90 protein-coding genes are annotated in these 101,862 nt (G+C 38.2%); 61 read left to right on the forward strand and 29 right to left on the reverse strand.

Going from position 1 to position 101,862, the window contains the following annotated elements; all coding sequences use genetic code 11:
• The first annotated feature begins 182 nt into the window (after positions 1 to 182).
• The 5 genes from hinT to A6E03_RS13160 all read left to right on the forward strand — a co-directional run bounded on the left by hinT (position 183) and on the right by A6E03_RS13160 (position 3,528).
• Positions 183 to 533: a purine nucleoside phosphoramidase gene (hinT, locus tag A6E03_RS13140; RefSeq protein ID WP_065591728.1), complete on the forward strand. Its 351-nt coding sequence runs from the start codon at positions 183 to 185 to the stop codon at positions 531 to 533.
• A gap of 65 nt (positions 534 to 598) precedes the next feature.
• Positions 599 to 1,996: a COG3014 family protein gene (locus A6E03_RS13145; protein WP_065601025.1), complete on the forward strand. Its 1,398-nt coding sequence runs from the start codon at positions 599 to 601 to the stop codon at positions 1,994 to 1,996.
• Entirely contained in the window at positions 1,996 to 2,385 is a 390-nt protein-coding gene (locus A6E03_RS13150) for a YcfL family protein (RefSeq protein ID WP_065591730.1), read from the forward strand. The genes A6E03_RS13145 and A6E03_RS13150 overlap by 1 nt, the downstream gene beginning before the upstream one ends.
• A gap of 58 nt (positions 2,386 to 2,443) precedes the next feature.
• Entirely contained in the window at positions 2,444 to 3,034 is a 591-nt protein-coding gene (lpoB, locus tag A6E03_RS13155) for a penicillin-binding protein activator LpoB (RefSeq protein ID WP_065591731.1), read from the forward strand.
• A 155-nt stretch (positions 3,035 to 3,189) separates the two neighbouring features.
• Positions 3,190 to 3,528, forward strand: a complete 339-nt coding sequence (locus A6E03_RS13160; protein ID WP_065591732.1) for a YggL family protein — start codon at positions 3,190 to 3,192, stop codon at positions 3,526 to 3,528.
• A gap of 85 nt (positions 3,529 to 3,613) precedes the next feature.
• Here A6E03_RS13160 and A6E03_RS13165 read toward each other — a convergent pair whose 3' ends face one another.
• Positions 3,614 to 4,357: a class I SAM-dependent methyltransferase gene (locus A6E03_RS13165; RefSeq protein WP_065591733.1), complete on the reverse strand. Its 744-nt coding sequence runs from the start codon at positions 4,355 to 4,357 to the stop codon at positions 3,614 to 3,616.
• 281 nt (positions 4,358 to 4,638) lie between these two features.
• Here A6E03_RS13165 and A6E03_RS13170 point away from each other — a divergent pair, with 281 nt between their 5' ends.
• From A6E03_RS13170 to A6E03_RS13190, 5 genes are all read left to right on the forward strand, one after another.
• Positions 4,639 to 5,475 carry a phosphotransferase gene (locus A6E03_RS13170; protein WP_065601026.1) on the forward strand — a complete coding sequence of 279 codons (837 nt, stop codon included), beginning with the start codon at positions 4,639 to 4,641 and terminating at the stop codon, positions 5,473 to 5,475.
• 119 nt (positions 5,476 to 5,594) lie between these two features.
• Positions 5,595 to 6,146, forward strand: a complete 552-nt coding sequence (gene ycfP / locus A6E03_RS13175; protein WP_065591735.1) for an alpha/beta hydrolase YcfP — start codon at positions 5,595 to 5,597, stop codon at positions 6,144 to 6,146.
• Positions 6,147 to 6,527: 381 nt separating this feature from the next.
• The gene (locus tag A6E03_RS13180; protein WP_065591736.1) at positions 6,528 to 7,817 is read left to right on the forward strand and encodes an NAD(P)/FAD-dependent oxidoreductase; all 1,290 of its coding nucleotides are present in this window, start codon (positions 6,528 to 6,530) and stop codon (positions 7,815 to 7,817) included.
• A 173-nt stretch (positions 7,818 to 7,990) separates the two neighbouring features.
• Positions 7,991 to 9,295: a DEAD/DEAH box helicase gene (locus A6E03_RS13185; RefSeq protein ID WP_065591737.1), complete on the forward strand. Its 1,305-nt coding sequence runs from the start codon at positions 7,991 to 7,993 to the stop codon at positions 9,293 to 9,295.
• A gap of 9 nt (positions 9,296 to 9,304) precedes the next feature.
• Positions 9,305 to 9,754 (forward strand): exoribonuclease R, encoded by a 450-nt coding sequence (locus tag A6E03_RS13190; RefSeq protein WP_065601027.1) that lies wholly within the window; start codon positions 9,305 to 9,307, stop codon positions 9,752 to 9,754.
• Between the two features lie 135 nt (positions 9,755 to 9,889).
• Here A6E03_RS13190 and A6E03_RS13195 read toward each other — a convergent pair whose 3' ends face one another.
• From A6E03_RS13195 to A6E03_RS13205, 3 genes are all read right to left on the reverse strand, one after another.
• Positions 9,890 to 11,356, reverse strand: coding sequence for a carbon starvation protein A (locus tag A6E03_RS13195; protein WP_065591739.1), 1,467 nt, complete (start codon positions 11,354 to 11,356; stop codon positions 9,890 to 9,892).
• Positions 11,357 to 11,537: 181 nt separating this feature from the next.
• Entirely contained in the window at positions 11,538 to 12,254 is a 717-nt protein-coding gene (gene btsR, locus A6E03_RS13200; RefSeq protein ID WP_065591740.1) for a two-component system response regulator BtsR, read from the reverse strand.
• The gene (locus tag A6E03_RS13205) at positions 12,247 to 13,929 is read right to left on the reverse strand and encodes a sensor histidine kinase (RefSeq protein ID WP_065591741.1); all 1,683 of its coding nucleotides are present in this window, start codon (positions 13,927 to 13,929) and stop codon (positions 12,247 to 12,249) included. Before A6E03_RS13205 ends, btsR begins: the two co-directional genes overlap by 8 nt.
• Before the next feature lie 245 nt (positions 13,930 to 14,174).
• On the opposite strand from A6E03_RS13205, the gene A6E03_RS13210 reads away from it, so the two are divergent.
• Positions 14,175 to 14,765, forward strand: a complete 591-nt coding sequence (locus tag A6E03_RS13210; RefSeq protein ID WP_065591742.1) for a GPR1/FUN34/YaaH family transporter — start codon at positions 14,175 to 14,177, stop codon at positions 14,763 to 14,765.
• Positions 14,766 to 14,840: 75 nt separating this feature from the next.
• On the opposite strand, the gene A6E03_RS19875 is transcribed toward A6E03_RS13210, so the two are convergent.
• Positions 14,841 to 15,002 (reverse strand): heat-shock protein HtpX, encoded by a 162-nt coding sequence (locus A6E03_RS19875; RefSeq protein WP_083190273.1) that lies wholly within the window; start codon positions 15,000 to 15,002, stop codon positions 14,841 to 14,843.
• A 306-nt stretch (positions 15,003 to 15,308) separates the two neighbouring features.
• Here A6E03_RS19875 and htpX point away from each other — a divergent pair, with 306 nt between their 5' ends.
• Both htpX and A6E03_RS13220 read left to right on the forward strand, forming a co-directional pair.
• A complete protein-coding gene (gene htpX, locus A6E03_RS13215; RefSeq protein ID WP_065591743.1) occupies positions 15,309 to 16,184 on the forward strand; it encodes a protease HtpX in 876 nt (291 codons plus the stop codon).
• A gap of 141 nt (positions 16,185 to 16,325) precedes the next feature.
• Positions 16,326 to 16,820 carry a DUF1456 family protein gene (locus tag A6E03_RS13220; RefSeq protein WP_065601028.1) on the forward strand — a complete coding sequence of 165 codons (495 nt, stop codon included), beginning with the start codon at positions 16,326 to 16,328 and terminating at the stop codon, positions 16,818 to 16,820.
• Between the two features lie 181 nt (positions 16,821 to 17,001).
• On the opposite strand, the gene A6E03_RS13225 is transcribed toward A6E03_RS13220, so the two are convergent.
• Both A6E03_RS13225 and A6E03_RS13230 read right to left on the reverse strand, forming a co-directional pair.
• Entirely contained in the window at positions 17,002 to 17,514 is a 513-nt protein-coding gene (locus A6E03_RS13225; protein ID WP_065591745.1) for a hypothetical protein, read from the reverse strand.
• 114 nt (positions 17,515 to 17,628) lie between these two features.
• A complete protein-coding gene (locus A6E03_RS13230) occupies positions 17,629 to 18,912 on the reverse strand; it encodes a dicarboxylate/amino acid:cation symporter (RefSeq protein WP_065601029.1) in 1,284 nt (427 codons plus the stop codon).
• 392 nt (positions 18,913 to 19,304) lie between these two features.
• Here A6E03_RS13230 and A6E03_RS13235 point away from each other — a divergent pair, with 392 nt between their 5' ends.
• The 3 genes from A6E03_RS13235 to A6E03_RS13245 all read left to right on the forward strand — a co-directional run bounded on the left by A6E03_RS13235 (position 19,305) and on the right by A6E03_RS13245 (position 23,126).
• Positions 19,305 to 20,714: an amidohydrolase gene (locus A6E03_RS13235; RefSeq protein WP_065601030.1), complete on the forward strand. Its 1,410-nt coding sequence runs from the start codon at positions 19,305 to 19,307 to the stop codon at positions 20,712 to 20,714.
• Between the two features lie 142 nt (positions 20,715 to 20,856).
• Positions 20,857 to 22,398: a murein L,D-transpeptidase gene (locus tag A6E03_RS13240; RefSeq protein ID WP_065591830.1), complete on the forward strand. Its 1,542-nt coding sequence runs from the start codon at positions 20,857 to 20,859 to the stop codon at positions 22,396 to 22,398.
• A gap of 194 nt (positions 22,399 to 22,592) precedes the next feature.
• Positions 22,593 to 23,126 carry a YcbK family protein gene (locus A6E03_RS13245; protein ID WP_255310644.1) on the forward strand — a complete coding sequence of 178 codons (534 nt, stop codon included), beginning with the start codon at positions 22,593 to 22,595 and terminating at the stop codon, positions 23,124 to 23,126.
• Positions 23,127 to 23,248: 122 nt separating this feature from the next.
• Here A6E03_RS13245 and asnS read toward each other — a convergent pair whose 3' ends face one another.
• Complete coding sequence (gene asnS, locus A6E03_RS13250; protein ID WP_065591749.1) at positions 23,249 to 24,649, reverse strand: asparagine--tRNA ligase; 1,401 nt, start codon at positions 24,647 to 24,649, stop codon at positions 23,249 to 23,251.
• Positions 24,650 to 24,916: 267 nt separating this feature from the next.
• On the opposite strand from asnS, the gene queD reads away from it, so the two are divergent.
• Entirely contained in the window at positions 24,917 to 25,279 is a 363-nt protein-coding gene (gene queD / locus A6E03_RS13255) for a 6-carboxytetrahydropterin synthase QueD (protein WP_065591750.1), read from the forward strand.
• A 54-nt stretch (positions 25,280 to 25,333) separates the two neighbouring features.
• On the opposite strand, the gene A6E03_RS13260 is transcribed toward queD, so the two are convergent.
• Positions 25,334 to 26,311: an endonuclease/exonuclease/phosphatase family protein gene (locus tag A6E03_RS13260; protein ID WP_141677279.1), complete on the reverse strand. Its 978-nt coding sequence runs from the start codon at positions 26,309 to 26,311 to the stop codon at positions 25,334 to 25,336.
• A 223-nt stretch (positions 26,312 to 26,534) separates the two neighbouring features.
• Between A6E03_RS13260 and sbcD the strand changes: the two genes are divergently transcribed.
• From sbcD to A6E03_RS13295, 7 genes are all read left to right on the forward strand, one after another.
• Entirely contained in the window at positions 26,535 to 27,779 is a 1,245-nt protein-coding gene (gene sbcD / locus A6E03_RS13265; RefSeq protein WP_065601032.1) for an exonuclease subunit SbcD, read from the forward strand.
• Positions 27,776 to 31,456, forward strand: a complete 3,681-nt coding sequence (locus A6E03_RS13270) for an AAA family ATPase (protein ID WP_065601033.1) — start codon at positions 27,776 to 27,778, stop codon at positions 31,454 to 31,456. The genes sbcD and A6E03_RS13270 overlap by 4 nt, the downstream gene beginning before the upstream one ends.
• A gap of 57 nt (positions 31,457 to 31,513) precedes the next feature.
• The gene (locus A6E03_RS13275; protein ID WP_065591754.1) at positions 31,514 to 31,999 is read left to right on the forward strand and encodes an acyl-CoA thioesterase; all 486 of its coding nucleotides are present in this window, start codon (positions 31,514 to 31,516) and stop codon (positions 31,997 to 31,999) included.
• A gap of 448 nt (positions 32,000 to 32,447) precedes the next feature.
• Positions 32,448 to 33,602, forward strand: a complete 1,155-nt coding sequence (locus A6E03_RS13280; protein ID WP_065601034.1) for an amino acid permease — start codon at positions 32,448 to 32,450, stop codon at positions 33,600 to 33,602.
• Between the two features lie 100 nt (positions 33,603 to 33,702).
• The gene (locus tag A6E03_RS13285) at positions 33,703 to 34,869 is read left to right on the forward strand and encodes an amino acid permease (protein ID WP_065591756.1); all 1,167 of its coding nucleotides are present in this window, start codon (positions 33,703 to 33,705) and stop codon (positions 34,867 to 34,869) included.
• 69 nt (positions 34,870 to 34,938) lie between these two features.
• Positions 34,939 to 35,298: a DUF2799 domain-containing protein gene (locus A6E03_RS13290; protein WP_065591757.1), complete on the forward strand. Its 360-nt coding sequence runs from the start codon at positions 34,939 to 34,941 to the stop codon at positions 35,296 to 35,298.
• Between the two features lie 49 nt (positions 35,299 to 35,347).
• Positions 35,348 to 35,707 (forward strand): DUF2799 domain-containing protein, encoded by a 360-nt coding sequence (locus A6E03_RS13295; protein WP_065591758.1) that lies wholly within the window; start codon positions 35,348 to 35,350, stop codon positions 35,705 to 35,707.
• A 68-nt stretch (positions 35,708 to 35,775) separates the two neighbouring features.
• Here A6E03_RS13295 and A6E03_RS13300 read toward each other — a convergent pair whose 3' ends face one another.
• The 5 genes from A6E03_RS13300 to pabB all read right to left on the reverse strand — a co-directional run bounded on the left by A6E03_RS13300 (position 35,776) and on the right by pabB (position 41,385).
• A complete protein-coding gene (locus tag A6E03_RS13300; protein WP_141676880.1) occupies positions 35,776 to 36,327 on the reverse strand; it encodes a hypothetical protein in 552 nt (183 codons plus the stop codon).
• A gap of 176 nt (positions 36,328 to 36,503) precedes the next feature.
• Positions 36,504 to 37,865, reverse strand: coding sequence for an L-serine ammonia-lyase (locus tag A6E03_RS13305; protein ID WP_065591759.1), 1,362 nt, complete (start codon positions 37,863 to 37,865; stop codon positions 36,504 to 36,506).
• 97 nt (positions 37,866 to 37,962) lie between these two features.
• Positions 37,963 to 39,213 carry an aromatic amino acid transport family protein gene (locus A6E03_RS13310; protein WP_065591760.1) on the reverse strand — a complete coding sequence of 417 codons (1,251 nt, stop codon included), beginning with the start codon at positions 39,211 to 39,213 and terminating at the stop codon, positions 37,963 to 37,965.
• A 191-nt stretch (positions 39,214 to 39,404) separates the two neighbouring features.
• Positions 39,405 to 39,986 carry a CoA pyrophosphatase gene (locus A6E03_RS13315; RefSeq protein WP_065591761.1) on the reverse strand — a complete coding sequence of 194 codons (582 nt, stop codon included), beginning with the start codon at positions 39,984 to 39,986 and terminating at the stop codon, positions 39,405 to 39,407.
• Positions 39,987 to 40,014: 28 nt separating this feature from the next.
• Positions 40,015 to 41,385 carry an aminodeoxychorismate synthase component I gene (gene pabB, locus A6E03_RS13320; RefSeq protein ID WP_065601061.1) on the reverse strand — a complete coding sequence of 457 codons (1,371 nt, stop codon included), beginning with the start codon at positions 41,383 to 41,385 and terminating at the stop codon, positions 40,015 to 40,017.
• 171 nt (positions 41,386 to 41,556) lie between these two features.
• Here pabB and A6E03_RS13325 point away from each other — a divergent pair, with 171 nt between their 5' ends.
• The 6 genes from A6E03_RS13325 to A6E03_RS13350 all read left to right on the forward strand — a co-directional run bounded on the left by A6E03_RS13325 (position 41,557) and on the right by A6E03_RS13350 (position 49,387).
• Entirely contained in the window at positions 41,557 to 43,101 is a 1,545-nt protein-coding gene (locus A6E03_RS13325) for a fumarate hydratase (protein WP_065591762.1), read from the forward strand.
• Between the two features lie 153 nt (positions 43,102 to 43,254).
• Positions 43,255 to 43,617 carry a DUF2799 domain-containing protein gene (locus A6E03_RS13330; RefSeq protein WP_065591833.1) on the forward strand — a complete coding sequence of 121 codons (363 nt, stop codon included), beginning with the start codon at positions 43,255 to 43,257 and terminating at the stop codon, positions 43,615 to 43,617.
• An 85-nt stretch (positions 43,618 to 43,702) separates the two neighbouring features.
• Complete coding sequence (locus A6E03_RS13335) at positions 43,703 to 44,737, forward strand: efflux RND transporter periplasmic adaptor subunit (RefSeq protein WP_065601035.1); 1,035 nt, start codon at positions 43,703 to 43,705, stop codon at positions 44,735 to 44,737.
• Between the two features lie 2 nt (positions 44,738 to 44,739).
• On the forward strand, positions 44,740 to 45,819 hold the full coding sequence (locus tag A6E03_RS13340; RefSeq protein ID WP_065591764.1) for an efflux RND transporter periplasmic adaptor subunit: 1,080 nt from the start codon (positions 44,740 to 44,742) through the stop codon (positions 45,817 to 45,819).
• The gene (locus A6E03_RS13345; protein ID WP_065591765.1) at positions 45,819 to 48,896 is read left to right on the forward strand and encodes an efflux RND transporter permease subunit; all 3,078 of its coding nucleotides are present in this window, start codon (positions 45,819 to 45,821) and stop codon (positions 48,894 to 48,896) included. Before A6E03_RS13340 ends, A6E03_RS13345 begins: the two co-directional genes overlap by 1 nt.
• A 104-nt stretch (positions 48,897 to 49,000) precedes the next feature.
• Positions 49,001 to 49,387 (forward strand): DUF2750 domain-containing protein, encoded by a 387-nt coding sequence (locus A6E03_RS13350; protein ID WP_065591766.1) that lies wholly within the window; start codon positions 49,001 to 49,003, stop codon positions 49,385 to 49,387.
• Between the two features lie 110 nt (positions 49,388 to 49,497).
• On the opposite strand, the gene A6E03_RS13355 is transcribed toward A6E03_RS13350, so the two are convergent.
• Positions 49,498 to 50,688: a cystathionine beta-lyase gene (locus A6E03_RS13355; RefSeq protein WP_065591767.1), complete on the reverse strand. Its 1,191-nt coding sequence runs from the start codon at positions 50,686 to 50,688 to the stop codon at positions 49,498 to 49,500.
• A gap of 143 nt (positions 50,689 to 50,831) precedes the next feature.
• On the opposite strand from A6E03_RS13355, the gene A6E03_RS13360 reads away from it, so the two are divergent.
• The 9 genes from A6E03_RS13360 to A6E03_RS13400 all read left to right on the forward strand — a co-directional run bounded on the left by A6E03_RS13360 (position 50,832) and on the right by A6E03_RS13400 (position 59,817).
• Positions 50,832 to 51,182: a hypothetical protein gene (locus A6E03_RS13360; protein WP_065591768.1), complete on the forward strand. Its 351-nt coding sequence runs from the start codon at positions 50,832 to 50,834 to the stop codon at positions 51,180 to 51,182.
• Positions 51,183 to 51,420: 238 nt separating this feature from the next.
• On the forward strand, positions 51,421 to 52,566 hold the full coding sequence (yiaY, locus tag A6E03_RS13365; RefSeq protein ID WP_065591769.1) for an L-threonine dehydrogenase: 1,146 nt from the start codon (positions 51,421 to 51,423) through the stop codon (positions 52,564 to 52,566).
• Between the two features lie 147 nt (positions 52,567 to 52,713).
• Positions 52,714 to 53,313, forward strand: a complete 600-nt coding sequence (gene ribA / locus A6E03_RS13370; RefSeq protein ID WP_065591770.1) for a GTP cyclohydrolase II — start codon at positions 52,714 to 52,716, stop codon at positions 53,311 to 53,313.
• A gap of 224 nt (positions 53,314 to 53,537) precedes the next feature.
• A complete protein-coding gene (locus tag A6E03_RS13375; protein WP_065591771.1) occupies positions 53,538 to 54,791 on the forward strand; it encodes an imelysin family protein in 1,254 nt (417 codons plus the stop codon).
• A 168-nt stretch (positions 54,792 to 54,959) separates the two neighbouring features.
• Positions 54,960 to 56,363 (forward strand): di-heme oxidoredictase family protein, encoded by a 1,404-nt coding sequence (locus tag A6E03_RS13380; RefSeq protein ID WP_065601036.1) that lies wholly within the window; start codon positions 54,960 to 54,962, stop codon positions 56,361 to 56,363.
• A gap of 10 nt (positions 56,364 to 56,373) precedes the next feature.
• Complete coding sequence (locus A6E03_RS13385) at positions 56,374 to 57,393, forward strand: imelysin family protein (RefSeq protein WP_065601037.1); 1,020 nt, start codon at positions 56,374 to 56,376, stop codon at positions 57,391 to 57,393.
• Positions 57,383 to 58,486, forward strand: coding sequence for a DUF1513 domain-containing protein (locus A6E03_RS13390; protein WP_065601038.1), 1,104 nt, complete (start codon positions 57,383 to 57,385; stop codon positions 58,484 to 58,486). The genes A6E03_RS13385 and A6E03_RS13390 overlap by 11 nt, the downstream gene beginning before the upstream one ends.
• Positions 58,487 to 58,581: 95 nt before the next feature.
• On the forward strand, positions 58,582 to 59,235 hold the full coding sequence (locus A6E03_RS13395; protein WP_065591775.1) for an MBL fold metallo-hydrolase: 654 nt from the start codon (positions 58,582 to 58,584) through the stop codon (positions 59,233 to 59,235).
• A 204-nt stretch (positions 59,236 to 59,439) separates the two neighbouring features.
• Positions 59,440 to 59,817 carry a hypothetical protein gene (locus tag A6E03_RS13400; protein ID WP_065601039.1) on the forward strand — a complete coding sequence of 126 codons (378 nt, stop codon included), beginning with the start codon at positions 59,440 to 59,442 and terminating at the stop codon, positions 59,815 to 59,817.
• A gap of 75 nt (positions 59,818 to 59,892) precedes the next feature.
• Here A6E03_RS13400 and A6E03_RS13405 read toward each other — a convergent pair whose 3' ends face one another.
• Both A6E03_RS13405 and A6E03_RS13410 read right to left on the reverse strand, forming a co-directional pair.
• Positions 59,893 to 60,810, reverse strand: coding sequence for a DUF3943 domain-containing protein (locus A6E03_RS13405; RefSeq protein ID WP_065591777.1), 918 nt, complete (start codon positions 60,808 to 60,810; stop codon positions 59,893 to 59,895).
• A gap of 181 nt (positions 60,811 to 60,991) precedes the next feature.
• Positions 60,992 to 62,164 (reverse strand): aromatic amino acid transport family protein, encoded by a 1,173-nt coding sequence (locus A6E03_RS13410; protein WP_065601040.1) that lies wholly within the window; start codon positions 62,162 to 62,164, stop codon positions 60,992 to 60,994.
• Positions 62,165 to 62,402: 238 nt separating this feature from the next.
• Here A6E03_RS13410 and A6E03_RS13415 point away from each other — a divergent pair, with 238 nt between their 5' ends.
• Positions 62,403 to 63,638 carry a CinA family nicotinamide mononucleotide deamidase-related protein gene (locus A6E03_RS13415; RefSeq protein WP_065591779.1) on the forward strand — a complete coding sequence of 412 codons (1,236 nt, stop codon included), beginning with the start codon at positions 62,403 to 62,405 and terminating at the stop codon, positions 63,636 to 63,638.
• 47 nt (positions 63,639 to 63,685) lie between these two features.
• Here the strand turns inward: A6E03_RS13415 and yfaE are convergent, their stop codons facing one another.
• From yfaE to ubiG, 5 genes are all read right to left on the reverse strand, one after another.
• On the reverse strand, positions 63,686 to 63,964 hold the full coding sequence (gene yfaE, locus A6E03_RS13420) for a class I ribonucleotide reductase maintenance protein YfaE (protein WP_065591780.1): 279 nt from the start codon (positions 63,962 to 63,964) through the stop codon (positions 63,686 to 63,688).
• Between the two features lie 83 nt (positions 63,965 to 64,047).
• Positions 64,048 to 66,120, reverse strand: coding sequence for a sensor domain-containing diguanylate cyclase (locus A6E03_RS13425; protein ID WP_065591781.1), 2,073 nt, complete (start codon positions 66,118 to 66,120; stop codon positions 64,048 to 64,050).
• A gap of 169 nt (positions 66,121 to 66,289) precedes the next feature.
• The gene (nrdB, locus tag A6E03_RS13430) at positions 66,290 to 67,423 is read right to left on the reverse strand and encodes a class Ia ribonucleoside-diphosphate reductase subunit beta (protein WP_065591782.1); all 1,134 of its coding nucleotides are present in this window, start codon (positions 67,421 to 67,423) and stop codon (positions 66,290 to 66,292) included.
• 166 nt (positions 67,424 to 67,589) lie between these two features.
• Positions 67,590 to 69,866: a class 1a ribonucleoside-diphosphate reductase subunit alpha gene (gene nrdA / locus A6E03_RS13435; RefSeq protein ID WP_065591783.1), complete on the reverse strand. Its 2,277-nt coding sequence runs from the start codon at positions 69,864 to 69,866 to the stop codon at positions 67,590 to 67,592.
• A 496-nt stretch (positions 69,867 to 70,362) separates the two neighbouring features.
• Positions 70,363 to 71,067 carry a bifunctional 2-polyprenyl-6-hydroxyphenol methylase/3-demethylubiquinol 3-O-methyltransferase UbiG gene (ubiG, locus tag A6E03_RS13440; protein ID WP_065591784.1) on the reverse strand — a complete coding sequence of 235 codons (705 nt, stop codon included), beginning with the start codon at positions 71,065 to 71,067 and terminating at the stop codon, positions 70,363 to 70,365.
• A gap of 322 nt (positions 71,068 to 71,389) precedes the next feature.
• Here ubiG and gyrA point away from each other — a divergent pair, with 322 nt between their 5' ends.
• A complete protein-coding gene (gyrA, locus tag A6E03_RS13445) occupies positions 71,390 to 74,029 on the forward strand; it encodes a DNA topoisomerase (ATP-hydrolyzing) subunit A (RefSeq protein WP_065601041.1) in 2,640 nt (879 codons plus the stop codon).
• Between the two features lie 483 nt (positions 74,030 to 74,512).
• Here the strand turns inward: gyrA and A6E03_RS13450 are convergent, their stop codons facing one another.
• Positions 74,513 to 75,220, reverse strand: coding sequence for a DUF3581 domain-containing protein (locus tag A6E03_RS13450; protein WP_065591786.1), 708 nt, complete (start codon positions 75,218 to 75,220; stop codon positions 74,513 to 74,515).
• 210 nt (positions 75,221 to 75,430) lie between these two features.
• On the opposite strand from A6E03_RS13450, the gene A6E03_RS13455 reads away from it, so the two are divergent.
• The 11 genes from A6E03_RS13455 (at position 75,431) to A6E03_RS13505 (ending at position 86,034) form a co-directional block, all read left to right on the forward strand.
• Positions 75,431 to 75,979: a phosphatase PAP2 family protein gene (locus tag A6E03_RS13455; RefSeq protein WP_065601042.1), complete on the forward strand. Its 549-nt coding sequence runs from the start codon at positions 75,431 to 75,433 to the stop codon at positions 75,977 to 75,979.
• Positions 75,980 to 76,041: 62 nt separating this feature from the next.
• Positions 76,042 to 77,394, forward strand: coding sequence for a molecular chaperone (gene yegD, locus A6E03_RS13460; RefSeq protein WP_065591788.1), 1,353 nt, complete (start codon positions 76,042 to 76,044; stop codon positions 77,392 to 77,394).
• A gap of 72 nt (positions 77,395 to 77,466) precedes the next feature.
• Positions 77,467 to 77,784, forward strand: a complete 318-nt coding sequence (gene yqfB, locus A6E03_RS13465; protein WP_065591789.1) for a N(4)-acetylcytidine aminohydrolase — start codon at positions 77,467 to 77,469, stop codon at positions 77,782 to 77,784.
• A 77-nt stretch (positions 77,785 to 77,861) separates the two neighbouring features.
• Complete coding sequence (locus A6E03_RS13470; RefSeq protein WP_065601043.1) at positions 77,862 to 79,046, forward strand: multidrug effflux MFS transporter; 1,185 nt, start codon at positions 77,862 to 77,864, stop codon at positions 79,044 to 79,046.
• Between the two features lie 55 nt (positions 79,047 to 79,101).
• Positions 79,102 to 80,184, forward strand: a complete 1,083-nt coding sequence (locus A6E03_RS13475; protein ID WP_065591791.1) for a site-2 protease family protein — start codon at positions 79,102 to 79,104, stop codon at positions 80,182 to 80,184.
• 84 nt (positions 80,185 to 80,268) lie between these two features.
• Positions 80,269 to 81,015: a sporulation protein gene (locus A6E03_RS13480; RefSeq protein ID WP_065591792.1), complete on the forward strand. Its 747-nt coding sequence runs from the start codon at positions 80,269 to 80,271 to the stop codon at positions 81,013 to 81,015.
• Positions 81,016 to 81,238: 223 nt separating this feature from the next.
• Positions 81,239 to 83,167, forward strand: coding sequence for a threonine--tRNA ligase (gene thrS / locus A6E03_RS13485; RefSeq protein WP_065591793.1), 1,929 nt, complete (start codon positions 81,239 to 81,241; stop codon positions 83,165 to 83,167).
• 3 nt (positions 83,168 to 83,170) lie between these two features.
• The gene (gene infC / locus A6E03_RS19885; protein ID WP_083190274.1) at positions 83,171 to 83,722 is read left to right on the forward strand and encodes a translation initiation factor IF-3; all 552 of its coding nucleotides are present in this window, start codon (positions 83,171 to 83,173) and stop codon (positions 83,720 to 83,722) included.
• Between the two features lie 107 nt (positions 83,723 to 83,829).
• The gene (rpmI, locus tag A6E03_RS13495; RefSeq protein ID WP_065591795.1) at positions 83,830 to 84,024 is read left to right on the forward strand and encodes a 50S ribosomal protein L35; all 195 of its coding nucleotides are present in this window, start codon (positions 83,830 to 83,832) and stop codon (positions 84,022 to 84,024) included.
• A 40-nt stretch (positions 84,025 to 84,064) separates the two neighbouring features.
• Positions 84,065 to 84,418 (forward strand): 50S ribosomal protein L20, encoded by a 354-nt coding sequence (gene rplT, locus A6E03_RS13500; RefSeq protein WP_012550351.1) that lies wholly within the window; start codon positions 84,065 to 84,067, stop codon positions 84,416 to 84,418.
• A 287-nt stretch (positions 84,419 to 84,705) separates the two neighbouring features.
• Entirely contained in the window at positions 84,706 to 86,034 is a 1,329-nt protein-coding gene (locus A6E03_RS13505) for a ferric reductase-like transmembrane domain-containing protein (protein ID WP_255310641.1), read from the forward strand.
• Between the two features lie 96 nt (positions 86,035 to 86,130).
• On the opposite strand, the gene A6E03_RS13510 is transcribed toward A6E03_RS13505, so the two are convergent.
• From A6E03_RS13510 to A6E03_RS13535, 6 genes are read right to left on the reverse strand one after another with little or no spacing between them, the layout of a single operon-like run.
• On the reverse strand, positions 86,131 to 86,910 hold the full coding sequence (locus A6E03_RS13510; RefSeq protein WP_065591796.1) for a heme ABC transporter ATP-binding protein: 780 nt from the start codon (positions 86,908 to 86,910) through the stop codon (positions 86,131 to 86,133).
• Positions 86,910 to 87,947 (reverse strand): iron ABC transporter permease, encoded by a 1,038-nt coding sequence (locus tag A6E03_RS13515; RefSeq protein ID WP_065601044.1) that lies wholly within the window; start codon positions 87,945 to 87,947, stop codon positions 86,910 to 86,912. The genes A6E03_RS13510 and A6E03_RS13515 overlap by 1 nt, the downstream gene beginning before the upstream one ends.
• Positions 87,948 to 87,959: 12 nt before the next feature.
• Positions 87,960 to 88,757, reverse strand: a complete 798-nt coding sequence (locus tag A6E03_RS13520; protein ID WP_255310645.1) for a hemin ABC transporter substrate-binding protein — start codon at positions 88,755 to 88,757, stop codon at positions 87,960 to 87,962.
• A 47-nt stretch (positions 88,758 to 88,804) separates the two neighbouring features.
• Complete coding sequence (locus A6E03_RS13525) at positions 88,805 to 89,224, reverse strand: biopolymer transporter ExbD (protein ID WP_065591799.1); 420 nt, start codon at positions 89,222 to 89,224, stop codon at positions 88,805 to 88,807.
• Positions 89,221 to 89,898: a MotA/TolQ/ExbB proton channel family protein gene (locus A6E03_RS13530; protein ID WP_065601046.1), complete on the reverse strand. Its 678-nt coding sequence runs from the start codon at positions 89,896 to 89,898 to the stop codon at positions 89,221 to 89,223. Before A6E03_RS13530 ends, A6E03_RS13525 begins: the two co-directional genes overlap by 4 nt.
• 16 nt (positions 89,899 to 89,914) lie before the next feature.
• Positions 89,915 to 90,649, reverse strand: coding sequence for an energy transducer TonB (locus A6E03_RS13535; protein WP_083201865.1), 735 nt, complete (start codon positions 90,647 to 90,649; stop codon positions 89,915 to 89,917).
• Positions 90,650 to 90,832: 183 nt separating this feature from the next.
• Between A6E03_RS13535 and hutW the strand changes: the two genes are divergently transcribed.
• From hutW to A6E03_RS13580, 9 genes are all read left to right on the forward strand, one after another.
• The gene (hutW, locus tag A6E03_RS13540; protein ID WP_065591801.1) at positions 90,833 to 92,191 is read left to right on the forward strand and encodes a heme anaerobic degradation radical SAM methyltransferase ChuW/HutW; all 1,359 of its coding nucleotides are present in this window, start codon (positions 90,833 to 90,835) and stop codon (positions 92,189 to 92,191) included.
• A 30-nt stretch (positions 92,192 to 92,221) separates the two neighbouring features.
• The gene (hutX, locus tag A6E03_RS13545) at positions 92,222 to 92,713 is read left to right on the forward strand and encodes a heme utilization cystosolic carrier protein HutX (RefSeq protein WP_255310642.1); all 492 of its coding nucleotides are present in this window, start codon (positions 92,222 to 92,224) and stop codon (positions 92,711 to 92,713) included.
• Positions 92,714 to 92,742: 29 nt separating this feature from the next.
• Entirely contained in the window at positions 92,743 to 93,273 is a 531-nt protein-coding gene (gene hutZ / locus A6E03_RS13550) for a heme utilization protein HutZ (RefSeq protein ID WP_065601047.1), read from the forward strand.
• Between the two features lie 288 nt (positions 93,274 to 93,561).
• Positions 93,562 to 95,646, forward strand: a complete 2,085-nt coding sequence (tssI, locus tag A6E03_RS13555; RefSeq protein ID WP_065601048.1) for a type VI secretion system tip protein TssI/VgrG — start codon at positions 93,562 to 93,564, stop codon at positions 95,644 to 95,646.
• A complete protein-coding gene (locus A6E03_RS13560) occupies positions 95,646 to 96,500 on the forward strand; it encodes a DUF4123 domain-containing protein (protein ID WP_065601049.1) in 855 nt (284 codons plus the stop codon). Before tssI ends, A6E03_RS13560 begins: the two co-directional genes overlap by 1 nt.
• A complete protein-coding gene (locus A6E03_RS13565) occupies positions 96,497 to 99,757 on the forward strand; it encodes a T6SS effector BTH_I2691 family protein (RefSeq protein ID WP_065601050.1) in 3,261 nt (1,086 codons plus the stop codon). Before A6E03_RS13560 ends, A6E03_RS13565 begins: the two co-directional genes overlap by 4 nt.
• On the forward strand, positions 99,744 to 100,475 hold the full coding sequence (locus tag A6E03_RS13570) for a hypothetical protein (protein WP_065601051.1): 732 nt from the start codon (positions 99,744 to 99,746) through the stop codon (positions 100,473 to 100,475). Before A6E03_RS13565 ends, A6E03_RS13570 begins: the two co-directional genes overlap by 14 nt.
• Positions 100,476 to 100,502: 27 nt before the next feature.
• Positions 100,503 to 101,234: a hypothetical protein gene (locus A6E03_RS13575; RefSeq protein ID WP_065601052.1), complete on the forward strand. Its 732-nt coding sequence runs from the start codon at positions 100,503 to 100,505 to the stop codon at positions 101,232 to 101,234.
• A 27-nt stretch (positions 101,235 to 101,261) separates the two neighbouring features.
• A partial coding sequence (locus A6E03_RS13580; protein WP_065601053.1) for a hypothetical protein occupies positions 101,262 to 101,862 on the forward strand: 601 nt, incomplete at its 3' end.

Raw genomic sequence — 101,862 nt, forward strand, 5'->3', positions numbered from 1 at the left:
ACAATATCTATAAAATCAGCAATACATAAGGAGAGGTGACTCTCATTTTTTTAAGGGTTTTTTATATAAAGAGAATGAGTTTGTCGTGAAGTTATGATTCAAGTGATTGTTTTCGAGAAAATTGTGACGCATACTAGGGCTAATGGAAAATAAAAAAAACTGTGTTTTATTGGAGATGAGTCATGGCTGAAGAAACTATTTTTAGCAAAATTATTCGTAAAGAAATCCCTGCGGATGTTGTTTATCAAGATGATTTAGTTACAGCGTTTCGTGATATTAATCCACGCGCACCAAGTCACATATTAATTATTCCAAATAAACTTATCCCAACGACTAATGATGTAGAAGTTGAAGATGAATTGATCATGGGGCGTCTGTTTACAGCAGCTAAGAAAATAGCAATAGAAGAAGGCATTGCAGAAGAAGGTTATCGTTTGATTGTAAATTGTAATCCTCATGGCGGCCAAGAAGTGTATCATATTCATATGCACCTTGTGGGCGGGCGTCCACTGGGGCCAATGCTATTAAGTTAATAGATCTCAAATAAGGCTCCCCTGTAGTGGAGCCTTATTTTTTTAACTGAGAGTTTTCTATTTTAATGACATCGATATTGAAAAAATCCATTGTACTTTCGTTTACCTTGTTATTATCAGGGTGTGCAAACCTGTCTGTTGGTAATTTATTTAGCCATTACTCTGCCCAGACGGATGATACTTATCAGTTGGTAAAAAATGGCGATGCCAAGCAAGCATACAGTGAAGAGGCTCCTGAAGTCGGAGGCCCCATTCTTGATAATCTAGAGCGTGGTCGAGTTGCTTTATTGAGTGAGCAATACGCAGAAAGTAAAGCGGATTTTGAGGGGGCAGAACAAGCGGCCAGAATACAAAGTGACCAAGCTGTTATCTCTGTTTCAGATTCTGCAAACCAAGTTGGTTCTTTAGTGACTAACGATAATTTAATTGATTATAAACCAGCGGATTATGAGTTGGGTTATTTGCATCTTTATCTTTCATTAAATTATTTAAAAAATAATGATTTGGAAGGCGCTTTGATTGAGGTTAGAAAGGCAAACTACATTCAAGAACAAGCGAAGAAAGATAGAGAGAAAGAGTTACGATCTGCCGAGAAAGAAGCAAAGAAACAAGGTGTGGATGCGAACGTTGGTGCGATTTTAGCTAATTACCCAGATGTAGGGGATCAATTGGCAGCGGTTCAAAACGGCTACTTATTCTATTATTCTGGTTTATTGTTTGAAACCAATCGTAACTATAATGATGCATACATTGACTATAAGCGAGCATTGGCTGTCGCCCCAAATAATAAAACAGTAATTGAATCTGTTCAGCGTTTGGCTCGTCGACTTGGTATGCGCAATGATATCAAAATACTAGAGAAGAAATATGGTACTTATCAAGTACCAAGTCGCTCTGAAAGCCGTGTCATCATCATTGATGAGCAAGGTATTTTGCCTCAGCTTTCTGATTGGCGATTACGATTACCGATGTGGGACAGTCAAGGTAATTTTGTCCAATATAATTTAGCTTTACCATATTACAAAAAAATAAATCGAGATGTTTTTCCGCCTCTAAAAGTAAACAATAAAACGTTAATCTCAGATGAACTTGCCGATGTTACTTTGATGGCTAAAAATGATCTGAATGAGCGTATACCTGCTATGGTTATTCGACAGGCACTACGTGTTGTTGCTAAAGATGAATTGCGTAAAACATCAAGAAATAGCAAAGAAGAAGATTTGGCTAATGCTGTACTCACTATATTTAACTCGTTAACAGAACAACCAGACACACGTAGTTGGCAAACGTTGCCATCCATTATCAGTGTGACGAGTATGGATGTTAAAGCGGGTAATAATAAGATTCAATATCTAGGGAATGAACTAGACTTTACAATTAAAGAAGGTCATACCGTTGTAGTCTGGGTATCAAGGCAAGGAAACGCCGTCACATGGTGGCATAAACAATTAGGAGAAATATAATGAAAAAATGGCTTATCGTTTTGCTACTACCGTTGGCATTAGCAGCTTGTAGTTCAAGTCAAACTGCCGGTATTAGTGTTGATAGCAGTACTCAAAAAGTACTTTTTGGCGATAATGTACTTGGCAGCCGTTTATCTGTAGAGCAAATCAGTACTCAAGATAACAATGGCTTGGTCCGTGGTATCGTGTCAGTGACAAGTAAATTCACTGGGGACCAACAGCTTCAATATCGCTTTTATTGGTATGACGCTCAAGGTTTAGAAGTTAATGGGTCGGATTCACCTTGGCGTACGTTTATTGTTCGTGGTTTAGATACGATGAGTATTCAAGGCGTAGCAATGAAACCAGAGGCAACTCAATTCCGTGTTCAAATTCGTACACTGGAATAATATCTTTCTATATATTGGTATTATTTGAGATAAAACATTCACTAGAGGTAAATGAAAAATGAATAAAAGTGTTATTGCGTTATTAAGCTTAGCTGTATTACTCGGTGGCTGTTCTAACAAGGTAAGTTACGGCGATGCTCAAGCAGTTGAAACGACAACGGTAGATTTTGGTTCAACAGACCTACAGAAAATTGCGGGTGAAATGACAGAAAGTATGTTGTCTTCTGGTGCTGTTGCTCAAATTACTCAAGGTAATCGTCCAATTGTTTTTGTTGAAAGCATTAAAAACAAAACAAGTGAACATATTGATACAGAATCAGTGACTGATTCTATCAGTACTAAATTACTTAATTCGGGTAAATTCCGTTTCGTTGATATGGATCGTGTAGAAGCGGTTCGTTCACAACTAGATTTCCAAAACAATGATGAATTAGTAAATCAAAATACGGCGATTCAATTTGGTAAAATGGTCGGTGCTCAGTACATGCTTTATGGCAACCTTTCTAGCATCGTAAAAAATGCAGGTAGCGACAAAGATGTTTACTATAAAATGACAATGCGTCTAATGGATTTAGAAACTGGCTTAATCGAATGGGCTGATGAAACAGAAATCCGTAAGCAACAAGAGAAAAGTTTATTAGGTTGGTAATCACCCAAATCTAATTGAAATAAGAAAAGCCAGAGTAGGAAGCTACTCTGGCTTTTTTGTAGGTGAAAACTTATTTATTTTCTTTCAATCAACGCTTGGGAAAAGCGAAGGAAAGGAGTATAACTAAGGGTAGATAAATCAAAGAGAGAAATACTATGAAACCGAACAAATTAGAGAATAAAAACCGCCGTATTCGTAAAAAATTGTACCTAGGCGAGTTTGCGCTTCTTGGTTTTGAAGTAAGCTGTACGACTGAATTTAAAGATTTTGACCAGTATGATGTATTCGTAGACGAGTTTATTGATTACATCAACAGCATTGATTTATGTTTCTGCGGTGGTGGTCTTGAGTTATTTGAAGGTTTTGTATGCTCAACTGAGCGTTACCGTTCAGCAACAGCAGAAGAGCAGCTATTGGTTGCTAATTGGTTAGACAGCCGTGCAGAAGTAAGCAAAGTAGAGATCAGCGAATTAGTTGACGCTAACTACTTATAATTTTGTATTGCAGATATTTTGCATCAGAATATAAATGAAAAATCCGCCCTTAGTTGGCGGATTTTTTGTATTCAATACGTACAGATTATTTTTTTACACAGACAACGATAGCGTTACCTGAATCTTTATTTAACGGAGTGATCTTTTCATAATCATGTTCAAATAAATGAACGTCAAAATACGGTTCTAACAGTGTTTTTAGCTGGTCAAAATCTACCGCCACCATTGGGTGTTTATCATCCCAAATTTCAGTTACACCATTTGTCGTTTTCTCAATTTTCAGAAGCAGATGTTGGCTATCACCTTGCCCACAATAATTCCAACCTGATTGAAACGTAAATTGACTGCCTTCATGTTCCGCAGGGTGCTTTACAAATGAGCGGTTATCAATCTTATTTCTCGCTACCGAGTTAAAACAAAATACACCATCTGAGTTTAATGCGGCATGAACGCTTGCAATACACTCTGCTAGCTTTTCAATATTTGCATTGTAATGAATTGAATAAAGAAAGCAGGTGATTAAATCCAAAGGTTCATCAACGGTAAAATTACTCATATCATGCAAAATAAATTCGGCATCAGGGTTTCGGAGTTTTGCAAGATCAAGCATAGGTTGGTTAATGTCTAAGCCTTTTGCTTGATATCCGTAATTAATAAAATGTTTAACGTGCGGCCCTGTGCCACAAGCTAAATCAAGATAATCTCTTCCATGATTACCAAAGATTTGATGTATACGACGAACAAAATTACTTTGCTCTTGATAGTCGATATCAGCGCACATTAAATCGTAATAGCCAGATAAATCAGTATATAAAGCGTTAGAGGACATCTCTCGATCCTAAATAACACCAGTCTACTTTAAGTGTTTGATTAACCGCTTATTTGGATAGGTATGTAATAAGTGCGTCAAATGAGAAACAGTATAATAGTTAATCCCGAAGAGACACGTAGGGCGCGGATAGTAATCGAAAAAATTAAATTTGAATAGATATAATTAATAAGAATGTAAAATCAATTTATAATGCAAATTTGAGACGAAATGAAACGAAATTTTTGATTGTGATAGACTGACGCAACGCTATGTTATTAATGAGTTTTATAGGGTAAACAATGGAAATGGATTTTACAGGTTTTAGATTAAACATAAATAAAGTGTCATTACTTTCTGGTGGGTTAACTAATGCCTGTTTAAAAGTGGAAGCGCAAGAAGGAACGTTTGTTTGGCGACCAGTGTCAGAACAAGCCACATTACTCGGTGCAGATAGAAATAAAGAGCGTGAGATTTTAACCGTATTATACGACTGCCCATTCGCACCAAGAGTGCATAACTTCAATGAGCATGGCCTATTAGTTGAATGGTTTGAGGGGGAGGTGATTGCTCTTGACGCTGCACAAGACGTCGCAGTGGATTTATTAGTAAAAGTACATCAACTTCCACTCGATGCGTTTGAACGTTCAATGAAGCAAGATGTGATGAGTGTAAAGTCACGTATCTTGGATTATTGGTCATCATTGTTGCCAGAAAATCAGACAGAAGAAATGCAAGCCTACATTGATTACTTTTCACAAAGAGAAGATCGTGCTTTGTTTTCTACCTGTCTATGCCATAACGATATTGGTGCTTATAACATAATAAAAACAACAAATGGGTATGGTTTGATTGATTGGGAGTTTGCATCAATGGGGGATCCAAGCCAAGACTTAACTTTAATGATTGTTGCAAACCAGTTTGATATTGATGAGGTTATTCATGGTTACTGCTTACAGCGTGGTTTTGATGAGGCAGAATGGAAGAGAGCAGTAAAACATTGGACTCCATGGGTTTGTTTTATGGGGTCTTTATGGTTTTCGTTAGGGCATCAATTACTTAAAGATGCCAGTTATCAAGAGTTAGCTGAGCGAGAAATGATAAAATTAAAAGGATTGCTACCACTTAATTTTAAATAACCTAGGGTAGATCACTGTTCTCATTATTGTTAACGTTAAGAGCTTTAAAACCTTAATTTTCATGGTAGATTAAATTAACTTATTATGGAAAATTCTTATTCAAGAAACAGGGGGAATACATGATTATTTATCTTCACGGCTTCGACTCAACAAGCCCTGGTAATCATGAGAAAGTGAGACAACTTCAGTTTATCGACGAAGATGTCCGTTTCATTAATTACAGTACTTTGCATCCTAAGCATGATATGCAGCACTTATTAAAAGAAGTGTATAAGGTGATTGAGCAAGCGGGTGATCCAAACCCTATTATTTGTGGTGTTGGTCTTGGTGGCTTTTGGGCTGAACGTATTGGATTCTTATGTGGGATACGTCAGGTTATGTTTAACCCGAACCTACATCCAGAAGTTAATATGGAAGGTCGAATTGATCGTCCTGAAGAATATGCAGATATTGCGACTAAGTGTGTAGAGAAATTCCGTCAGAAAAATAAAGAACATTGTCTCTGTATTTTGTCTAAGAATGATGAAATTCGAGATAACAAAGGCAGTGCGGCTGAACTTTCTCCTTATTACCAAATTATTTGGGATGAAAATGAGAGCCATAAGTTTCAGAAAATCTCTCAGCACTTACAAGCAATGAAAGTATTCAAAGAGGCTGAAACGTTAATTTAACGTTTTTTTGTAAATGCAATTTAAGAATAAAAACCAGTCGTAACATAATAAAAACCTCACAATACTGTGAGGTTTCTTGATCTAAACCAAAGAAATTACTCCTCGTTACAAAATAAAACAAACTACCTATTTATTTTACACATCAAAAGAAATCTTCTGCATAACATCTATATCTGCTTGATAACATCCGAAAGCGCGGGATATAATGCAAAAAATAACGAAAAGAAGCATAAATTGCTCAATATTGCCTAACGTGAAGGCTGTTCCTCAAGACTTGCTATTTTTCTTACTCATTGGGAGTGTAGAAGCGTGGTAAGCACATATTTTTTGATCCGATAAACTCGGGTCAATCCCCGTTTTACTTTTTAGAGGAAGATTGTAATGACTAAGATTGTTATTGTTGGTGGTGGAGCTGGTGGTTTAGAGCTTGCTACTAAATTTGGTCGTACACTGGGTCGTAAAGGTCGTGCTGAGGTTGTACTGGTTGACCGCAAAACTAGCCATTTATGGAAACCATTGTTACATGAAGTAGCAACAGGTTCTTTAGATGAAGGTGTTGATGCTATCAGCTATCGCGCACATGCAAAAAATCACTCTTTTGATTTTCAAATGGGAAGCTTGTGCGATATTAATCGTGAACGTAAATTTATTACTTTAGCTGAAATTAATGACGAACACGGTGAACTAATTATTCCTACACGAGAAATCGAATACGATTATTTGATCCTTGCTATTGGTTCAACATCGAATGATTTCAATACTCCAGGTGTTCGTGAAAATTGTATTTTTCTTGATAGCCCTGAGCAAGCGCATCGTTTCCGTACTGAAATGAATAATCAGTTCTTAAAATTGCACGCTCACCCAACTCAAAAAACCGTTGATATCGCAATTGTTGGTGCTGGTGCAACGGGTGTAGAATTGTCGGCTGAACTTCACAACGCAGTTAAAGAGTTACGTTCATACGGTTTTGGTGATTTAGATTCAAGTAAATTGAATGTAAGTTTAGTGGAAGCGGGGGAGCGTATTCTTCCAGCTCTTCCTCCTCGCATATCGGCTTCTGCACACAGTGAACTGACAAAGCTTGGTGTTAATGTTCGTACCGCTACGATGGTAACAAAGGCCGATTCTGAAGGTTTACATACTAAAGATGGTGACGTTATTCCGGCACAAATTATGGTATGGGCTGCGGGCATTAAAGCGCCTGATTTTATGAAAGAGATCGCAGGTCTTGAAACAAATAGAATCAATCAATTGGTAGTTAAACCGACATTACAAACCACGCGTGATGATTGTATTTTTGTTATTGGTGATTTGGCGTCATGCCAACAAGAAGACGGTAGTTTTGTTCCGCCTCGTGCTCAGTCGGCTCATCAAATGGCAAGCCATGCATTCAAAAATATCGTTGCTAAGATGACTAATCGCGATATGAAGCCCTATATTTATAAAGACCATGGTTCTTTAGTGTCATTAAGTAACTTCTCAACCGTTGGCAGCTTAATGGGTAACTTAACTAAAGGCTCAATGATGATTGAAGGTCGTATTGCACGAGTTGTGTATATTTCACTTTATCGTATGCACCAAGTGGCATTGCATGGTGTCTTTAAAACAGCACTTATCATGCTTGTTGGTCGTATCAACCGAGTGTTACGTCCAAATTTAAAACTTCATTAATAACGTCGTTTTAAAAGAAAATAAATTAAAAGGCAGAAATACTTTGGTGTTTCTGCCTTTTTTCACGATTGAATAATAAATAATGTGCGCTAACTCACCATAAATCATTTATAATGCGCGGCTAAATTATATATTACAGAATACATAGACTGTTCGCTTAAGGAATCCACTTTATGTCATTTTCATCTCAAGGTTTTGCACCTGAAGTCGTAAAAGCATTAACTGAATGTGGTTATCAGAAATTAACTCCAATCCAGCAAAAGGCAATTCCTTTAGCACGTAAAGGTCATGATATTCTTGCGAATGCTCAAACCGGTACTGGTAAAACCGCCGCGTTTGCATTACCTGTTATTCAACGATTACTTGATTCTAAAAAATCGGCAACACGCCGCTCAGCTCGTGCTTTAATTTTGGCTCCAACTCGTGAATTAGCAGAGCAAATTGCGGTAAATATTGCTTCTTATACGAAGTACACATCATTATCTGTGGCTGCTGTATTTGGTGGTAAAAAAATGTCATCTCAAGAGAGAGCATTAGACCCAGGTGTTGATATCTTAGTAGCGACTCCTGGTCGTCTTCAAGAACACATCGAAGAAGGCAATATATCAATCGCTAACCTTGAATTTTTAGTATTCGATGAAGCTGACCGTATGCTAGATATGGGTTTTGTTAATGCTATCCGTAATATCATGATGGAGGTGAACTCTGCACCTCAAATCATGTTGTTCTCGGCGACGTCTTCAGCACAAATGAACAAATTAGCGAGTGATATTCTACGTAGACCAAAACGTGTATCGGTTGATCGTGAAAATATGACAGCATCAACGATTTCTCACGTTGTTTACCCTGTAGATGAAGAGCGTAAAACGGAATTACTATCAGAATTGATTGGCCGTAAAAACTGGCAACAAGTTCTGGTATTTGTAAACTACAAAGAAACGGCAAATAACATCGTTAAAGAGCTTAAGCTTGATGGAATTAAAGCGGTTATTTGTCATGGTGATAAAGCTCAAAGTGCTCGTCGCCGTGCATTAGAAGAGTTTAAAGAAGGTAAAGCTCGCGTAATGGTAGCGACAGATGTTGCTGCTCGTGGTCTTGATATTGCTGACCTTCCTCACGTTATTAACTATGATATGCCTTTCTTAGCTGAAGATTATGTTCACCGTATTGGTCGTACTGGCCGTGCTGGTAAAAAAGGTCATGCGATCTCTTTTGTTAGCCGTGAAGAAGAGCTAACGGTAGTTCAAGTTGAAACGCTAATTCAACAACGTATTCACCGTGTAGAACAACCGGGTTATGAGCCTAAGAGCCGTGATGCATACATAGAAAAAGTGAATACTAAAGTAGGATTTAAAGATCGTAAAGGTCGTACGAATAATGCGACCAACGCGAACGTAGATCAATCATCTGCTGAGCGCCGTATGCGTCTGAAAAATGCAATTCAGAAGAAAGCCGGCATTACTAAGCTTAAGAAATAGGATTACAGAATGGAACGTGATTATACTTTTTCTTGTTTAGTAACTATGCCACGTCATGACCTTGAAGAATTCAGTCATCGCGTAATTAGTCGTATGGTTCCTGAAGAGACAATAAAAGAAATATTTACTTTTGAACAAGAAGAAACAGCAGATCAAGATCGTATGCAAACGGCTCAATTAGATGCCATGCTTCGTCTGGCTGCCGTTGCTCTTGGTGAAGTGACTCACGCATTTTCTGACTCTGACAATTCACAACAAAATAGTCTTCGTATGATGCGTCTTGTTTTGTGGCATGCTTATGCAATGTTATTTAATCTAGAAGAAGCAGTTTCGTTAGAAGAGCATTGTGAATTAGTTGAGCAAATCTTGGCGAAACCACCAGCGGATGCGTTGAACTGGTTACCGATTTTATCAAAATTGTTGAGTGATTATGCCGCAATAGCCGCTAAGCAAAAGTAACGGCTTACAGAAAAATAAATTATAAAAACGCCAGTGGTTACACTGGCGTTTTTTTATGCCTAACTAAAAAAACCGAATCACAAGAAGTGATCCGGTTTGAGTCTAAAGTTATAGGGGGAAGGTTATAACATTAGTTTAAGACTGAAGACTTTCTTCTTCTGAATCAATCTCGCCTTTTCCTTTTGACTTAACAATGACTAAACCTGCAATAACAAACGAAGAAACAACGCCAGTAATGGTTGATAGTGTCATTGGTAGACCGAAGCCAAGTTGATGATTACTTAAAATAAACGTAATACAAACACTTGTCATAAAGATAGCAGGGACAGTACTTACCCAATGCAGTTTATTGTGACGAAGTAGGTAAGCTGAGGCTGTCCATAACATCATTACTGCGGTTGTTTGGTTAGCAAAACCGAAGTAGCGCCAGATAATACCGAAGTCAACTTGAGTTAAAACAGCACCAAGAACGAATAATGGAAGCGCCATTAATAGGCGGTTACGAAGCGTTTTTTGTTCCATGTTGAAATATTCAGCAAGGATTAAACGGCTTGAGCGGAATGCAGTGTCACCAGACGTAATTGGTAGAATAACCACACCTAAGAACGCTAAGATGCCGCCAAAGGTACCTAAAAGGCCAAATGATGATGCATAAACCACGTTACCAGGACCGCCGTTTGCTACTGCTGCTTGAAGTGCTTCAATACCATCAAAGAAAGACAGAGCGATCGCACACCAGATAAGAGCGATAATACCTTCACCAATCATTGCTCCATAGAATACGAAGCGACCATTTTTTTCATTTTCCATACAGCGCGCCATCAATGGTGATTGCGTAGCGTGGAAACCTGAAATGGCACCGCAAGCGATAGTAATAAATAGAGCGGGCCATAATGGTAAATCGTTCGGGTTCATGTTGGTAAACATTTCACTTGGTTCATAACTACCAAGTACTGAATGGTCACTTGATAATGCAATGGCAGAAATTAAGCCAACGGACATGAAGATGAGTAACGCGCCAAATAATGGGTAAAAACGTCCAATGATTTTATCAACAGGAACAATCGTGGCTAAAATGTAGTAACCAAAAATGATAACTACCATTGATGTCATCGTGACACCTAAATCAAATTGGTCATTCAGCAGGTTAGTTAGCATACTTGCTGGAGCGGATACAAATACGACACCAACAAGAAGCAATAGAACAATCGCAAACACGTTCATGAAGTGTTTGGCGCCATTGCCTAAATATTTGCCTGTAATGGTAGGAACAGAAGCTCCTCCATTACGAATGGACAGCATGCCTGAAAAGTAATCGTGTACTGCACCTGCAAAAATACAACCAAGAACAATCCATAACATAGCTGCAGGGCCGTAAAGGGCACCCATGATTGGGCCAAAAATTGGGCCGACACCTGCAATGTTTAAAAGTTGAACTAGGTAGACTCGTGGTGTAGACATTGGAACAAAGTCAACGCCATCTGTTTTTGTGTAAGCGGGGGTTTTGCGATCTTCTTTAATACCGAAAATCTTTTCAATAAATGCGCCGTAGATAAAGTAGCCACCAATCAGTGCTGCAACGCAAGTTAGAAACCAAACCATAATTCATTCCTTGTAAAGTTGTCTAATGTAATAAGTAAATTAATATGTTGGGTATCATACTGATGGGCGTAAAGAATTCACGCCCCAAAAAGGTGAGTGGTGGTACTGAGAGGTTAAGCGGTACTATTTAATGTTAAGCGGTTTTAAACGATATTAAGCCGTTATCGTTAATGAAATGTCGCTAATGTTGAATACCAAGACGTTCTTTGATTTCCTTTAAGTAACGACGGCTGACTTGAGCGACATGACCGCTTTGCGTCACAATATCACTGGTTCCATTTTCGTGCAGTTTAATCTCTCGAATAAAATGAGGATTGATTAAAAATTGACGATGACAGCGGATTAAGGGTGTTTTTTCTTCTAACATTTTTAATGTTAATTGCGTACAAGCTTTTTCTGTTTTTGTCAGTAGCTGGACACCTGAAGCTTGAATGCTTGCCACTTCAAGATCTTGTGCGGGTAAAAGAAGGATTCTATTGTGTCCTGAGCAAGGGATAAGCTCGATTTCCGTTTGTGCGATAGGTGATAAATCTTGTTTGGTTTCTGCGGCTAATAATCGCTTTACTGTTTTTTTAAGACGACAAGGGTCGATGGGTTTTAAAAGGTAATCAAACGCATTATCGTCAAAGGCTTTTATGGCAAATTCATCATAAGCCGTGACAAAAACAACATTGGGCATCGTATCAGGATCTAACATACTGATAAGGTCCATCCCTGTGATCTTCGGCATTTGAATATCCAGAAAGACAACATCGGGTTTGAGTAGGTTAATTTGTTTTAAACCATCAATGGCATTACCACATTCTGCAATAACCTTAATGTGACCAATTTCATTCAATTGTTCGATTAATTCTTCACGAGCAAATAATTCGTCGTCAATGACAATGGCTTTAAGCATGAATAATACTCTCTAGTGGTAAATAAATAGTGGCTTTTGTTTGTTGGTTCTCGATGCAGGACATTGTTAACCCAAAGGCATCACCAAATTGATTTTTTAAACGTTTATCTACGATGGCAGTACCTAACCCATCATTACTTTCTTGTTCTACATATAAACCAGCATTATCGATAACTTCTAAAATGACGTGATCATGAGAGAGGTAGGCCTTAATGGTAATGTTTCCCTCTTCAAACATATTAGAGGTTCCGTGTTTAATGGCATTCTCGACAAGAGGCTGCAATGTAAACGTAGGGAGTATTAATGAATATAAACGTTCATCAATATCCATTTTTACAGTTAATCGATCCGCAAAGCGTGCTAATTCTATTTCTAAGTAAGATTGTACGTGATGCAACTCTTCTTTTAAGGTGACTTGCTCAAAGTTCTGCTTTAAATTGCGGCGAAAAAATTGAGAAAGGTGTTGAATGAGCTCTCTGGCTCGATTTGGGTCTCGACGGATCACAGCACTGATTGTGTTTAATGCATTAAATAAAAAGTGGGGGTTTACTTGAGCTTGCAATAAACGTAATTCAGCTTGAGTTAATAAGGTTTGTTGTTGTAAATATCGACCCGCTAAAATTTGGTTAGACAACAACTTTGCAATACCTTCACCTAAGGTGAGGTTGATATAGGAAAATAGCTTTCGTTTTGGTTCATAGAGTTTAATGGTACCAATCACTTCATTATTTACACCTATTAATGGAATAACCAGAGCTGAACCAAGTTTACACTTATCATCAATAGAACATTGATAAGGAAATTCATCACCATCAATATACATTACTTTGCTCTGTGTTATTGCTTCTCTTGTGTAATCCGAAGCGATAGGAGTTCCAGGTAAATGGTGATTATCTCCAATACCAATAAAGGCTAATATCTTTTCTTTATCTGTAATTGAAACCGCACCAACGCCCGTTTCTTCATAAATTATTTTTGCAATTTGTTCACTGTTTTCTTGGTTAAACCCTTGGCTTAATATTCCAACAGAGCGTTGGGCAATATTCAGAGCTTTATTTGAAAAAGCAGCAGAATACTTTTCATAAATAGTTTTTCTATCTTGGATGATGCTCATGAATAAGGCAGCACCGATAGAGTTGGCAACGGTCATAGGTAAAATAATAGAAGACACGAGAACATAAGCTTGATCAAAGGGTTTAGCAACAATAAGAATGATGGTCATTTGCAGTAATTCAGCAATAAAAGCAATCATCAGGACAGTCCTTGGTCGAAATAATTGTTCTATTTTGTTCTTTCTTACAAAATACAAATGAAACAAACCACCAAGTAAGCCCTCCGCCGTAGTCGAAATAGCACAAGCGAGATCGGTGAATCCTCCCATTGAGTAGCGATGTAATCCTCCTGTTAACCCAACAAAGAAACCAACTAAAGGCCCCCCAAGAACGCCTCCCATTACCGCACCAATTGCTCGAGTGTTGGCTATTGCATCTTGAATAGCAAGACCAAAATAAGTGCCTAAAATACAGAAGCCAGAAAATATGATGTAGCAGAGGAATCGATGGCTCCACCGACCAGAAATGGTGGTAATAGGCAAAAATAAGGGAGTTTTACTTAATAGGTAGGCGAGCACGAGGTAAACGCTTAATTGTTGCAATAGGGAAAAGACCAGTTCCATGGAGACTCTCTATAAATGAAGCAAGATAAAGTAGTGTAATGGTAAATCTATAGAGAGTCTAAAAGATAAGTTATGGTTGAAAGATTTATTGTTATCAATAAGTAAATAGGAGAGTAATTGTGATAGTTATAAAAATGGAATGTAAGATTTCATAATTGGTAGTTGTGATATTTCGTACTCGTAAATAGAATGCGCGTCGTTCTAAACACTTTTTTAATCATTACACTTTTTTTTGAGGCTTCGGCATGTCAAACAAACTTGCAAATCCAGCACCATTAGGCCTAATGGCTTTTGGTATGACAACTGTGCTACTAAACCTACATAATGCGGGTTTCTTTCCTTTAAATACTGCGATCTTATCGATGGGTATTTTTTACGGTGGTCTTGCGCAAGTAATTGCAGGCATCATGGAGTATAAAAAAGGTAACACATTTGGTACAACAGCGTTTACTTCTTATGGTTTCTTCTGGTTATCTCTTGTTGGTTTAATCATTATGCCAGAAATGGGCCTAGGTCAAGCGACGTCAGCAGAATTTATGGGTTGGTATTTAGCAATGTGGGGCGTATTAACGTTCTTCTTATTCTTAGGTACATTTAACTACCCACGCGCTAAACAAGTAGTATTCGGTAGCTTAACTATTCTATTCGCATTGCTTTCAGCTCGCGATTTCACAGGTAGCGTATTTATCGGCCACATGGCGGGTTACGTTGGTCTATTCTGTGGTTTCAGTGCAATGTACTTCTCTATGGCTCAAGTAATTAACGGTGAATACGGTCGTACTGTTTTACCTGTTGGTGAAATGAAAGCGAAAGAAGCAGCAACAGTTACTGCATAAACATCGATTTATAAAATAATAAAAGGCAGCTTACTAATAATTAGTAAGCTGCCTTTTTTATGTATGCTGCTTTTATTAACGATATAAATTCATCAACGCTTCTTGAGTATCTGCAATCTGACTTTCAATATGAGTTTGTGACTCAATACCTAACTGTTCCTTTGCTTCTTCTTTTGATAACCCTAAGTGACAGCAAAGCATATCAATAGCCATTAAGTAAGTCTGTTGTTCTGCCATGTTCTATCCTTGATATATTCATTCGTAATTACTCTTGATTCACAAAGTAAAATGAATCACTTACTTTGGCAATACGACCAAAGTCTAAGGGGCAATTTTTATCTAGAGTTCAAGTAAAGTTGAACTGAAAAAGAATAGAAAGATGAATAGTTAAAAGAAAGTGTATCAAAGTACGTCAAACCCTTGTATTTATGGGAAATGACATTATCTTATGCGTATACCTATTAAACGTGCTAGATACGTTTAATGCCTACTCAAAAAAATAAAATCAATGAGTAGAATGAAATTATCAATTGGAGAAAATAAATGAAGCGTATTGCGCTGTTTTTAGCAACAAACTTAGCGGTAATGATCGTATTCAGTATTGTACTGAATATCGTTTATTCGGTTACGGGGATCCAACAGGGTAGTCTATCTGGTCTACTGGTTATGGCGGTATTATTTGGTTTTGGTGGTTCGTTAGTTTCTTTAATGATGTCAAAATCAATGGCATTACGCTCGGTTGGTGGGGAAGTGATTGAGCAACCACGTAATGAAACAGAACATTGGCTGATGGAAACGGTATCTCGTCAAGCACAACAAGTGGGCATTGGCATGCCAACGGTTGCTATTTACGATTCACCAGACATGAATGCATTTGCAACAGGTGCTAAGCGTGACGATTCATTAGTCGCAGTATCAACGGGTTTATTGCATAACATGACGCGTGATGAAGCTGAAGCGGTATTAGCTCATGAAGTGAGCCACATTGCGAATGGCGATATGATAACAATGACGTTAATGCAAGGTGTTGTGAATACCTTCGTTATTTTCTTGTCTCGTATGATTGCAAACGCGGTAAGTGGCTTTACGTCAAGCGATGAAGAAGGTGAGGGTGAAGGCGGTAGTTTCATGACTTATTTCATCGTTTCTACTATTCTTGAAATTGCATTTGGTTTCTTAGCAAGCTTCTTAACGATGTGGTTTAGTCGTCATCGTGAATTCCATGCTGATGCAGGTGCTGCACAGTTGGTTGGTAAAGAGAAAATGATCGCGGCATTAGAGCGCTTACGTACGGGACAAGAGTCTCAACTAGAAGGTTCTATGATGGCTTTTGGTATTAATGGTAAGCACACGTTAATGGAATTATTAATGAGTCACCCACCATTAGACAAGCGTATTAATGCATTGCGTCAAATGTAATTAAGAAAGATTATAAGTAATTCAATAAACCCGGGGTAATTCTCGGGTTTTTTATGTTTGGAGATCACATAAATCTTTTACCTATGGGCATTAAGAGTTATAGTCTGCCCCTAATTCAAATTAAGACATTTAGGATCTACCTTGACTAATAACGACGTTCTACGACGCATTCGCTATACTTTTGATTTTGACGATACAAAAATGATCGCACTGTTTGGCGCTGCTGATCTTAAAGTAACTCGTGAAGAAGTATGTAACTGGTTAAAAGCGGATGACGATAAAGACTATAAGAGTTGTCAAGATGTTCAATTAGCAACGTTTCTAAATGGTTTCATTAATGACCGTCGTGGTAAGCGTGAAGGCGATCAACCAACGCCTGAGCAAAAACTAACGAATAACATTATTCTTAAAAAATTACAGATTGCTTTGAATTTGAAAGCGGATGAAGTATTAGACTTAATGAAGTTAGTAAACTTCCGTCTAAGCAAGCACGAACTTAGTGCATTTTTCCGTAAAGCAGATCACAAACATTACCGCATTTGTAAAGATCAAGTTCTACGTAACTTTTTACAAGGCGTTCAATTTGATTTACGTGGTGAAGTAACTGAAGAAGAAAACGAAAGCGAAAGCGAGTAAGTATTTCTTTTTTCACCATAATAAAAAACCACGATTATCATCTAATGAGTCGTGGTTTTTTTATATTTGTTGTGTATACCAATCGTAGTAAATAACTGCTCATCCTAGCGGGTTAAAATGCTTGATAACAGCGTTGAAATTTTTGATTGGTATTAATATCGTAAATAGCGCTGTTATTAAGTTAGAAACTCCATTGCATGCTCATAACGAGAATGCCTGGAAGAATAAATCCCGCCTCTACACCAAAGTAATCAGTTAGATTATATTGTGCTGCGTGGTAGATATAAGGTGCAAAACCGACGCCAAATTTCTCTTTTGAGGTTTTATAAATTCCGCCATCACCACAGTTTTCAAACGCATCAACAAAGAACTCACCCGCATAAGAGTAAACCCCTTTTATGACTACGTTATCACTTATTTGATACCAATCTTTTCGCACACCAATTAGCATACAACGATTAGCTTGGCTATTTAAAAAAGTACCTAACATAAAGCTGTAATCTGAATCTTCAGAAAATTTACGCTCTATGGAAAAGTACTCATTACCAAAGTATTGATGAGAGTCAGGATCGTAAGGTACCAAGTGATAGAGGAATGAACCTGTATTCATGGAATAAAGAGAAAGGGATTCGGCATTACTTTTAAAAGGTGATAGAAAAAGAAAAAGTAAAGCGGTAAAAAAATAAGGCTTCATAGCTCAAAAGATGTGAAAAAAATGTAGATGCATTATAAATGCTTTATGTCTGAATATAAAGAGAGGGCATGGGTAGCTCTCTCTTTTATATTGATATTAATGCTAAATATAGAGCTAGCCGTTTACTTTTTCAGTAAATACTTCCTCTTCTGTAACCTCTACCTTACCTATCTCACCTTCAGAGGTCGCAACGATAGTATTTACCGCGGTATCACCAACTACATTTGAAGAGGTGCAGAACATATCATTGATACGGTCAACAGCAGCTACGATAGCAAGCCCTTCAGGTGGAAGACCGAGTTGGTGCAAGATTACACCGACCATAACAACACCGCCACCAGGGACGCCACCCGCACCAATTGAGAGTAATAAAATAGTGAATCCTAAGGTAAAAAGATCCGCGGTATTGATGGGTTGACCAAAAGCATTTGCAACAAAGATAGCAGCAAGTGCAATGTAAATGGATACGCCTGACATATTCATCGTTGCCCCTAATGGAACCCCAAAACCTGCGACAGATTTAGAAACATTGAGCTTCTCAGTTAAGGTACGCATTGTTACGGGGATCGTAGCATTTGAACTTGCAGTCGAAAGCGAAAATAAAATCTGTTCACGTACTGCTCGTAAAAATGTTTTTTGGGAAATGCCTGTTGTTAGGCCAACCATGATTGGATAGAAAACAAAAATCCAGAAAACAAGCATTGAAACAACAAGAGCCACGTAACCTGCAACCGACATTAAGGTATTTGCATCTAACGTCGCACCTAATTGAATCATGAGAGCAAAAACACCATAAGGAGCAAGGCTCATCACTAGGCTAATTAGCTTCATCATGATTTCATTAGCAACTTTAAATGTTTTAATCGCGGGTCCACCACGGTGATCTAATGCTTGAATTGCAAGACCCGTTAAAATTGCCATAAAGATGATTTGTAGCATATTGCCACTAGCAAAAGCTTCTACTGGGTTACTAGGAACGATATTCGTAATTAATGAGAATATATCAGGAGTTTCAGTCGCTTTAAGCTCTATTGAGCCAGCCACTACGGTTCCTGCTAAATTCGCGCCAGCACCAGGTGCGAAAATCATTCCCACAGTTAATGCAGCAGCAATCGCAATGATGGTGTTAATAAGGTATAGAGCAAAAGTTTTTCCACCAAGGCGACCAAATGAAGCAATGTCTTTTAGTTCAACGATACCGCAAACGATAGAAACGTAAACTAGAGGAACAACGAGTAGCTTAATAAGTGAAACAAACATTCCACCAACGCCTTCAGCCGCACCTAAAAGAAACGAGTCAAAAAATGCGACACCATTAAACATATATTGAATGGCTGTACCGATTAATAGGCCAGCGAATAAACCTATAAAAATTCTACTTGAAAGTGACTTTTTCATAATGTACCTGTTCTTTAGAATATTATCCTCACTAATAGGTGAGAGCTATAATGTTTCTCTATTGATTGAGAAATCAGCAGAATGTTTACATATTGTTAATATAATTAAAAGGGTTAATAACGGGGGGTAGGTTTACGTATTTATAGATATATCACTTGTTGTCATTGGTGGCATTAACATTTTTAAACCATATAAACCAATCACTTAACAGGGTATCGTTTGCGGTCTATCATGTTGTTACATTGTATTAATGAGTCGTACTGGACTTCTCGAAATATGAACTTGATCACTACTTTGAATTAATGTCACATATACTTAATGACAATTATCTTGATAAAAATATATTAACGTATACCATCCCTGCGAATTCTTCTTACTTTTCGAGTTAGTCCATGTATTTAAAAAAGACCCTATTAGCCGTGGCAATTGCGGCAAATGCTTTTGTTACTTTTTCAACCCTTGCTGCTCAACAAGTTGATTTGTTGATTACAGATGCAACGTTATTAACCATGAATGAATCTAAACAAACATTCGAAAATGGCGTTGTTGCAATTAAAGGTAATAAAATTGTTGCAGTGGGTGACCAAAGCATCGCAAAAAACTACACGGCAAAAATAGTGTTGGATGTGGACGGAGACATTGTTTTACCCGGTTTAATCAACACGCATACCCATGCTTCAATGACGGTGTTTCGTTCATTAGGTGATGATGTTCCTGATCGTTTGCATCGTTATATTTTTCCTCTAGAGAAAAAACTAGTGTCACGCGATATGGTTCGCATTGGTGCTAACTTAGGTAATGTAGAGATGGTTAAGGGTGGGGTAACCACTTATGCGGATATGTATTATTTTGAAGATGAAGTTGCAAAGACCGTCGACAAAATTGGCATGCGCGCTATTTTAGGTGAAAGCGTTATTAAATTCCCAGTTGCCGATGCAGCAAATGCAGACGAGGGAATTCAGTACGCACTAAACTTTATCGAAGAATATAAAGATCATCCTCGTATCACACCAGCATTTGCTCCTCATGCTCCATATACAAATACAACGGAGACGCTACAAAAAATTGCAAAACTATCATTAGAGCTAGACGTTCCAGTAATGATCCACCTAGCTGAATCTCATCGTGAAGAAGAAGTGATCGCTGAGCGTGCAAACGGCATGTCTCCTGTTGAATACATGCATAGCATTGGTGCGCTAAATAAAAACCTTATTGGTGCACACATGATCCTTGTTGATGATAAAGACATTGAATTAGTAAAAGAATCAGACATGGGTGTTGCTCATAACATGAGCGCAAACATTAAATCAGCGAAAGGCGTTTCTCCAGCGCTTAAAATGTATGATGAAAATGTGCGTATTGGTTTAGGTACCGATGGTCCAATGTCAGGCAATACATTAAGTATCATTGATGAGTTTAACCAAGTTGCTAAAGTACATAAGCTAGTAAATAAAGACCGTGCGGCTATGCCTCCAATCAAGGTGATTGATATGGCAACAATGGGCGCAGCAAAAGCACTTCATATGGAAGATAAAATTGGTTCTATTGAAGTGGGTAAATTAGCGGATATCATTGTTGTTGATACTAAGGCACCCAATATGTTGCCGGTATATAACCCATATTCAGCATTGGTTTATTCTGCAAATTCAGGCAATGTTCGTCATACGATTGTTGATGGCAATATCTTAATGAAAGATCGTGAGATGCTGACGGTTGATGAAGAACAAATCAGACAAGAAGTCATTGAGTTTACAAAAATAGTACGTAAGACTGTTGTTGAAAGCGGTGAAGTTGTTCAATAATTATCTGATTTAAAGTGATTAATAATGTTAAGAGTCGATTTTTCGGCTCTTTTTTTTCGCCTCTAATTAATTGGCTGTAACTTGATATTCATTTATTGAAGACTAGTATCAAAGTAATAGCATGTTTTTATTAGGGGATTTCATGAACAGATTGAATGTTTTACTTACTACTTGTTTAGTGTGTGCGTCTTTTGGCGTGTATGCATCTAAGAGTGTAAAGAATCACATTGATGAATATGAATCTCAATTGTTTTATCCTGAAATAATTTCTGATTTTTATCCTAAATCCCAACTTAAATGGCAATTAGTTAAAGACAGAAAAGAATTAAAAAACCAATTAGGCTTACTTGTGTTAGCTGATGTGAATGATGATCTCCAAGAGAGATATGATCTTTTGCAAAACACACAAGGATTAGAATTTGATATTTTAGCGACAGATACGTTGTTATACCTTTCGGTATATAAAGAGTTGGTATCTAAACATGGAACTAAATGGTTATTTGGAGGGCGGTTAAATGGAAGTATTGGCCAACCATCAACTCTTGCTGTCGAGACGATGACTCAACACTTTGAAAAAAATAATTTATCTCAATTAGTCGTACAACTACAGCCACAGTCTGAACAGTATGAAGAATTATATGAGCAGTTATACTATTATTATGACCCAGATAATCAAGAATCACCTAAACTTTACACCTCTCGATTATTAAAACCAAATCTATTAATACCTTATAAATCACTGATTTATAGATTGATCGTGTCGGGTGATTTAAGTGAAGAACAGGCTGAATATTTCTTAAAAAAAGACAGTGATGTTTATAATGAAGAACTCGTTGTTGTGGTGAAAGCTTTTCAAAAAAGACATGGTTTAGTTGTCGATGGCATTATAGGAAAAAAAACACTTTATTGGCTAAACATGAGTTCGAATGAAAGAGTTCGGATTATGGCACTTAATATTCAACGATTACGTTTATGGGAAGAGAAGAGTAATCGATTTGTATTGGTAAACATACCGTCTTATGAAATGGGGTACTTTCAAGAAGGTGAATTAATTTTTAAAAGTAAAGTGATTGTAGGTAAACCAGCCAGAAGAACGCCTTTATTTACCACTAGATTAGATTCGATTGTCTTTAATCCAAAATGGAAAGTACCGACTAAGATCATGAGGGAAGATATATTACCTAAAGCATTTGATGATAAAGAGTATCTTACAGAGCATAATTTTGAAGTACTCCCGTCATGGTTAAGTAATAACGTAATACCTTTTGAAAATATTGAATGGGAAGGAATGACCGCAGATAACTTTCCATATAAATTAAGACAAAAGGCGGGAGGTTCGAATGCATTAGGTCGTTATAAATTTAATACGCCGAATAGAAATGCTATTTATTTACATGACACGCCAACAAGGTCATTGTTTAAAAAACAGCATAGAGCATATAGCTCAGGCTGTATTAGAGTAGAAAAAGCGTCAGAATTTGCTCAGCTATTAATGAAAGAATCTAATTTTACTGCGAAAGATTACACGAAATATCATCGATTACCAAAAACAAATACGGTAGGGCTATCACAAAAAATAGCGGTATATACTATTTATCAGACTTCGTGGATTGATGATAAAAATACCATTCAGTTTAGAAATGACATCTATAAATACGATGAATGGAGTAAGAGTAAAAATTGACCTATTTTTGACATAGGTTAAAACGTGACACAAACTCTTTGTTGTTCAATAAGTAAGCGCTTTTCTGGGGGTATAACCTTAATTATTCGCTTGTACAATATTTGACCATGCCACTTCAAGTGTGTATCTTTGCGCTCAGTTATTGATTCTTCTATCTGTAAGTGAGTTATTTATACATGTCTGAGTTTGATTCTATGCGTCGTAAAATACTGCTTGGTGGCGTTGCTACTGCAGGTTTAAGTTTATTTCCATCAATTTCTTTTGCATCACAATTTGCGGAATCACCAAGAGAATTAGCATTCCAAAATTTACATACTGGTGAGAAACTACAAAGCGAGTATTTTAATGGACGACGATATTCAAACTCAGAATTACTTAAATTAAATCATTTATGCCGAGATTTTCGTCGAAATGAAAGTATTGAAATGGACACTGGGTTGTTTGACCAATTATCAGCGATTCAAAAAGTGATTGGATGTGACACTCAGGTACAAATAATATCTGGCTATCGTTCACCGGCAACCAATGAAATGCTGCGTGGAAAATCACATGGCGGAGTCGCTAAGAAAAGCATGCACATGTTAGGAAAAGCAATGGACTTTCGTCTAGAAGGTGTGCCGTTGGATGAAGTAAGAAAAGCGGCGTTATCATTAAAAGCGGGCGGAGTAGGGTATTATCCTGGCAGTAACTTTGTTCATATCGACACGGGACGAGTTCGTTTCTGGTAATTCCTCGGTATTTAAAAATAACAAACATAAAAAATGGCGACCATAATGGTCGCCATTTTTGTATTCATTACTTTCTACTTAACGAATTTTTACAGAGCTGGTGCCCTATAAGAAAAAGCCAATTAGAAGTTAGCTGAACGTGGAGTACGTGGGAACGGGATAACGTCACGAACGTTGCCCATACCAGTAACGTAAGACACTAGACGCTCAAAGCCAAGACCGAAGCCAGCGTGAGGCACAGTACCGTAACGACGTAAATCGCGGTACCAAGTCATGTGCTCAGGGTCGATACCCATTTCAATCATACGTGCATCAAGAACGTCTAAACGCTCTTCACGTTGAGAACCACCAATGATCTCACCAATGCCTGGTGCAAGAACATCCATCGCAGCAACCGTCTTACCATCGTCATTTTGACGCATGTAGAATGCTTTAATGTCTTTAGGGTAGTTTTTAACGATAACAGGTGCTTTGAAATGTTCTTCAGCAAGGAAACGCTCATGCTCAGAAGACATATCGATGCCCCACTCAACGTCGAATTCAAATTTCTTACCAGAGTCGATAAGGATTTGGATTGCGTCAGTGTAATCAACTTGTGCAAAATCAGAACTTACAAATTGCTCTAGACGAGTGATTGCTTCTTTATCAATGCGAGAAGCAAAGAATTCTAAGTCATCACGACGCTCAGCAAGAACCGCTTCGAATACATACTTAAGCATGTCTTCAGCAAGCTTAGCTACATCATCAAGAGTAGCGAAAGCAACTTCAGGTTCAACCATCCAGAATTCAGCTAGGTGGCGACTTGTGTGTGAGTTTTCAGCACGGAAAGTCGGACCAAATGTGTACACTTTGCTTAATGCACAAGCGTAAGTTTCCGCATTTAATTGACCAGAAACAGTAAGGAATGTCTCTTTACCAAAGAAATCTTTGTCGTAATCAACATTGCCTTTGTCATCAAGAGGAACGTTCGCGTGATCTAATGTAGAAACGCGGAACATCTCACCAGCACCTTCAGCATCAGATGATGTGATTAGTGGTGCAGACATCCATAAGTAACCTTGCTCGTGGTAGAAGCGGTGAATCGCTTGAGACAAACAGTTACGAACACGTGCAACCGCGCCAATCACGTTAGTACGTGGGCGAAGGTGAGCAACTTCTCGTAAATACTCAATTGAGTGACGAGTTTTCGCCATTGGGTATGTATCTGGGTCTTCAACTAAACCAACTACTTTTACTGCTGTTGCAGCAAGCTCAAAATCTTGGCCTTTAGCAGGAGATGCAACGATAGTACCTGTAACTTCAACAGAACAACCTGTTGTTAGTTTTAGGACTTCTTCATTGTAATTATTTAAGTCATTAGGAACTACGGCCTGAATCGGATCGAAACAAGAACCGTCATAAATAGCTAGGAATGAGATCCCAGCTTTAGAGTCGCGACGTGAACGGATCCAACCGCGAACAGTGACTTCACTGTCAACCGCTAGTTTGCCGCTTAATACGTCTGTTACAGGCGCGTAAGTCATGTTAATTACATTCTCCATTGTTGTGCTACGTGCACGAATATTTTTTATTTCAGAAAGACATATTACCTTTCTTATTAATAGCTTCAAGTGTTGTTATGCGATAAAGATAAAAATTCCGGATTAGAATCAATTTTCGGCATGAATTAGCCGAAAAAACCACCAATATTACACGCTTATAGGGAACTTACTGGTTGTGAGTCTTGTTGTTTAGTAGGGAAGTAGAGTACTATCCCTGCTTCATAATATAGGTAATAGAGATTTTAACTAATGACAACTGAACTATATAAAGACTTCATGTTTGAAGCAGCACACCATTTACCACATGTACCAGAAGGTCATAAATGTGGTCGTCTTCATGGTCACTCTTTTTTAGTTCGTTTGTATGTTGAAGGTGAAGTAGACCAACATACGGGTTGGGTAATTGATTTCTCTGAAATTAAAGCCGCATTTAAACCAACGTATGATCGCCTTGATCACTATTACTTAAACGACATTGAAGGGTTAGAAAACCCAACAAGTGAAGTATTAGCTAAGTGGATTTGGAACGAAGTGAAACCAACACTTCCATTGCTAAGCAAAATTGAAATTAAAGAAACCTGTACGGCGGGTTGTACTTACCGCGGTCAGTAATCGAATGTGGTTTTAAGCCAGTAATTAGAAGGCGTCTATTATCTGACGCCTTTTTTACGCCTGCCGTATACGTGCAGTAATAGAAACCAAAGCATGATCGGTACTGAATTGGTCAATCTCGAATCTTGGATTCACAATGTGCTGGTCTGTTACTGTGTAATCAACAACTTCTAAAATACTGCCCGAAAATGAGCTATCAAATTCGTTAGATAACAAGATGTAATCCAATACCGAGCCTTTTGCTCCGTAATAATGGGTACTTACTCGCTCTTCCAATAAATCTGCGCCCTTTAACCCACAGTAAATATCCCAACTGTCTTTAAGCTGAAATCGAGTTAAATAATCAGTACTAAATTTATCAAACCGTAACTCATGAGACAGTAGTCCTTTAAATTCATCATGAAACAAAGGCTTATTAAAATCACCCATCATAATCACGGGTTGGTTTGATTCTTTACGTTGTTGAATTATATGATTATGTAAGATATTCGCTTCTAGTCCACGCTGAACAGTCGAAAGCCAAGAGCCTAACTGTTCATCATGAAGTTGATGAAGAGGAGAGCTGTTTACTTTATCCGTTTCGTTATTCTCTTCTGGCTCTTTAGGACGCTGAGACTTGAAATGCACCACATAACAGTCAGTAATACCAAGATGAGGCAGTTCAATAGAGGCATGGACAGGCACACGATTAAATTCAAATTCAATCCCAAAACGAGATAATTGAGCTTGCTCGGCAACAACAGGTTGAGTGTTCAAAATAGGATAACGTGAAGCAAAGGCAACAACAGGGGAGTTGAAAACATAGCCATCTTCAGATTTTGGCTCATCGACAGTAGCAAAATATGAATAGCCAAGTTCGTTAACTAAAGCCTCTAAAGCGCTTGGACTAAAGACTTCTTGAAACCCAATCACATCAGAGTTTAATGCCGTGATCTTATCCTTAAACCAGCCCTGTTTTTTCAGCCATTCATCTTGAGTTAGTATATTTTCAAAATCGTAATACGCATTAGGCGGCTCAACAAAGTTGAACATATTGATGGTGGTAAACGTTAGGCTTTCAGGAGATGGCAAATTAGATACTCATGTTGTGGTTATCGATGGAATCGACGTTTATTAAATAAAGTATAACAGCATGAAGTAAGGTCAACACCTGCTAATAGTTTTAAGTTTAAACGCTTATAAAAGTACATAGTTTCTCTCCCAGATGGTATAAAAGGGGTATCGTCTTCTCTATCCATCAAACAAGTTGATATATATGCGTATTTTACATACTTCTGATTGGCACCTAGGTCAAAACTTCTTTACTAAAAGTCGCCGTAATGAGCATCAAAAATTCATTAGCTGGCTACTTGAACAAGTTCAAGAAAATGCCATTAATGCGGTGATCATTGCAGGAGATGTGTTTGATACGGGCGCGCCACCAAGTTACGCGCGTGAAATGTATAACCAATTTGTGGTGGAGATGAACAAAGTAAACTGCGAATTGATCGTGCTTGGTGGTAATCATGATTCTGTGTCGACACTCAATGAATCAAAACAACTGTTAGCACATTTAAACGCACGAGTAATTGCGAATACTAATGATGATTTATCTACTCAATTACTAACGCTACCAAACAGTGACGGTTCTGTCGGTGCTATTTTATGTGCGGTTCCGTTTATACGGCCACGTGACGTTGTCACTAGTGTGGCGGGCTCAACGGGGGTAGAGAAGCAACAAGCACTCGGCGAAGCGATCAAGCAACATTATCATCAACTGTATCAAAAAGCGCTAGAACTAAGATCTGAGTTAGATCTTGATGTTCCGATTATTGCTACGGGTCATTTAACGGCATTAGGCGTTAAACAATCAGATTCAGTTCGTGATATCTACATTGGCACATTGGATGGGTTTGCTGCCGATGGTTTCCCGCCTGCAGATTACATCGCGTTGGGTCATATTCACCGACCTCAACTTGTGGCTAAATCTGATCATATTCGTTATTCAGGCTCACCAATCCCATTAAGTTTTGATGAGTTAAAATCTCAAAAACAAGTGGTGATGGTGGAGTTTGATAAAGCAAGCGTAACTCAAATCTCTCAAATTAATGTGCCTATGTTTCAACAAATGAAAGCATTAAAAGGCGATTTAGAAACGATTGAACAAGAGTTAGCACAATTCAAAGAGTGCGAGGAAACGACTTGGCTCTGTATTGAAGTGGAAGTACAAGATTACTTATCCGATCTACAACAACGCATTCAAGCACTAACTCAAGATCTTAACGTTGAAGTGTTGCAACTGCGCCGTGCGAGAAACCGCAGTGAACAAACCCTAGCACAAGAAAAAACAGAAACGTTAGCGGAATTAACGCCGTTTGATGTGTTTACCAAGCGGATAGAGCAAGAGACGTTTGAAACAGAAAAAGAGCAGCAACGCGCAGAAAGAATGACAACCAAATTTAAACAGATTTTGTCAGAAGTAGAACATAAAGATACCGATTTACAAGAAGGTGATGCATGAGAATTTTAAGCCTAAGTTTTTCAAATTTAAACTCATTAAAAGGTGAGTGGAAAATTGATTTCTCAGCGTCGCCTTTTGCTGAAAACGGATTGTTTGCGATTACAGGCCCAACAGGTGCAGGTAAAACGACGATTTTAGATGCGATCTGTTTGGCGCTTTATCATAAGACCCCTCGACTGGGTGGTATCTCAACATCAAGCAATGAGATCATGACGCGTGGTACAGCGGAGTGTTCGGCGGAAGTCGAGTTTGAAGTGAAAGGCAAAGCGTATCGTGCATTTTGGAGTCAACGTCGTTCTCGCGGTAAAGTGGATGGTAATTTGCAATCTGCGACGGTTGAACTTGCTGAGGTCGATTCTGAAAAAGTATTAGCAACTCAAGTGAAAAAGAAAGATGAGCTAATCAACTCAATTACAGGGTTAGATTTCTCTCGATTTACAAAATCCATGATGCTTTCTCAAGGTCAATTTGCAGCGTTTTTAAATGCGGATGCGAATGATCGCGCCGGTTTATTAGAAGAGCTGACAGGCACTGAGATCTACGGTCAGATCTCTGAAAAAGTGCATGAGCATTACACCGCATCAAAGCAGAAATTAGCAGAGCTTAAAGCGAAAGCAGAAGGGGTTGAGCTGCTTTCTGAAGAAGATAAGCAAGCCTTAATCGACGAGCAAGCTGAACTGCAAACGAACCAAAAACAGCAACAAGCTCAACTTTCAAATTGGCAAGCACATGTAGAGTGGTGGATTGCAGATGCGAAAAATCAACAGCAGTGGCAGCAAGCGGTTGATAATAATCAATTAGCATTAGATAAAGAAAAACAAGCCAGCGAACAATTACATCGCTTAGCGCAAAGTGAACCTGCTGAAAAACTGCGTGCACCGTATCAATTATGGCAAGAAGCACAAACTCGCTTTGAAGAGTTGGCTAAAGAACTAACACTGACTGAGCAATTACATCAGAAAACGTCTACTGAGAAAGAAGCAATTGAGCTAACTGTTACGCAATTAAAACAACAATTTGATAGCGTTAAGGTTGAGAGTAAATCGTTAGAAGTATTGATTAATGATTCAGTGCAACCGCTAGATACTGCGATTGCACAGTTAACTCAACAATCGCAAGAAAAGCAGCAACAGCTCACGCAAGTGAATACTCGTCTTCAAGATGGCAGTAATAAACAACAACGATTAGAGGCGTCATTAACAGAGTTAACCTCTAAATTAGCAGTACTAAATAGCTACGTAGACACACATCAATCAGATTTAAATTTAGAGCGTTATTTAGGTCAATGGAAGACTCAAGTTAGTTATATTTTACAGCAAGATAAAGAAACTGCATCTTTAGTTAATAAAGTTGAGCAAGCTAATAAAATAGTCGCAACCTTACTTGAGAGCGTAAATCAAAAAGAAGCGGAATTAACACAAGTTCAAAGCACATTAAATAATGAAACAGAAGCAACGAAAAACGCTGAACTCGTATTTAAACAGCAACAAGAAAAAGGCACTGAAACGGAGTTAACAGAGCAAATCAATGCACTTAATACTCGTCATCATTACCGTGTAGAGTTGAATCATACTAATAACGAGTTTTTACGTGCTGAAAAAGAGCAACAGACGTTAAGCGAAGACCAAAAAACGCAGAGTGAAGCGATTCTAAAATTAGAAGCTCAGCGTGCTGATCTTGTTATTGCCTGTAAGCAGCAAGATCAACAAATCTTAGATTTAACGACGCTAATTGAGCAAGAAGGTGATTTGGTTAAGTATCGTGCTCTATTAGAAAAAGATCATGATTGTCCGTTGTGTGGTTCAACGCATCATCCGTTATTAGAAAAAGCGCAAACATTAGATATCAATGTAACGATACAGCGTAAAAAAGAGGCAGAACAAAAGCGAGTTGAGATTGTAGAGCAAGGTCAATTGGTGCGTGAGAAGCTAGATTCATTAAAAGTAAAACAAGAGCACACCCAAACGCAATTAACTCAATGGCAGCAAACGGCAAAAATGACCAAGCAACAATGGTCATCATTAATGGAAGTAACGCAACTCACTTTAGCGTTGGGGGATACCAATGGTATTGCTCAATTTATTACTGAATGTGAAGCGTCGTTACTTACTTTAAATGGGCAGATAAAACAATTACGCCAAGCAGATGAAAAGCGCCGAGCTCAACAAACTCAATTACAACAAGTTCAACATCGTCTTGATACGTTAAATAAAGATCTTAATTATGACCGTCAATCACACCAAGCTGCAACTCAGCAACTGCAAGATGACAATCAAAAATTAGTACAGTTACAACAACATCAAACAGAATTGAATCAACAGTTAACCACAGAGATTGAGCAAACAGGGTTTACTGCCCCAGAGTTTACTCAAATTCAATCTTGGTTTGTGCAAAAAGAACAAGATTTACAGCAAATTCAGCAGCAAGTTGAAAATCGTCAAGCTTTGCTTCAGCAGCAGCAACAAGTACAAAGTGACCAGGTTCATCTAGCAGAACAGTTAGAAGAGCTAAACTCCCAACAGCAAGTGTCTCAAACTGAAGTGCAAAGATTGGCGAGTGAGTTGGAACAACACCAGCAAAAACGAGTTGAGTTATTTGGTACACAAGAGATCAGAACAGCGCGTACTCTCATGGCTGAAAAACTGACGGTATCAGAGAAAAATTATCAAGCGGAAGAACAAAAATCACAAACATTGATACAAGATCTTGCGACTTTAAAGGGCAAGCTAAATAGCCTTAAAGAGAGTCATGTAAGCAGTGAAAAGCTATCGATAGATCGTTCTGATTTATGGAAAGAAGCTTTAGTGCAAAGCCCGTTTGAAACGCTTGGGTTATTCCAATCGGCATTGATTTCAGAAGAAGATCGTCAACAGCTACTCAGCTTAAAAACTGAAATACAACAAGCGATTGAGCGAACTGGCGCTTTGCTAGAGAGTGCACAGCAAATCAAAGAACAACACCACCAAGAACCAAAAGCGGCAGAATGGCAATTAATGCCAAAAGAAACGGTTGAGGCTGAATTAGCTCAAGTGAAATCTCAATCCGAAACATTAGTGAAGCGCGAAGGTGAAATAGCCCAAGCATTACGTTCAGATGGTGAGCGTAAAACCAATCAAAAAGCCTTATTTGAAGCGATTGAAGCGTATCAATCTGAGTATGATGATATTCAATATCTGCATTCATTAATTGGCTCGCAAAAGGGCGATAAATTCCGTAGATTTGCTCAAGGATTAACGCTAGAGAATCTTGTCTATTTAGCCAATAAGCAGCTTACTCGCTTACATGGTCGCTATGAACTTAAACGTAAAGCCAGCGATGGTTTAGAACTTCAAGTTGTCGATACATGGCAGGGTGATGTGGTTCGTGATACTAAAACCTTATCAGGCGGTGAGAGCTTCCTTGTTAGTTTAGCTCTCGCTTTGGCGCTTTCTGATTTAGTGAGTCACAAAACAAGCATTGATTCACTGTTCTTAGATGAAGGTTTTGGTACGCTAGACAGTGAAACGTTAGACATGGCGCTTGATGCGTTAGATAACTTAAACGCCTCAGGAAAAATGATTGGTGTGATAAGCCACATCGAAGCGATGAAAGAACGTATTCCAGTCCAAATAAAAGTCACCAAACGCAGTGGTTTAGGCGTGAGTGAACTAGAAAAACAATATAAAAAAGTCGGTTAATTTTATTGCTCGTTACATTATTAGAAAAATGATAATACAGATTAAAAGGAAGTAAGAATGGGAAAGAATAAGCGCGAAGTGACACTACGTTTTCTTGCAGAACCAGGAGATGTGAACTTTGGTGGTAAAGTTCACGGTGGTGCGGTAATGAAATGGGTCGATTTAGCGGCCTATGCGTGCTCTGCTGGATGGAGTGGTAAATATTGTATTACCGCTTATGCTGGTGGTATTCGATTTGTTCAGCCTATTCATGTCGGTAATCTTGTTGAGGTGACGGGTAAGGTTATTTATACCGGGAAATCATCAATGCACATTGCTATTGATGTGCAAGCCAGTGATCCAAAAGAGTTAGAAAATAGATTAACGACTCACTGTATTGTCATTATGGTTGCCGTTGATGAACATGGTAAACCAACAGAAGTACCTGAGTGGATCCCTCAAACCAAAGAAGATATTCATTTACGCGAATCAGCCATCCGATTGATGAATATGCGTAAAGAGATTGGCGAAGAGATGGAAGCACATGTTAAGTATTTGAAATGATAAATAATAGAAATAGAGAAAAACTTATCGTCTAAAGGGTTGCATTGAAAGCTTCATTATATAGAATGGATCGAGCTATCGTATTGGTAGTTCGGTCAGTAAAGGACTTACTGGCGTTTTATTAAATGGAATGTGACTAATTAGGATGTACACATGATTTTTCAATTAACATCAGGCCCATTATTGGAGCCTACAGAAGGTTCACCACACGCTATCTGCTCTGCATCGACAGCAATAACTTCTTCACGCTTCCTTTCTGCTCAGTTTCTTGCGTTTCGCTTCCTCTCGTATTTTCGATTCCTCCGTTTTTATTCGTAATTAATCAGCTCTAACTTCAACCGTTTACCCTCATTTGTGGTGTATTTTTGCGCGTGTTGAATTTGAAAAGCTAAAACTAAAAATAAACTAGAACTAAAGTTCAAACTCGAATAAAAACGAAGGAACAATTATGAATTTAAAATTAATCGGCAGCTCTCTTATTATTTCAGGTACCGCACTGGGTGCTGGTATGCTTGCAATCCCTATGGTTTTGGCTCAATTTGGCCTGCTGTGGGGAACTGCGCTAATGTTGCTTATCTTTATTGGTACAACATATGCTGCCTTATTACTATTAGAAGCAAGTATTAATGTGGGTGGTGGTTTAGGAATGAATACCATCGCTCGTAAAAGTTTAGGTAAAGGAGGACAGCTAATTACTAACGGTTTGCTGTATGCTTTACTGATCTGTCTCTTAATGGCTTATATCCTTGGGGCAGGGGATCTATTGAATAAATTATTACGTAATATTGGTTTTGATTTATCTCTAGTACAAAGCCAAGTTGCGTTTACTTTAATTGCGGGTGTAATTGTTGCTTCTGGTACCGCGGTGATTGATAAGTTAAACCGCGTTTTATTTGCCATCATGTTGTTGATGCTTTTACTTACGCTTGTCTTCTTGGTTCCAGGAATTTCATTAGATAACTTAACTCAAGTATCAAACTCAAACCCATCAGAACTGATACAAACCAGTGCGATTATTTTTACTAGCTTTGGTTTTATGGTTGTTATTCCTTCATTAGTTTCTTATAACCATGAAGCAACACCTAAGCAGTTGAGAAACATGGTTATTGTTGGTTCTTCTATTCCTTTAGTTTGTTATCTAGTGTGGCTATATGCGGTGGTTGGTAACTTAACCCCTGAGCAAATTACGCACTTCTCTAATGTGTCAGAACTGATTTCAGTATTTAGTGCTGATCATGCATTTATTAATGCAGTACTTTCTAGTTTTACTGGTCTTGCATTATTAACGTCTTTCTTAGGTGTGGCGATGGCTTTGTTTACTCAAAATGAAGACACGTTTAAACAAAATAAAGTAGTGACTTACGTTATTAGCTTTATCCTACCTTTATTGGGTGCCGTTTTCGCAGCAGATCAGTTTTTATCTGTATTAAGCTATGCAGGTATTATCTTAGTGTTCCTAGCCGTTTTTGTTCCTCTAGCTATGGTTGTTAAGCTAAGACAAATAGAAAATCAAGACAGAAGTTATGTCGCAGAAGGGGGGGCAGCAATGCTTATTTTCTCTTTTGTTTTTGGTACTTTTTTATTGGTTTCTCAAATTATTTAGTAACCTATTCTAAAGCGAATACACTTGTGCCCTATGTTACAGGTAGGGTGCATACTTTTACTCTTTATGAGTAATTATTTTCATGAAATAAGAATACACGATGAATTTTAAATTATTTGGCAGTGCATTAATCCTTTCAGGTACTGCTCTTGGCGCTGGAATGCTAGCTATTCCAATGGTATTGGCGCAATTTGGATTATTTTATAGCACTTTGTTAATGTTGGTTATTTGTGCAGGAACAACGTATTCAGCACTATTACTTACAGAGGCGTGTTCAAAAACTGAGTTAGCATTTGGTATTAATACCGTTGCAAATAGAACACTGGGTAAAGGTGGGCAGATTATTACGAATGCCTTATTTTATTTGCTGCTTATTTGTATGTTGATTGCCTATATTTTAGGTGCGGCTGACTTAATTAAGCGTATATTCTCAATGTTTGCTATTGAGATGAGTATAGAAACGGCACAAATTGGTTTCACATTAATAGCGAGTGTATTTGTTGTCTGCGGAACTCAAATTATTGATAAACTAAATCGTGTTTTGTTTTTGTTTATGGTTTCAATGCTTGCGATTACCTTAGTGATCTTAGTTCCTGGTATCTCATCAGATAATTTAATGCAGGTAACGAATACAGATACAGGAATGTTATTTAATACAAGTACTATCTTGTTTACTAGTTTTGCTTCAATGCCAGTCATCCCATCACTTGTTGCTTACAATAAAGAAGCGACAAGTAAACAGCTAAGAAATATGATTATCTTAGGTTCTATTATTCCTCTGATCTGTTATTTAGTTTGGCTATATGCAGTTGTTGGGAACCTAAATGCTGATGAATTGACTCACTTTTCTAATATTTCAGATCTAATTCAAACCTTTAGTGCGAAAAATGAATACATTGAAATAATTCTTTCAGTTTTTACTTCATTAGCGTTGCTGACATCATTTCTTGGTGTGGCAATGGCACTTTACAATCAAAATAAAGACATGATCTCACATAATAAAGTAGTGGCTTATGTAAGTACGTTTATTCTACCGTTATTAGGTGCAGGTCTTGCTGCTGATCAGTTTCTATCCGTGCTTGGTTATGCCGGCGTAATCCTTGTTTTCTTAGCTATTTTCATCCCATTAGCAATGGTGGTAGCGTTAAGAAAGAAAGCCAACAATACGGCTGAATTATCTATTCATATTTATGAAGCGGAAGGTGGAAAAGTAGCCTTAGGAATGACATTACTATTTGGTCTTTTGCTATTAATGAGTCAAATTTAATAGAATTTATGATCTAATCCTCTACACTTAACGTAAAAGGTAATGTGTTATTTGTAGAGGGTCAGCAAAATGAAAATTTTAATAATCAGTATCGCTGCTTTATTACTTGCAGCATGTTCAAGTACACCGCCACCAACATCAAACGTAGACAGTGATTGGAATGCCTTTGGTTATGAAAGGGCAATGAAAGGGTGGATTGTTCAATCTGAATCAAAATTGACTAAATTATCCGAAGGTAAGATGGTTAGTGATGCGAACTACCAAGCATACATTGCCGGTTATAATAAAGGGCAGGAAGAGTACTGTGATCAAAGTGCTTATATGCTAGGTGTTGTTGGGAAGCAGTATAACGGTATATGTGATAATACTGATCCGTTCTTCCGTCAAGATTACAACAGTGGAAGGTATTCAACGGCTGGTGGAATGTAATTTAGTTACTTTATAATATTGGATAAATATATAATAAGAGGGTAGTGACATGAGAACGATATTAATTGCTGTAGTTTCACTTTTTCTAGCAGCTTGTTCAAGTACTGCACCACTAACGTCAACACAAGACAGTGACTGGGGTACTTATGGTTTAGAAAGAGGTGAAAAAGGGTGGAACTTTGAATCGAAAGAACAAATAACCGGTCTTTTAGATGGTAAAGAATTGATAGCATCTAATTATGATGCGTATCAAGCTGGATATAAAACAGGGTTACAAGAGTATTGCAGTCAAGACGCGTTTGAATTGGGAACCAAAGGAGGCGTTTATACTGGCGTTTGTGATGGTATAAATAAAGAGTTTAAATATGAGTATTTACGAGGGTCTAATTCGACTAAAAGAGGGATGTAATCTCTTCCTTGTTACTTGTAGATACATAAAAAATGACGGATTATAATCCGTCTTTTTTTGTATGCAATTTAGATAACTTTAACAATATTAAAACGACCCATTTTTTTCAAAATTGGTAAAAATTCTTTGTTTACTTCAAGCATTACTTTTTTTGCTTTGCTGTAAGCACTTAATTTATCATTTCCGTTACCATGGGAGAATAAACGGCTTTTGGGCTTATATTCGCCATCGACCAACTCTTTCCATCGGACAATATAATAATCAGTGGTACGAACTTCTCCAGAATGCAGAGTGCGTTTTTTTGTAATAATGTCAGGTTCAAGATTATGTGGCAGTCTTTCAAACAGACTTGGTGTATTTAAAACGGCATTCCAGCAGTTTCCCCATAATTCCTTACCTACTTTATTTCTTTGTTTAACGGCTTCTTTTAGGGCTTTTTCTCTGCCTTCTTTTAAACAACCAATAGAGCGGTTATACATACCATCATCTGGTGTATGTATATGAATTTTCACGCAATTGAATGAATGGGAAATAAAGCGGTAATCACTTTCCATACCTGTCCACTCAGCTCTTAATTGCTGTGCTCTTAGGGAAAGCGTATGTTTTTTCTTATTTATCATAGGAATATACTAATTATTTGCATAGGGTTATTATTACAGTAATTGATTCATTTGTTAATAGGGTAGATGATTAATTCATCAATTAATTGCATATAGCTAGTATAGGGTATGTAAAAGAAAGGAGGCAATAAAAAAGGGCGATATACGCCCTTAAAATGTAACTTAAGTATTTCTGATTAACAGATAACTTTAATCGCTAGACCACCTTGAGAAGTCTCACGGTATTTTGCGTTCATGTCCTTGCCTGTTTCAAGCATTGTTTCGATAACTTTGTCTAAAGAAACACGAGGATCAGACGAACGACGAAGTGCCATACGAGTTGAGTTGATTGCTTTTACAGAAGCAATACCATTACGTTCAATACAAGGAACTTGTACTTGTCCTGCAACAGGATCACACGTTAACCCAAGGTTATGCTCCATGCCAATTTCAGCAGCCATACAAACCTGCTCAGGGCTTCCACCCATTAATTCAGCAAGACCAGCAGCAGCCATTGAACAAGCAACGCCTACTTCACCCTGACAACCAACTTCTGCACCAGAGATAGACGCATTTTGCTTATATAAGCCGCCAATCGCACCAGATGCTGCGAAATAACGAATGTAATCTTTCTCTGTTACTGTTTGGATAAACTTGTCGTAATAAGCCAATACAGCAGGGATGATGCCACATGCGCCATTTGTTGGTGCTGTAACAACACGTCCACCAGCGGCGTTTTCTTCATTTACAGCGAATGCAAACATATTAACCCAATCGAGTACTTCCATTGGATCTGTCGATGTTTTTTCTGATGTAAGCAACTGTTGACGAAGCGCGGCTGCACGACGAGGAACACGTAGAGGTCCAGGAAGAAGCCCTTCAGTATTCATGCCTTTTTCCATGCAATCACGCATGGTTTTCCAAATTTTCGCGAAATAAGTACGAACTTCATCTTCTGCGAGAATTGCATGTTCGTTCTTCATTACTAGGGCACTAATAGATAATCCATGTTCTTTACATAGGCTAACTAGTTCGTCTGCGCTATTAAAGGCATAAGGAACCTTGATTGATGATTCTACTTCTTTACCAAAGTGTTCTTCATCAACAATAAAACCACCACCGATAGAGTAGTAAGTTTTAGAATAAACAACGTCACCATCAATCCACGCATGGATTTGCATACCATTTTCGTGAAGTGAAAGATTAGAAGTGTGGAAATTCATCCCACCGTCTTTTGGAAATTCGACTGTGTGGCAATGCATGCCAACGGGTAGTCGTTCTGTTTCTTCAACGCGAGCAATAAAGCCTGGAATTGAGTCAATATCTACGTGTTCTGGCGTGTTGCCTGCCAGACCCATAATAATAGCTATATCAGTATGGTGACCTTTCCCTGTCAGTGATAACGAACCGTAAACATCAACAGTGATTTTAGTGATATCACGCAGTTTGCCCATGCCACGTAAATCGTCGATAAACTCTTTACCTGCTTTCATTGGACCAACAGTGTGAGAGCTGGATGGACCAACTCCAATTTTGTAGATATCAAAAACACTAATCATGTAGTTACCTCGAATAAGCCCCCATTAATAGGGGGCTTTTATTATCATTATTTTTACTTCGAATAATCGATGTCTATATCAGCATATAGAATGACGATTAAAGAGCGCCGTAGATTACAGAAGTAATCGCTGCAACACCACATAATGCTGTGAAGATTTGCACAGGTGCTGAAGTTTTGTACTTCGCCATTGCTGGTACTTTACGCATTGCGAATACAGGCATTAGGAATAGGATAGCGGCAATCATTGGCGCGCCCATTGTCTCAATCATGCCCAAGATGCTTGGGTTAACGATAGAAACGATCCATGTTGTCACAACGATGAAGATTAAAGACCCTTTCTCAACAGTAGCAATAGGTGCTTTTGTATGAGACTTAGTTAAACCTACAAGGCCTTCATGAGCACCAAGGAAGTGACCGAAGTAGCTTGAAGTAATCGCAGCAAATGCAACGATAGGGCCCATGATAGAAATCATTGGAGATTCGTGAACGTTAGCTAGGTAAGAAAGAACTGAGATGTTTTGTGCTTGTGCTTGTGCTAGTTGCTCTGGAGATAAAGAAAGAACTACAGAGAAAACGAAGAACATTACAAAGCTCATTAGCATCATAGCTGCACCGCCAGTGATCATGTCAGTTTTAGCAACTGCATCTTCACCGTATACGCGACGCTGTTCTTTAGAGAACTGGCTAATCACAGGGCTGTGGTTGAAAGAGAAAACAATGATAGGAATTGCTAACCAAACAACTGAAGGCATTGAGCTCCAATCTGGGTCAACAGAAACCATTGAAGTGTTCCAACCAGGAATTAGGTAGATAGATAATGCCATTAGGATGAATACTAGTGGGTATACCATTGCTGATGTCGCTTTCAGCATTAGTTCTTTACCAAATACAACACCACATGTCATCAGAGTGATAAGCACACCAGACAGTAACCAGCGTGGAATAGATTCCATACCAAGTTGGTTTACCATGAAAGAGTCTACTGTGTTTGTAATACCAACACCGTAAATAAGTACAATTGGGTAAATCGCAAAAAAGTAAGCAAAAGTGATTAGGTTTGCGCCAGTTTTACCAAAATGTTCTTCTACCGTATCGGTAATATCTGCGTCTGGGTTCTTTGCAGAAAGAACAAAACGAGCCAAACTTTTGTGTGCAAACCAAGTCATTGGTGCCGCGATTAAAGCAAGAATAACAAGAGGCCAAAAACCACCCGCACCAGCTTTAATTGGAAGGAATAAAACACCAGCACCTACTGCAGTACCGAAAAGAGAAAGACACCAAGTGAAGTCTTTATAAGTCCACTTTGCTTTTTTTGCACCAGTCGATGCAGTCGTTGTTGTTTGCATAGTAATTATACTCTTTAATTTTTTTAGAACAGGAATTTTGGGAACGGCGCTATTGTCGTTATTTTGACGAAAAAAACTTTGACCCAGATCGACAAATGAAAAAATATGAATGAAGAACTGAAAATAATTGATAACAATCACAGTAGGAAGGGCTTTGTCATTAGAAAAACTTATCGTTACTGGTAATTTTTCTAAGTTGAAATGTGATTCATTGAATGAATGATTTCGGCGGTAATTCCCCAAATGAGTCTTTTCTCAAACGGAATAAAAATTAGCTCATAAGTGTATTTTTTGTTAAAAACTTGGTGTTTTGTCGTATTTTTAGGGTTAAGTAGATGGATAATCGGTGCTTCAAATGTGCTACTAACTTCACCGTAATCGATTGCGGTAGTGTAATTAGCATCAATAAGTGCAACGATAGGGGTTACTTTATAGCCGGATGTTGTTGGTATTGTGTTAAGTTTTACTAATGGTTTAATCTGCGAAGGTAGGATGCCTATCTCTTCATTTGTTTCACGAATAGCGGTATGAATAAGGGATAAATCAGAGGGTTCGACCTTGCCTCCAGGGAAGCTAATTTGACTTGGATGGTGACGTAAATGTGACGCTCTTTGCGTTAAAATTAAATGCAAACCAGAGGGTCTTTTAACCAGAGGAACGAGCACAGCAGCAGGCTTGAAATTGTCATTTTCAAAGCGAGGATGTTGTAATAGTGCGTCACTATAAGAATTCGGCTTATTGAGTAGTAATTGAGGGAGTAAATATCTATCCATAAGCCAAATCCTTTCGTTAAAGTAACCATTATAAAATAGGCAGGATTTTGCCTAATTTATGCAATGTCTCTTCATATTCTAGTTCAACTTTGCTATCAGCAACAATTCCACCGCCAGCTGAGGCGTATAAAGTGTCTTTATAAGCAATTAATGTTCTTATCGTAATACTCGTATCCATTGTTCCACAGCGGCTGATGTAGCCAATACTGCCACAATATAAATTGCGACGGTGTGGTTCAAGTTCTTCAATTATTTCCATTGCTCTAATTTTGGGCGCGCCAGTAATTGAACCTCCAGGAAATGAGGCTTTAAGCAGATCATAAGCAGAATATTCTGTCTTTAACTCGCCAGTAATGGTACTTACGAGGTGATGAACAGCAGGGAAAGACTCTATATCAAATAATTTAGGGACTTTTACTGAGCCAGGTATAGCAACACGGCCAATATCATTACGTAGTAAATCGACAATCATCAGATTTTCAGAGCGATCTTTAGGGCTGTTACGTAAAATATCAGCTTCTTTAGCATCGGCTATTGGGTCATTGGATCGGGGGCGAGTGCCTTTAATGGGCTTCGTTTCAATCTGTTTATCTTTCACTTGTAAAAAACGTTCAGGAGAAACAGAGAGAATAGCTAATTCAGGTGTCCTAATAAACGCCGAAAAAGGAGCCCCGTTATTGACCGCTAGCTTTTTATAAGCCAACCATTCAGAACCTTCGTAACTTGCATTAAAGCGCTGAGCAAGGTTGATCTGATAACAATCACCAGATTGTAAATAGTCATGAATAACCTCAAATTTTGCAGTGTATTCGGCTTGAGTCATGTTTGATGACCAAGGCGAAACGAGAGCAAAAGGAGATTTATCGTCTTCAATGGATAAAAATTGCTCTAACCAGTGAGTACGGTCACTATTTTGTGGTTGAATAAGCGTGATTGTTTTCTTTTTATGATCAGCAATTAGGGCCCAATCATAAATACCTATCGCCATTTCTGCGGTTGGAATGTCATTTTTTGAAATGTCAGGTATTGATTCAACTCGACGGCCTAGATCATAACTAAAATACCCCAAAGCTCCGCCAATAAACGGAAGATCTTCAATTGGATTATGTTTAGGAAGTAATCGTTCTTGATAATGAGCAAGTAACTGAAAAGGACAAGCCTTACTCGTGATAGGATCTTGCCCTTTTATATGAATAGACGTTACTTGACCATGTGTTTCCAATGTTGCTATCGGGTCAGAAACGACAATATCATAACGATTGTCTATATGATCAATAGCAGAAGAATGTAACAACATAGACCATGGCTGATCCTCAATAGCCGAAAATAAATTCATCAAAGAGTCAGATTGATAATCAAGTCGTATAATTTGTAATTTTGTGTCTAATTGATTGTTCATTTTGAATTTTTTATGACCAGAATGTGATGAGCAGCGATAGCCTTGGATGGAGAGCAAGAGTATCATACTGCAAGTTCTAAAAGAAAAATAATAGATGATGATTGTTCACATCATCAATAATTAGAACATTACTTAACCATTGCTATGGAAGCGTATACATAAGAGGGCCCTATGACGAACGTTAATAAAGAGATGGCTGTCCAACAAGACACCATCATTCGTAATGAAGATGTGATCAGCTCAGTTGCTGATGCACTGCAGTATATTTCTTACTATCACCCACTTGATTTCGTTCAAGCGCTTGAAAAAGCCTACCATAGAGAACAAAGCCAAGCAGCGAAAGATGCGATAGCTCAGATCCTGATAAACTCAAGAATGTCAGCAGAAGGACGTCGTCCTATTTGCCAAGATACCGGGATTGTGACTTGTTTTGTTAATATAGGTATGAACGTTAGATGGGAAGGTGATTTAACGGTTCAACAAATGATAGATGAAGGTACTCGTCAAGCGTACTTGAATCCAGACAATCCATTACGAGCATCAATATTGTCTGATCCTGCAGGTAAGCGTATTAACACCAAAGACAATACGCCATCGGTAGTTCATATCAGTATGGTTCCAGGCAATAAAGTTGAATTTCAAATCGCAGCTAAAGGTGGCGGTTCAGAAAACAAAACTAAAATGGTTATGTTAAATCCATCAGATGATATCGCTGAATGGGTAGAAAAAACCTTACCATTAATGGGTGCGGGTTGGTGTCCTCCGGGTATGTTAGGGATAGGCATTGGCGGTACAGCAGAAAAAGCAGCAGTACTGGCTAAACAATCATTAATGGAACATATCGACATTCAAGAATTGATTGATCGTGGCCCAGAGAATGCAGAAGAAGAGCTTCGTCTTGATATCTTTAACCGTGTCAATAAACTAGGTATTGGCGCGCAAGGACTTGGCGGTTTGACAACGGTTGTTGATGTGAAAATAAAATCAGCACCAACTCATGCAGCATCTAAACCTGTGTGCATGATCCCTAACTGCGCCGCGACGCGCCATGTTCATTTTACGCTTGATGGTTCAGGTCCTGCCGATCTTCAACCGCCAAAATTAGAAGAATGGCCAGACATTACATGGGAAGCCGGCGCGAATACTCGCCGTGTAAACCTAGATACGATTACAAAAGAAGAAGTGCAAGAGTGGCGAACTGGTGAAACAGTTTTACTCACGGGTAAAATACTAACAGGCCGTGATGCTGCACACAAACGCCTTCAAAGTATGATCGAAAGCGGTGAGGGTTTACCTGAAGGTGTCGACTTTAATGGTAAATTTATTTACTACGTTGGTCCCGTTGACGCAGTACGTGATGAAGCCGTTGGTCCTGCGGGTCCAACAACATCAACTCGAATGGATAAATTCACCGATATGATGCTTGATACCGGATTGATGGGAATGATCGGTAAAGCCGAGCGAGGCCCTGCAACCGTTGCGTCTATTAAAGACAAGAAAGCGGTATACCTAATGGCTGTTGGCGGTGCTGCTTATTTAGTCGCAAAAGCAATCAAAAAAGCCAGAGTCGTTGCTTTTGAAGAATTAGGAATGGAAGCGATTTATGAATTTGATGTTGAAGATATGCCGGTGACTGTGGCTGTCGATTCAACAGGTGCAAATGCACATCAAATTGGTCCAGATACGTGGAAAGTAAAAATCGCAGAAATGGAATAAGTTAGTAATTTACTAAATTGTTTCTATAATTTATGAAAAGCACTCAATTTTTGAGTGCTTTTTTTATATATGTATAGTTAATGTTAACTTATTGAGTGTATTATGGTTCTTCATTATGAATCAAGCAGAACACGTTATTTACTTGGAGATCCTATGAAATTACTTATTTCAGCGATATTGGCATTGTTATTGGTTGGATGTTCATCATCACCTCAAGCAGAAAAAGAAAAAAATGCAGATGACTGGTTTAATTATGGTGAGTTCAGAGCGAAGAAAGGATTAATTGTTCAGACACAAGAACAATTAGAAGCGGTGAATCCTGATGAGACAATTACAAAGGAGTTTTACAATGCTTATTTTTCAGGTCATCAGGAAGGTACTGTTATTTATTGTACCCAAAATCCTTATATCTTAGGGTTAAGTGAAGCACCTTACTTTGATTTATGCGCCCAATCTCATCCAGAGTTTAAAGACGAATATGAGAAGGGAGTGAACCACCAACAAAATAAAAAATAATATGTATTAATTTCAGACTTTCTGGATGAAAGAATGTTATGGGTAATAATGTTTTATATAAAAAATTCATTACAAGGAATTGTGTATGTTTAAAAAAACAGCAGTGGCAACGCTACTTAGTTCTGTTTTATTGATCGGGTGTGATAATAAAGCCCTAGAGGTTGTAGAGCCAGAGTCGAGACCAGCGAAAACAATGGTTGTGTCTATCGGTAATCAAGCCACCTCGCGCTTATTTCCTGCTCAAGCGGAAGCCGGAGATAAAGCCGTATTAGCGTTTAGGGTTCCGGGTCAACTAAATACCTTAGAAGTAAATGCGGGTGAAATGGTATCAAAAGGACAGCAACTCGCCACGATAAATCCGGATGAATATCGATTATTACAGAAACAAGCACAAGCGCAATACCGTTTGATTGATGTGCAGTACCAACGAATTAAAAAACTACGTAAAGACCAAGTCGTTTCAGAACAAGATTACGATACCGCAGTAGCAAACCGAAAAACCGCCAAGGCGGCCTTGGATCAAGCGAAAGCCAATCTCAGCTATACCAAATTAATTGCCCCTTACGAGGGAACCATTTCCTTGTTACCAAGTGAAAACTTTGAGTACGTAAGTGCCAAGCAATCGATCATGCACATTCAAACCAATGATATTTTTTATGTGGTTTTTCAACTTCCAGATTACTTATTAAAACGGTTCAGTTTTTCCGAAGTCGAAGCAACGGTAACGTTTGATTCATTTCCTAATTTTCAATTCCCTCTTGAATTTGAAGAAATTGATACCGAAGCGGACAGTAAAACATCAAGTTACACCGTTAAAATGAGCATGCCTCGACCAACAGAATTAGGTATTTTGCCAGGAATGTCAGGTCAAGTAAAAGTCACTATCCCAAGTGGTGAAAGTGAAAAATTGCCAGTAGGGGCGATTGATTCGGAAGGTGATAAAACTTACGTGTGGCGAGTGGCCGAAGATGGCAGAGTCGAAAAAGTAGAAGTAGAGCTTAGTGATGAGCGTCAAATTCTTTCTGGCATTAATGATTCAGACCAAATCGTATCTTCAGGGATTGCCGGGTTAGAAGAAGGCATGAAAGTACGTAAGTGGGTTAAGGAAAGAGGATTATAATTATGCAGAAATTAATGAGATTTTCTTTATTGTCGACTGCCTTATTGCTTACGGCTTGTAACCCCGCCCCAATTGATACGGTGTTAGAAACACCTGATGTCATTATTAAAACGATTAATTCCGGTTTAGTGAGTGATCATCTTTATCTTCCTGCAGTCGCTACGGCGGCCGATCGCTCCCATCTAAGTTTTCGTTTATCTGGTGAGATTAAAGAGTTAAATGTTCGCTCGGGAGAAACCGTTAAAGCCGGTCAAGTCTTAGCTATTTTAGATAAAACGGATTACAACATTGATGTAGATAATGCGAGAGCAAGATATAACGTGGCAAACAGCCAGTATCGACGCTCGAAACCCTTAGTCGATAAGGGGTTACTTGCAAAATCACAATTTGATGAATTAGCCGCCCAACGTCAGATTGCATTGGCTGATTTAGAATTAGCACAATTGCGATTAAGTTTTACAGAATTAAAAGCCCCAATAGATGGCGTCATTTCTCGAGTGAGTGTCGAGCAATTTGAAAACATTCAAATGGGGCAGCAAATCTTCAATATTCATAATCGTAGCGCGGTTGATATTACGGTTCAGGTACCTGATAAGTTATATGCTAAACAACCAAATAAAGGATTAGTCGATAAAATTAAAGCCTCTGTTCGTTTAGATGATGGTTCATCGTACCAAGCGAGGGTTAAAGAGTTCACTACAGAGCCTGATCCTGAATCGGGTGCTTACTTAGTGACGCTGACGATGCCAATGCCAAAAGATCAATTTATTTTGGATGGTATGGCGGTTGAAGTGACGACTGAGCAAAGTTCATTAGGCGCGTCGAGTCAATTTGGACTTATTATTCCAATAGAAGCTGTTTTTAATGAAGATGGAGACAGTATTGATCGAAAAGAAAAATACGTCTGGCTTGTTGGCTCTGACAATAAAGTGAAAAAGCAAAAAATAATAACCACCAAGGCAACGTCTTCGGGCTTACGAGTCGTTGAAGGGATTTCAACAGGTGATCGTATTGTTATCGCGGGTGTTTCACGTTTACGTGATGGTATCGAAGTGAATATTATCAATGCGGAGGAGAAATAATGAGTCAAGAAAAGGGAATCGCAGCTTACTTTATAAAAAATAAAGTGGTTAGTTGGATGTTGACTTTGATCTTCATGATTGGCGGTACATCGGCATTTTTTGGTCTTGGGCGTTTAGAAGATCCCGCCTTTACCATTAAAGATGCCATGGTTGTCACTAATTATCCGGGAGCAACGCCAGAGCAAGTTGAAGAAGAAGTCACCTATCCAATAGAGAAAGCCATTCAACAGCTTACCTATGTTGATGAAGTGAATTCAATTTCAAGCCGAGGTTTGTCTCAAATTACCGTCACCATGAAAAACAATTATGGTCCGGATGATTTACCACAAATTTGGGATGAACTGCGTCGTAAAGTGAATGACTTAAAACGTCAATTGCCGCCGGGGGTTGGAGAGCCTTCTGTGATTGATGATTTTGGTGATGTATATGGGGTGCTTCTTGCCATTACGGGGGAAGGATACTCTTATAAAGAATTATTGGATTATGTTGATTATCTGCGACGTGAACTTGAATTGGTTGATGGGGTAAGTAAAGTCTCTGTTTCTGGTGTTCAGCAAGAACAAGTCTTTATCGAAGCGTCTTTAAAGCGAATGACAAGTTTAGGTATTTCACCACAAACACTTTATAACTTACTGTCAAATCAAAATACCGTGTCTAGTGCTGGTGCCGTCAAAATTGGGTCGGAATATATTCAAATCCATCCAACGGGTGAGTTTGAAGACGTTTCTCAATTGGGTGACTTGATCATTACCGAAGGTGGTGCTCAAGGTTTAATCTACTTAAAAGACATTGCCGAAGTAAAACGAGGTTATGTTGAAGTACCAAGTAATTTGGTTAACTTTAATGGTAACTTTGCACTCAATATGGGCGTTTCTTTTAGCGCGGGTGTTAACGTTGTTGAGATCGGAAAACACGTTGATCAACGTATGCTAGAACTGCGAGTTCAACAACCGATTGGCATTGATATTTCTGAAATATACAGCCAGCCAAAAGAAGTAGATAAATCGGTGAGTGGTTTTGTGGTTAGCCTCGCTCAAGCGGTTGCCATTGTTATTATTGTATTGCTTTTCTTCATGGGTGTGCGTTCAGGTCTACTTATTGGTTTAATTCTATTAGTGACGGTGTGCGGTACGTTCGTGTTCATGAAATACTTCGCGATAGATTTACAACGTATTTCGCTAGGTGCATTAGTTATCGCACTAGGGATGTTGGTTGATAACGCCATTGTGGTGGTAGAAGGTATTCTCATCGGTATGCAAAAAGGCCGAACGAGACTGCAAGCGGCCACCGACATTGTAACGCAAACCAAATGGCCACTGCTTGGTGCAACCGTTATTGCGGTAACGGCCTTTGCCCCGATTGGTTTATCGGATGATGCAACGGGTGAATACTGTGGAACCTTATTTACCGTTCTACTTATTTCATTAATGTTGAGTTGGTTTACTGCTATTTCTCTTACGCCATTCTTTGCGTCTTTATTCTTTAAAGAAACGGTTCAGGTTGAAGGGGATAATAAAGAAGAAAAAGATCCATACAACGGAATGATCTTTGTGATCTACAAGCGTTTCCTTGAGTTTTGCATGCGCTACTCATTGGCAACCATGCTGATCCTTGTTGTGGCTCTTGGTGGCAGCATGTATGGCTTTACCAAAGTTAAACAATCGTTCTTCCCATCATCAACAACGCCAATTTTCTTGGTGGATGTATGGATGCCAGAAGGAACGGACATTCGCTCAACCAACGATACGCTTAAAGAATTAGAAGAGTGGATCTTAGAACAAGAACATATTGATCACGTAACAACAACGGCAGGGAAAGGCCTGCAACGGTTCATGCTGACTTATACGCCAGAAAAAAGCTATGCTGCTTATGGCGAGATAATGACACGTGTTGATGATTACACCGCTTTACCTCCATTGATGGCTAAATTCCGCCAACACATTGAAGCCAACTATCCGCAGATCCAATACAAGTTAAAGCAAATTGAATTGGGGCCGGGTGGTGGTGCCAAAGTTGAAGCGAGAATTGTGGGTGCCAATCCAACTATTTTACGAGACTTAGCTGCACAAGTGATTGAAGTCATGCATAACGATCCGGGTGCCACGAACGTTCGTCATGATTGGCGTGAGCGTACTAAAGTGCTTGAACCTCAATTTAATGAAAGTCAGGCGCGTCGTTACGGCATATCAAAAACCGACGTCAATGAACTGCTTGAAATGGCATTCTCTGGCAAAGCGATTGGTGTGTACCGTGATGGTACAACGTTAATGCCTATTGTGACGCGTTTACCTGAAAATGAACGTGTTGATATCAGTACGATTGAAGGAATGAAGATCTGGAGCCCGGCATTATCATTGTACATTCCATTACAACAAGTGGTATTGGGTTACGATGTAATTTGGGAAGATCCACTGATAGTACGTAAAAACCGTAAACGTATGCTAACGGTAATGGCTGACCCCGATATTCTAGGTGAAGAAACCGCCGCAACATTACAAAAGCGTTTGCAACCACAGATAGAAGCGATCGATTTCCCTACAGGCTACAGCTTAGAATGGGGTGGTGAATATGAATCATCACGCGATGCACAAGCGTCACTATTCCAAACGATGCCTATGGGGTATTTGTTCATGTTCTTAGTGACGGTGTTCCTATTTAATAGTGTGAAAGAGTCCGTTATTGTGTGGTTAACTGTGCCACTTGCCTTAATTGGGGTAACCAGTGGTCTACTCTTGCTTAATACCCCATTTGGCTTTATGGCACTACTTGGCTTCTTGAGTTTAAGTGGCATGCTGCTGAAAAACGGCATCGTACTGCTTGATCAAATTGAGATAGAAATACACTCAGGAAAAGAACCGTATCATGCAGTAGTTGATGCGGCATTGAGTCGTGTTCGTCCGGTTTGTATGGCGGCGATCACTACGATTCTAGGTATGATCCCACTATTGCCAGATACCTTCTTTAAACCAATGGCCGTAACCATTATGTTTGGTTTAGGTTTTGCAACCGTACTGACCTTGATTGTGGTTCCTGTGCTGTACCGCATGTTCCATAAAATTAAAGTCGTCGAATATTAATCAAAGATTGCTATAAACTCTAATTCAAGCCCACATTGTCATACGCAGTGTGGGCTTTTTTTGGTATTATCCATAGGATACTTTCCCACTGATAGGAATTGGTAATGAGCCAACTAGATCAACAAACAATGGACAAAATCGTAAATTCTCATGAAGAAGAGCGTTTTACTTACTTTATGAAAGAAGTTGTCGCTAATCGTGAGATTTGGATTTTGACTGATGAGCACGGTTGTGTGATGTTGAATACTGAAGAAGAAGATTGCGTTCCAGTATGGCCAAACAAAGAGTTTGCAGAAGCGTGGGCAACGGGCGAATGGGATGTATGTAAAGCAGAGTCTATCTCTCTAAACAAATGGCACAGCCGTTGGACTACTGGTTTAGAAGACGATGAACTTGCTGTTGTTGTTTTCCCAAATCAAAATGAAGAAGGGCAAGTATTATTCCCTGATGAGTTTGATTTTGAATTAACAAAACAAGAAAGAAAGCGTTAATTTTTTATCAGCCTAGATATTAAATACAAACAGATATAAAAATGGCGACAAACAGATATTTTTTAAAACTGTAGTCGCCATTTTTGTAAGTAAAAACGCTATAAACGGAATTAAGCAGATAACGTTTCTTGATATCGAGCTAAACCTTGCTCTAAATCTTCAATCAAATCATCGACATCTTCTAATCCAATATGAACACGGATTAACGTGCCTTCAAACTGAGGATGAGCCACCGTTCTTAACGCATTAAAGCTTTTTGGCTCATTCGCTAAGATCAAACTTTCAAAGCCACCCCATGAATAACCCATACTAAAATGCGTCATACTATCAAGCAATGCCGTTGTTGCTTTGGTGTCAGACTGTTTTAGAACAAAAGAGAACAAGCCATTACAGCCTTTAAAGTCTCGTTGATAAATATCATGACCCGGACAGCTTTCAAGGGCAGGGTGACGAACGTGATCAACCAGTGGATGCACTGCCAACCAATTCGCTACTTTAAGACTGCTTGCTTCATGCTGTTTCAGGCGAACGCCCATCGTACGAATACCACGCATTGCTAAATACGCATCATCAGGTGAAATACATTGGCCCATTAAATAGCTTTGCTCACGCAGTTGATCCCAATGTTGTTCATTCGCAACTGCCGTACCAAGCATCACATCAGAATGACCGACAATGTATTTGGTCGCCGCTTGAATCGAGATATCAACGCCATGATCAAACGGTGAGAAATTCACACCCGCCGCCCATGTATTATCAAGCATCACCACAATATCCGATTCGTGTGCGATACGAGCAAGAAGCGGAACGTCTTGAACTTCCATCGTGATAGAGCAAGGAGACTCAGTAAACAGCACCGTGGTATTGGGTTTAATTAAATCACGAATGCCTTCACCAATCATTGGATCGTAATAGGTAGTTTCAATCCCCATTTTTTTCAAGATGGTGTCACAGTAATCACGAGTAGGCTCGTAGCAACCATCAACCATTAAGATATGATCGCCCGTTTTTACGAAACACAAAATCGCATTCGCTATTGCAGCCGTACCACAAGGGTATAAGGCACAACCTGCGCCGCCCTCTAATTCAACCATCGCATCTTGCAAGGCAAAGTGGGTTTCAGTACCGCGACGACCATAGAAAAGAGTTTGTTTGGCACGATTGGCCATGGCATGATTTTTTTCAGCAACGGTATTAAAAACAACCGTAGAAGCGCGTTGAACCGGTGGATTGACCACACCTTTTGTCCATTTCTTGCTGCGACCAGCAGTAACGTATTTGGTCTCTAATTTATCAGACATCTGAATCCATTCAATAATAAGTAAATAATACCTCCATAAAGCCAAAGTGAAGGCGAAATATCAAGGATTAAAACGAATTCCTATCGAATAAATTTTTATTACTGATAAAATCACACTATTGTTAATCTAAGAGTTGAATCAATATGCAACAGAATGAATTTGAAATACTAGTTAAAGAGTTGTGCCAAAAAGAAAACCTTCCTCAAGTGCTAGAAGCATTAAAAGCATGTGAAGACCAAGATATCGTTGAAGCGGCTGAGTCATTGGCTGGCCAATTCCGTCTTGCTGAAGTAGAAGGCGAGCAACGTATTTATCATGTATTTAATGATGAAGACGAAAACGGCGAAACTCAAGAGCTTGCAGAGTGGATCATGAACGAAGGTGATGATGTGATCAAATTCGTCGCTTGGTTCTTCTACGCAATGTTTGATATGAAGCAAAAAGAAACGTACCAAGCCGCAGGTAAAACGTACCAGCAGCCAAAGCGTTCTTAGGATTCGCTCGTACTTTCTCAAGCCAATAATTAGTTTTATTGGCTTTTTTATCAATTAATTAACGTATTTTCTTCTTTGTTCTATCCGTCTACCCATAAAGTATGATGCATATCTCGTTTTCACTGTAACGCAGGCTACCCGTTACAAAAAATTGTCTTAGATCAAAAAGTTATTAACCGCATCAGTGTTACAACATAATCAGTTCTTAAAATTTATATAAATTATATTGGAGTTGGTTATGAGTGCATTTTTTATCCCTAGCGTAAATTTAATGGGTGCGGGTTGTCTTACTGAGGCAGTGGATAGCATTAAATCTCAAGGTTACAAAAAAGCGTTAATCGTGACTGATAATGTGTTAGTCGCTATCGGCATGGTAAAGCAAGTTTCTGATTTATTAGCTGAGCGTGGCGTAGAAGTTGCGGTGTTTGACGGCACTCAACCAAATCCAACCATTGGTAATGTAAACGCAGGCCTTAAAATCCTACAAGAAAATCAGTGTGACTTAGTTATTTCTTTAGGTGGTGGATCTCCACATGATTGTGCTAAAGGTATTGCTTTAGTTGCAGCCAATGGCGGTGAAATTGCAGATTACGAAGGCGTAGATCAATCGCCAAAACCTCAAATGCCACTAGTTGCTATCAATACAACCGCAGGCACGGCATCAGAAATGACGCGTTTCTGTATCATTACGGATGAAGCTCGTCACATTAAAATGGCGATTGTGGATAAACACACAACCCCGTTAATGTCAGTGAACGATCCAGAACTAATGCTTGCAAAACCGGCCTCATTAACCGCAGCGACAGGTATGGATGCACTAACGCACGCAATCGAAGCGTATGTGTCTATTGCAGCAACACCAATCACAGATGCCGTAGCGATTAAAGCGATGGAATTAATCCAAGCGCATTTACGCACCGCGGTAGCTGATGGTCAAAACCTTGAAGCACGTGAGCAAATGGCGTACGCACAATTCATGGCTGGCATGGCATTTAATAATGCATCTTTAGGGTATGTTCACGCGATGGCACACCAATTGGGTGGTTTTTATGACCTTCCACATGGCGTATGTAATGCCATTCTTCTTCCTCATGTACAAAGCTACAACGCAAAAGTATGTCCAGAGCGTCTAAAAGACGTCGCAAAAGCAATGGGTGTAAATGTAGAAGGTATGACGAATGAAGAGGGTGCACAAGCGGCTCTTGATGTAATTAAAGTGCTATCAAAAGATGTAGGTATTCCTTCTGGTCTTACTGAGCTAAATGCGAAAGAAGAAGACTTTGATACGCTCGCTGAAAATGCACTAAAAGATGCGTGTGGGTTTACTAACCCTCAACAGGCAACACATGATGAAATTGTGAGCATTTTTAAAGCGGCAATGTAATAAATAAGCAATATATCTATAAAGGTCTAACATTTGTTAGGCCTTTTTTTTGATTCTTGCATTTTAACTAGATATGCTTATGATCTTTTTATCTAGTTAAATCGTAGAAGGTCTACTCTTCTCATTGGAAAAAGGCAGTAAATCCGCATGGCAGACGTAAGAGCTCGTATAGAGTTAATGGTAGGACAGCAAAGTAATATCCCTGCAGAAATGCTTTCATTTGAAGGGCTAGAGACTGAAAAAGAACACGTTGCCGTTGTTTTCAAGCAAGCAGATAAAACACAAGCAATACCTTTAGTTCGTATGCATTCAGAATGTTTAACAGGTGATGTGTTTCATTCATCACGCTGCGACTGTGGCGAGCAATTAGAGGAAACCATAAATCGTATGTCTGAGAGTGGCGGTATTATCTTATATCTTCGCCAAGAGGGACGCGGTATTGGTCTATATAATAAACTGGATGCTTATGAGCTACAAAGCCAAGGCATGAATACTTATGAAGCGAATAATCACCTAGGGTTTGGGGATGATTTACGTGATTTTAAAGAAGCAGCGCAAATGCTTAATGCGCTTGGGATTACTAAAATAAAGTTAGTGACCAATAACCCGAAGAAAATAAAAGATATTCAGGATTATGGTATTGAATTAGAGGAAGTGGTTAACACTCATGCTCATGTGAAGAAAGGCAATGAGCATTACTTACAATCTAAAGCTGATCATGGTCATAAACTTAATTTTGATAAATAGATAATATCGAAATCATTAAGTAAAGTTACGATTTATATAAAGCCTCATCATTGAATGGGGCTTTTTTGTATCTATTTTAAATTGAGTAATCTAAATGATAAATATTTGCATTTCCATTTCAATTGCGTATATTACGCAAATAAAAATAATTATCATTAATGAATGCTTACAAAATTCACTTAATGATTTACATACTCTATTCATTTGCTCAACAAGGACGATTTATGAACCGCGTTAAATTTGCCCGAAATATCATTACCGCTTCTCTTTTTGTTTTACCGACGTTTTCTTATGCAGCAACGCAAGCAGAAGTGGTTGAACACTATGCAGATATTGCTCATGCGGTATACAGTGATTCATTAACAACAGCTCAGCAACTTGATAAAGCCATTCACACTTTTTTGAATAACCCATCTGAGAAAGGCTTACAAACGGTTAAAACTGCATGGAAAGCAGCGCGAGTTCCTTACCAACAATCTGAAGTGTTTCGTTTCGGAAATGCCGTTGTTGATGATTGGGAAGGACAATTAAACGCGTGGCCATTAGATGAAGGCTTAATTGATTATGTTGCTGATGATTACCAATATGAATTAGGTAATGATGGCGCAAAAGCAAACATCGTTGCTTCTACCTCAATCAAAATTGGTGCAGAGACACTGGATGTGAAAAGCATTGAAGCGGATAAATTGGCTGACCTTAATGAGCTGGGTGGTTCAGAGGCAAACGTAGCAACAGGTTACCATGCGATTGAGTTTCTTCTATGGGGCCAAGATTTAAATGGCACTAACGCCGGAGCTGGTGAGCGTCCATATACAGATTATGTTATTGGCTCTGCATGTACTAATGGAAACTGTGAACGCCGTGCTGAGTATTTGAAATCGGCTTCTGAGCTGTTAATCAAAGATTTATCTTGGATGGAAAAACAGTGGAAAGAAGGCGAGAAAAACTACCGCGCTGAGCTGCTATCTGAATCATCAACACAAGGTTTACGTAAAATGTTGTTTGGTATGGGTTCATTATCATTAGGTGAACTTGCGGGTGAGCGTATGAAGGTGGCATTAGAAGCTAACTCTACTGAAGATGAGCACGATTGCTTCTCTGATAACACGCATAACTCTCATTATTATAATGAGCAAGGTATCTATAACGTCTACACAGGGACTTATACGCGTACTAACGGTTCAACATTATCTGGTCCAAGTATTCATGATCTTGTTGCGAAAGAAGATAAAAAAGCAGCGAAAGAAATTAAACAACAATTTGATGCGACTCGTGATCAAGTAGGTACATTGGTTTCTTCGGCTGAAAAAGATAACCAACATTTCGATCAATTAATTGCTTCAGATAATGCGGCAGGCAATGCGTTGGTTAATAAATCTATTATGTCTTTAGTGTTACAAACGGCGTCGATTGAACGTGCAGCTAATGTGATAGGCATTACAAGTTTAAACCCTGATACCGCAGATCATGAATTTTAATTCTAAGAAAAAGCAGTGAATCACTAGCTCAATCATTTTCTAATAAAGTGATTGAGCTCTTTTGTTTTTTAATATTGGGCTTATCGATATAAAAATAATTAAATTAATATTACCGATACTAGGTATATTGATAAGCGCGATAAAATGATAATCAGGACGTTCGATATCATGAAACCCGCAATACTTGGAGCAATAGCTTTACTATCAATTATCTCTTTCTCTGCTTCTTCATCTGATACTGCTTTTGTGGATATCGCCTCAGGTGGAAAAACCAGTGTTAAGAAGAATGGCCAAAATGCATTTTCTTTACCTGCCGCAAACTTACCAATGAGTAAGCGCCTCGATTTTAGTGTCGGAAATAGTTTTTTTCGTAATCCTTGGGTGCAAGCTCCGGCATCAACAGATGCGCGTGATGGTTTAGGACCGCTTTTTAATACGAATGGATGTCAAAGCTGTCACATTAAAGATGGGCGAGGTCACACACCTAAAGAGGGCGATACAAATGCGGTTTCTATGTTGGTGCGGTTAAGTATTCCCGCCTTAACCCCAGAGCAAAAAAGACGTGTTATTTTGGAAGGCGTGATCCCTGAACCTATGTATGGTGGTCAGCTACAAGATTTTTCTTTACCAGGGATTGATCCTGAGGGGCAAATTAAGATCACTTATACCGCGCACCCTATAACCCTTGCTGATGGTGACGTTGTCACATTAAGAAAGCCAAAGTTATCGATAACTGATTTAGCTTATGGTGAGATGGCAGACAATGTCTTGTTATCTGCTCGTATTGCACCACCAATGATTGGTTTAGGCTTATTAGAATCTATTCCTGAGCAAACTATTTTAGATTTTGCCACACAGCAAAAAGAAGAGAATAAAGGGATTTCTGGCAAGGCGAACCGTGTATGGAATGTTAATGTTGATGCATTGACATTGGGACGTTTCGGATGGAAAGCAGGACAGCCGACATTAATGCAGCAAAATGCGGCGGCGTTTAATGGTGATCTTGGTTTAACTAGCACGATGTTTCCTAAAGATGATTGCACTAAGGAACAGGCCATTTGTGACAAATTTCCTCACGGAGGGGTTCCTGAAGTGAGTGATAAAATCTTAGATTTTGTTGAGTTTTATTCACAGCACTTAGCGGTACCTATTCGTCGAAATACAAAAGATCCTCAAGTAATTAAAGGCCAAAAATTATTTAAAGATATCGGTTGTGAAAGTTGTCATAAAACGAATATCAAGACGGCAAAAATTGAAGAAAGACCGGCGTTATCAAATCAAATTATTAATCCTTATACCGATATGTTACTGCATGATATGGGGGCGGGCCTTGCTGATAATAGACCTGAGTTTTTAGCGAATGGTCAAGAGTGGAGAACAGCACCGTTATGGGGATTAGGCTATATACAAGAAGTTAATGGTCATACTGAAATGCTGCATGATGGTAGAGCTCGAAATGCACTAGAAGCAATATTGTGGCACGGCGGTGAAGCACAACAAGCACGCGATAAAGTCGTTCAATTATCGGCTCAAGATCGTACTGCGCTATTAGCATTTTTAGATTCGCTGTAAGGGAGTAGTCATGAAAACTATCTATTTATTATTGAGCTGCACGGTGTTACTTACTGCCTGTCAAAGTACTAATGAAGCGAATCAAGTTCCTAACTCCACCAATATGATTGACCATGTTTATTATATTGAACAACAATCAGCTCAACGCTTAGTTGGATCTAGTCAACGATTGGCTGAGAGTTTTGACGGGTATTGTGCAAATCAAACAACAAAAGAAACGGTTGTTATGCAGTGGCAACAAACCATGCAATCGTGGATGGCATTGCAAGGTCAAGAGAGAGGACCAGAAGCGGCGCTGAGCTTAAATTGGAATATTCAATTTTGGCCGGACAAGAAAAACACCACTGGGCGCAAAATGTCTCAACTGTTGAAAAAAGATCAAACGTGGAATAGTGAGTTGATCCAACAACAGAGTGTGACTACCCAAGGTTTAGGTGCGGTGGAGTGGTTATTATTTGATCCGGCATCGACGTTGCCAGCAGAAGAATCGTGTCAATTAGGTCAAGCTATTACTGAAAATTTGGCGCTTAATACGAAAAAAATGGCTCAAGCATGGCAGATAAATCCATGGACACAGTTAGATGAAACCATGTGGTTAAATGAATACATCGCATTGCTTGCTAATCAACTTGATTACAGTATGAAGAAGCTTAGTCGTCCGTTGGCTAAAATAGGACAACCTCGTCCTTATTTTTCTGAGTCGTGGCGTTCAGAAACCTCGCTAACTTGGCTTAAATACAATGTAGAAGCGATGCAGCAACTATATATAGCGAATGGCTCAGGACTTAATCAGTATTTAAAAGATCAAGGCCACTCAGATTTAGCTGAAAGAATAGAAGACCATTTTAACTCTACGTTAGAGACATGGCCTGAATCGTCATCGCTATTTTCTGAGCTACAGACGAAATCTGGTTATCAAAACACCTTGGCTTTATACAATAAATTAGAGTATTTGAAGTATCTAATTCACGAAGAAGTTGCTATCGAATTAAATATTGCTATAGGGTTTAATGCAACCGATGGCGATTAATAATCAAAGACGAAAGCTATTGAAAGGCAGTTTTGGGGCGGTCGCATTATCTCCTTGGCTAACAGCGTGTTCGTCGGTCTCTAATCTAGATAAAAAAGCGGCTTTAATCTCTTGCTCCCGAACGGCTAATGGTCGTTTTGGCGCAGTGGTGGCTGACAGTGAAGGTTATCCAATCCATTCTATCCCTTTACCAGAAAGAGGGCATGGTGTTGCGATTACGCCGAATGGTGAGTTGGCAGTTGCCTTTGCGCGTCGTCCGGGTAATTACATGCAACTGTTTAATATAAAAACTGGTGTGAGCTATTCTATTACCCCATCAATGCCTAATCGATATTTTTATGGGCATGGGGTGTTCTCTTATGATGGCTTAACACTTTATACGACCGAGGGAGAGAAAGAGACTAGCCAAGGTGTGATTGGGGTTTATCAATTGCAAGGAACTCAATTAATAAAAATGAAAGAGTTCTCAGGGTTTGGTATTGGTCCACATGAGGTCATTCGTGTTGATGACACAACCTTAGCCATTGGTGTTGGTGGTGTTCATACTAAAGGCAGAGTCCCTGTTAATTTAACATCAATGGAACCTGCCTTAGTTTACTTATCTACAGAAACAGGAGAGGTACTCGAATCGGTTGGTTTGCCTGATCATAAGTTGAGTATTCGCCATTTATCCTTAAGCGATGATGGCCGAGTGTTGTGTGGACAACAATATCGTGGAGAGCCAGAAGATGGAGCGCCACTGGTTGCCGTGCATCGACGCGGAGAACCCTTGGTTCAACTAAATGCAGAGCCTGAAGAGTGGCTACGTTTTAATCATTACATTGCCAGTATTGCTGTTCTTGGGGATCATGTTGTAGCGACGTCACCGAGAGGCAATTGTTATGGCGTATGGAACTTAAAAACCAATCAATTAGTTGAGATAGCCACATTAGCGGATGCTTCTGGAGTGGTAGTTAATAGTAATGGTCGTGATTTACCTCAATGGCACATAAGTTCGGGCACTGGAAAAGTGATTAATAGAACGGAAAGAGGCGCGGTGACAAGCCACCAAACCAATGTAATGTGGGATAATCACTGGAGCCAAATATCATAGCGAACTAATCGTCGAAAATAGGTAAGGCATATCTGCATTCCCCTAAAATTATTGCCGTGGTATTCTTAGTGTAATTATTTTAGGAAGAGAAAATCATGAGTTTACAATATCAAATAATTCCAGTGACTTCTTATGAACAAAACTGTTCAATTGTATGGTGTGATGAAACAATGAAAGGCGTTGTCATTGATCCTGGTGGTGACGTTAGCCTATTGATGCAAGCGATTGAAGCGCTGAATGTAGATATCGTTAAGCTAGTATTAACTCATGGTCACTTAGATCATGTTGGTGGCACTGAACCTTTAGCTGCATTAACTGGCGCTCCAATCATTGGGCCTCATAAAGAGGATGATTTTTGGTTACAAAGCCTTCCAAACCAAAGTCAGCGTTTTGGTTTTCCGCATACAGATTCATTTGAACCGAATCAATGGCTAAATGAAGGTGATAGCGTTGAATTTGGCAATCAAGTATTGCATGTGCTGCATACGCCAGGTCATACTCCGGGTCATGTTGTATTGTTTAACAAAGAAGCTCAAATGGCCTTTGTTGGTGATGTATTGTTTAAAGGCGCTATTGGTCGTTCTGATTTCCCAAGAGGCGATTACGAGACTCTTATTTCCTCAATCAAAACAAAACTGTGGCCTTTAGGTAATGATATGAAATTTGTACCAGGTCATGGTCCTGAATCTACATTTGGTTATGAACGTAAAACAAACCCGTTTGTTGCGGATGAAATGCCATTTTGGTAAGAAATTTGGCAAAAGTGCCGTACTTTTCGCCATACAGTGTCACCATCCCTATAAATATAGCGCGTTTTTTGGTATAAAACGCGCTTCGCCAATTCCAATACAACTATTTGAGTTTCACTTTAGGAATTGACATCTTTTTTCCGCTATCGTTTTTTTGTATATAACGCTTAAAAACAAGGTATAGCGCAACGGAGTTTACGTTTCATGAAAATTGCTCACAAACGCAAAGTACAGTCTAAGCTGCATAAACGCATTAAAGCAACAGCACCAAAAACTGAAGTGAAAAAAGCAGCTAAGCCTGCAAAAGTAACTAAACCAGTTGAGAAAAAAGTGGAAGTAGCAGTCGTTGCAGCAGCACCTAAAGCAACAGATATCGCTCTAACACCAAAACAACAGACTGTATTTGATATTGTTTGCCAGAGTGCTGAAGGCATCAATTCAAAAGAAATTGGTGTAGCCGCAGGTCAAGAAGAAGCAAAAGCAGCAGCATGGGCAACAGGTGGTTTGAAAAAGCTAGTTGAAGAAAACCTTGTTGTGCGCGAGCAACTTACGGGTAATAAAGTGATTTACAAAGCAGCTTAATGTTTTAGTAACTTTCTTTAAGACACAAAAAAGCCGAGACTCTCTCGGCTTTTTTGTGTCTGTAATTTAGTGTTTTTAGAATTTCAATTTAAATTCAAGACCCACAAATTGGTCGGTGTAAGGCATTCCAGCATCATAAGCAAATTGAGCGGCATCACCATTACTAAACCAAGCGTTGTATGCTAAATTTACTTCAGTGTCGCCACCCCACGCGTCAGTTACCCAATAATGAATGTGACCAACAGGGTTTAAGAAGAATAAGCTGAAGCTACCAAGAGCCTCTGAACCCATTACTTCACCGCCATTATCTGTAATGCTTAATTCTTGTTGCAGCATTAACTCACCAACAACCGCACCAAAGAAAGGCGTGACGAATAAATCTTGTATTGATGGAACTTCGGCAAATGCTTCTACACCATACTCCCAGAAGAAAGTAGACATAGTGGTTGAATATAAGAAAGATTCAAATTCATTAAAGCCAGCGTGACGAGCAGCAGTATAGTAAACACCACCAAAGTAAGGGTGCATTACATAGTTTAAGAAATGCTCATCTTTATCCCATACAGGGCCTGCACTGACGTTATCTTTCCATTTACTGCCTAGACCTTTAAGGCTCGAATCTTCAGAATCCCATTTAGTAATGCTTTCTGGTAAAAAAGTCATTAAACCCACAGTAGCAACACTTAGCCCAAGAATCGTATAAGACTGCTCTAATAGGTAATCCCAATCTCGTTCATCAGAGACTCGTAAATAATGAGGTAGGTTTGCATCCGCAGAAAACATATCAGCTTCAGCTACTTTTGATGGGGTTGTATCGCCATCTAGTCGCATTGGAGACAAATTAAAAGAAGACGTTGCGCAATAGCTAGAGTAAATGTTTGTAGAACAGTCACTTTTATATTCCATATCATAAGCGCTATTAGTATTTAGTGCGTAAGCGGGCGTTGACGCTGCACATCCTAAAAGCAAACTGGCTATTGCTTGTTTTTTCACAAAAAGTCCTTAATCAATTAAATACTGAGCTAGATCACAATTATCTACTATTAAGCGAGAATTGCAAAACATAAAAGCAAAAAAAAGCCTATCTAATCTCTTTTGAACGAGCTAAATAGGCATTTAATACAGAGGTTTATGATATGTGGAATTAGTTCAGTTTTTTATAATATAAGAGTATTTATAGTGAAGAAAAAAGCTGACTTCCAATAATAACAACACCAAAAATCAGAACGATTAATAGAGCGAAATTACCACCGATAACTTTATATTCTGACTCTTTGTGGGCCTTACGAGCAGATACAACAAGTGCAACCGGTAGAAATAAAGCTAAAATTACAAGAGCAATAGCGGCATAACCGAGCGCGGTAATAAAACCTTGTGGGTAAAAAAGAGCAAACATCAGTGGTGGGGTGTAAGTTAATAAGGCTGTCATTAACGAAGATTGTTGCCATTTTTTGGATGAATCACGTAAAAACTCAAACAGGCCTAAACTTACACCAATGAAGGATGTTAATAGCGCTAAATCTGCAAATAATGATAAAGCAAGTTGAATAAATTGATGATCAATCGACTGTTGTATCGTGGTGATAAATTGATTTAATCCGTTAATTTGTTCAAATTCGACTTGAGATAATTGGCCTAGTGTAATGCCTTGCCAAAATAAGTAGATAATCAAAGGAAGCGATGATCCAACAAGTAAACTGGTTTTTATTTTTTTGATATCTAAATCAAGGTAATTAACAATTGCTGGAATACTGCCATGAAAACCAAAAGAGGTAAAAATCACAGGCAGAGCTGTAACAAATACACCTTGATGTACAGGAAGAGACAGTAAGTATTCGCCAGTAATATTAGGTGTTAAGAAAAATAAAATAGCGACCAGCATGATCAGCTTTAACGTAAATAAACCACGGTTAATAAAATCAACCGTTTTAGTGCCTAAGGTAATAACAATGGCAACGATCACCGTAAAAAGAACGGTAGAACCTGTTTTTGATAATTCAAAAGGTGAAATGGTATTAATTTTTGAATGAAATTGTTCACTGCCACCAGCGATGTAAGCCGCACATAGGGCATAAAAAAGAAATAGCATTGAAAAGGTAGCGATTCGTTGCCCATTTTTACCAAGAAACTGGAGTGCAAGGCTATGTAATGTCGCACTTCGTTGTCCATATTGATGGACTTCTAGCATCAATAAACTGGTGTAACTCATGATCGCCCAAATGCCAATCATAAGGAGACTTGCTGTAAAGAAACCTAAACTAGCAGAGACTAAAGGCAAAGCTAACATGCCTGCACCAATAGTTGTTCCTGCGATAATGAGAGAACTTCCGAGAACTTTTGTCTTCATTTATACATCTTCTATATTAAATCAGTTCAAACTGAGTGCTTTTTCAATGTTGTTAATGTACGCCGTATCGAATTCAAATTCAATTGTTTGTATAATTTAAATTACACTTTATGTAAATAAAAGATTACAGCGGTCGGTAGTTAGAATATTCACTATAATTGAAAGTAAGATAGGTTTTTTAAATCACTTAATGTGATAAATTAGACATAACTATAGAGATATCAAAGAGGAAGGGTGCATGTTGCAAGTTGCGATGATTAGCACAGGTGAAGAAGTCCTACATGGGGATATTGTTGATACTAATGCTGCATGGATGTCTCAACTGTTTTACCAGCATGGCTTCAAGCTATCGAATCGTTCAACTGTGGGCGATGATATTGAATCATTAGTTGCTGAAATTCAGCATCAGTCTAAAAATGCTTCTGTTGTTATTGTTAATGGTGGATTAGGGCCAACGTCTGATGATATTTCAGGGGAAGCGGCTGCAAAAGTATTAAATACTTCTTTGGTAATGTCTCAGTATTGGCTAGAACGAATGCAAGCTCGGTATTTAGAGCAAGGCAAAGAGATGCCACGTAGTAATATCAAACAAGCAATGCTTCCTGATGGAGCTCAACTTATAGATAACCCAGTTGGAACGGCTTGTGGTTTCTTTATCGAAGTGAATAAATCGATTGTTATCTTCACTCCGGGTGTCCCTTCTGAATTTAAAGTCATGGTTGAACATCAAATTCTACCTCGCATGAAACAATGGCATCCTATGGTAGAAACCTCCGAGTGTAGCCGTTTATTTACTTTTGGTTTATCTGAATCTGGAATTCAAGATAAATTGCAGCAAATCCGGTTACCTTCTGGGTTTGAGATTGGATATCGTTCTTCTTTACCTTTTATAGAAGTTAAGTTATTCGGTCCTGCCAATCATGACGGTCGTTTTCCTGTTTTAGAAAGAATGTATCATTTACTTGGTGATAATGTGGTTAGTGTTGATGAATCAATGCTTCCTAACGTTGGTGCCTTATTAAGTGAGTTTACGTTAAATCTAACAGTAGCAGAGCAAGCAACTGGTGGGTGGTTGACGAGTTGGTTACAAGAAGATGAGCAAATCCGAGCCAATATGAAACAAGGTTGGATCTTATCATCAGTTGTTGACCAACAGATGGCAGGGCAAGACCCTTTAGCCGCAGCTCTGGCATTAGCCGCTGCAACTCGTGAAAGAACTCAAACAGCGATTGGTTTATCATCAGGACCAATGATTCAAGGCAAAGTAGCAGTTGCATTGTCTACACCCTACGGAGAGTGGGGGCAATTGGTTAGCTTAAAACGTAACTACAGCTATAATGAAATGCGTTCAATAATATCCACACTTATGCTTGATATGCTACGTCGATGCTTAGAGAAGAAACCGATGTTTGGCCATTATGAATCGTTAAGCAGGGAATCTGAAATTTATGTTCCTCAAAGTGCTTTGCGATAAACATAGGTTTAATTAAAAATAGATAAGACGGCCAATAGGGCCGTTTTTTATGCTTTTTTTTCGGAAAATTGAAAATTAACACCTTCGATGACAAGATCGCTTTCTACCTTACATACGCAAGGTAAGATTTCATTTGGTGCTAAAAATGCTAAAGGGAATGATAGGTAACTGATTTCACCAGACACTAATGTACAGCGACATGTCCCACAGTCACCATTGCGACAATGGGATTCAATGATCATCCCTTTATCTTCCATTATTTCTAGCAAGGACAAATTAGGTTTATTATCTAATGTGATGACTTTATTGATGCGTATTTTTGTCATGTTATATAAAGTGACTCTGCTAAAATAGATTGGTGAGAGTAGTATAATACAACTAAAAAATAGAGACAGTAATATGAAATGTATTAGACAACGCTTTCTATTTGATAACTTTCATAATAACAATTTCTGCCATTTCTTTTCGCTTCATAAAGAGCTTTGTCGGCTTGTTCAACTAATTGATTAAGAGTCAGCGAACCTAAAGGATCGACAGCATAGCTTATTCCGATGGATACAGATATATAATCAGAGCAACGTGAGTTCTTATGAGGAATGTACAAATATTCAATCTCATTTAGTAAGCATTTTATTTTATTGTGTATTTTATCTTGATTGTTCTTGGTAATTAAAATAAAAAACTCATCCCCACCATAGCGATGAACTTGTGTCTGTAAACCGTGAAAATGTTTTTTAATTAAGTTGCTTACTTTTATTAATACTTCGTCTCCGGCTATATGGCCATAAGTATCGTTATATTCTTTGTAATGATCGATATCAAGCATGATCCCCGTATAATGTTGAGTCGATTGTCGTTTGAATTGATTAAAGTGTGATTCAAGAGAGTTACGATTCCAAAGTTGGGTTAAATGATCGGTCTGCGACAAGTGGAGTAGCTGTTGTCGGTTGTGCTGGTTCTCTAGTGCAATTGAAATATAGTTAATTAATTGAATAAATAATTCAAAATGAAACGCTTGGTATTGATAGCTCTCTTTTGCTTGTACAGTAAAGCAAGCTTGTACTTCTCCATTAAACTTAATTGGAGAAAACATGACAGATTTACAAGTCACTCGTTTATCACAATTCTCTCCTAGCATCACCACTTTTCTCTCTGAATTCATATGATTAAAGTAAAAAGAAGAGTCACTTTTTATACAATAGCTCATATAAGTGGCCTCATTTTTACAATGACTTATCCATGGCTGTGTAACGGGTTGTTTATCATCGGAACAATGAATAGTAATATTATCTTGTTCTTTATTATAAAAGCCCAGCGCTAATGTATCTATGTGGAATAAAGTTGAAAGATCATTGTGAATCGTAGGCAAAACACTTTGAATATCAGTGCTATGATTAATATATTGACCAATTTTATTAATCAAAGCTAAATTATCAGATAATGATTTGACAGTACTAAGTTCAAGTTTAGCTGTATTAAGACGGTAAAGTTGTTGCAGATAATCACTTTCTCTTTTAAGTAATTCTCTTCTAGAATTAAGTAGAGAAGAGGTCAATGTTTGATAATGTTTTTCTCTAATTTCTATTTCTTTAATGTCTTTAATTCTAAGTAAAATAATGTCATTAAAGCCATCAATTAACTTATCGCTTTCGATTGCTTTAGCTATATTTAACCCTTGCTTGATATATTGATCAAGAGTTGAGTATTTGTCGTGACTAGTTAAAAAATGACAGTACTCTAAGATCATTTCAGCATAATAATAATCGTGTTGGCTTACCTTCATTTTTTCAATAGAAAGCAAATGGTATCTTTCCGCTGCGTCTGTTTGTTCTAATCCATTTGCGATTTCTGCTTTGATTTTATAGTAAAAACCTAAAAATCGAGGTTCATTTTGGATGTGTTGAAAAAGAGAGTCTAGCAGGGCTTGAGATTCAGTAAAACGGCATTGTTTTGCTTTAATTTCAGCGATATTAAATATTGGTAAAGCAATTGATGATTTTGAACCATATTGCTCTAGTCGTTTCTTTGCGTCATAGAGGTAAGTCAGAGCTTCGTTGAAATTGCCAATTTGGCGGAAAATATCACCAATATTGTTTTTAATTAGCCCTGTTATATAACTATCACAAAATTGCTGTGATTTTTCTGCCTTTGTTAAAAATTTATGGGCATAAAAATAGTTACCAAGCTTCCCGTAAAGTGTACCAATATTATAATTACAGAAACAGATTAAAAACTCTTGTTTATTTTGTTGGGCAAAAGTAACGGCATCAAAAAATAAAGCAATAGATTCGATGAGTCTTCCTGAACAAGAAAGAAGGTAAGCTTGAAATATATAGTCAAATTGTGGTGGAATGATTTGTTTTTGTTTCAGTGCTTCGACTGTAATTGTATTCAGATGAAATTGAACCTGCTCCTTGGATGAAGCTGAGGGTAACTGGCGAACTTGTTCCAGTAAATAATCATTCCATTGATTCTTAGCCATAATTTACTTTTATAATTATTGTTTTATTACAAGAAATTATTGCATATATAGATGATTATATGAAGTGATGTCTCATTTTAGTGCTATTAATAAGTTCAATTTGTGGATGATGTCATAAATTGCAGATATAAAAAAACCGAGCAGCTAGGCTCGGTTTTTTTAGATAAACTTAAAGCTCAAAATCGCCTAAATCATCAGCATCCATGTCGTTGTCAATTTGCCCAACAAGGTATGAACTAATCTCAGTCTCTTGAGGTGCAACCTGAACATTATCAGAACTCAGCCAAGAGTTAATCCATGGGATCGGATTCTGAGTTGCGCCGTCGTATGCACTGTTAAGACCAACGGCTTTCATACGTAGATTAGTAATGTATTCTACGTATTGGCAAAGAATGTCTTTGTTTAGACCGATCATTGAACCGTCTTTAAATAGGTAGTTAGCCCATTCTTTTTCTTGCTCAGCTGCGGCTTTAAATAAGTCGAAACAGTCTTGTTCACATTCTGCTGCTATTTCTATAAATTCAGGATCATCTTGACCAGTACGAAGTAGATTTACCATATGCTGAGTACTGGTTAGATGAAGGGCTTCATCACGAGCAATCAGTTTGATGATTTTTGCATTTCCTTCCATTAATTTGCGTTCTGCAAAAGCAAAAGAACAAGCAAAACTCACGTAGAAACGAATGGCTTCTAGTGCATTTACAGACATTAAACAAAGGTAAAGTTTTTTCTTTAGTTCGCGTTTTGAAACGATAACTTCTTCATCGTTAATAGTATGCGTACCTTCACCTAAACGATGGTAATCATTGGTCGCCTGGATCAAGTTATCGTAATAGTGCGCAATGTCTTTAGCGCGTTTTAGGATCTCTTCATTCTCAACAATATCATCAAAAATAATTGATGGGTTATTGACGATGTTACGAACAATATGTGTGTATGAACGTGAGTGGATAGTCTCAGAGAAAGACCATGTTTCAATCCACGTTTCTAGTTCAGGTAGAGAGACTAAAGGAAGTAGGGCAACATTTGGGCTACGGCCTTGAATTGAATCTAGTAGCGTTTGGTACTTTAAATTACTGATAAAGATGTGCTGCTCATGCTCTGGTAAGTTATTGTAATCAATGCGATCACCAGAAACATCAACTTCTTCAGGGCGCCAAAAAAAAGACAGCTGTTTCTCGATAAGTTTTTCAAAGATCTGAAACTTTTGTTGATCATAACGAGCAACGTTTACTGAGTTACCTAAGAACATTGGTTCTTTCAATTGATCATTTTTTTCTTGTCGAAAAGTACTGTACGCCATGGAAACCTCAATATTATCAAGCCAAAGGAAGAGAGTGGCTTTATTCTAATCAAATAATTATACCAATAAATACTTGTTAGAAGCATGTGTTGGTATAACTATATGAAAGTAAGCTAAAAAATAAATAGCCCGCTAAAAGTAGCGGGCTGAATTTTAAAGTGAAACGTTAGATCTTACAACCGCCGCCTGCACAATCGTCATCTTGTCCTAGATCACCTTGTGAATCGCTAGCACCATCACGAGTGTTATGGTAATAAAGTGTTTTAAGACCTAGCTTATAAGCGGTCAATAAATCTTTTAGCAATAGCTTCATTGGCACTTTGCCATTTGGCTGAATGTTAGGATCGTAGTTTGTGTTTGCTGAAATTGCTTGGTCAACAAATTTTTGCATGATACCTACCAGTTGAAGGTAACCATCGTTTGAACCGATATTCCAAAGTAACTCATAGTTGTCTTTTAGATTAACGTAATCCGGAACAACTTGTTTTAATATACCATCTTTAGATGCTTTTACTGATACAAAGCCACGTGGTGGCTCAATGCCATTCGTTGCATTTGAGATTTGTGAAGAGGTTTCTGACGGCATCAATGCAGATAACGTTGAGTTACGTAAACCGTGAGTTTTAATGTCTGAACGTAATTCTTCCCAATCTAAATGTAATTCTTCACTACATATATTATCGATGTCTTTTTTGTAAGAATCGATAGGTAAGATACCTTGAGCATAAGTAGTTTCATTGAAAGCAGGGCAAGCGCCTTGTTCTTTCGCTAAATTTACAGATGCTTTTAGAAGATAGAATTGAATTGCTTCAAACGTTTTATGTGTTAATCCGTTCGCGCTGCCATCAGAGTATTTAACGCCATTTTTCGCTAAGTAATAAGCATAGTTAATAACACCTACACCTAACGTACGACGGTTCATTGTTGATTTGTAAGCCGCTGGTAATGGGTAGTCTTGGTAATCAAGTAGCGCATCAAGCGCACGTACCGCTAATTCTGCTAATTCTTCAAGCTCTTCTAATTTCTCTATCGCACCTAGGTTAAATGCAGACAGAGTACATAATGCAATTTCACCTTCTTCGTCATTAACGTGTGTTAATGGCTTAGTTGGAAGAGCGATTTCTAAACATAAGTTAGATTGGCGAATTGGAGCAACACTTGGGTCGAATGGGCTGTGTGTATTACAGTGATCGACGTTTTGAATATAGATACGACCTGTTGAAGCTCGCTCTTGCATTAGTAACGAGAACAGCTCAATCGCTTTGATTGTTTCACGCTTAATTGATGTATCTTGTTCGTATTTAAGATACAGACGCTCGAACTCGACTTGATCAGCAAAGAAAGCTTCGTACATGCCAGGAACATCAGAAGGTGAAAATAAGCTGATGTGCTCCCCTTTAATTAGGCGAGTATACATAAGCTTGTTAATTTGAACGCCGTAGTCCATATGACGAACACGGTTTTCTTCAACACCACGGTTATTTTTAAGAACCAATAATGATTCTACTTCACGGTGCCAAATAGGGTAGAACAAGGTTGCTGCGCCGCCACGAACACCGCCTTGAGAACAACATTTTACCGCTGTTTGGAAGTATTTGTAGAATGGGATACAACCGGTATGGAATGCTTCACCGTCACGGATTTCAGAACCAAGTGCACGGATACGACCAGCATTGATACCAATACCTGCACGTTGTGATACATAACGTACAATAGAGCCAGCAGTTGCATTAATTGAATCTAGGCTGTCATCACACTCAATCAGAACACATGAGCTAAATTGACGTGTTGGCGTACGAACACCAGACATGATCGGTGTTGGTAATGAAATCTTGAATGTAGAGGTTGCGTTGTAGAAACGCTGAATATAATCCAGACGAGTCTCTTTTGGATATTTTGCAAACAAACATGCAGCAACAAGGATATAAAGGAATTGTGCACTTTCGTAGATCGCGCCCGTTACACGGTTCTGAACGAAATATTTACCTTCAAGTTGTTTAACTGCAGCGTATGAAAAATCCATATCACGATTATGATCGATCATTTGATCCATCAAGTCGAATTCTGCTTCTGAGTAATCTTCAGTAATATGTTTATCATATTTACCTAATTCGATTAGCTTACTAACGTGATTAAACAGTGTTGGTGGCTCAAATTGGCCATACGCTTTTTTACGAAGGTGGAAAACTGACAAACGAGCCGCAAGGTATTGGTAATCTGGCGTTTCTTCAGAAATAAGATCGGCCGCTGCTTTGATAATGGTTTCATGAATATCAGATGTCTTCATGCCATCATAAAATTGGATGTGAGACTTCATTTCAACTTGAGACACTGAAACGTTATCTAGATCTTCTGCAGCCCAGGTGATCACTTTATGGATCTTATCCAGATTGATCTTTTCTGTGGTGCCATTTCGCTTAGTAACGGTAAGCTGTTGGGTCATTTGCTACTTTTCCTTAGGATGAAGAACGAAAGATGTAATATTTGTAATTTTCGTTATTAATTTGTGATCAAGCTCATTGCGTTGAATTTTGAAGTAAACACAACATATAGGGCTTAATAAGTAATTAGCTACAAGATAATGATAAATTGACAGGTAATCAAGTCTGAAAATAAGATAGCCCTGTGGATAACCTCTGAATTAAAAAAAACAGTAAGTAGGCACTAACCGAGTTAGATTAGGTATATCAAGAGATCAGAAATAACGTATTTCGTAATGGGTGAGAAGTAGGCAGTAAAAAAAATATTTTCCTTGATTTTTGTGGTTTAGAAGGATCTTCTATTATCAAAAAAAAATGCTGTTTTGTTGTTCTAATTTGGAGATTAATGGAGCTTTAGTAAACAAGATGATAATTGAAATATTTAAACAAAACATCACTCTTTATTTGTATTAAGAACACAGATAAAGAGTGATAAATGTGATAAGCAGGTGATGAGACTTACAAAGTGGTATGAACGATATAATTTACATCAACATTTTTGCCTAATGAATAGACATCTGTTAATGGATTGTAATGTAAGCCTGTAATGCCTTGTTCTTGTAATGCGGTTTGGTCTAGCATCTTTAATAATTCAGAAGGGCGAATAAATTTGTCGTGGTCATGTGTGCCTTTAGGTACCAGTTTTAGCAGTTGCTCTGCACCAACAATGGCAAATAAGTAAGATTTAATATTACGATTCAATGTAGAGAAAAATACATGGCCACCAGGTTTTACCATCTTTGCACATGAACGAATAACAGAAAGAGGGTCGGGAACGTGCTCAAGCATTTCCATACAAGTAATTACATCGTAGGTTTCAGGATTTTCTTCTGCGTGTTGTTCTGCCGTCGATTGTATATATTCTAGTTCTGTACCGGTTTCTAATGCATGAAGGCGAGCGACCGTAAGGGGTTCTTTACCCATATCTAATCCGATAACATCAGCACCTTGATTTGCCATGCTCTCAGCTAGAATGCCGCCACCACAGCCCACATCTAATACCTTTTTACCAAATAAGCCATTGGCATTGTTTAATACATAGTTCAGACGTAATGGGTTAATTTGGTGTAGTGGTTTAAATTCACCTTCAAGATCCCACCAACGAGAGGCCATATCTTCAAATTTTTTGATTTCTGCTGGATCGACATTTAACTGCTGAGTCATAATTCACATTCCTTTTTTATCTTCCTTTTATTATATACAAAAAAAATAAGAAAGAGAGCCTTTAAAATGATGCTTTTTTCATCAATTTATTCAGGCTTTTCAAGAATATGATAGATTGACTTGTGACTTGCTCCTGATTTCGTAGGATTCTTAAGCTTAAGAGTGATTTTGCGAATTAAAACGATGCGAAATAGAAGCGTTGTGTGCTATATTTTGTAATCTTGCACGTTTATCAGTATCAATTACTTTATCTTTATAGATAGTATGATTGATAAAGTAATTGATATTGATACGACAGAACTAATTGAGGGATATTGGCTCTATGAGCGATCTTGCTAAAGGGATCACGCCCGTAAATATTGAAGATGAGCTTCGAGGTTCATACCTAGACTACGCGATGTCAGTAATCGTTGGTCGTGCTCTTCCAGATGTGCGTGATGGTCTAAAACCTGTACACCGCCGTGTTTTATTTGCGATGGATGTATTAGGTAATGATTGGAATAAACCATATAAAAAATCTGCCCGTGTAGTCGGCGACGTAATTGGTAAGTATCACCCACATGGTGATAGTGCTGTATACGACACGATAGTACGTATGGCGCAGCCGTTCTCACTACGCTATATGCTTGTTGATGGCCAAGGTAACTTTGGTTCTATCGATGGTGACTCTGCTGCGGCAATGCGTTATACCGAAGTTCGTATGTCGAAAATTGCCCACGAATTGTTGGCCGATTTAGACAAAGAAACCGTCGATTACGTTCCTAACTATGATGGTACAGAACAGATCCCTGCGGTATTACCTACTCGTGTACCTAACTTATTAGTTAATGGTTCATCAGGTATCGCAGTTGGTATGGCAACTAATATACCTCCTCATAACTTAACTGAAGTGGTTAATGGTTGTTTAGCATTCATCGAGAATGAAGATATTACTATCGATGAGCTAATAAACTATATTCCAGGTCCTGACTTTCCGACAGCTGCGTTAATCAGTGGTCGTAAAGGCATCATTGATGCATATAAGACAGGTCGCGGTAAAGTTTACATGCGTTCTAAAGCAAATATCGAAGCGGACAAAAATGGTAAAGAAACCATTATTGTTACTGAGATCCCTTATCAAGTTAACAAAGCACGTGTGATCGAAAAGATCGCTGAGCTGGTTAAAGATAAGAAAGTCGAAGGTATTTCAGCACTGCGTGACGAATCTGATAAAGATGGTATGCGTATTGTTATCGAATGTAAGCGTGATGCCGTGGGTGAGGTGGTTCTTAATAACCTGTTCTCATTAACTCAGCTTCAAACTACATTCGGCGTAAACATGGTAGCGCTTGATAACGGCCAACCAAAACTGTTCAACTTAAAAGAAATGTTGAAGTGTTTTGTTGATCACCGTCGTGAAGTGGTAACTCGCCGTACAATTTTTGAATTACGCAAAGCGCGTGATCGTGCTCATATCCTTGAAGGTTTGGCGCTGGCATTAGCAAACATTGATGAGATCATTGATCTAATCAAAAATGCGCCATCACCAGCAGAAGCAAAACAAGGCCTAGTCGCTCGCGGTTGGGATCTTGGTAATGTTGCCGACATGCTAGAGCGTGCTGGTACAGATGCTGCTCGCCCTGATTGGTTAGAGCCAGAGTTTGGTATTCGTGAAGGTAAATACTTCTTAACGGAACAACAAGCTCAAGCAATTCTAGAATTACGTCTACACCGTTTAACTGGTTTAGAACATGAAAAAATTCTAGATGAATACAAAGCACTATTAGATGAAATCGCAGAACTAATGCATATCCTTGCAAGTACTGAGCGTCTAATGGAAATCATTCGTGATGAATTAATAACGGTTCGTGATACTTATGGTGATGAGCGTCGTACTGAAATTGGTGCTGCTATTCACGATATCGATATCGAAGACTTAATCACACAAGAAGATGTTGTAGTAACACTTTCTCGTGAAGGTTATGTTAAGTACCAAATTCTAGGTGATTACGAAGCGCAACGTCGTGGTGGTAAAGGTAAGAGTGCAACTAAGATGAAGGACACCGATTATATCGAGCGTCTACTTGTTGCTAACACTCATGATAATATCCTTTGCTTCTCTACACGTGGTAAAGCATACAGCTTGAAAGTATTCCAACTTCCTCAAGCAAGCCGCACCGCTCGTGGTAAGCCTATCGTGAACATTCTTCCTCTAGAAGAAGGTGAGCGTATTACAGCGATTCTACCAGTATCTGAATACTCTGAAGATAAGTTCATCTTCATGGCAACAGGTGATGGTACGGTTAAGAAAACATCGTTAGACCAATTCGCTAAAGTTCGTGCAAACGGCTTAATTGCAGTTAATCTACGTGAAGATGATTCATTAATCGGCGTCGATATTACGACGGGTTCAAATGAAATCATGCTGTTCTCTAAAGCAGGTAAAGTCGTTCGTTTCAGCGAAGAACATGTTCGCGGAATGGGTCGTACTGCTTCAGGTGTTCGTGGTATGAAACTGACTGGTGAAGATCAGGTTGTTTCATTGATTGTTCCTTCTAATGAAGGTGACATTCTAACGGTTACAGAAAATGGGTACGGTAAACGTACTAAGATTTCTGAATACCCAACGAAGAGCCGTGCAACACAAGGTGTTGTATCTATCAAGGTTTCAGATCGTAACGGCAGTGTTGTCGGTGCAGTTCAAGCTGAAGATGGTGATGAGTTCATGATGATTACTGATGCAGGTACGTTAGTTCGTACACGCGTATCGGAAGTAAGCCAAGTGGGTCGTAATACCCAAGGTGTTACACTGATCCGTACTGCTGAAGATGAAAATGTAGTTGCTCTACAACGCATTGATGAACCAGAAGAGCTTGAAATTCTTGACGGTGATGTAGTAGAAGGTGAAGAAGAGGCGACAGTAATTACTGAAGCAACTGAAACTCCTGAAGCTGAATCAGATGAAGATACGACAAAAGAATAATTTTTCTTAATGTATTAAAAAGCCCGCTTATTTTTAAGCGGGCTTTTTTGTCTCTGTAATTTGACAAACTTGAAATGGTTAGCAAATATCAAATTTACGTTGTTCAGAATATAGATTGGTTGTGATGACAAATTTATCTTTTCCACATGCAATACAGACAGGCTTTCCATACCAAGCAGCATAGCATTCGCAACAGGAATAATGATTATTCATTAGTGGGGATAGTGTTTTTTCTAAAAGGAGATCATCTAAAGAAGAACGCCTGAATTGGTCTTGTTTTTTTGTATTGATTATCGATTTCATTCTAGCCAGCATTAGTAATGTTATGAATCTCGTAGTATTCATAATCGTTATAGGTATAAGTTAAGTATCATATGATATTTATCGTAAAACAATAGCGCAGATCGTGATTTACCTTGCTTTATTTACAAAAAAAAGGAGCGAAATGCTCCTTTTTTATAAATGTGTATGGGCTTTATTAAATTAACTATTATAAGCCACTTTTAATGCGGTAAATCTTTCAACTAGATCGTCAATAGCGACTTGATCATAACTTTTCAAACCTGTAGCAATCATGCGCTTTGTGCCATGACCGACTTCTTCACCGTTTTCAGTGAATATGAAGTTTAGTTTAACTAAGCCTCTTTTTCCTTCGATATCCATCGTAGCGCCAGTAAATTCAACTCTTGGTGTTGAAATATCTAAACGAGTAAATTCTACGTCCATGCTCTCATAAATAACCAAAGGACGTTGGCAATTAATCATTAATTGCTTTTCTTCCATTAATGGAACCATGATATGAGGGAAGTTCATACCAGAAAATTGCACATATTGTTTTACAACATGTTCAATAAACTCAGGATTTAAATTTTTCTCGCCGCTACGGCTCACGTGTAAATATTCTTTATCGTTATCATCTGATAATGAATATTCACCTTCTTCAAGGTGATTGATATGTAAAGCGGTCCCACCAGCGACCATTCCGGCAAAGTCAAAATGCATTTTGTTACTAATGCCGGTTTTAGAAAGTAAAACGGCAAACAATAAATCACCAGGAACACAGAAACGTTTTGAGTCTACGTTGTGAATCGGGTTGAAGTCACCAGCCACTTTTTTTGCAAAATCACTTGCTTGTTGACGGGTGAATTCGAATGAATTATCTGTTTCCGAAAAATATTGATTTAACTGCATAATATATTTGGTAAAAACCTAGCTAATGAAATAACAGCGTTAGTATAACCAATCTCTTATCATCAAATGGTCTATCCAGTCATAATAAAAGTAAAAACAATTATTTAACGGTTTCAAATTGTAGATAAATTGACAATTACTTCACGATTAACTCGTTATAATTCCAAAAATAACACTCTAATGCAGTGATTGATTAAATAAAGGTCAAAAATGAAATCGTTAGTAAAAATAGGAATAGCAGGTTCATGTATTTTTATGAGTTCTTTTGCTTGTGCGGAAGTGAAAAAATCAGGAGATATGGCCGCTGATATTGGTGCTGTAGCAATTCCAATCATTGCTGGTTCAATTGCCTTATATAAAGAAGACTATGATGGTTTTTGGATGTTTGCTAAAGGCGCCACTTATACTTTAGCTGCAACGCAAGCGTTGAAATATACCGTGAGAGAAGAACGACCAAATGGAGAAGATGATCTTAGCTTTCCATCAGGGCATTCATCTTCAGCTTTTCAGGGGGCGTCGTATTTACAATTTCGTTATGGTTGGGAGTATGGCTTACCCGCTTATATAGGCGCTGGTTTGGTTGGATATTCAAGAGTAGAGAATGAGCATCACTATTGGAGAGATGTTATTGCAGGTGCGGTATTAGCGACAACAATTCAATATTTGGTGACAGATAAGTATATAGACTCAAACCAAGTGATGATTATGCCCATAATTAACCAAGATCATGTCGGAATTGCAGCATCTTTCTCATTTTGATTGGCAAAGTCACTGCAAGCGAGTAAAATCAGCTCCCTTTTATCGAAGCTAGGTGTACAACAATGTTTATCGGATTTGACTATGGAACTGCCAATTGCTCAGTGGCTACCATCCAAAATAATCAAGCAAAGCTATTAAAGCTAGAAGGAGACAGCACGTTTATTCCTTCTGCGTTATGTGCGCCTACACGAGAAGCCGTTTCAGAATATTTATTCCGTATTTGGGGTGTTCAGCCAAGTTCAGATATTAATGAGCGTCTACTTCATACCGCCATTTCATTCAACCGTGAAGAAGATATTGATGTAGATGCTGAGTCGATGACATTCGGTCAAGCAGCATTAAATACGTATATTGAAGATCCAGAAGATGTGTATTACGTAAAATCTCCAAAGTCTTTTTTAGGGGTTTCTGGTTTACGTGATGTACAAGTGAGCTTGTTTGAAGATCTTGTTACAGCAATGATGAAAAACATCAAGAACAAGGCAGAACAAGAGCTGCAACAAGAAGTCACTTCAACAGTGATTGGCCGCCCAGTCAACTTCCAAGGCGCTGAAAGTGATGAAGCAAATAGTCAGGCTATCTCAATCCTTTCTCGTGCAGCAATGCGTGTTGGTTTTAAGAATATTGAATTCCAGTTTGAGCCAGTCGCTGCTGGTTTGGATTATGAGCAAACGCTAAACGAAGATAAAACCGTTCTTATTGTTGATATCGGCGGTGGTACAACAGACTGTTCAATGATTCAAATGGGACCATCATGGCGCGATTATCATGATCGCACAAAAGGGATCTTATCTCACAGTGGTTCACGAATTGGTGGTAATGATCTAGATATTCATTTAGCCCATCGCCAATTAATGCCATTATTGGGGTCTCAAAGTCGTACGCACAAAGGACTTGAGTTACCAATGACGCAGTTCTGGAACCCAATAGCAGTCAACAATATTGTGGCTCAGTTGGAGTTTTTTGGTTTTGGTAATCGTAAGCATCTTTTACAAATGATGAACGACACTCAAGAGCCTGAAAAACTAGCTCGTTTAATTAAATTGTACGATGAAAAACTAAGTTATAAATTACTGCGTGATGCTGAACAAACCAAAATTGCATTGTCAGAGCATTTCGAGCATGCGGTAGATTTAAGCTATTTAGATGAAGGCTTATCGTTATCAATCAGTCGGTCAGATTTGATAGAAGCGATAGCTAAACCACAAGAAAATATTAACAAACTTGTAAAAGAGGCTATTCAGCAAGCAGGCAAAACGCCAGATATTATTTATGTCACCGGTGGTTCTGCTCGTTCACCAATTTTACAAGCAGCATTGCAGAAACAATTACCAAATATTGAAATTGTAGGTGGCAATTACTTTGGCTCAGTTACTGCCGGTTTAGCTCATTGGGCAAATTACTGCTTCGCTTAACGTTACGTATTTTTTATTAATATTTCTCTTCGAGCTGCATTGTCGCAGCTCGAATTGCATTAGGAAAAGACAATGAAATCAGCACCAACAAGCATGACCTTTTTTGAACGTTTTGAATCTGATATTTTATCGGGGAAAAAAGTAATTACCATTCGTGACGAATCAGAAAAAGATTACGTGGTAGGAACTGAAGTAGAAGTCAGTACTTATGAAGATAACCGTCATTTTTGTCGATTAGCGATTGATTCGGTAGAGCCAATTACCTTTGATGATCTTAATACGTATCATGCAGAACAAGAGAACATGACGCTTGAAGAGTTAAAAAATATCATTGAAGAGATCTATCCAAACAAAGGTCAGCTTTATGTTGTGTCTTATCATTTAGCATAAATGGTTTAATGAAATAGGATCAATCTATTAATGCCATAAGGGAGTAGGTATTAACATGGAATGGCAGTCATATAATAATGAGTAGTATTCTTAACACTCATATGAAAAGCATTTTACTTGCATGCTTAATTATTAGTATTGGCCAGTTAAGTATGGGATTAGTTTTCCCATCATTACCTTGGATAGCAAAAGATTTTAATATTAGTCTTAATGAAACTCAGCTGTTAGTGAGTGTGTATTTATTGGGTTTTGGACCGTCTCAATTTATTTATGGGCCAGTGTCTGATGCTTTAGGCCGTAAAAAAGTATTAATTTTTGGTTTGTCTATTGCTTTACTTGGCATTATTTTTATTCTTATATTTCAACATAGCTTTCAAGGTATTGTTCTTGGAAGATTTTTACAGGGGCTTGGTACTGGGTGCTGCGCGGTTTTAGCAAGAGCGTCTACTCGAGACCGGTTTAATGGCGCTGAGCTGCCTATAGCGATGTCTTATATTGCGATGGCGGCATCAATAACCCCAATGATAGCGCCTGTAATTGGCGGGTTTATAAATTATCACTTCGGATGGAGTGTTATCTTTATTTCATTATTTGGCTATGTAGTTATCGCATTATTAGTCATTCTTGTTCAATTTAAAGAAACCTTAATTCAAACTTCTTCGATTCCATCTCCTGTAAATATAGCAAAGCAATACTGGGATCTACTGACATCTCGCTATTTTATAAGCTTTGCGAGTATTGGTTGGCTTAATTTTACATTAATGATAACCACAATATCTGTCATGCCTTTTATTATGCAAAACCAAATAGGCATGAGTTCTGCTGAATACGCGGTGTGGGCTTTAATACCCGCGATTGGAATGCTATTAGGAACAAGTATTTGTAATCAAGTACGGCCTAAAATTGGCACAAAGAAAATGTTATTATTTACTCCTGTATTGCATTTTATTTCTGCTATATGGTTATTTTTAGTTCCATTAGAGCCAATGTATTTAATGCTTGGACAAGGGTTAATGATCTTGGGGAATGGGATAGCTTTACCGTGTGCCCAAGCCATGGTGATGCAACCTTATAAGAAACAAGCAGGGGCTGCTGCAGCTATGTCTGGGGGAGGGCAAATGATAGTGTCGGCCTTGGTTAGTATGTTGTTAGTAAAAATTGGTTTAAATGCGGTATGGCATCTTTCAATTGTTATTGTTGTTTTTGCTGTCATCACTGTTTGTAATATTTATCGTGGTTTTTCAATGTTGGAAGATCAATAGCGGTTGAGGCTACCCTCAAAAAAGCAATATCATAATCTATATTTTAAGGTAAATAATGGAATTATTATCAATTAACTTTTTAGGGCAACCATTACGCTTAGAAGGTTCAATGGCTGGATGGCAGCAAGTTTTTTGGAATAACACTTTAGTGGCTCAGCAAGCGGCTTCAGCTGACCATCAAGATCATTACCTACATGAGTTTCAGTTGAATAAAGGAGATATTGTGATCACTTGTCGCCTAGAAGCGAAAGTGACATGGCAGCCTTTTTTAATTGAATACAGAGCTATGGTTGATGATGAACTGATTGCAGAAGGTTCTCGTAACACGAAAGATATTGAGCAACAAGTTCCGCATACCCCAATTAAGGCAGAGCGAAAATTTAGTTTAATTGGACTTATCTCATTAGGAATGAAAGCATTAAAAAGTGCAAAACTGATTAAAGTGGTGTTAGCCTCTGCCAGTATTGCCGCTTATTCATGGTTATTTTCTATTGAATTTGCGCTATCGCTTATCGCTTGTCTCGTTTTTCATGAATATGGTCATATCAGAGCGATGAAATACTTTGGCATGAAAACGAAAGGGATCTATTTGATTCCATTTTTAGGAGGCTTAGCACTCAGTGATGAAAAGATAAATACACGTTGGCAAGATGTCGTTATTTCTATCATGGGTCCTTTTTTTGGCTTGATATTATCTCTTGTTCTCATTGTAGTCTATTGGATAACCGGAGAAATGTTCTTTGCAGGTCTTGCTGTTTTTAATGCATTTTTGAACTTATTTAACTTACTACCAATACTCCCTTTAGATGGTGGCCATGTTCTAAAGAGTATTAGCTTTTCAATGAACAGTAAGCTAGGTATTACCTTGTGTGCGTTGGCTGCAGTAGGTGGCATTATCTTGAGTTACCAATTAGGGCTCGCGTTATTTGGGTTCTTACTTATTATGGGAAGTCTTGAGATAGTCTTTGAATGGCGATCTCGTCATCATAGCCATCTATTACCATTAGATAAGTATGGACAGCTTGTATCGACTGCATGGTACGTAGGGTTAGTAAGTTCACTTGTCGGGATTATTTGGTACTTTGCTAGCAGTGGTGATGCTTTATTACAATTACCAATGCAGATTTTAGGAACGTAATCTAAAAGACTCCTATTAAAGTTTACGTAGAGAGTAATATCAGACAGAATTAAATAAGAATAAGCATATGAAAAGGACGAAAAGATGTTTAAAAAATTAAAGGCGTCATTAGGTATAGGTGCCGCAAAGGTAGATACCATTTTAGAAAACCCAGAATTATTTCAGGGTGATACTTTAATCGGTACTGTTCATATCCAAGGTGGCGATGTTGAACAGCAGATCGATGCAATTCACCTAAAACTCAATACAGAAGTTAAAGTAGAAAGTGATAACGGTACTAGCTATCAAACACTGACTTTGTTTCATACCCAAGCGGTGGATCCTTTTGTGATTCGAGTCGGGGAGAAGAAGGAAATACGATTCACAATTAAACTGCCTGATGAAACTCCTATTACAGCATTGAACGTTCGTAATAATCATTGTGATGTTTGGGTTGAAACTGTGTTAGATATTGATTTTGCAATTGACCCGACAGACCGTGATTTACTCGTAGTGAAACCGATGTCAGTTGCAGCCACTATTATTAATCAAATAGAACAAGCCGGTTTTGGCATGGTAAAAGCCGATGTTGAGAAGGGGTACCTTAATGGTGGTCATTTTAAATCGCATTCTGGTGGTTACCAAGAGATTGAGTTTAGAAGTAACGGATTTATCAATAAAAAAGAGATCGAACTGTCCTTTATTTTAGATGGCCAAGTACTTCATTGTTTAGCTGAAGTTGACCGTTCGATGGGGTTTAATCGTGGTGACCAATATGTGTCTTTTTCACTAAATACAAATGCTTCAAGCGCAGAAATACATAATGCAGTGCAAAAGATATTACGCGTATAGCTAACGTTTTTATTTTAAACATATTAAAAGAATCGACATCATTTTTGTGATCTCGATTCTTTTTTGCATTAGGTGATTAAGAGTCGTACAATGACCAACTTGTAAGTGTTCCCGACCTTTGTGTGGTTGATTGATCCTTACATCTTAGACAATCTATTATTTTAGACTTATTAATTTTTAGCATGTGTTGCTTCGTGTGCAACACCACTGTAAAGGATAAAACATGCCTGTAATTACTCTTCCAGACGGTTCTCAACGTCAATTCGATAATGCTGTTTCTACTATGGATGTTGCTGCTGACATCGGTCCAGGTCTTGCGAAAGCTTGTATCGCTGGTCGTGTTGATGGCGTTCGTGTTGATGCGTGTGATTTAATTGAAAATGACGCACAACTTGAAATCATCACAGCAAAAGATGAAGACGGTTTAGAAATCATTCGTCACTCTTGTGCGCACCTTTTAGGTCACGCAGTTAAGCAGCTTTTTCCAGAAGCTAAAATGGCGATTGGTCCAACTATCGATAACGGTTTCTACTACGATATCGATATGGAGCATTCTTTAACGCAAGAAGATCTTGATAAGATTGAAAAGCGTATGAAAGATCTTGCTAAAACCAAGTACCAAGTAATCAAGAAGAACGTAAGCTGGCAAGAAGCTCGCGATGCATTCGATGCTCGTGGCGAAACTTACAAAATTGAAATCCTTGACGAAAACGTATCTAAAGACGATCGTCCAGGCTTATACCACCATGAAGAATACATCGACATGTGTCGTGGTCCACACGTACCAAACATGAGCTTCTGCCAGAATTTCAAAATTCTAAGCGTTGCTGGTGCATACTGGCGTGGTAACAGCGACAACAAAATGCTGCAACGTATCTATGGTACGGCATTCCAAGATAAGAAATTGCTTAAAGCACATCTTATTCGCCTAGAAGAAGCAGCAAAGCGCGATCACCGTAAAATTGGTAAGCATCTTGATTTGTTCCATATGCAACAAGAAGCACCAGGTATGGTTTTCTGGCATCACAACGGGTGGACTATCTTCCGTGAGCTAGAAGTATTTGTTCGTGAAAAACTAACAGAATACGATTACCAAGAAGTAAAAGGTCCATTAATGATGGATCGCGTACTTTGGGAGCGTTCAGGTCACTGGGATAAATACGCAGAAGCGATGTTTACAACAAGCTCAGAGAACCGTGAATACGCTATTAAGCCAATGAACTGCCCAGGTCACGTTCAAATCTTTAACCAAGGTTTGAAGTCATACCGTGATTTACCACTGCGTATGGCTGAGTTCGGCTCATGTCATCGTAATGAACCATCAGGAGCGCTACACGGCATCATGCGTGTTCGTGGCTTCACTCAAGATGATGCTCATATCTTCTGTACAGAAGCACAAGTACAAGATGAAGTGAAATCATGTATTGAGATGGTTTACGATACATACACAACATTTGGTTTTGAAAACATCGTAGTTAAGCTATCTACACGTCCTGAACAACGTGTTGGTTCTGACGAAATGTGGGACAAAGCAGAGGCGGATTTAATCCTTGCTCTAGAGTCGATGGAAATCGCTTATGAGATTCAAGAGGGTGAAGGTGCGTTCTACGGACCGAAAATTGAATTTACTTTGCATGATTGTCTGGACCGTGCGTGGCAATGTGGTACAGTGCAGCTAGATTTTGCATTACCAGAGCGTTTAGGGGCAACTTACGTAGGTGAAGATAACGAACGTCACACACCAGTGATGATTCACCGCGCGATTTTAGGTTCACTTGAGCGCTTCATTGGTATCTTGATTGAAGACTACGCAGGCTTTTTCCCAACATGGTTGGCGCCAGAACAAGCAATTGTGATGGGCATTACAGACAAACAAGCTGATTATGTACAAGAAATTGCAAAAAAACTGCAAAAAAATGGATTTAGAGTCAAAGCGGACTTGAGAAATGAGAAGATTGGCTTTAAAATCAGGGAACATACTTTGAAACGTGTTCCGTATATGCTTGTTTGTGGTGACCAAGAAATGGAAGCCGGAGAAATTGCAGTACGTACACGTAAAGGTAAAGATTTGGGTAAATTTAAAATTGATGATTTTGTTGCATTCCTGCAGCAAGAAGTTAGTGCCCGAACGCTCAATACTGTGGAGGAATAAGGTATTAAAGGCGGAAAAAGAGCCCAACAGCCGGCTAAACAAAATGCTCATCGTCTAAACGGTGAAATTATTGGCGTTAAAGAAGTACGCCTTACAGGTCTAGATGGCGAGTCAGTTGGTGTCGTTTCACTAAATGAAGCGTTAGACGTTGCACTTGAAGCAGGTGTCGATCTAGTTGAAATCAGCCCGAATGCCGAGCCACCAGTCTGTCGTGTGATGGACTATGGTAAATTCCTCTTCGAAAAGGCTAAGGCTGCTAAAGAGCAGAAGAAAAAACAGAAACAGGTTCAAACTAAAGAAATTAAATTTAGACCTGGGACTGATATTGGAGACTATCAGGTAAAACTACGCAACCTGACTGGTTTCCTGGAAGAAGGCAACAAAGTGAAGGTAACAATTCGCTTCCGTGGCCGAGAGATGGCTCACCAAAACATCGGTGTTGACGTTCTTAATCGTTTGAAAGCGGATACTGAAGAATTTGCAGTAGTCGAATCATTTCCAACGAGAATTGAAGGTCGCCAGATGATTATGGTGTTAGCCCCTAAAAAGAAGTAATTTAGTGCATTCAAGTAGTAAAGTAGGGTAGCTGTTCGCAGTTGTCCTGTTTTATTCGCCTAATTACTATATGTTTAATCACGCAACAATGCGGAGTTATATTCATCATGCCTAAGATGAAATCAAACAAAGGTGCTTCTAAGCGTTTTAAGAAAACTGCTGGTGGTATCAAATTTAAGCACGCTACGAAACGTCACATCCTGACTAAACGTACTACTAAAAACAAGCGTCAGCTTCGTCCAAACTCTCTACTTCCTAAATGTGAAGTAGCAGCAGTTTTACGTATGCTTCCATACGCATAATTTTTAGTTAATTTATTATATTTAGTTTAGGAGAGACACAATGCCTCGCGTAAAACGTGGTGTACAAGCTCGTGCACGTCATAAGAAAGTACTGAAACAAGCTAAAGGTTATTACGGAGCACGTTCACGTGTTTATCGTGTAGCTTTCCAGGCAGTTACTAAAGCAGGACAATATGCTTACCGTGACCGTCGTAATAAAAAGCGTGTTTTCCGTCAACTTTGGATCGCTCGTATCAATGCTGCTGCTCGTCAGAACGGCCTATCTTACAGCCGTTTCATCAACGGTCTTAAGAAAGCATCTATTGAAATCGATCGTAAGATCCTAGCTGACATCGCTGTATTCGACAAAGTAGCATTCGCTGCTCTTGTTGCTAAGGCGAACGCTGCTCTTTAATTAGAACAGTTTCAAGGCTTTAAGACTAATTAAGGAGAGCACTAGCTCTCCTTTTTTTATGCCTGTAATATCTACCTATCTACCTATCTACCTATCTACCTATCTACCTATCTACCTATCTACCTATCATTCTTATGCCATATTCAGTTTGTAGCGGCTCATTTCATTTAGAACAGACTTAGGTGTAATGTCAGGTTTTGTAAAAGAGCGGCAGCAAATGTAAATCCACTTTTGATTTATTTATTAAAGCATATTATCTATGTAGTTAATTCACCTAATGAGTGTCGATGATGCGTAAATTTACGATTTTTCTTCTTTTACTATGGCTACCTTCTTTTGTGTCATCATTTTATGAACTTAATAATATGATGGACTTACGTAAGCAGCTTATTGTACTAACGGGCTTGTTAGGCTTTGCCTACATGGGGGCGGCAATAATTCTTTCTGCACGATTCAAATGGGTAGAAGGTGTAGTGAAAGGATTAGATAAAGGTTACGCACTGCATAAAAAATTAGGGATCTCAGCATTTATCACTCTAATTTTGCATTGGGCCGTTATCAAAAGTGCGCATTGGGCTGTTCAATTGGGTTTACTTATTCGTCCCTTGCATCAAGGAAAAGGGAAAGGCCAATTAATGTCAGGTGTTGATTGGGTATCAATGGCTGAAAAAGTCGGAGATATATCATTCAAGTTTTTCATTATTTTTACCATTATCAGTTTAGTCGAAAGGGTTAGTTACAAAAAATTTAAAGGGGTCCATAAAATTGGTGGAGTATTAATGTTGGCCGGTATTTTTCATACTCTTCTTTTGATCAACTGGGATCTTTCGTTAATACCGATGAATATCGCGATCATACTGATATCGATTATCTCAGTCTGGTGCGCATTCCTATCATTAACGGGTTCTATTGGTAAGAAAAATAAAATAAAAGGCGAAGTTATACGCGTTGATAAATTTAAGAGTGGATCAGATTCAACAATGGTAGCTCGTCTGCAAATTAAGCTTGAAAATTCATTACAATATAAAGAAGGTCAATTTGCTTATATTAACTTCCATGATGGTGAAGCTCCGCATCCGTTCTCTATCCTAAATTATGATGAAGATAGAAAATTGGTTGAATTTGGGATCAAAGATCTTGGTGATTACACCCATACATTAGTCAATGAGATAAACACAAGAACAAAAGTGACCGTTGAGGGGGGCTATGGCTACTTTCAGGTATCATCAGATGCGAATCAAGTATGGATAGGGGCAGGAATTGGCATTGTTCCACTACTTTCTCGACTATATTGGCTTCAAAAAACAGCGAATACAGGAAAAAATAAGATTAAAAAGATCCATCTATTCTATTGTGTAAACAATGAAAAAGAAGCGTTCTTCAATGCTGAAATTAAGGTGATACTACGTAGTATGGACTTTATTGAGTTACACCTTATTGAGTCAAATAAAGGAAATAGATTAACGTCTGAGCAGATTTTAAAGAGCATGGATAATAAAGCGTTTTCAGTTAGCTTTTGTGGCCCTGAAGGATTTGGTGTTAGCTTGAAAGACACATTAGTAAAAGCCGGTTTATCAGAAGCATCATTCCATAAAGAAATATTTAAAATGCGTTAAAGAATAAGTTGTCTGCAATTGAAAAGAAGAGCTGATAAGTGATGCGAGCTCTTCTTTTCATATTATTGGAATTGTTTTCTTATAAATGTTGAAGGTTTAAGCCGCATACACCACAGGAAAATCATACATTGGGTGCGCTTGTATTAACGTTTTATGCCCATATACATTTTCAATCATTCCTGTTGTTATCGTTTCCCAAGGGGCTCCATCAGCTTGCAGTTTCCCATCTTTTAATACAATCACTCTATCTGAGTATTGCGCGGCTAAATTCAAATCATGTAATACTACTACTACGGCTGCCCCTTCATTTGCTAATTCCCGCACTAAACGTAATGTATTATGTTGGTGAGATAAATCTAAAGCGGAGGTGGGTTCATCAAGCATGATAATCTTCTGTTGATGTTGACTTACTTGCGTTAGTACGCGTGCTAAATGAACACGTTGTTTTTCACCACCAGAGAGGGAAGGGTAGAGTCTTTCTGTTAAATGAAAGATCCCTGTTTTCTTCATCATAGATTGAGTGGTCTGTTTCAATGCTTTATTGGGAAGATCTAAAGGCAATCCACCAAGTTCAACCACTTCATCAACATTAAAAGAAAAAGATAAGCTACTCTGTTGTGGAAGAATACCAAGTTGCTGTGCTAACAACGTTTTATTCCAATCCTCTTTTCTCTTATTGAAATAGAGGATTTCATGGTTAGATTCGATTTCATTACATAGCATTTTCAATAACGTACTCTTTCCTGCGCCATTAGGCCCAAGTAAAGTGGTTACTTCACCGCAATGAAGATCTAAATTAATATCGTCTAAAATAATCTTATTATTTATCCGATAAGAGATATTTTTTGCTGAAATAGCAACAGACTTAGAGTGCATTAGAGCTTTCCCCTTTGAGTAAATAATAGATATAAAAAGAAAGGTGCACCAATAATCGCGGTAACAATACCGACAGGAAGTTCCGCGGGGCTTACCGCTACACGAGCAAACATATCGGCACAAGTGAGTAAAAGGCCACCTAAAAGAGCTGATAGAGGTAATAAGGTTTTATGATTTGGTCCTGCTATCATGCGACCGAGATGAGGAATAATAAGGCCTATAAACCCAATCATACCCGATAAGCTGACAGTGATCCCTACACCAATAGCACTTAAAATAATCATGCGTTTTTTTAATGATTGAACGTTAATCCCTAAATGTTTTGCTTCTGCTTCACCAAGTAACAATGCATTTAATCCTGATGCATTTTTCATAAAGAGAGATAGAAGAACAACAAGTCCAAAACTCGCTAATAATAAGTCAGGCCACCTTGCTCCCGCTAATGATCCCATTGACCATAAAGAGAGGTCGCGTAACATTTGGTCATCCGCAATAAAGTTTAAATAACCAATTCCTGCACCAGATAATGCACTAATAGCAACGCCAGCTAACAGCATTACTGTGATAGAGGTGCCAAACTTGCTAGTCCCTAAACTATAAACAATTAAAGTGGTAATCGCTCCTCCAAGAAAAGCAAAAACAGGCACTGCAGCAAAGTTTATGAATAGCGGGTATTTCTCCGAAATCGAAGAGAATAGAACGATCGCGGTTGCAGCACCAAGAGCGGCTCCTGCCGATACACCTATAATCCCAGGTTCAGCAAGTGGGTTACGAAATAACCCCTGCATTACAACGCCAGATATCGCTAAAATAGCCCCAACAAGCATGCATAATAACGTTCTAGGCAATCTAACTTGATGAATGATCAAATCAATATGAGCAGGAGTTTCAATACTAGACCAAGGTACTAAGCTGTTAAAGCTGTCACTTAAGCTAATATTCATTGGTCCTGTAGCAATAGAGCCCAGAGCAATAAAGGTAAGAAAAAAAGCACAAATGCTTAATAATTTTGAATAAGGAATGTATTTCAACAACATAATGAATTCATCCTATGGGTAAAGCAGAGTGTTAAGACGAGCAGCCTCATTAAGGGTCGCTAAACCTAGTCCACCAACGAGTGCAGAGCCATTAATCCCGATGATTTTCTTGTTGATACCTGCGGGAGTTGACGCCAAGGTAGGTATAGATTTAATTATGTTATCAATACCATCTAATTTTTCTAAACTGCGATCACTAACTAAAATTACATCGGGTTGCATAGAGATCATCGCTTCCATTGAGAGAGGCTTGAAAGAGGACATTAATTGTTGGGCTGGATTGATACCACCAGCCAGACTGATCATTTCGTCCATCGTAGTATCACTGCCTGCCACATAAGGTGCTCGGCCTTCATGTAACAATAAATAGAGCACTTTTTTTTGTTTATCTTTGTTTGGGATATTGCTTTTTAACTGCGCGACTTTTTTCTTAACACTATCTTTAATTTTTTGAGCTTGTTCTTGATGTTGAGTAATCGCTGCAATTTCATCAATACGTTCTAATAAGCCTTGGATCGTTGGTTTGGTATTTACCACACTGACTTTAATATTAGACTGAACAAGTAAATCTAATGTTGTCTTTGGCCCCATCTCATCAGAGCCAATAATTTGAGTTGGCTGTAATGCTAATAGACCTTCAGTTGATAATTGGCGATGGTAGCCAATTTTAGGTAATTGAGCCGCTTGTGGAATTTTGCTAGTAACATCAACGGCAACAAGAGATTCTTGAGCATTTAACGCATAAATTAACTCAGTCACAGCACTGCCAGCACTGATGATTCGTTCTTGTGCAAAGGTTATTGAAGGCATTGAGGAAATGATGAAAGTAAGTAAAGCTGAAGTCAGTTTTAATTTGTTCATGATTTATTTTCGTCCATTAAAATTTGAGTTGCTTTGATATCATTGTTTTGTAGAAAGGCGAGTAGTTTAACCATGTGTTGGATTTCCGCTGATTTGTCAGAGGCGATAACAACTTGAAAGTCCGGTTTTTGTTTTACTTGAATTAATAAGCTTTGTGTAAAACTCTCCCAAGAAGAGTAGGACTTTCCATCTAATCCCCAATAAGGTGCATTTTCTAAAATATTTACGGTAAGAGATTTACTATCTACATCTGATACCGCCTCCGTTTCAGCGCTAGGTAAACTAACTTCAAGCGATTGAAGCTTTACTGTGGCTGTTAATAGAAGAAATACCATCACAATAAAAATAATATCTAATAAAGGGGTTAAGTCGGGTTGAAATGACTCAGAAGAAGTCTCGTTAGCCAGCTTTATCATACGATCACCTCTTTATTTACTGAATTTTCTTCTACTTTTTCGTTTGTAGTGAATACACCCTCGACCCATAAATTAGTGTAATTTAATGAATGTTCTAAGCGAGTAAAAATACGATCTGCCCATAACCCTAATAATTGAGCACTTGAAATAGCGGGTAGGGCAATAATTAAACCGATGGCAGTTGTTCGCATAGCAAGTCCCAGTCCATCTGCAAGTATGTTCGGGGTAATAGAGCCTGTGGTTGCCGCAACATCTTTGAACATATCAATAAGTCCAAGAACTGTCCCTAACAAGCCAAATAATGGACTAATCATGCCAATTAATGAGAGTAGACGAAGTCCTGAACGAAGTTGATATCGTTTTTCTTGTAGCCATAACCCGGCAACATCTTCACGCAGCGTTTTCGCAAAGTTACGGTGGGCAAGTAACATGGCGTTACCTTTGGCTGATAAAGCTCTTCGGTGTTTTAGAGAGGTAATTAATGTTTCTATTCCGTGATCATTATTTTTATCTAATTGCGCTAGTGATTGTTTGATTGAACGGTGAGAGCAACCAGAAAATAATAGCAGTTGAATAGATCGTTCAATTAATAACGCTAAGGTAATTAAAGAACAGCATAATAACGGTAAGGCCATCAGACCTAATTGAGAGTATAAATGAGAAAAATTGAGCATGTTAATGTCCATACAACTAGTTTAGTGAAAATCGAACAGGGATCTGAACGCGATGAGCGATAGCCTGACCATTAATAATTTGTGGTGAAAATTTCCAATCACGTATAGCGTTAAGAGCCGCTTCATCAAGAACGCTTGCTCCAGATGAAGTAATTAATTCTTGTTTAATTTGCTTTCCTTTTTCATTAAGCCAAATCTCATATAGAGCGGTTCCTTCAACACCTTTACGCTGTGCAATTCGAGGGTAACGAGGAGCGCTAGGACGCTTTAGAAAACTTGGTTTCTGAATTAACTGTGGTTTCTCTGTTGCTCCTGATTTTGATGCAACAGGTTTTGCGGTACTGTCTGTTTTAGCAATGTCTTGCTTTGTTTTTGATTCTTTAGCGATTGTTTTCGATTTAGCCTGTTCTACTGTCGGTTTCGGTTGTGTCTTGATTGGTGCTTGAGGTTTACTTGGCTTTATTTTTGACGGCTTTTTTGTATGTTCTATTTTCTTAGTGATTGGTTTTTTGGGCTTAACCGTTTCCATTTTTTTTTCCAGAGCTTCGGTTTTGATTTCTTCTTTGTGTGGCTCGGTCTTTTTAACTGAAGACATTGCTGGTGCGCTAGGAGCAACAAGCTGAATGTTCACTTGTGAGGATTGGCTTCCAGTAGGCATAGCAAATGCTTTCTTTTCTGGCACAGACCAAAGAAGAATGGTGTGAACAGCTAAAGAAAATCCAACGGCAGCAAGGTAACGAAAGTTCAGCACGAATAACTCCATATCAAATTTATACCAAGCAAAATTGGTAACAGAACATCAAAAGATAGGGATTATTATAAACGGAATAGAAATGAGATCAATTATCAATTGCATTATCATTTAAAAATAATTTATGATGTAAAAAGAAACGAAGCTCTTAGCGGTAAAGAGTAGAGAAGTAGAATTGAAATCATGAATAAACAGATAAATTTACATCAGCTACCCACATCAATCTTAGGTGAAAGCACACCAGAACCTTTGCTTTATGCTTTTCAAAGAAAATCATCAGCTCATGCTGGGGGAGGTTCAGTTCCGATTAATCAGGCACATTTTACAGAGCGTTTTGATAAGGCTTTGTCAGAAACAGCAGAATTAAGTAATCACCGTTGCTTATATATACATATCCCTTTTTGTCGTGTGCGTTGTACATATTGTAATTTCTTCCAACACGCTTCAAGTAAAAGTCTAGTTGCAGATTATTTTGATGCATTGATGATTGAGTTGAAATGGAAAGCGAAATTAGCTTGGACACAAGCTGCACCATTTCACGCGGTCTATATTGGTGGAGGAACGCCAACGGATCTGAGTGCGGATCAAATTGAAAAACTAGGTAAAGCTATTCGTCATTATTTTCCTTTAGTAACAGATTGTGAAATTACCCTAGAAGGGCGTATTAATCGATTTGATGAAGAGATGTTTGATAAATCACTTGAAGGTGGGTTCAATCGATTCTCTTTTGGCGTACAGAGCTTTAATACCAAAGTTAGACGTTCAGCCAAACGTTTAGATGACAAAGAGTACGTACTACGAAGAATTCAAGAGCTTAGTAAAGCTAACCAAGCTCCAATTGTAGTTGATCTCCTCTATGGCTTGCCATATCAAACTGCTGAGATATGGCAGCAGGATCTAAATGACTTCTTAGAAACAGGGGCCCATGGTGTTGATCTGTATCAGCTGATTGAGATGGGCGGGACACCAATGCAAGGGATGATTGAAAACGGAAAATTACCACAACCCGCTTCGACAGAAGAAAAAGCGTATATGTACCAATATGGTGTTGATTTCATGAAAAAACATCACCTACATAGATTAAGTGTAAATCATTGGGCAAGAGACAACAGAGAGCGCAGTATTTATAACAGTTTAGCTAAAACAACGGCTGAAGTTTTGCCTGTTGGTTGTGGTGCCGGTGGTAATGTTGGCGGTGTTGGTATCATGCAGCATCGAACGCTTAACAGTTATATAGACTCAATTAATAGCAATCAAATGCCTATCGCAATGATGACGCAATCAGCAACTTCGGCAGGTCTGTTTTCAATGATAAAGGCGGGGTTTGATCGTGGTGTTCTATCGCGTCAGCTATTACTACCGCATTCATCTCAAGATATTTTTCACTATCTAATGCCCTTATTCCAACATTGGCAAAATAATGGTCTTGTGATCGTAAACAATGACTATTTAAGTTTGACGTTAGCTGGCGAATTTTGGGCGGTAACTTTGGCTCAAGGTGCTATATCAGCGCTGTCCCAAGTAAATGAAAAAGCAGCTTAATCACAATTAATGAAATATAGAGAATGAATCGTGAATAAAGAAATTATGGAAATCCTAAATAAAGACCCATCGCTTCTACCAAGTGATATTGCAAAAAAATTAAATTTATCAGAATTTGATGTCGTGAAATCTTTACCTGAAACCATGGTTACGTTAATTGATGGCGTAAAAGCTCAAGAGATCTTAGAGGGCCTTGTTGGCTTTGGCGATGTTACCACTATTGTACGTTTATTTGGTTCAATTTTTGAGGTGAAAGCACCGTTTCCAAAAGGAAAGATTGCTCATGGTTACTACAATTTAATGGGGCGTAATGGTGAGTTACATGGTCACTTAAATCTAGAGTTAATGCATGATATCGCTTTAGTTAGTAAGCCGTTTAGAGGTTCAGAAAGCCACTACTTTGGTTTCTTTGATCAAGACGGTCATTCGATTTTTAAAATTTATTTAGGCAGGGATAAAAAGCGTCAACTGCTTCCTGAACAAGTTAGTGCTTTTAATGTCTTAAAACAAGAATATAAATAAGTCAGAATATAATTTAAAAGGAAATAAAAATGAGCTCAGCAGTTAAACAAGAAAGATTACAAAATCGTCTTGGTCCTGAAATTCAAGAGTTTCGTGATTCACGTAAAACCCTTCAATTAGCAACCGTAGATTGTGAGGGGAAGCCAAACGTAAGCTATGCGCCCTTTGTTTTATTAGACGATGGTTACTATATATTGATTTCAGAAATTGCACGTCACGCAAGGAATCTTCTGCAAAACCCTGATGCATCATTAATGCTCGTAGAAGATGAAGATACGTCAAAACAATTATTTGCGCGTAAACGTCTTACCTTCGATGCGACGGCCATATTAGTTACTCGTGATGAAGATAAGTGGGGAAAGGCAGTTGCACAAATGAAAGAACGCTTTGGCGATATTATCGATGGCTTGAGTTCATTAGAAGATTTTAAAATGTTTCGATTAAAACCAATCCAAGGTTTATTTGTAAAAGGATTTGGTCAAGCATTTCAAGTGAGTGGTGATGATCTTGTGGATTTTGTTCACTTAGAAGAAGGTCATAAGAAGCGAGAAACTGCCTAGTTTTAACGCAAATTTGATTGTTTAACCAGTAAAGCCAAGCGAATTGATAGCTTGGCTTTTTTATAATCAATACAGATACATCCCTATATATCCTACCGGTATAATTACCGTATATAAATCCAATTAAATTGGCACGATTTTTAGTTTGATTGATTTTCAAGCGTGAAAGTGCCGTTGATCGCATAATCTTTAACCAAAATAGGCATCTTGTTTTTTACTGATATTATCTGTTCTTAATTACAATAAGTTATTGATTAATTAGTTATTTAAATTAAATTCGGAATGTATATGCAGGATGCAAATCAAACTCAATTTGGACTTGATGTAACAACAATAGAATTACCACTTCAAGTATATGAATTTTCAGGTGAAGAAATATTAGGAGATAACTACCAGTTTGATATTACGTTTGTGTGTGAAGATCCTGATTTAGAATTAGCACAGTGGCTACAGCTGCCAGCTAGATTAACTATTCAACATTTTAATCAAGAGGCTCCTGAAAATACGAATCGTTATGTACATGGTATTATTGAATCGATAGAGCAATTGAGTTCCTCTTTTCGTCTTAGTACTTATAGATTAACTCTAGTACCTATTTTTAGCTTATTAAATTATCGAAAGAATTTTCAAATTTTCCAACAGAAATCTATTCCAGACATTATCTCAGATATTTACCGACAAGCAGGAATTCTGAGTCATCACTTTACTCTTGAATTATACAATACACACGAGCTTCGAGAATATTGTGTGCAATACGGGGAATCTGACGATCAGTTTATTTCACGAATAATGGCAGAGGAAGGACTTGTTTCTTATTTTGAACATACTGCGCTTGGATCTAAATTAATTATTTCAGATGGAAAAGAAACGTATACCGCTTTAGCACCGTTATCAGTAGTGACAGACAGTGGAATGGCTCAAGAAGGGGATACTATCCATTCCCTAAAAGTAAAACATCAAATTCAAAGTGGTAAAGCGTCAGTTAAAGATTATCTCTTTACTCACCCAACCCAACATATTGTCGGTCAAGTACAGCATGAAGAAAAAGAGAATCAAAGTAGTGATATTGCATTAGAGCATTATCAATATCCAGCAAATCAACCGAACAATCCAACAGCAAAACAACAAGCACAGTTAAACTTAGAACAACGTCGAATTAAAGCAATGGAATTAGTTGGTTGCAGTAATAGTGCTCAGCTTGCAGTAGGGTATTTTCAGCCAATACATAATGCGTCTAATCCTGATTGGAACATCAATTGGCTAGTAACTAAAGTTGTGCATTCAGGTATACAGCCTCAAGTAATGGAAGAACTTGCGGATGGTGGTTCGAGTTACGAGTGTGATTTTACAGCTGCCCCTTGGTTTGTTCCGTATAAATTAGCGAGTGTTAAAAAACCATACATTCGTAACATAGATACAGCGATAGTGACGGGGCCAGAAAGTGAAGAGATTTATTGTGATGAATATGGCCGTGTAAAAGTGCAATTTCATTGGGATAGAAATGGGCAAGCCGATGAGAAAACAAGTTGTTGGCTTCGTACTTCACAAGGTTGGGCTGGTAATCAATATGGCCAATTTGTACTGCCAAGAATAGGACACGAAGTGATCGTTAGTTTCATTCACGGTGATCCCGACAAACCCATCATTACAGGTTCACTATATAACGGGAATAATAAACCGCCATATACACTGCCAGAGCATAAAACACGCAGCACATTTAAAACATCAAGTTCAATTGGCGCGGATAATTTTAATGAATTACGTTTTGAAGATAAAAAAGAGTCAGAGCAGGTTTATATTCATGCCGCTAAAGACATGGATAGCCAAATTCAAAACAATCGCACTAGCGAGGTATTTAATGACGATCATTCGGTTGTTCATCATGATCATTTTCATCAAGTAATTAAAGATAATCACCTGACTGTTCTATTAGATAATTTAAGCTCAATTAAAGGTGATGCACACAAGCAAGTATCAGGCTCTATTCAACAAAAAATCCAAGGAAGTCGGCTTGAACAAATAGGCACCGAGTTACACATTAAGGTGGGTAATAAAGCAGTACTTGATGCAGGTAGTGAACTGACCATCACCACGGGCAGTAGCACAATGAAGTTAGATTCTGGTGGTATTCATCTGCTTGGCGCCGCGATTGATCTAAACAAAGGCGGCAGCGCAGGAAGCGGCAGTGGGTATGCGGGTATTACAGCAATCCAACCTGTCATGAAGCAGGCTGAAGCTGCAGGCAGTGTGGCTGAAACCGCAACGGCCTCTGAATATACCAGAAGTAAAATTAACGCCGATCATCAGATAGAAGCACTAAAAACATCGGATCCCGTTTGTGAGGAGTGTGAGCAAGAGCAGGGGCAAGAATAATGGAAACAGAGTGCTTTGATTCTCTGAATATTGACGACTTCACCTCTTTCTATTTGATGCTAGACACAAGTCAGAGTGTTGACGTATTAAAACAATTGTATCAATTGGACACGGTGATTGAGCAAGAACCTCTTTATTTGTATGAGCCTTGGGATGATATGATATCTGTCTCTCCTTATTTGGTAAAAGCAACGCCTGTTATTGCACAATGGTTTGAAAGCCAACGTGGTCAGCTAGACGGTTTCTTATTCAGTTCACCATTAGAACTAGAAAGCCTTGCAGAGCATTTAAGAAGTGTGATTAAGGTTCTGTCGCCTTACGGTTCATCCATCATATTGAAATCCGCGCATTCAGGGTGTGCCAATGTTCTATTCTCAACAGGAACAGATTGGTATTGGCAGCATATTGAAGAAGTATGGCTTCCATATAAAAAAGGATGGCTCCATTATCTATCGCCTTGCATTGAGGTGAAAAGCGTCAAACCTTATCGTTTAACGGATGAACAATGGCAAGCGTTAGGAGAGTTAGCGACTGAAAATGCCTATGCCTATGCACTTAATCATGTGGAGTATTTCTTCCCACATTGTTTAGTGGGCGTGACAGATAAAAAAAAATGGATTCAATATTGGATTGATGCTGCTTATAGCAGAGGATTTCAAAATGAGACTGACGTCTGTCTATTTATGAATGTGATGGGCTATTTAGGAAAAGAAGCGATCACAACCGATAAATACCCAAAAATCACCGAATTGATCTATCAAACATCGCAGCAAACCCCAGAACAAAGAATCAAACAAGCGGCGGATTTAGCCTATCAATATCGTCACTCTATGCAAAAGGATGTACAGGAATGAGCGAAGCAAACAATGCGGCCATGTGTGGCAGTAAAAAAGACATGAAAAACCCAGCAGGGGCTTGTCCTGTAAAGTTTGGTGTTATTGATATCATTCCGGTTCGTTATGCGATTGATGATATGGATGATGAAGAGAAAGAACAGAAACACCCATTACTTGATACCCATAAAGGGAACGGTTTTTTTGATGTTGCTCATTCAAAATATACATTAAGACAATTAAGAGACGGTTGGCTTTACGTTTATAGCAATAAAGATAAAACCTTTCATGAATATCAGGTGAAAGGCTCTCAATTCATTAAGATTGACTGGGGCTCAAATGAAGCCGATAAAGCACCAGAAGAGAGAGGGCAAGCAGGAGAGGCTAAAAGCTGTTTGTCTTACTCTAAGAATGACACGGTAACGATATCATTTTCTCACCAACGTTGGACATGGCGCTTATGTGAGCACATGCGATCAAATACTCAGTGTCGAAACGAATGGATGCGAACTGTCGACTTAAAAACCTATTCAAACACATTAGAAATAGAACACGGTGGTGGCATGCGTGATTTTGTTCATGCTGTTGCTGATATTGGAACTCCCAAACCCTCCGATGTCTTGTTTGAAAAAACATGTTCCCCATTAAAAGACGATGATCCCTCTGATGATGAGTTTCATCTCGCTACCCATAAGAAAACCGTATTAGAAACCGATTATCAATGCGATTTACTAGAAAAGAATAGCGCTTTGTATATCGCACTGGATGATCAGTTGGCTGATATAACGGATCTGTTTTTGAAGTTGTCAGAAACATACGTTCGTATTGTTGAACTACAAGGAACAGAGGAGGATGAGTACAAAGCTCAAATGGCTGAATTAACACGATCTTTAGCAAGGGTAACATTTAGTGATGATCAACTTCCTGAAAATATTAAATCAGATCCAATTGAACGGTTAAAACTAGAAATAGAGATAAATGAGTATTTATACCAAGAGCAAAATGTCCAACAATCTTCAGCATCTTATGAATATCATGTTGGCGAAGGGGTAGAAAATACCTCATGGTATGAGGCGTTAGAAGCGAAAAAACAAGCCATAAAAGAGCGGTTTAATTTTGAAATTAAAAAGGACCATACTTCTCAGTGGAAAAAGCAATATCGAAATTTTGATGAAATTCGATGGAATGAATTGAATGAATATCTATTTGAAAAATATGACAAATTATCAGAAGTAGAAACATTAAACAGTAAGTTAATTTATCAGCATAAAGAGGTAACAGATGCCATTGAGCAGATGGGTATCGATCCTATGTATTTCGGGATTGATAATCAAACAGAGGTTGGTCAACGTTATTTATCTGAGTTATTTTCACCAATAACCGTCGAGCTTGTTCAATCTGGTTTTAATGTTCCTGAGATTAAGCATTATTTAGAAAAAATGTTAGATCTGAGTAAACCAAACAATCTATTAGCATTAGCCCCATTTGCTTACTCAAAAGAAGTGGTGGATGAGTTAACCACTTACTCTGAAGGTGGCGCTGCACTTAATATGAGCAGTCCGAGCGACATGATCGCATTGCATACTCGATTATCAGAATTCGATACATTAACAGGTGACGTAAGAATTCAAGATTCTGATTGGTACAAGCTGCTTCATATCGATATTAAAGCCGTGTTTGCCGCATTTATTGCAAGTAATAAAGCCAATCCGATACTGCAATTTCGACCTTCGATGGAGATGCTCAATGCAATCCAACCTCGTGTTAATCAATTCAGTGCACTTAGCTTTATGGCTCGCTTCAGAGTACTCATCATGGAAAATTTAGCAGATAGCAGTTTTATTGTTTCTGTAAATCCTAATTACCCTAAAGAACTGGCGGCATTTAATAAAAAATATGATCAGTTTTTACTATCTAACAGCAAAACAATGGCTGCAATTATTCGGAAAGAACAATTTGCAGCGGTTCTAGTCCAAAAAGCCTCTGAATTTATTTCAGAGAACATGCCTCAAATGCTTAAGGTTTCGCAAAATGGATCAATGTTAAATATAAAAGGAGCAATCAGCAAAGGCGTGGCAGAGAGTTGGGCTGCTTATAAGAATACAAAGGCAGATCTTGTTAGTTTTTCTGAAAGAAAGTGGAAAGGGTCTGCAAGTTGGAATGGTGTTGTTGCAGCATTAAATATTTGGAATTCAATAACCGTTTTTTCAAATTTACTTCAAAGAAACCAAGAGAGTAAGACGACAGAGGAATATAAATCAGTCGCCGCAGAGGTTGTTTATACGGCTTCTTGGACTGTAAATGCGTGCGCTTTGGTATCAAGAGATGCCTCATGGGTTGAGGTGATGAAAGATAAGGATTTATTGAATGAAAGAAGAAAGCAAGCTTTAAAAACAAATAAAAAACTCATTACTAAATTCGTTAATCTAACTCGATTAGTGGCTGTTACTGGGTTAATCGCCAGTGTATCTGAAATTTATTATGTCTATAAGCGGTTAGATAGTCCTCTTTTATCAAAAGAGGAAGTGCTAGCTGAAAAATTAAAGGTAATTTCGTTAATTGGGCAAGCCGGTATTTTTACAACGCAACTAATTTCATGTTTTATGAATGGATCAATAGGCGCTATTTTTGCCCCTTGGATGGTTATTTGGTTAAGTGTATTTGGTATTGCTTATATTGCAGCAACTGTATTCATTAATATGTTTAAACGAACCGATATGGAGTTGTGGTTAGTACAATCTATATGGGGAGTAAAGACGGCTAAGTGGTCACCAGAAATTGAACTAGTTAACTTGCAAAACATATTAAATAAACCAGTAGTCCAGATAGACACTAGAATAGTTAGAACGTATCAGTCAAGCTCTGATTCAGACAAACAATGGAGGTTAACGATTGAGTTACCTGATTACTTATCCGATAAATGGTTTGGAATTAAAGTAATTAAAAGCGCATCTAAAAAAACAATAAGACATTATAATTTCATTGGAAGTAATGAGGTCAACCAATCAGAAGTAGAAGTCAATTTAATTAAAGTAAATAATGATAATAATTGTTATGAAATGAAAATTAAACGGAGCCATTCAGAAGATATTTCTAATATAACCATTTATTTAGATATTTTAGCTAATAGAACGCCTCATGTTATTTCTTATTCAGGATTTCAAGGTGGTAGTGGGGGTATAAAGCTAAATGTAAATAAGATTAGTTCATTTAATGATTATTCAAAAAAGGCAAATTTAGGTATGGAGATTGTGAGGCTAAATAATGCTAACTCATAACGATATAGATAATAACGATAAAATAGAAACCATGAGAAAGGCCTTATACAACGAAGAAGTACTCTATGATTATGAAACCATAGAGCATCAATATTTGGGGTATTTTGTGGCATTGTTATGTTCATTATTTATTGTTTGGATGTCATATGATTCTAGTCATGATGGGCTTGATGGTGGGGAGATTATTATTTACGTAGGAGGTGGTCTTTTACTTAATTTGGTTTTTATTTTTTTTGCATCCGCCGACATAAAGCGGATTTACAAATTTACTAAAAATGGAATATTAACTGAGCAGGCAGATGTTGTGCCTGAGTATGCTTATCAATGCATACGAATGATAGGTCGAGTGGGCGTTGTTGTATGTTTGATTGCCGTTGTTTTTGTTGGTCCTATGGCGTTCATTGGAGCAGGGGCCAGTGCGTTACTCTCATTTAAACTGGTCAACTTTAGATTGAAACCTATGTTTTTTGAAACTTTGTATTTTGATGAAACGGTATTAATTAAAGCTTCGGATGTAAGTTATATATCAGTGATACCTAATGGGAAAATATCAGCTTCTAGAATGGGCTTTTTTTGTAATAAAGAAAATGTAGATGATATTTTTAATACCTTAAGGGAGTTCTATCCAAATGGTCATTTTTATGAAGTAGAGGAAGAAGATGATATTTATGAACATGAAAAATTTAAAGAGTTCTTACATCCAATGGATCAGGATTGATGTGACATTGCAGGATACGGTTAAATAATGCTAACTCATAAAGATATAGACAATAACGATAAAATAGAAGCCATGAGAATGGCCTTGTACAACGAAGAAGTACTCTATGAGTATGAAACCATAGAGCACCAATATTTGGGGTATTTTGCGGCAGCCGGTTTTTTCAGTGTGATGCTTTGGTTTTTATATGATTTTAGTGATGATGGAATAGACGCAGGTGAAGCCATTATATTTGGTGGTGGCGGAACCATAATGACACTATTTTTTATTTTTTTTGGTTCAGCAGACATAAAGCGGATTTACAAATTCACTAAAAACGGAATATTAACCGAGCAGGCAGATGTTGTGCCAGAGTATGCATATCAATGTATACGAATAATAGGTCGAGTGGGTGTCGTTGTATGTTTGATTGCCGTTGTTTTTATTGGTCCTATGGCGTTCATTGGAGCAGGGGCGAGTGCGTTACTCTCATTCAAACTGATTAACTTTAGGTTGAAACCTATGATGTTTGAAACGTTGTATTTTGATGAGTCAGTGATAATAAAGTCTTCAAAAGCAAATTATGTATCAATACTTCCCAATGCAGATTTATTAGTTTCAGGGAATGGTTTTATCAGTAATGGTAAAAACATTAATGAAATTTTCAATACCTTGAGGGATTTTTATCCAAATGGTCATTTTTATGAGGTAGAGGAAGAAGATAATATTTATTCCCATTATAAATATAAAGAGTTCTTACATCCAATGGATCAAGATTGATGTGACATTGCAAGGATGCGTTAAATAATGCTAACTCATAAAGACATAGACAATAACGATAAAATAGAAACCATGAGAATGGCCTTATACAACGAAGAAGTGCTTTATGAGTATGAAACCATAGAGCACCAATATTTGGGGTATTTTGCTGGTATTGGTTTTTTTAGTGTTATGAGTTGGATGTTATATGACTTTAGTCAAGATATGCTTGATACCGGTGGTATTGTTGCATTTAGTTTACTCACCATTTTCATGACATTGTTTTTTATTTTTTTTGGTTCAGCAGACATAAAGCGGATTTACAAGTTCACTAAAAACGGAATATTAACTGAGCAAGCAGATGTGGTACCTGAGTATGCATATAAATGTATACGAATGATAGGTCGAGTGGGGGTCGTTGTATGTTTGATTGCAGTTGTTTTTGTTGGCCCTATGGCGTTTGTTGGAGCTGGAGCGAGTGCATTACTCTCATTCAAACTGGTTAACTTTAGATTAAAACCTATGTTGTTTGAAAGTTTGTATTTTGATGAGTCAGTGATATTTAAAACAAGCAAAGAAAATTATATTGATATTACAGCAAATACCAATGATACCTGCTCTTCGATGGGTTTTTTTTGTAATAAAGATA

The sequence above is a fragment of the Aliivibrio sp. 1S128 genome (assembly GCF_001691065.1).
Taxonomy (GTDB): domain Bacteria; phylum Pseudomonadota; class Gammaproteobacteria; order Enterobacterales; family Vibrionaceae; genus Aliivibrio.

Coding starts and splice junctions, on each gene's coding strand:
- hinT (WP_065591728.1), top strand. CDS start 183: ATGGCTGAAGAAACTATTTTTAGCAAAATTATTCGTAAAGAAATCCCT.
- A6E03_RS13145 (WP_065601025.1), top strand. CDS start 599: ATGACATCGATATTGAAAAAATCCATTGTACTTTCGTTTACCTTGTTA.
- A6E03_RS13150 (WP_065591730.1), top strand. CDS start 1,996: ATGAAAAAATGGCTTATCGTTTTGCTACTACCGTTGGCATTAGCAGCT.
- lpoB (WP_065591731.1), top strand. CDS start 2,444: ATGAATAAAAGTGTTATTGCGTTATTAAGCTTAGCTGTATTACTCGGT.
- A6E03_RS13160 (WP_065591732.1), top strand. CDS start 3,190: ATGAAACCGAACAAATTAGAGAATAAAAACCGCCGTATTCGTAAAAAA.
- A6E03_RS13165 (WP_065591733.1), bottom strand. CDS start 4,357: ATGTCCTCTAACGCTTTATATACTGATTTATCTGGCTATTACGATTTA.
- A6E03_RS13170 (WP_065601026.1), top strand. CDS start 4,639: ATGGAAATGGATTTTACAGGTTTTAGATTAAACATAAATAAAGTGTCA.
- ycfP (WP_065591735.1), top strand. CDS start 5,595: ATGATTATTTATCTTCACGGCTTCGACTCAACAAGCCCTGGTAATCAT.
- A6E03_RS13180 (WP_065591736.1), top strand. CDS start 6,528: ATGACTAAGATTGTTATTGTTGGTGGTGGAGCTGGTGGTTTAGAGCTT.
- A6E03_RS13185 (WP_065591737.1), top strand. CDS start 7,991: ATGTCATTTTCATCTCAAGGTTTTGCACCTGAAGTCGTAAAAGCATTA.
- A6E03_RS13190 (WP_065601027.1), top strand. CDS start 9,305: ATGGAACGTGATTATACTTTTTCTTGTTTAGTAACTATGCCACGTCAT.
- A6E03_RS13195 (WP_065591739.1), bottom strand. CDS start 11,356: ATGGTTTGGTTTCTAACTTGCGTTGCAGCACTGATTGGTGGCTACTTT.
- btsR (WP_065591740.1), bottom strand. CDS start 12,254: ATGCTTAAAGCCATTGTCATTGACGACGAATTATTTGCTCGTGAAGAA.
- A6E03_RS13205 (WP_065591741.1), bottom strand. CDS start 13,929: ATGGAACTGGTCTTTTCCCTATTGCAACAATTAAGCGTTTACCTCGTG.
- A6E03_RS13210 (WP_065591742.1), top strand. CDS start 14,175: ATGTCAAACAAACTTGCAAATCCAGCACCATTAGGCCTAATGGCTTTT.
- A6E03_RS19875 (WP_083190273.1), bottom strand. CDS start 15,002: ATGGCAGAACAACAGACTTACTTAATGGCTATTGATATGCTTTGCTGT.
- htpX (WP_065591743.1), top strand. CDS start 15,309: ATGAAGCGTATTGCGCTGTTTTTAGCAACAAACTTAGCGGTAATGATC.
- A6E03_RS13225 (WP_065591745.1), bottom strand. CDS start 17,514: ATGAAGCCTTATTTTTTTACCGCTTTACTTTTTCTTTTTCTATCACCT.
- A6E03_RS13230 (WP_065601029.1), bottom strand. CDS start 18,912: ATGAAAAAGTCACTTTCAAGTAGAATTTTTATAGGTTTATTCGCTGGC.
- A6E03_RS13235 (WP_065601030.1), top strand. CDS start 19,305: ATGTATTTAAAAAAGACCCTATTAGCCGTGGCAATTGCGGCAAATGCT.
- A6E03_RS13240 (WP_065591830.1), top strand. CDS start 20,857: ATGAACAGATTGAATGTTTTACTTACTACTTGTTTAGTGTGTGCGTCT.
- A6E03_RS13245 (WP_255310644.1), top strand. CDS start 22,593: ATGCGTCGTAAAATACTGCTTGGTGGCGTTGCTACTGCAGGTTTAAGT.
- asnS (WP_065591749.1), bottom strand. CDS start 24,649: ATGACTTACGCGCCTGTAACAGACGTATTAAGCGGCAAACTAGCGGTT.
- queD (WP_065591750.1), top strand. CDS start 24,917: ATGACAACTGAACTATATAAAGACTTCATGTTTGAAGCAGCACACCAT.
- A6E03_RS13260 (WP_141677279.1), bottom strand. CDS start 26,311: ATGTTCAACTTTGTTGAGCCGCCTAATGCGTATTACGATTTTGAAAAT.
- sbcD (WP_065601032.1), top strand. CDS start 26,535: ATGCGTATTTTACATACTTCTGATTGGCACCTAGGTCAAAACTTCTTT.
- A6E03_RS13270 (WP_065601033.1), top strand. CDS start 27,776: ATGAGAATTTTAAGCCTAAGTTTTTCAAATTTAAACTCATTAAAAGGT.
- A6E03_RS13275 (WP_065591754.1), top strand. CDS start 31,514: ATGGGAAAGAATAAGCGCGAAGTGACACTACGTTTTCTTGCAGAACCA.
- A6E03_RS13280 (WP_065601034.1), top strand. CDS start 32,448: ATGAATTTAAAATTAATCGGCAGCTCTCTTATTATTTCAGGTACCGCA.
- A6E03_RS13285 (WP_065591756.1), top strand. CDS start 33,703: ATGAATTTTAAATTATTTGGCAGTGCATTAATCCTTTCAGGTACTGCT.
- A6E03_RS13290 (WP_065591757.1), top strand. CDS start 34,939: ATGAAAATTTTAATAATCAGTATCGCTGCTTTATTACTTGCAGCATGT.
- A6E03_RS13295 (WP_065591758.1), top strand. CDS start 35,348: ATGAGAACGATATTAATTGCTGTAGTTTCACTTTTTCTAGCAGCTTGT.
- A6E03_RS13300 (WP_141676880.1), bottom strand. CDS start 36,327: ATGATAAATAAGAAAAAACATACGCTTTCCCTAAGAGCACAGCAATTA.
- A6E03_RS13305 (WP_065591759.1), bottom strand. CDS start 37,865: ATGATTAGTGTTTTTGATATCTACAAAATTGGAGTTGGTCCATCCAGC.
- A6E03_RS13310 (WP_065591760.1), bottom strand. CDS start 39,213: ATGCAAACAACAACGACTGCATCGACTGGTGCAAAAAAAGCAAAGTGG.
- A6E03_RS13315 (WP_065591761.1), bottom strand. CDS start 39,986: ATGGATAGATATTTACTCCCTCAATTACTACTCAATAAGCCGAATTCT.
- pabB (WP_065601061.1), bottom strand. CDS start 41,385: ATGAACAATCAATTAGACACAAAATTACAAATTATACGACTTGATTAT.
- A6E03_RS13325 (WP_065591762.1), top strand. CDS start 41,557: ATGACGAACGTTAATAAAGAGATGGCTGTCCAACAAGACACCATCATT.
- A6E03_RS13330 (WP_065591833.1), top strand. CDS start 43,255: ATGAAATTACTTATTTCAGCGATATTGGCATTGTTATTGGTTGGATGT.
- A6E03_RS13335 (WP_065601035.1), top strand. CDS start 43,703: ATGTTTAAAAAAACAGCAGTGGCAACGCTACTTAGTTCTGTTTTATTG.
- A6E03_RS13340 (WP_065591764.1), top strand. CDS start 44,740: ATGCAGAAATTAATGAGATTTTCTTTATTGTCGACTGCCTTATTGCTT.
- A6E03_RS13345 (WP_065591765.1), top strand. CDS start 45,819: ATGAGTCAAGAAAAGGGAATCGCAGCTTACTTTATAAAAAATAAAGTG.
- A6E03_RS13350 (WP_065591766.1), top strand. CDS start 49,001: ATGAGCCAACTAGATCAACAAACAATGGACAAAATCGTAAATTCTCAT.
- A6E03_RS13355 (WP_065591767.1), bottom strand. CDS start 50,688: ATGTCTGATAAATTAGAGACCAAATACGTTACTGCTGGTCGCAGCAAG.
- A6E03_RS13360 (WP_065591768.1), top strand. CDS start 50,832: ATGCAACAGAATGAATTTGAAATACTAGTTAAAGAGTTGTGCCAAAAA.
- yiaY (WP_065591769.1), top strand. CDS start 51,421: ATGAGTGCATTTTTTATCCCTAGCGTAAATTTAATGGGTGCGGGTTGT.
- ribA (WP_065591770.1), top strand. CDS start 52,714: ATGGCAGACGTAAGAGCTCGTATAGAGTTAATGGTAGGACAGCAAAGT.
- A6E03_RS13375 (WP_065591771.1), top strand. CDS start 53,538: ATGAACCGCGTTAAATTTGCCCGAAATATCATTACCGCTTCTCTTTTT.
- A6E03_RS13380 (WP_065601036.1), top strand. CDS start 54,960: ATGAAACCCGCAATACTTGGAGCAATAGCTTTACTATCAATTATCTCT.
- A6E03_RS13385 (WP_065601037.1), top strand. CDS start 56,374: ATGAAAACTATCTATTTATTATTGAGCTGCACGGTGTTACTTACTGCC.
- A6E03_RS13390 (WP_065601038.1), top strand. CDS start 57,383: ATGGCGATTAATAATCAAAGACGAAAGCTATTGAAAGGCAGTTTTGGG.
- A6E03_RS13395 (WP_065591775.1), top strand. CDS start 58,582: ATGAGTTTACAATATCAAATAATTCCAGTGACTTCTTATGAACAAAAC.
- A6E03_RS13400 (WP_065601039.1), top strand. CDS start 59,440: ATGAAAATTGCTCACAAACGCAAAGTACAGTCTAAGCTGCATAAACGC.
- A6E03_RS13410 (WP_065601040.1), bottom strand. CDS start 62,164: ATGAAGACAAAAGTTCTCGGAAGTTCTCTCATTATCGCAGGAACAACT.
- A6E03_RS13415 (WP_065591779.1), top strand. CDS start 62,403: ATGTTGCAAGTTGCGATGATTAGCACAGGTGAAGAAGTCCTACATGGG.
- yfaE (WP_065591780.1), bottom strand. CDS start 63,964: ATGACAAAAATACGCATCAATAAAGTCATCACATTAGATAATAAACCT.
- A6E03_RS13425 (WP_065591781.1), bottom strand. CDS start 66,120: ATGGCTAAGAATCAATGGAATGATTATTTACTGGAACAAGTTCGCCAG.
- nrdB (WP_065591782.1), bottom strand. CDS start 67,423: ATGGCGTACAGTACTTTTCGACAAGAAAAAAATGATCAATTGAAAGAA.
- nrdA (WP_065591783.1), bottom strand. CDS start 69,866: ATGACCCAACAGCTTACCGTTACTAAGCGAAATGGCACCACAGAAAAG.
- ubiG (WP_065591784.1), bottom strand. CDS start 71,067: ATGACTCAGCAGTTAAATGTCGATCCAGCAGAAATCAAAAAATTTGAA.
- gyrA (WP_065601041.1), top strand. CDS start 71,390: ATGAGCGATCTTGCTAAAGGGATCACGCCCGTAAATATTGAAGATGAG.
- A6E03_RS13450 (WP_065591786.1), bottom strand. CDS start 75,220: ATGCAGTTAAATCAATATTTTTCGGAAACAGATAATTCATTCGAATTC.
- A6E03_RS13455 (WP_065601042.1), top strand. CDS start 75,431: ATGAAATCGTTAGTAAAAATAGGAATAGCAGGTTCATGTATTTTTATG.
- yegD (WP_065591788.1), top strand. CDS start 76,042: ATGTTTATCGGATTTGACTATGGAACTGCCAATTGCTCAGTGGCTACC.
- yqfB (WP_065591789.1), top strand. CDS start 77,467: ATGAAATCAGCACCAACAAGCATGACCTTTTTTGAACGTTTTGAATCT.
- A6E03_RS13470 (WP_065601043.1), top strand. CDS start 77,862: ATGAGTAGTATTCTTAACACTCATATGAAAAGCATTTTACTTGCATGC.
- A6E03_RS13475 (WP_065591791.1), top strand. CDS start 79,102: ATGGAATTATTATCAATTAACTTTTTAGGGCAACCATTACGCTTAGAA.
- A6E03_RS13480 (WP_065591792.1), top strand. CDS start 80,269: ATGTTTAAAAAATTAAAGGCGTCATTAGGTATAGGTGCCGCAAAGGTA.
- thrS (WP_065591793.1), top strand. CDS start 81,239: ATGCCTGTAATTACTCTTCCAGACGGTTCTCAACGTCAATTCGATAAT.
- rpmI (WP_065591795.1), top strand. CDS start 83,830: ATGCCTAAGATGAAATCAAACAAAGGTGCTTCTAAGCGTTTTAAGAAA.
- rplT (WP_012550351.1), top strand. CDS start 84,065: ATGCCTCGCGTAAAACGTGGTGTACAAGCTCGTGCACGTCATAAGAAA.
- A6E03_RS13505 (WP_255310641.1), top strand. CDS start 84,706: ATGATGCGTAAATTTACGATTTTTCTTCTTTTACTATGGCTACCTTCT.
- A6E03_RS13510 (WP_065591796.1), bottom strand. CDS start 86,910: ATGCACTCTAAGTCTGTTGCTATTTCAGCAAAAAATATCTCTTATCGG.
- A6E03_RS13515 (WP_065601044.1), bottom strand. CDS start 87,947: ATGTTGTTGAAATACATTCCTTATTCAAAATTATTAAGCATTTGTGCT.
- A6E03_RS13520 (WP_255310645.1), bottom strand. CDS start 88,757: ATGCCTTCAATAACCTTTGCACAAGAACGAATCATCAGTGCTGGCAGT.
- A6E03_RS13525 (WP_065591799.1), bottom strand. CDS start 89,224: ATGATAAAGCTGGCTAACGAGACTTCTTCTGAGTCATTTCAACCCGAC.
- A6E03_RS13530 (WP_065601046.1), bottom strand. CDS start 89,898: ATGCTCAATTTTTCTCATTTATACTCTCAATTAGGTCTGATGGCCTTA.
- hutW (WP_065591801.1), top strand. CDS start 90,833: ATGAATAAACAGATAAATTTACATCAGCTACCCACATCAATCTTAGGT.
- hutZ (WP_065601047.1), top strand. CDS start 92,743: ATGAGCTCAGCAGTTAAACAAGAAAGATTACAAAATCGTCTTGGTCCT.
- tssI (WP_065601048.1), top strand. CDS start 93,562: ATGCAGGATGCAAATCAAACTCAATTTGGACTTGATGTAACAACAATA.
- A6E03_RS13560 (WP_065601049.1), top strand. CDS start 95,646: ATGGAAACAGAGTGCTTTGATTCTCTGAATATTGACGACTTCACCTCT.
- A6E03_RS13565 (WP_065601050.1), top strand. CDS start 96,497: ATGAGCGAAGCAAACAATGCGGCCATGTGTGGCAGTAAAAAAGACATG.
- A6E03_RS13570 (WP_065601051.1), top strand. CDS start 99,744: ATGCTAACTCATAACGATATAGATAATAACGATAAAATAGAAACCATG.
- A6E03_RS13575 (WP_065601052.1), top strand. CDS start 100,503: ATGCTAACTCATAAAGATATAGACAATAACGATAAAATAGAAGCCATG.